Raw genomic sequence first — 115,343 nt, forward strand, 5'->3', positions numbered from 1 at the left:
TAATCTATGTAAAAGTAATTTCTGAGTTCGGATGTACTGCTGTTGCGCAGATTACTTTAAAATTCTATCCGGCAATCATTGTCAATGATGCTGTAATAAGATCATGTTTTATTGAAACGAATCCTTCTACGGCATTATTTAACCTTACCGGAGCGAGCGTAACTGCACAGCCGGGAGCAGGGAAAAAATACTACCCGTCCCTTACGGATGCCATCAATCAAACCAATGAAATTTCTAATGCTTCCAATTATATTGCTCCAAGCGGATATGTGTATGTAAGGGTTTACAATACACAAGGCTGTTATAATATTGCTAAGATTACTCTGACAGTTATCCCGCCGGTATATTCGGATATCCTTAAAGATAAAATCATTTGTGCAGAAGATACCACTACTTTAGATGCAGGCCCTGGATTTAAAAGTTATGAATGGAGTACAGGAGCTACTACTCAAAGTATAAGCAATGTAGGAATTGGAACCTATTGGGTGAAGCTTAAGACCGGAGACTGTACTGCCATACAGAACGTAAAAGTATTGCCGTCTGATCAGCCTGTGGTTTCAGGAATTGATATTGCGAATAATACAGTTACTGTATCTGTAATGGGAGGAAATCCCCCATATAAATATTCTATGGATAATATAAACTGGCAGGATTCCAATGTTTTCAAAAATATTTCAAGAGGTGATCATACAGTATTTGTAAAAGATGCTTACAATTGTGACCCTATTGAAATTGACATTGTAGTTCCGAATTTAGTAAATGTAATTACTCCCAATCAGGATGGCGTGAATGATGGTATTGATTACTCTGCATTAGCCGGTAAACAGAACTTTGTCATGGATATTTTCGACAGATATGGAAATAGAATTTTCCGAGCAGACAAAACCAACGGTTACAAATGGGATGGTACAGAAGGAGGGAAAAAAGTTTCGACAGGAACATATTGGTATTCTATAACCTGGAATGAAAGTGATAAGAAAAATACACCTATCAAATTTTCCGGATGGGTACTGGTAAAAAACAGAGAATAAGTGACATAAATCAGTAAATACTATAGATAGACAAAACCACTTCGTTTGAGGTGGTTCTTTTCTTGAAAAATCTTATTTTAGAAATTAAAATTAAAAGTATGAAGCAGCTCTTTATTAAGCGTTTTGAATATTACAAATCTCTTGGTGATAAAACATTCGGACAATTGTCTGATGAACAGGTTTTCTGGCAGTATAATGAAGAAAGTAATTCTATTGCGGTTATTGTAAAACATATTGCAGGAAATATGCTTTCGAGATGGACCAATTTTTTGACTGAAGACGGCGAAAAATCATGGCGTCATCGTGATGAGGAATTTAACAACACTTTTAAAACAAAACAAGAAGTTACCGGATATTGGGAAAAAGGATGGAAGTGTCTTTTTGATGCCTTGAACCAGATCAGTGATGATAATATATATTCTACAATTTACATTAGGGGAGAAGCCCATTCCGTTATTGATGCTGTCTTCAGGCAGCTGGCTCATTATCCCTATCACATAGGACAAATTGTATACCTGGCAAAAATGATGAAAAATGATGAGTGGAAGACACTTTCTATTGCAAGGAATAAGTCACAGGAGTTTAACACAGAGATGAAAAATAAAATTTCCGAAGAAGAATCTGGACTTAATTCATCTCCCGTATGTTTTCAAAACAGCCCTGAAGTAAGGGACGAATACAAGCAATAGATTGAATCAATCTTGGGTTCTTAGTAAAAATTACTATCTTTGCACCCATAAAATTCAGGAGTAACAAATGTCTACTTTTCACAGAACTGCCGCGTTTCACACACTTGGCTGCAAATTAAACTTTGCAGAAACATCTACTATTGCCCGTCAATTAACAGATGCAGGTTATAATAAGGTAAGCTTTGATGATAAGGCTAATGTGTATGTCATCAATACATGTTCAGTAACAGAAAATGCAGACCGTGAATGTAAACTTCACGTAAAAAGAGCAATGAAGGCTAACCCGGAAGGGCTGGTTGTTATTGTAGGTTGCTATGCACAGCTGAAACCTGAAGAGATTTCACAGATTGACGGTGTAGATCTGGTATTGGGAGCGAAAGAAAAATTCAATATCTTAAGTTACCTTGACGATCTGGAGAAAACGGAAAACGAAGGAATCGTTCACTCATGTGAAATTGAAGAAACCGACTTTTTTATTGGAAGTTATTCAATTGGTGACAGAACCAGAGCTTTCCTTAAAGTTCAGGACGGATGCGACTATAAATGTACTTACTGTACCATTCCGCTGGCAAGAGGGATTTCCCGTTCTGATACCATTGGAAATGTCCTTAAAAATGCTACAGAAATTGCAGCCAAAGATATTAAAGAAATTGTTCTTACAGGAGTAAATATTGGAGATTACGGAAAAGGAGAGTTTGGAAACAAAAAACATGAACATACTTTCTTAGATCTTATTTCTGAACTTGACAAAGTGGAAGGAATAGAAAGAATCCGTATTTCATCTATTGAGCCTAATCTTTTAAAAGATGAAAGTATAGAACTGGTTTCCAAAAGTAAAAGCTTTGTTCCGCATTTCCATATTCCACTGCAGTCCGGAAGTGATGATTTATTGAAAAAAATGAAACGCCGTTATCTTACCAAGCTCTATAATGACAGGGTAAATAAGATTCGCGAAGTAATGCCTGATGCTGCTATTGGAGTAGATGTTATCGTCGGATTCCCTGGCGAAACTGAGGAACGGTTTATGGAAACGTATAATTTCCTGAATGAACTTCCTATTACTTATCTTCATGTATTTACTTATTCTGAAAGAGAAAATACAGAAGCTGCTGATATGGACGGAGTAGTTCCTATAGCTGAAAGAAAAAAACGTAATAAAATGCTTAGAATTCTTTCTGAAAAGAAGAAAATGGCATTTTATCAGACTCAACTGGGTAAAACGCTTCCCGTACTTTGGGAGCATGAAAATAAAGACGGAAAAATGTTTGGCTTCACAGAAAACTACGTGAGAGTCCAGAAAGACTTTGATCCTGCCTTTGTCAATCAAATAGAATTTCTAAATTTAGAAAAAATCCTGTCAGATGGCACGGTTTCTGTGCAATCTTCCTACCAAAATTTTTTAGCAAAAGCATAGGCTCTTTGCAAAAATTCTACTAAATTTATTTTTAACTTTAAATACTACATTCATGAGAGATAAGTTTTTATCTTGGGGAATTGTATTAGTAACTGCTACGTGGATTGTAGCATTACTGATCAGAGCGCACTATTGGATACCCATCCTGCTGTCCGCCATCTATGCATTAGGTGTTTACAATGCGTACCAGTCTAAACATGCTATTCTGAGGAACTTTCCTGTATTAGGGTACTTCAGGTACTTTTTTGAAAGTATTTCGCCGGAAATGCAGCAGTACTTCATCGAAAGAGAGACAGATGGGAAGCCGTTTCCAAGGAATCAGCGTTCTGCAGTATACAGGCGTGCCAAAAATTTAAGTGACACTGTTGCTTTTGGTACCCAGCTGGAAGTTAATCATAGAAAATATGAAGGAATTAAACATTCTATTTATGCAAAGTCACCATCTGAAGAACTTCCAAGAGTTTGGGTAGGTGGCGAACAATGTACACAGCCCTACCATGCTTCTTTATTTAATATTTCAGCAATGAGTTTTGGTGCATTAAGTGACAGGGCTCAGATTTCTTTAAATAGAGGTGCTAAAAAAGGTAATTTTTACCACAATACAGGAGAAGGAGGAATATCGCCCCATCATATGGAAGGAGGAGATTTATGCTGGCAGATTGGGACCGGTTATTTTGGATGCCGTGATGAAGAAGGAAAATTTAACCCTGAATTATTCACAAAGTACTCGAACCTGCCGAATGTAAAAATGATTGAGATCAAATTGTCTCAAGGTGCCAAACCAGGACATGGAGGAGTGCTTCCGGGAGTGAAAAATACTCCGGAAATTGCAGCAATCCGTCACGTTACCCCGGGGATGACTGTTATTTCACCTCCATCACACTCTTCTTTTCATGATGCAGCAGGATTGCTGAGGTTTGTACAGCACCTGAGAGAGCTTTCCGGAGGTAAGCCCGTCGGGTTTAAGCTTTGTATAGGAGATACTAAAGAGTTTGAAGATATCTGCGTACAAATGAATGTGCTGAAAATTTATCCTGACTTTATCACGATAGATGGAGCAGAAGGGGGAACAGGAGCTGCTCCGCCGGAATTTTCAGATGGAGTGGGAATGCCTTTGGAGCCTGCACTGATCTTTGTAAACAGAACACTGAACAGCTATAACGTAAGAAATAAATTAAGAGTAATTGCCAGCGGTAAAGTGCTTACCAGCCTGGACATTTTAAGGGCTGTTGCTATGGGAGCAGATATGTGTAACAACGCCAGAGGTTTTATGTTCTCTTTAGGATGTATTCAGGCTTTACGTTGTAATTCCAATAACTGTCCTACCGGGGTTGCTACTCAGGATAAAATGCTGATTAAAGGACTGGATGTTACTGATAAAAGCGAAAGGGTATATCACTTCCACAAAAATACGCTTCATACCTGTAATGAACTGATTGCTGCTGCCGGAAGAAGTTCTTATGAAGAAGTAGATGCTACCATGTTTATGAGAGGAGATGAGTTTGATCATCTTGCTGACTTATACTTCCCGGATATTCTGGGTAATGTAAAGCAAAAAGCAAGGTCTTAAATGTAAAACAGAGTATAAAATAAAATCCCCACAATGGTTTTCATTGTGGGGATTTATTATTTTTTATTGAGCTTAATCAGCGGCTCTTGGTGTATTTTTATAGACCTGGAAGTTGAAGACAAAAGTTCTGTTTCTGAAAGAATATCCACTGTAATTGTAATGAGGATCTCTTGCAAAAGCCGCTCTGGACGGTACTATAATAACCCCTTGAAGATTATAGCTTTCTCCATCTGCTTTATCAAAAGCTTTATATTTCTGTAAAGCCTCATTAAAGCCTTCAATCATATAATAACTTTTTTGCTTCGCTATGTCTGTAGTAGCATTTTTGATTAATTTATTGTAATTTTTAATATAGTAGAATTTTGGATCTACTACTGGAATTCCGGTTTCACTGATGGTGTTGTAATTAGTCAAAGGTGTTTTTGCTCCATATACAACACTTCCGTTGTTATCGGTGGCTACAAAAGTCAGCGCGTTCATCATGATACGTAAACTGTCTCCTTTAGTAATTGCTACTCCATTAGTGGGCTGAGCATCAGGTCTTGTAATGAAAACAGTACCTGATGGTAAAGTTTCGTTAGGAAGAGCTGATAATTTCTTTTCATTATCATCACTGGCGTCTGTTGTACTGAAAGTTCTTACATTTCCCTGTGCATCGAGGTAATTTTCATCCATAAACTTTTTAATCGCCTGATCGTCATAGCTGTTTTGGACGTTAATGTCTTCAGGTTCATTAATGGTATCTACTGCATCATTTTTTTTACACGCCGTAAAACATAAAGATCCTGCAAGGATATATAAAAATATTTTTTTCATTTCAAAAAAGTTTAATTACTTTACAAATAATATAACGGCAAAAGTATAAAAAATTATGAGAATAGATAAATTTTTATGGTGCATTCGTTTTTATAAGACGAGAAGTATTGCAACAGAGGAAATTAAAAAGAACAGGGTTTCGATGGGAACGTCCGCCGTAAAGTCGTCAAAAGAGGTAAAAGAGGGAGATGTTATTAAAATTCGGAAAAATCAGATTGATTATAAAATAAAGGTAGTTCAGATTCCTAAAAGCAGGATAGGAGCAAAGCTTGTCTCACTTCACATACAGGATGTGACAGATAAGGAACAGTATGAATTGCTGAAACTTCGTAAAATGTCCCAGGATTATTACAGAAATAAAGGAGAAGGAAGGCCTACTAAAAAAGACAGAAGGGAAATGGATGAATATGTAGGAAATGATATTGATGGAGACTTTACAGATTGGGACGATTTCTTTGGAGAAACAAACAATGAAACCGAAAAAGAAGATTAAAATAAAAAGCTCTAGAGATAGAGCTTTTCTATTATTTCCTTAACGATATCCTCAGGTTCTCTGGAATCCGTGCTTAAACTGTACTGTGCCTTGCTGTAAAATTGATTTCTTTCAAATAGGTGCTTGGCAATGAATTCGGGGAGATCTTCATCTGTAATAGTAGCAATTATTGGTCTTTTTTCTTTCTGTTTTGAAAGTCTTTCTACCAATGTTCCTACCGATGTTCTTAAAAATATGCTCTTTGAGTTATGATTAATGATCTCCATATTATTATAATACACAGGAGTCCCTCCACCAAGACTTAAAACCACGTTTTCTTCAGAAGCCAGAATCTCTTCCAATGCCTCTCTTTCCAGCTTTCTAAAATAGATTTCCCCCCTTTTTTCGAATATTTCAGGAATGGTTAATTTATTTCTCCTGACGATCTCTTTATCGAGGTCAATTAATTTAAAATCTATTTTTTCGCTTAATATTTTGGAAATGTGAGATTTGCCACTTCCCATGTATCCAATCAGTGAAATTATCATGAATTTTTTTTGAACAAATTTGCGAAAAAGTTTTGAGATAAAGAAAAAAGTCATATCTTTGCACCACTTAAAACAAGGGACATTACTTAAATGAAACTTGATGTGTAAGTGACCGACTCGGTAGCTCAGCTGGTAGAGCAATACACTTTTAATGTATGGGTCCTGGGTTCGAATCCCAGCCGGGTCACTAGCAATAAAAATTACTTATTTTTTTGTAATTTTATTGCCTGCGTGGTGAAATTGGTAGACACGCCATCTTGAGGGGGTGGTTTCCTAAGGATGTGCTGGTTCGAGTCCAGTCGCAGGCACTGCAAAGAAAATTTATAATTAATAATGAAGTAATTCATTTTAATTGTGGCCGACTCGGTAGCTCAGCTGGTAGAGCAATACACTTTTAATGTATGGGTCCTGGGTTCGAATCCCAGCCGGGTCACAAGTTTACTGAAAAGTAAATTTTTTTCATATTAATATTTTGTGATTTGGTGTTTCAAAGGTCTCCTCAAGAGACCTTTGATTTTTTGTGTTAATAATCATAAGAAGTAATAAATCAAAAAAACGGATCAGGTGCAAAAGTTGAGGGCTAGATTTAACCAATTTGCTTAGTCCACAACTTTTGAGACTGATCAAAAAACTCTGACGTTACCATCAGAGTTTGTGTTTTATAAAAATTATATAGGTGTTATATAGTTTTTTAATCTAAATGTATATTGTCAATTAATCTTACCCCATCTACCACCACTACAATAAAGGCTCTGAAATTTCTGTCTTTATAGAAGAAATCAGTTTCTTTTAATGTATTTTCATCAGCAATCAGGAAATATTCCAGGTGCATTCCTTGCTGGTTGTCAAAAATATCCTTTACCCTTTCCTTAATTTCTGTAATCGTTACCGTTCGGAACCAGTCGTTTACTTTATTCAGGGTTTCGTAAATGATTTTTGAAGCTTCTTTTCGGTCTTCATGAAGTCTTTGGTTTCTTGAGCTTAGTGCCAGTCCGTTTTCTGCTCTATAGATGGGAACTCCTGTTATTTTAACCGGAAGATGTGTTTTTTCAACCATTTTCTTAATAATGGCTAATTGCTGGAAATCTTTTTCTCCAAAATAAGCGCTGTCAGGCTTTACCTGTCTGAAAAGTTCTTCTACTACGGTTCCTACCCCGTCAAAGTGTCCCGGTCGTGATTTTCCTTCCATTTCATTCTCAAGTCCATCAAAATCATAATGCTTGCTTTCTGCTTTTTCAGGATAGATATCTATTACTTCGGGAATATACACAGCATCTACAAGCCCAGAGTTTTCAAGGATTAAAATATCTCTGTTAATGTCCCTAGGATACTTTTCAAGGTCTTCAGGATTGTTAAATTGAGTCGGATTTACAAAAATTGATGAAATAACAAGATCATTCTCCTTTTTTGCTTCTTCATATAGAGAAAGATGCCCCTTATGAAGGGCTCCCATAGTAGGGGCAAAGCCTATTCTTTTTCCCATTTCTTTCTGTCTTTCAATGAAATCCTGAAGGACTTTCCTATTTCTTATAACTTCCATAGTTTATTTTAATACTATTTCAAAAATACTAAAAATATCACATAATAAAGTGTGTTTTTAATAATTTGGAAAAGGGAATTTTCGTAAAAAAATGTTAATTAAAATAATGTTGGATGTTTTTTTGTAATTTTGCACATTAAAGCATTTTTACAAAAAATTAGATAGAAAGTTTATGCCGAATCAAAAAATACTGTACATTACTACAGAGATGTATCCATATCAGGAAGATACCAATATGGCTGCAGTGGTAAACAAAATGGCACTTAAGATGCACAATGAAGGCAATGATGTAAGAGTTTTTATGCCAAGATTTGGACAAATAAGTGAGAGGAAATTCCAGCTTCATGAGGTAATCCGTCTTTCAGGAATGAATATTATTATCAATGACCTGGACCAGCCCTTAATTATTAAAGTAGCGTCTCTTCCGGGGGAAAGACTTCAGGTTTACTTTATTGATAATGAAGAATACTTCAAAAGAAAGCAATACTATTTTGACGACGAAGAAAATCCTTTCGAGGATAACGACGAAAGAGCTATTTTCTTTGCAAGAGGAGTTATTGAAACCATCAAAAAGCTGAACTGGGTACCGGATGTTATTCACCTGAACGGATGGATGTCTTCTTTTGTCCCTATTTACCTTAAAACGTATTACGAATCCGATACTTATTTCAAAGACGCTAAAATTGTTCTTTCCCTGTATAACGAGAAAGACGCTGCCTTGGATAAAAAGATTGATGAAAAATTGAAGTTTGATAATATTTCAGGATTAAAAGCGTTAGATAATCCAACAATTAAAAGCTTTGTTATCGAAAGTATGAACTACGTGGATGCAGTTGTAAAGGGAGATGAGTTTCTGGATGAAGACCTTGATCAGGCTTTCAATGAAACAGCTACCCAAAAGTCAGAATATCTTGACGTAGATTCTATAAACCAACTTTATTAAAAACACATTTTTAATGACTCATAATCTTAAAAAGACTTTCGCCATGCTTTTACTGGCGATTTTCGGAAGTGCAATTCTTTATAACTGTGAACCGGATGCAGATGCCCTTGGAGAACAACTGTTTATAAAAGATGCAGCAGATGGAAATGAAACATTATATGATCTTATTGCATATAATATTAATAATCATGATTCCATCAGAAGTGATGCTTCCAAACTTATCAGTGAGCAGAATGCTGCAGGAGGATTCACAACCGTTGGTGTTCTGGGTGCCTTTACCGAAGGTCAGTTCGGAGGCCAGAAAGCATCTTATATTACACAATTGAGAATGCCTACCGATAACTTCGATTTTACCGGACCTAACGCAAAAGTAGACTCTGTTGTCCTGGTTATAAAAACACCAAACTATATCACAGATTCAGTAAAAGCACCAGGTGCTTATGACAGAAGTGATTTCCCGGTAGGGAACGAAACAGTACCTGTTTCTATAGATAAAAAGACATACCCGGTTTTTAAATATGGTAAAATAGGAGGTCAGTATAACTCTATGACCATAAATGTACATGAAGTGACAACTTTCCTGGATGCTAACGCTAAACCTTTCACCCGTTCAAATGTAGATGTGAGTACGGGCGGATTATTAGGTTCAGCAGTATTTGACGGAAGAGTAAGCACGGTAGCAGTGACTAAAAAATCTGATAATACCGCGTTATTCAATTCTACTAATGACTTTAGAATGAAGTTGGACAAAGACTTCTTCCAAACCAGAATTGTAGATAAAAAAGGAATGCCTGAATTGCAAAATACAGCTAACTTTATCAGATACTTAAGAGGAATTAAAATTTCAGTAAGTGAAACGGATAGATACCTTTTCCAGTTTTCACCTAATGATATGGAGCTTATTATGTACTATAAATATGATAAAACAGATAATGGTACAACGACAAGACCACAAACTACGCTTAAATTTAATTTAGGAGGAGGTAATGTTCACATAGGGCAGTATACTTATAACAGAACAGGATCTCAGGTTGAATCTGCATTAGCAGCAAGCAATGAAACCACTGGTGATCCGAAGCTTTATGCTCAGGGAATGGGAGGTCCTTCTATAGGAGTGAAAATTCCGGAAGAGGAGATTAATAAGCTTAAAAGTTTATATGCAAAAGATAAAGCAGGAATTATAAGTGCAAAGATCAGAGTTTATGTAGATCCATTGACATGGTCTAATAAGCATTCAAAATTTGGAGACAGCAGATTTACACTTCTTCCTGTAAATAAAGACAAAGGAAAAGACGGAGAATTCGTTTCGCCAGGCTTTACTGCAGATTTAACAGCAGGATTCCCTCTTTATCTGATCAATGAAAAACCATTATATTATGACTTTGTGGTAACAAAGACTATTAAAGGTATTGTTGAAGGACCTTCAGATGGTATTAAAATTACTACGGATAATGAGTATCAGTTTAAAAATAATCTATTAATTATCAATCAGGGTGCATTTGCAAGAGTTGTAAGTTCAGGAGCCTATTTTGGACCAACATTTACAACAAGAGCATTTGATATGAACAGAACGATATTGACCGGAAGTGACAAAAGTGCGAATAGAATTCAGCTGAGAGTTACATACGGTACAAAAAAATAAACAACAAACATAACACTAGACAAAATAAAATATGTGCGGAATAGTAGGATATACAGGTTTTCAAGATGCTTACGAAATAGTAATCAATGGTCTTAGAAGATTAGAATACAGAGGATATGACAGTGCAGGAATTGTTTTAGAAAATACAGAAAAGAAATTTTCAGTAGAAAAAACAAAAGGTAAGGTTGATGATTTGGTGAATATTTCAGCAGAATTGAAAGGAACAGCCAAAATTGGGATGGGACACACACGTTGGGCAACTCACGGGGTTCCAAGTGACAGAAACTCACACCCGCATTTGTCAAATAATGGAAAAATAGCTATTGTGCATAATGGGATCATTGAGAATTATGATACTATTAAAAAAATGCTTACTGAGAAAGGATATACTTTCCAATCAGAAACTGATACTGAAGTATTGGTCAATCTTATTCAGTATTTCATGGAACTGAATCCTGAGATTGATTTCCCGACAGCGGTGAGATATGCATTGAATGAAGTATATGGAGCTTATGCAATTACTGTACTTCATGAAGATTATCCTGGAGTATTGGTAGTGGGAAGATTAGGTTCACCTTTAGCAATAGGAATCGGAGAAAATGAATACTTTATTGCTTCAGATGCTTCTCCTTTTGTAGAATTTACAAAAGAAGCAATTTATCTGGAAGAAGGACATATGGCTATTATTTCTCTTGAGAACGGAGTGGATATTAGAACAATCAATGAAAACTCTAAAATCGAGCCGGAAATCCAACAGCTTAAACTGAGCCTGGAGCAGATTGAAAAAGGAGGTTACGAGCATTTTATGCTTAAAGAAATCTTTGAACAGCCAAAGTCTATCCATGATACCATGAGAGGGAGACTTCTTGTAGATGAGGGAGTTATTAAAATGGCTGGGATCTGGGATCATGTAGAAAGATTTAAAAATGCCAACAGGATTATTATAATTGCTTGTGGTACTTCTTGGCATGCAGGTCTTATCGGAGAATACCTTATTGAAGAATATGCAAGAATTCCTGTTGAAGTAGAATATGCTTCAGAATTCAGATATAGAAACCCTATTATTACTGATAAAGACGTGGTTATTGCAATTTCTCAATCCGGAGAAACAGCAGATACAATGGCTGCTCTAAAACTGGCAAAAGAAAAAGGTGCATTTATATACGGTATATGTAATGTGGTAGATTCGTCTATTGCAAGAATTACAGATGCAGGTTCATACACCCATGCAGGTCCTGAGATTGGAGTGGCTTCTACAAAAGCATTTACAGCTCAGCTTACCATTCTTACCCTTATTGCATTTAAATTAGGTAAACATAACGGAAACTTGGGGAATGCTGAATTTATGAGCTTAATTGCTGAATTGGACGCTATTCCTAAGAGAATTGAAGAAGTTTTAAGTGCTACCCATGAGCAGGTTCAGGAAATTGCAAAAGATTTTGTAGAAACTACCAATTTCCTTTACTTAGGAAGAGGATACAACTATCCTGCGGCCTTAGAAGGAGCCTTAAAACTAAAAGAAATTTCTTATATCCATGCAGAAGGATATCCGGCAGCAGAAATGAAGCATGGCCCTATTGCTTTGATTGATGAAAACATGCCAATTGTTATTATAGCACCTAAAAAAGGTCATTATGATAAAATTGTAAGTAATGTTCAGGAAATTAAAGCTAGAAAAGGGAAAATTATCGCTGTAGTCAACAAAGGAGACCGTCAGGTAAGTGAAATGTCAGATTATGTGATTGAAATTCCTGAAACTTCAGAATGTTTCTCACCAATCGTTGCATCAGTGCCCCTACAGTTACTTGCTTATTATATTGCAGTTTATAGAGGCGCAAACGTTGATCAGCCAAGAAACTTAGCAAAATCTGTTACTGTTGAATAAAAAGTTGTTGTAAATAAAATAAATTTAGATTTCTTCCGTTATTTCAAAAAAAATCTTAAAAGTTTCTTAAAAAAATTATATATTTACGGCTTAATTATAAAAATTAACATGAAAAGGATATTTCTTTTATTATTGTCTGCATCGGTAGCATCGGTATCTTGTTCAGGTGGTGGCAGCTCTTCTGTAGGGAAGCCTGGAACAAAAGGAGAATTGATACCAAGAGAAAAAACGAAATCATTTGTTGCGGAAAGACCATACGGAATGGTCGCAATTCCTGCAGGTTCATTTGTTGCTGGTCTCGCAGATCAGGATCCAACACATACACCTGAAAAAACAGCATTGAAAACCGTTACTGTTTCTTCTTTCTTCATGGATGAAGCAGAAACTACCAACTCAGAATACAGGGTATTTATCAATTATGTAAGAGATTCTATTGCGAGAACTTTACTTGCTGAAGCTGCCGGAGAAGGTGGTGATGAAGGCGGAGGTAAAGGAGCAAGCATAGGAGATTATGCATACCTTGCTAAAAAAGAAGAGAATTTAACGCCTTATCAGGAATATATGGAAGGCCAGGGAGGCCGTGAAGATGGAACCTATGATGCCAGCAAAAGATTAGATTGGAAAATTCCATTACATTGGAGTACTTCAAAATATCCGGATGTAGAGTATGCAGAGGTTTTAGAAGCATTATACTTGCCTGCATCTTCCAGAATTGGAAACGAAAGAATTTTAGATGTTAGTAAGCTTAAATATACTTACCGTTGGGGAGATATGGATGCTGCACTTGCTGATAACGAAAGAGGAGTTAATTACCTTAAAAGCGAAAGTATCGCGATTTATCCGGATACTACAGTTTGGGTAAAAGATTTCCACTTTGCTTACAATGAGCCATTATTTGAACAATATTTCTGGCACAAAGCTTACAAAAACTACCCTGTAGTAGGAGTAACCTGGGATCAGGCAAGAGCTTATTGTAACTTCAGATCTAAATTGAAAACAGATTACAACGAAAGTTTAAAAAGAAAAAAACAAAGACCATTGCAGTTCCGTCTTCCAACAGAAATTGAATGGGAATATGCTGCAAGAGGCGGTATGCAAAACGCCACTTACCCTTGGGGAGGTCCATATTTGATGGATGACAGAGGTTGCTACTTAGCAAACTTTAAACCTAAGAGAGGTAACTACATGGAAGACGAGAAAAAAGGTACTTATACATATACAGCTCCAGTTAAGAAATTTAAGAAAAATGGATTTGGGTTATTTGATATGGCTGGAAACGTTTCTGAATGGACAGAATCTGCATATAACAATTCTTCATATGGATTCTCTTCTACATTAAATCCTTCTACAAAAGATAAAAAGGATACTAAGAAATCTGTAAGAGGTGGATCTTGGAAAGATATAGGATATGCATTGATGACAGGGGCAAGAGATTGGGAAAGAAAAGATTCTGCTAGAAGCTATATCGGATTCAGAACTGTTCAGGATATTCCTGAAGCAGCTGTGAAACCAAGAAGAGTTAACAGATAACGAGACAATTATTTTTCAAAACAATTTTATTTAACATAAAAAAACTAACTCAATATGTTTAAGACTAAAGATGCTTGGATGAATTTCTTTTATTCATTCGGTGCTGCAATTGTAATTCTTGGAGCTTGGCTTAAAATTACTCACATTACCTTGGGGCCCATTAATGGTAATATCGCTCTTACAGTAGGGCTTATTACAGAGGCAATTATCTTTATCATTTTTGCATTCGACCCTCCAAAATCTGAAGAGTCTTATGCATGGGAAAATGTTTATCCTGAACTATTAGATAAGCATGCTAACCCAAACCCTTTACATTCTAATGTTTCTTCTAGAAATAACAATGCTGCAGCTCAATTTGCCGAATTGGAAAATTCTCTTTCTAAGAAATTGGATAAGATGCTTGAGGATGCTAAATTGGATGTTCAGTTATTTGACAGATTAAGAACAGGAATTGATAAATTTTCAAATTCTGTAGATCAAATCAACCAAACTGTAGATGTATCAGCTTCTACTCATAAATATAATGATCAGTTGAATAAAGCTGCTCAGCATATGGAAAGTATGAATGCTTTATATGCTATGCAACTTGAGAATGGTAAAAAACAATCTGAGTACGCAAACAAATATGTTGCTGATATGCAGAAATCTGCAGAGCAATCTGAAAAATTCAACCAAGAGCTACAAGGTTTAACCTCTAATCTGAATAATTTAAACAGAGTTTATGGTGGTATGTTAACTGCTATGAAGTCTTAATTCCTAAACCATTTCTAAATAACTATTTAATCTAAAAAAAGAAACAGAGAATGGCACAAGGAAAACAGACCCCTCGTCAGAAGATGATCAACCTGATGTATCTGGTGTTCATCGCGATGATGGCCCTAAACATTGATGCAGAAATCATCAGATCATATTACGACTCTACCAGAGCATTAAATGAAACCAGAACTTTAACAGAAAGAAAGAACGAGAAAATCTTTGAAAAGACGCTTGAAGCTAAAGCACAGCAGGTTCCCGATACTTATGCACAGCCTTGGGCACAGTATAAGGTATTGAAAACCAAGATTGATGCGTTGGTGAAATCTTCTCAGGATATCAAAGATCTTCTGAAAAGACAATCTGAGTTTCATGACAAAGATAAGGATGGAAAAGATGTTGATGTAAGTGAGAACTTTGCGGCACTTAACAATAATGAAGCAACTACAGAATATTTCTTTAAAGAAGGAGATGAAAATGCGCCTTCTAAGAATGCATTAGACCTAAAAGCTAAAATTGATGATGTAAGAAATTACATTAACGTTACTTTTGGGAACAATGCTCAGCTTAAAGATTTAGTAGAAAGAGCTAACAAATCTCTTATTGCAGAATATCCTAAAGGAAAATCTCCAAATGATAAGACTTGGTTTCAGAATAAATTCTATCACCAGCCTTTAATTGCAGCTATTTCCAATTTAGAGATTATCCAAAATGATGCCAGAAATGTTCAGTCTGATGCACTGGCATTATTGCTTCAGGAGAAAGTAGATGCAAGCATTAAGTTTACAAGTTATGAAGCTATTGTTGCAGGTCCGGTGGATATCCAGGCTGGTAAGCAGGCTGAAGTAAAAGTAATGTTGGGTAACTATTCTAACAGTAACAAAATCAGTATCTCCGGTGTAAGTAAATTGGAGAATGGAAAAGGTATTATTCCTATCTCTGGTTCCGGTATCGGTGAACATAAATTAGGAGGAATGATTACATTAACAGATGCTACAGGCAAAGCGCAAAACTTCCCTTGGACGCATACTTATAATGTAATTGCAGGACCTAGAGAAGTAAAACTTGAAAAAGGACTATTACTTTCTGCTGACAAAATGAATGTAATGTATAGAGGACTTGAGAACCCTGTTTCAGGATCAATCTTAGGTGCAGACAATGCTAAGCTTTCATTATCAGCTCCGGGAGCAGCTGTGAAAAGTACAGGTCCTGGAAAGTGGAATGTAAAACCTGGTGCAGGTACTACAGTGAAGTTAACATTATCAGGACTTGATCCTTATGGTAAATCAGTATCTCAGGTATTTGAATATAGAATCAAGAATGTACCGCCACCACAAGGTCAGATGAGAGGACAGAATATATTATCTATGCCGGCAAGTTCTATCCCGAATCAAACGGTACAGGCAACTATTCCTGACTTTGACTTCCCAGTATCGTTCACTGTTACTCAGTTTATGGTAAGAGTACCTGGAAAAGCAGCATTGCTGATCCATGGAAATTCTTTAGGCGAAGCAGCTGGACTGGTGAGAAACTTAAGATCAGGAGATGTATTTTCAATATTTGATATTAAAGCAACAGCTCAAGGTTTGGAAGGGCAACAGATTAAAAACATTACTCCTATATTAATTAATGTTCAATAGGACTAAAATTGTAACTTATTATGAAGAAATATATTAGCACCCTTTTAGTATTAGTTTCGGGATTTGCTTTGTCCCAGACTATTCTGAATTCATCTTCTCCGGAAGAGTTCAGAAAGATGAGAGAGGAGAATAAACAGAAAGTTGGTGATACTATTATTGATAAAACAGTAAAGCCTCTTGAATATGGTTTTGTAGAAGATAAAGATATCCTTAAAAGTATGTTTGTTTGGGAAATCATTGATATGAATGATAAGATCAATCAGCCATTCTATTATGATAATCCGGATGGCCTTCTTTCTACTCCTACAAGATCTTTATATAAATTATTGCTTGATGCTGCTTTAAGCGGTAAAATTGAGCAGGTTTATAATGATGAGAATTTTGTAGATAAACTTACTCCGGAAGGAATTAAGAAAAGGTTGGTTAATGTTAAGATCAGTGATGCTGCAATTGATATCCTGAACTCTGGAAGACAATTAACTGAGCAGGAGAAAAAAGAATATACTGATATTATTGAGACTACAACTGATAAAGTGAAAGTTCTTAAAATAATGGGTATGTGGTTCATTGACAAGAGAGACGGACAGATGAAATACAGACCTCTCGGTATTGCTGCTATGGGTCCAGACCCTGCAGTACAGGGAGTTATAGGCCCTGACGGGAAACCAATTGCCAGCAATGACGAATTGATTGATTTATTCTGGATTTTCTATCCGAATGCAAGAGATGTCTTAGCCAACAATTATGTTTTCAACAGAAAAAACTCTTCAGCTGATTTATCTTTCGATGATATCATCAATGCAAGAAGATTTTCTTCTATAATCTACAAATCTTCAGCCGGTTTAGGAGATGGTACTATCAAAGACTATATTCCTAGAGATGCTGATGATCAGCTGGATGAAAGCGACAGAATCAAGACGCAGATCCTTGAAATGGAAAATGATATGTGGAATTACTAAATTTCACTTGATATTTATAGAAAACCTGAGTACTTTTACTCAGGTTTTTTTATTATGAGAAATGTAGATTATATTATAGTGGGTGATGGTTATGCAGGACTTTTCTTCGCTCACCAGCTAATTAAAAATAATAAGTCCTTTGTAATATTTTCAGAAGGAAGAAAAAGTGCTTCTCAAATCTCAGCCGGTATCATTAATCCTGTTGTCCTTAAGAAGTTTACAACTTTCTGGAAAGCTCAGGAGCAGATTGATTTCCTTAAAGATACTCTTGAAGAAATAGCATCATATACAGGCGAAAATTATCTGGTTGAAAAATCTATCCATAGAATTTTTCATGACGAAAATGAACAGAAGCTATGGCTGAAGAAATCAGAGAATGAGGATTTATCAGCTTTTCTCGATAAAAAATTTGAGTCTTTAAATGTGGTAAAAAACGATTATCTTAGCGGAAAGGTATCTCAGTCAGCCAGATTGAATGTTAATGGATTTTTTGCGGGTTTATTTAGTTATTTTGAAAAAAATGACCTTTTGGTAAAAGAAAAATTCGATTATGAGAAACTGAATCCTTCGGAAGCTACTTATACAGATTTTAGTTTTAAAAATATTGTTTTCTGCGAAGGAATGGGAGTTACCCAAAATCCATATTTTTCAGATGTTGCTGTTATTCCAAATAAAGGACATCATATTAAGGTAAAACTTTCCGAGGCTGTTCCTGATATCACAATCAAAAAGAAACATTTTTTATTTCCTGCCGGAAACGGGCTTCATTTCTATGGTGGAACCTATGATAGAGAACAATTGCACCATCATATAGATGAATCTGCAGTAAAACAATTGGTAAATGGTCTTTCAGAGTTTTATTTCTATGATTTTGAAGTGGAGGAAGTTCATTTTGGCTTCCGCCCGACAGTAAAGGATAGAAGACCTATTATTGGCAGGCACGAATCATTAAAAAACCTGTATGTCTTTAATGGGATGGGAGCAAGGGGAATTCTGAACGGATGTTATTTTTCAAAAAATCTTTATGATTTTATTGAGAAAGATATGCCTCTTCATGAAGAAGTTTCTGCGAACAGGTTCAAATCATAAAAGTTTTCTTTATATTAACGTTCTTTTATTTCTTAACAACAGAATCATGAATGAAAATATATTAGGAATTATTGCAGGGGTTTTAACTTCTGTTTCTATGATTCCTCAACTCGTAAAAGTCATCAGAGAAAAAAATGTGGAAGACATTTCCCTGCTTATGCTTCTTGTTCTCATTGTTGGGCTTTCTCTATGGGTTTGGTATGGTTTTATGAAAGATGAACTGCCTATTATTATTTCCAACTCATTTGCAGTTTTGGTTAATCTAGGTCTTTTAATCTGTTATATATTGTATAATAAAAAAGCATAAAAAAGACGCTTTGCAACTGCAGAGCGTCTTTGTATTTTTATTGTGATTCAATTTACTGTTGTACAAATTTAGCTAAAGGTGCCATTCTTGCTTTGTTTAAAGTCAAAGTATTTCCGTTTACAGAATAGTTATCTGCAGAAAGCAAAGCTTTTGTAAATTGGTTTTCAATATCCAGATCTTCACATGCCATCATAGTAGACATTCCCTGGTTGAATTTAATTCTCATGATGTCAGGCTTTATTTCAAAAGTACCTCCCAAACCGTTACATCCTGCATGTCCTTCATATCTCATACCATTGGTGTCAAGTTTAAAATGAGGATTATTCTTAGGGTTCTTTAACTGAATTGGCTGTCCGTTAAGTTCAACAAGTTTCCATGTTTTTCCTGTTATGTCTGCAGACTTCTGTACGGCAGGAGTTTTACAAGCAACAAGAAATACAGCAAGGAAAAGAGCTGATAGGTAGTAATACAAGTTTTTCATAAAGTTTAATTTAAATGTATGTTTAACTCTTCAGCTAATATGATGCCATTTTAGCCGGTCCTGATTCTTTTCTCTCCTTTTTATGATGGAAAAGAACCATGTCTACATTTTTCTTTAAAAAAGTAATATTGCCTTTGATTTCAGAATACTGATACTCTTCATTTGAAGCAGTATATTCTGGCAGTGCATCACTTTTTTTGAGATCATATGTTTTGCCATTCAAATGTACTGTGGCTGTATTTTTAGTACTGTTTATGGTAACTTCTATTTTTTCTCCATAGCTATCTACATAAACATTTTTGGAAATTTCATCTTTGTTCTCCGGCGCAGCAGTAAGAACTTCAGCTTCTTTACCAGGATGTTTACACGCTGTTGAGGAAAGAATTGCCAATCCTAAAAGGATTGATGGTAATAAATTTTTCATAGTGATAAGTGATTTTAAAGTGTTTCATGAATTATGGTGTTAATACTATATAAATTTACAAATATTTTTAATAAAAATATGTTAGTTTATGTAAAATTAACAATGTGTTTTTATCGGAGCGCATCTCTTCGCTTGTTAAAAACAGACCTTTGAAACAGACCAATAGGAATTAATTGATGTAGAATTTAAAACATACCTCTAAAAGCAGAGGAGTATATTTTGCTCATTTTAAATGAGATAAAGTGTAAATTTCTTATGTTGCATTTGTTGTTTAAATTTCCGGCAAAAATAATTCAAATAGAAGAGAATAACAATAGGCTTTTATAAATAATTGGAAATCATGATAAAAGTTAGTTTTTGTAATGATTTCATCCCTTACCAGAAAATGTGCCGCCAGCCTATCCATCAATAAAAAGAAGAACTAAAGGATTCAGTTCTTCTTATGGATCATATGAATCAGTTTAAGCCGATTAAGGAGCTTTAACCTGGTCTATGGTGAAAAATGCTTTAGTTGTGTTGCATATACCACCCGGACATGTTGTTGCATTTCCTGCACTGGCTGGGGTAGAAGAACCCATCATAAAATACATTTTGTAGAAAACCTTGTCATTACCATCAGTGGTCGTCCATGAATAGAGTCTTTGCTCCGGAACACCACTGGCATATACACCCGGATCTCCCCAATATGGATTGGTAAGAGCAGTTTGAATTCTGGCTCCGGTTGTTGCATCAATAAGTGCCTGTGAAGTGGTTGCATTGTCACCAGCCCATGCTGCAGATGGTAATCTGAGCTGATTTTGCTGATATCCTCCCGCTCCGGACCATAGATAATGCCCGTTTGAAATGATATCTACCGTGGGAATACCATTATTTCTGATCTGTAAATTAACATCAGCAAACAAACTTCCTGTAGGAATAAAACAGCGTACTGAAAATCTGCCGTCAGGCGTTGTTACAACAATTGCGTAGCCGGCTCTGCCATTATCTGTAGTGGCTGTCAGAGGTCCCATTACAGCTTTCGTCTCTACAGTGGCATTACCACCGCTGTTATCTGTTGTAGAGTCTAATTTTTGCCATTGTATGCCATCCCAAAAGTAATACCCTGCTTTTAATGGAGTTGACGACGTATTGTAAACTAATAGTCCGGTAGCATTAGGATTGGCGCTAAGCTGCATATTAGCAGAAGTTAGAACCACTCTTGGGGGTAAAATTCCTTTGTTAGGGGAATTGACTTCCAGCATGGCGGAAGGATCGGGGGTTGCCGTTCCTATTCCCGTACTTCCACTGGAAGTTACAATGAGGTCATTGGCTTGCTGAGTGAGTGAAGGAGCTCCTGTGGCGGGATTATCCTTTGCCCCATCCACATGGAATGTATTTTGAGGATTGGAGGTATGTATACCTACCTGCGCGTAAAAGATTGAAAAAAAGACCAATCCTAATAAAGATAAATTCTTTCTCATAAGTAAAGTATTTTAGGTGTTGTGTGTAGCGTTTGTTAAAATAGATGTCAAAAATTGGGAAACTTATTTTCTCAGTATTATAAAAACTGTAAGCATTTATGAGGAAGAAACCCATAGACAGATATAAATTTGGAGAAATAATAGTATTATATGAAGTGAAAAAAAAGACATTTGCTAAAGAGCAGAACTTCCTATAGCCCTTAGTAAAATCAGGATAGAAAATTTTCATGGTGTTTTTTAAAATATAAACTAAATTATTCATTTTTAGTTGTTTATTTTTATAAATATACTAATTATTGTGATTAATTAACTATACAATTGCTTTTAATGTGTAATATGTAATTTTAAGATATGTTGAGATAAATTCATTGGTAGTGAACACTATAGATGACGAAGAGAATACAGTGTAATTTCTGACTTCAGGTTATTTAAAGGATCGTTAAATTTTGTTAATCTACTATGATTGTATCATAATCTAAATGTACATTTGCCACTTCAAAATGAGAAACTTTATAGTATATTTTTTAACAAGCCTTTTTCTGCTCTTTATAGTGGAAAGCAAGCTTAACGTTAAAACACTGCGAAATGACTATTCTGGTCATGTTTCTCATCACATTCCTAAAAGGGCTAACCGTCTGAACCAGACTTTTGAAAAGCTCTCCGTTCAGCAGAAAGCCGACAGTGTAGACAATTCCACCCTGGAACTTATCGAAAATGATTTTCAGTTGTCTGATGTATTTCAGGCTATTGTTGTTTTTGCCGGCATTTTCAGCTTGGTTTATATTTTTGGATTAAAAAGTTATAAGCAGTTTAAGCCGCACATTCATGGTTTTGTTTTTGGCCTTTCTGCTAAAAAATTTCTTTTAATCCGTTCCATCAGAATTTAAAATTTCATTTTTCCGTTTATTTTCTACCTGAAGTAAGGTGGAGAGTTTCCTTGCGTTGTGACCTTCTGGTAATCATCACATCGTAGCATTCCCGATTACCATTCTTATTTCTATTCAAACATTAACGATTTATATAAACTCTAGAATTATGATAAAAAGAGTTGCCTCAGGCATTGCTTTAAGCATTCTGCTGCTGGCTGTTAGCTGTACCAAGAAAAAAGAGGAAAAAGAAGAAGCCTCAATTTATCCGGTAACGTCCCCGGTAGTTATGGATACTGTAATTAATAAAGAATATGTTGCTCAGATCCAGTCAGTGAAGAACATTGAAATCCGGGCACAGGAAAAAGGTTTCCTTGAAAAGATCTTTGTAGATGAGGGACAGTATGTACAGGCCGGACAGACTTTATTCCGGATTATGCCCAAACTGTATCAGGCAGAGCTTTTAAAAGCAAAAGCAGAAGTGGAACAGGCGTCTATCGAATTGAAAAATGCCAGTACACTGGCCAATAACAATATTGTGTCTAAAAATGAAAAAGCAATGGCAAAAGCTAAATTGGATGCTGCCAATGCAGAAATGAAGCTGGCACAAATCCATCTGTCATTTACAGATATTAAAGCTCCGTTTTCTGGGATCATCAACAGAATCCCTTTAAAACTTGGAAGTTTAATAGATGAAGGAGATCTTCTTACTTCACTGTCGGATAATACCAACATTTATACCTACTTCAATGTTTCAGAACCTGAATATTTAAGCTACCAGACGCATGTTGCTGACCGTGGAAGCAATGAGGTGGCTTTGATTACGGCCAATGGCGAAACGTATATCCATAAAGGAGAAATTCAGACTATTGAAGGAGAGTTTGATAATGAAACCGGAAATATTGCTTTCCGCGCAAAGTTTCCGAATCCTGATAAACTGCTGAGAAATGGGGAAACCGGAAAAGTTCAAATGGTAATGCCGGTTCATAATGCACTGATTATTCCTCAAAAAGCAACCTACGAGATTCAGGACCAGAAATATGTATTTGTTATTGATAAAAACGGAACTGCAAAATCCCGGAATATTAAAATTGCTTATGAACTTCAGGACCTCTATGTAGTAGGTTCAGGGCTTTCAAAAGGGGATCAGATTCTTCTGGAAGGTGTTCAGAAAGTAAAAGACGACCAAAAGATAAAAACAAAATTCCAGGATCCTAAAAAGGTTCTTCAATCATTGAAATTAAAAGCAGAGTAGTCTACTCTAAAATGAAGAAGTATGTTTAAGAAATTCATTCGCAGACCTGTTCTGTCTATTGTAATCTCATTGATTATAGTATTTTTAGGGATCTTGTCCCTAGTGAAGCTTCCTGTGACGCAGTTTCCATCCATTTCACCGCCTAAAGTAAATATCACGGCAGAGTACCCGGGAGCCAACAACGAACTATTGATCAAATCCGTAGTGATTCCGTTGGAAAGAGGATTGAATGGTGTTCCAGGTATGAAATATATGACCTCGGATGCAGGAAATGATGGGGAAGCCTCTATTCAGATTGTATTTGACCTCGGTACAGATCCCAATGTTGCAGCAGTCAACGTTCAAAACCGTGTATCTTCAGTAGTGAATAAACTGCCTCCACTGGTAGTACGTGAAGGAGTGAAAATTACCCGTGAAGAACCCAATATGCTGATGTACATTAACCTGTACAGTGATGATCCCAAAGCTGACCAGAAATTCCTTTTCAACTACGCAGATATCAATGTAATGTCTGAATTGAGAAGGGTAAGTGGAGTAGGTTTTGCCGATATCCTGGGTACCCGTGAATATGCAATGCGTATCTGGCTTAAACCGGATAGGCTTACCGCTTATAATATTTCAGCGGATGAAGTGATGGAATCACTGAATGAGCAGAGCTTAGAAGCTTCTCCAGGAAAAACAGGAGAAAGCTCAGGAAAACGTTCTCAGTCTTTTGAATATGTGTTAAAATATCCGGGACGTTTTAATAATGAAAAAGATTACGGAAATATTATTCTTAAGGCGAAGTCTGATGGAGAATCAGTAAGGTTAAAAGATGTCGCAGATATTGAGTTTGGAAGTTCCATGTATGATATTTATTCTACATTGAATGGAAAACCTTCTGCAGCAATTACTGTAAAGCAGTCCTATGGATCTAATGCAAGTGACGTTATCAAAAATGTAAAAACATTGATGAAAGATCTTGAAAAGAATAACTTTCCAAAAGGGATGCACTATGATATCAGTTATGATGTTTCCAGGTTCCTGGATGCTTCTATGGAAAAAGTGATACATACCCTGTTTGAAGCATTTATACTGGTAGCCATTGTTGTATTTCTATTTCTTGGAGACTGGCGCTCAACGCTTATTCCTGCATTGGCGGTTCCGGTTTCATTAGTAGGAACATTTGCCGTAATGTCTGCCTTTGGAATTACACTGAATATGATCTCACTCTTTGCCCTGGTAATGGCAATTGGGGTTGTAGTAGATGATGCCATTGTAGTGATTGAGGCTGTCCATGCCAAGATGGAAGAAAAACACCTTTCTCCTTTGAAAGCAACTGAAGAAGCGATGCATGAGATCAGTGGTGCTATTATCGCCATAACGTTGGTAATGGCATCCGTATTCATCCCGATTGCATTTATGTCCGGACCGGTTGGAGTATTTTATCGCCAGTTCTCTATTACCATGGCATCGTCCATTATTTTATCCGGGATTGTAGCGCTTACCCTTACTCCTGCATTATGTGCATTAATTCTGAGAAATAACCACGGAAAAGCTAAAAAGAAAACTCCTATTTCCATTTTCCTGGATAAATTCAACAATATTTTCACAAAAGGGGCCGGAAAATATGAGAAGATGCTTAATAAAACGGTTACGAAAAAAACAATTACGTTACCATTATTGCTGGCTTTTTGTGCCTGTACTTATTTTCTCAGCAACTCCCTTCCTTCAGGATTTATTCCCGCGGAAGATCAGGGGATGATTTATGCAATTATCCAGACTCCTCCGGGATCTACATTGGAAAGAACCAATCAGATTGCAAAAGAGCTTTTAAGAGAATCAGAAGATATTGATGGGGTACAGTCTGTTTCGTCGCTGGCAGGATATGAAATTCTGACCGAAGGAACGGGATCTAACTCGGGAACTTGTCTGATCAACCTTAAAAGCTGGGAAGAACGTAAAGAATCGGCCTCTGAAATTATTGAGAAACTTGAAGAAAAGGCTAAAAATATTCCGGGAGCCAATATTGAATTCTTCCAACCACCTTCAGTGCCTGGTTATGGTGCGGCAGGAGGTTTTGAACTCCGTTTGCTGGATAAGGCAGGAAGTGGGGATTATCATAAAATGGAACAGGTAAGTAATGATTTTGTAAAAGAGCTTAAAAAACGTCCTGAACTTGGATCGGCATTTACGTTTTATTCTGCGAGTTTCCCACAATATATGCTTAGAATAGATAATGACCTTGCGGAACAGAAAGGAGTGACCATTGAAAAAGCGATGGATAATTTATCAACCCTTATCGGTTCCAACTATGAGACAAGTTTTATCCGTTTCGACAGGCCTTATAAAGTGATTGTACAGGCAGGGCCTCAGTATCGTGCACTACCAACAGATCTGTTGAAATTATATGTTAAAAATGATAAAGACCAGATGGTACCGTATTCGGATTTTATGAGACTTGAAAAGGTGTATGGTTTATCTGAAATTACAAGACATAATATGTATAACTCGGCAGAGGTAAGTGGAACTCCGGCTGCTGGATATAGCAGTGGGCAGGCTATTAAAGCCATTCAGGAAGTTGCAGATAAAACCCTTCCCAGAGGTTTTGGTATAGACTGGGCTGGGATTTCCAAAGATGAAGTAAGCCGTGGAAATGAAGCTGTATTTATCTTCCTTGTGTGTTTAGGATTTGTTTATTTGATTCTTTCGGCGCAATATGAAAGCTTCATTCTTCCTTTACCGGTGATTCTATCTCTTCCGGTAGGTATTTTCGGGGCATTCCTATGCTTAAAGCTTTTAGGATTGGAAAACAATATCTATGCACAGGTTGCCATGGTAATGCTTATCGGGCTTCTGGGTAAAAATGCGGTACTGATTGTAGAATTTGCAGTACAGAAGAAAGCTGAAGAAGGTATTCCTGTGGCAAAAGCGGCTATTGAAGGTGCAGCGATCCGTTTCCGCCCTATCTTAATGACCTCATTTGCATTCGTTGCCGGGTTAATTCCATTAGTAGTTGCAACCGGACCGGGTGCAGTGGGTAACCGAACGATTGGAACGGCAGCAGCAGGAGGAATGCTGATAGGAACCATTTTCGGATTGATGATTATTCCGGGGCTATATTATATTTTCGGAACGATTGCTGATAAATCGAGACTGGCAAAATATGAAGAAGAAAATCCTTTAACAGAACAAACTGAACCTTATGAACATGATGGAAAATTTGAAGACTAAAAATATAATCACAGCCATTGCTTTATCTCTTGTTCTGGCAAGCTGTAAAGCTCCGATGGCGACAGTCATAAAAGATGAGGTTAAAGAGAATATACCTCAGAATTTTAACCAGGAAGAACAGCAGGACGCCAATAATAACAGCGGAACAACACCCTGGAGGCAATTCTTCACTGATCCTAACCTTGTAAGCCTGATTGAAATTTCTCTAAAGAACAATCAGGAACTTCTGATTACGCTTCAGGAGATTGAAATTGCTAAGAGTGGAGTGTTGGCTAAAAAAGGAAAACTGAGCCCCACTGTTTCTGCCGGTATAGGTGCAGGGCTGAAAAAAGCAGGGCGCTATACCAGTGAAGGGGCAGGGGATGCTACTACGGAAATAGAACCGGGAAGAGAAATGCCGGATCCATTGGGGAATTTTGAAGGAGGATTAATGGCGAACTGGGAGATTGATATCTGGAAAAAGCTCAGAACGGAGAAAGAATCAGCTGTCGCTCATTACCTTTCCACAGTGGAAGGGAAAAATTTTGTATTATCCAATCTTATAGAAGAAGTCGCAGATAGTTACTATGAATTGCTGGCTCTTGATAATCAGCTGGATATCATACAGCAGTATATCAAACTTCAGCAAAAAGCTTTGGAAATCTCTAAGATCCAGAAGGAAGCTGCTGCGGCAACAGAACTGGCGGTGAAGAAATTTGAAGCTGAACTGGCCAAGTCAAAAGCTGCAGAATACACAATCCGTCAGCAAATTACTGAGAAGGAAAACGGTATCAATGCTTTGTTGGGAAGGTACCCACAGCCGATTGTAAGAACAAAAGAAAGTTTTATGTCTACCATTCCGCAGACAGTTTATACCGGCATTCCGTCACAATTGCTTGCTAATCGTCCGGATATCAAACGTGCAGAATTGGAATTGAAATCTTCAAAATTAGATGTGGAAGCGGCAAGAAAAGAGTTTTATCCTTCACTGGAAATATCCGCAACCTTAGGATTGGAAGCCTTTAAACCTTCCTATTTGGTTAAAATGCCGGAATCCATTGCCTATAACCTTGTTGGAGAGATGGCTGGCCCCCTGATCAATAAGAGTGCTATCAAGGCCAACTTCCAAACCGCTGATGCAAGACAGGTTCAGGCATTGTATGAGTATGATAAGACGATTTTAAATGCTTATCTGGATGTTGCCAATATGATGTCCAGAATCAAGAATATAGATCAGTATTATCAATTAAAATCCCAGGAGACAAAAGCTCTGGATCAGTCCATAGATATCGCCAACCAATTATTCCGCAACTCCAGAGCAGATTATCTTGAAGTTCTTTTGAACCAAAGAGACGCATTGGATGCTAAAATGGAGCTGATTGAAGCTAAGCAGAAACAGCTGAGTACAGTAGTAGATATCTATAAAAGCCTAGGTGGAGGCTGGAAATAAAAAATATCATAATTCAGTAAACAGTTAATGTTTGGGGTCAATTCTTTTTTGAATTGGCCCTTTTTGTGTTTTAAGGTGATGATTTTACAGGTATTTTGACAATGTATAATCTTGGATAAATTGAAAATTCATGCCCTAAATGAGAGATTCAGGTGCTTTTATCTCTACTTTCTATTATTAAAATAAATATGATTCAAAACTTACTTTATAAAATCTTATTATGTTGTAAATCAGTAGGGAAGATGATGTATTTTTTTAAGTTTTTTAAGTTTTTGGGTCTTCTTTTTTAAGTTTTCAACCCTCTGTAGCCTTCCTGTTTTGGTATTATTTCAGGATAATAACTAATTTAGCTTCAGCGTTAGAGCAGATGGTAAAACCCATAAGGGAAATAGAACCATTTTAAAATAAGGACACAGTTTACATTAACAACATATTAATCATTTTTTAATTCATTATCCGTAGCGATTATATCGCTTTCCAATTCTTTATTGGAATTAAGCTTTTTCAAGAAAAATGAAGGGGAAACCCCGAATTTTTCTTGAAATTTTTTTGAAAAGCTTTGCGAATTGCTGAATCCTGCTTTACTTGCAATATCCTGTATAGAGTATCTTCTGCTCTTTTTACTTCCCCGCCAAAGATTCATAACATAATTAAGTCTTAAATCATTGAGATAGGTTTTGAAATTTTGCTTTTTATAATGGTTGATAATTTTGGATAGATAGGCGGTATTGGTTCCACATTGTAAAGAAAGACTTTCCAGATTTACTTTTTTCTTTAAAAAGTCTTTATTCTTTTCAAACAGATCAAGCTCTTTAAGAACATTATCCACAAGTTTCGGATTAATGTCAATATCATCAATATCATCCAGGATATCCGGTTCATTATCAGCATCGGAATCCATATCATAAGCATCTATGACTTCTGCAGCCACGGGATCTTCATCAGGCAGTTCTTCATCTAAATCTTCACTGCTTTTGATACTGATAAACTCTTTGTAGAGTTTCTGGTATTTATTTCTTTTCTGAATTCCTTTATAGATAATAGATATCAGGAAAATAATCAGTCCAATACCAATAGCAATACTGATCTTATAGATAATCTTACCTTTTTTTATCCTGTTTTCTAATATTGTTTTGGTTTCGATTAGTTTTTTATTATCAAACTCTTTGTGCATAGTGGAAAACAATAGTTTGTAGTCCTTCTCATATTTGGCATCAATTGATAATAATTTCTTTACGTATTCCAGCTCTTTGTCTTTATCGCCGGTTTTCTCATAGTACTTGATCAGCATCTCAAACGCAGATCTGAATTTTGGGTCTATTTTCCCTGTTTTATCATAAGCATCATCTATCTGTTGCAAAAAAGTATAGGCCTGCTTGGTATTCCCCTGTTCCCAATAGCTAAGGGCAAGATAGAGCTTATCTGTTAAGTGCTGAAATTGGTCTGTGTATAGCTTTTCTGCAGCAGTTATTTTTTTGATCGCTTCACTATAATTTTTATTGTAATATTGATCAACACCTTCCGCTGCAAGGAAATAAGGATAATACCCCGATTGGTTGGTATTTTTGATAAAATCCATTCCTTCTTTTACCAAAGCGCTGTTATCATCTCTTTTCAGATACCAATTGGTTTCAATAAGAGCAAGCTGTCCATAAGTAAAATATAAGTGGGATTCTTCTGTGTTTATTGATTTTAGGTTTTTTAAGGCAGGTTTTAGAAGGTTGTAGGCTCCATCATAATCACCCATATACAATTTAACCCTTGCCAGAAAGGTAATTGATTTGTTGATAGCCAGCTGATTATTGGTTTTTGAAAGCATACCATATGCATTGATATAGTTATCTAGCGCTTCAGGGTAGTTTTCTATACTTTCACCATTCATGCCCAGCCACATATAAGCTTCACCAATAAGCTTGTCGTCTTTCAGCTGTTTTGCGGTAATCAAAAGACTATCTAAATAGTTTTTCTGATTTTTTGCTCCCATTAAAGCCGCATTTTCATAAGCATCATAAAGTTTCTTAAATTCTTTATTTTTTTTGGAATTCTTTATTTGTAGTGAAATTTTTTTCCATTTTTCTTCATCACTGAGCGAATCTTTCGCTTTTTCCATTTTTTGTCCTTCCATTAATGAAGAGCAAAAAATACTCAGTAGTAAGCATAATTGAAAAAGTGGTAGAAAATATATTTTTTTCATTCTAGAAAATTACAAAAATCACAAAAAAAACTCTAACAAAAATAGTGATTAATCTTTTAAAAACATAAAAAAGTAAAACATTGATATTTAAATACTTAACATAATTGTTTGATTGATTTTTTTATGATTTAATAAATTTTTTTTAAGAAATGACTCTTGTTGATTATTTAATTTGTAGTTTCGGCCACTTAGATTACATAAATTGTATAAAAAAACTGTTATGACAAAAAGGATATTTCTATTAAGCGTATTATACGCATCTGCTATTGCATTGTTAGCTGTTTCATGTAGGCAGGATGATGATCAGGACCTCTCTGCACCAACTGCAAAAATGAAGCCAACAAGCAATTCTGAAAAATTACAGAGAGGAGGTCCTGTAAGTGAGACAGACACTTTAATTATGAAAAATACTTGGGAAACCTCAACGGAGGCTGCTTATGATGGAGGACCAAAATCTCCGCCAATTCCCCCAGTAAAAGTTCAGTAAGCTCAAAAAAAACTAATAACTATACGATGAATTACCTATTTCTACCCTTTCTTTTGTTTGGGGTTATTTTTTCTTGTTTTTATATACAAAAAATGACAGAATTAATTACTCATACAAACCGTTTACAACAGTCTTTAAAATTCTTTTAAACGTCAATAAGGTTACTTATCCGGACCTTGTTATCTAATGTGAAATTGCCAATCAAAATGACCCTTACAATGAGGGGGAATTGTTGAACAAATTAATCAACAGATATACAACGTTACGCTGGTTATACAATCAGCAGCATCATAACCAAAACAAACACTATAATAATTGCTCATTTTATAAATGAGGGGCGATTGCCATGTCCTTACTGATGGTATTTTATTAATCTTAAATTTTTTTTATGAAAAAAAGAGTTAAACTAGTTTCAAACTTAGAGCACAAAAGCATTTTAAAGGAGACTATTAAATCTTCAGGTACAGAGAAGATGGATCTGTACAAAGCTGTTTTCGGAGGAATTGGTATCATCAATCCCGGAACCGGAATTGGAACGGGAACTGATAACTGCAATGTAGCCATTGAAGGTGGCGGCGGATCTGCTGCTTACAGTAAATATGATCCATTTTTAAGAGTATAAGGACTCTTTACTATTCTCCATTAGCTACAAACCGGCTAATGGAGAGTTTCTTTTAAATAAAATGTATGGAAAATATTGTCTCATTTGTTTTAAAGGTTGCAAGTAGATGTAACCTCAACTGTTCTTACTGTTACATGTATAATCTGGGTGATAAAACCTATCTCTCTCAGCCTAAATTCATGTCTATGGAAACAATTACAGTTTTTGCCCAAAAACTACATGCATATTGCACGGAAAAACAGGCAAAATATGTCCAGATTGTATTTCATGGCGGGGAACCTCTGTTGTGGGGTAAAGAAAATTATAAACAGGCCATCGAAATTTTTACAACTGTTGTTAAAGATGTGAATTTTGGCTTTGCAATGCAGACAAACGGTGTAAGCCTTACCCATGAATGGTATAAACTGTTTAAAAAACTTAATATACGGATAGGAATCAGCATGGACGGCCCCAAAGAGCATCATGACAGATACCGTGTATTTCATAATGGAAAAGGATCATATGAAAAAGTAGTAAAGGCTATTGAGCTTGGAAAACAATATGGGATGAGTAATATCCTGTCCGTTGTTAATCTGAATATCTCTCCCTCAGAATTTTATCAGGAAGTGAAAAATTTAGGAGTACCAAGTTTTAATCTGTTATTACCGGATGGCCATTATGATAATTTACCCGATAGTTTCGAAAAATTAAAAGTAAATACATTGCATCATACTCCCTATGCTGACTGGCTGATTGAAATTTTCGAGATATGGAAAATGGATAGCGACAGACCTATGATCCGGTTTTTCCGGACATTGATTGAACTGATCATGGGAGAGCAGACAGGAGATCAGATGGTGGGAAGACTGAACAACGGTGTTGCTGTTTTGGAAACAAACGGAGCACTGGAAGTGTCGGATTCTATCCGGGCCTGCTATGAAGGGATAACAAGAAACGATCTCAATATTCATACCCATTCTATTGATGACCTGAATAATGATCCGTTATTTGAGGTTTTCTTTCACAGTCATAATATGGTTAACGATATATGCCTGAGCTGCCCGATATATGATATATGTGGCGGTGGATTCCTGGGGAACCGCTATTCTAATGAAGAGGGCTTTGATAACCCTACCATTTATTGCCATGATATGATAAAACTGGTTTCTCATATTCAAAATGATATCGTAAACAGCCTTCCGGAAGAAGTCTATGCTTCTTTGGATGCAAGCGAGGCTCATTATGAAGAAATCGTAGAAGAGCTAAAAGAAGAATCACTTATAAAAGCTCATGATGAAATAAAAAACAAATTAAAATCATTTAGTTTAGTATGTTAAGAAAAGGACTTCAATTATACAATAGCGGGATTGATAATATCGGACAGCAGATCTTAATCAATACCGGTACTGAATCGGCAGAGCATATTACAACTGTTGAATACTCCGGTAATGCTTTTATTCCCAAAAAAAGCTGGAGACCACTTACCCCAAAAGAGCACAGTATTATCATGACCAATGATCATTTTAATCCGCTGTCCAAATCAGTTTCTATTGGAATAATTCCTCAAAAAGTAATTAATCTTATTAAAAAGTTACAATTATCCGAATGTAAAAGTCTGTTTGATATTGAACCCAAATTTCAGGAGAACGAAGAACTGGTTATTAAGATCAATAAAGAACTGGATGAGTTTTTGAAAAATAAATCTTCGGTTCAGCATTATAAATTCCATCGTATTGCCAAAGCCCAGCCTAACAGAGAAACGACCACTTTTCATTTTATAAATAAAGAATATATCCGATATACAGGTCTGCATATTGATGAAAGCAGGAAGTTTACTCCTCACACTGCTTATAAATCGGATAACAGGATATCGATTAATATCAGTAGTGAATCCCGTTACCTATACTATATCAACCTGAGTTTAAGACAAATTTATAAACTATATCACAGAAGAAAAATTACCACAGAAAATATTGTAGAAAATTTCTTAAATGATTTTCCCGATTATCCTGTAATCAGATTAGAAATAAAGCCTTATCAGTATTACATTGCCCCCACGGATAATTTTATTCATGACGGAAGTACATTAGGAAATAAAGAATTTGATATCACCATTGTTTACACAGGAAAATTTGATAACTATTAATATTATGGAAGTAAAAAGCGGCATAAAGATTTTTTGTAAGGATAAGGAATTTGAAGAAACCGTAACAATTAATACCGGCAGCCATTCCGGTAAATACAGACAACCCACAAAAGTTTTATTTGGAGAGGCAGACTTCGAACCACAATATGAAGACGAAGCTTATCTTCCCAAAAGGGATTGGAAAAAAGTAGAGGGGGCGATTGTATCCAGGATTCGGACGACCCGCTTTCTAAAGGATTATAATACTGCTGCGATCGGAAAAATTCCTGCAAAGCTGCAAAATTTATGTAAGCAGCTTAACCTTCATGTTGCTACCAGTGAAAAGGAAGTTCTTGAATGTTTTTACAATAACAAAGAAATCGTAGCACAGCTGAATGAAGGATTAAATGATTTTTTACAAAACCTTTCCGCGGATTACTCCTTTCACTGCATTGCAGCCGGTTATCCTAACTGTGAGACTACTTCGGTAGACAGAAGAAATCTGCCGGAAGGATATCAACCCCATCAGATGAGGTTCATCGGTCTTCACAAAGATTCTTCCGACAGGAAAATGACGATCGGATCATCTCACAAACATGGTAATCGTCTCACCATCAATCTTGGCCAGGAATCAAGATATTTCTTATTTATCAATCTGACCATGATCCAGATTTACAATATGCTGAAGAAAAAAATTGACGTAAAAAAAGAGAATATCAGTAATAAAAATATCATTGAGTATTTTTTCAAATATTTTCCTGATTATCCGGTACTTAAAATAGAACAAAAGCCCTATGATTTTTATATAGCTCCAACGGATAATTGTATTCATGACGGTTCTACATTAGACGCAAAGACTTTAGATATTACCATGGTATTTCTGGGACATTTTACCATGTCATAAAATAAGGGATTAGAGTTTTTAGAAATGGCATAAACAATTGGTTTTTCATTTTCTTTGATTTCTGATATCTCACTGGAAGTATTGCTGCAGCAAAAAGACTTTCCTATATTTATAGAACCAAACCATCATACAAAATCAGTTGATCATGAAAAAAGTTCTTCTAATTATTTTGGGTATTCTTGTTATCCTTATTGCTGTATTACTTATTAAAACTTATACCTATCCGTTTAAGAAAAACACAGCTGAAACCGGAGAAGGATGGAAGCCTGTAAAAAGTGATTCTGCCCTAATAAGATTTTCCAACGGAATAAAAATTCCAACGGTATCAACCGGGAGTTTGGGAGAATTCAACTATACACCCTTTGATGAGTTTAAAGAATACCTGAAAATATCATATCCACTGGTGTATCAGAATACGGAGAACTTTGAAGTGAATAAATATGGATTGGTATTCAGGTTGAAAGGAAGTAATCCTGCTCTGGAGCCTATCCTGTTTCTTTCCCATATGGACGTTGTCCCTCCGGGAGACGCTGACGTGAAAAACAAAGAAGAAAATATATTCCGTCCCGATGATAAAGTATTGCCTCCTGTTTCAAAAGTTGCTGAAGATTGGGATTATTCCCCTTTTGCAGGAGTCGTTGCCAATGGCAGGATTTATGGAAGAGGAGCAATAGATATGAAAGGTATGCTCTTCTCTCTGATGGAGTCTGTGAACAATTTGATTAAAAGTAAACAAACTCCACAACGGGATATTTACCTTGCTTTCGGTTTTGATGAAGAAGTAGGAGGCCAAAAAGGAGCCATTCAGATTGCTGATTATTTTAAGAAAAAAGGATTGAAGTTTGATGCCGTATATGATGAAGGAGGGTTGATTATGCAAAAAGGAAGCGTAGCTGGAATAGATTCAGATGTCGCCGTGGTAGGATGTGCTGAAAAAGGATTTCTTTCTGCAAAAATAAAGGTAAAAGGGCTCGGTGGGCATTCATCCATGCCTCCCATGGAAAGTGCTATTGGAAAAGCTGCTGTTATTATGCAGCGCCTGGAAGATGATCAGATGAAGCCTGTCATTACCCCGCTAATTAAAGAGTTTTTTGATAATATCGGAGGTGCTATGCCGTTTACCAGCAGGCTTGCTATTGCCAATCAATGGCTTTTAAAACCTGTACTGTTATCTCAGCTTACTAAAAACAATATCACCAATGCATTGGTACGAACTACTACAGCTTTAACGATGATGAAAGGAAGCGACGGAACGAATGTTCTTTCTCCGGAAGTTGAATTTGTAGTTAATTTCAGGCTCCTTCCGGGAAATACGGTAAAAGATGTCAGAGAACATATTGCAAAAGTTACACAGGGTTTTGATGTTGAGGTGGAAGAAATTGATAATACAAGAGAAGCTTCAAAAATATCACCTACCAATACCAAAGCATACCAACTGATACAGGCTGGGATCAAAGAAATTCATCCTGGAGCTATTGTTACTCCATATCTTACAATGGCAGGTACAGATGCTGCCAAATATGAGATTGTGAGTAAAAATGTATACCGGTTCATGCCCATCAAAATCAATAGCTCAGAGCAGCAAAGCCTTCATAGTACCAACGAATACCTCAGTATAGAAAACTACCTGAAGATGATCCACTACTTTGAATTTATGATGAAGAACTATGACAAATAATTCTTGTTGCAAATGGCTGCCATATTGCTATTTTATCTTTTTTATTTTACCGGGATTAACATATAAACTGCCCTCCTGACTTCCATGGGTGTAAAGATTCATGGTCTCAAAATCAAGTACAGCAGATATACCCAATCCGCTTTTTTCAATCCACGAAATGAAAATCTTATTCTTATCTAATTGAGAATACACATATGTATCGGTTTCTTCAGTGGCACCGGGATAATCCCCTTTAATTAATTTCCAATGGACTGTAGAATCTGAGGTTAATGTGATATGATAAGTATATTCCTTGTACTTCCATTCGTAAGTGCTGCCAATTAAATCCTGGATATTTACAGTATTGCCGGTTTTATTCGGTAATTCTTGCCTCTCATCAGTTTTTTGTTTCTCTGTACATGAGTTTGATAGCAGAGGAATGATCATCATTAAAAATAGGGTTAATAAATTCTTATTCATCAGATTTGTTTTCATTGTTTTTCTTTTGTATCTCTTTCTCAAATATCTGAAAGTTTAACCAAGCAAACAAATAAAAGCTAATTTACTCTACTGTATCATTGTTTTTAATGTTTTTATTATCCATTAGTTGCTGAAATATTCAAAATATTTTTAAATTAAAATATGGCAAATATTCTGATTCATTTCTATAGAAGATAAAAAGGTTTATTATTTTAATGAAGCATTTTTTCGAAGACTGGATGTTGGTCAGAGAATAAAATAAAAACACGTCAAGTTCTGTCGTATTCATCATATATATTTGTAAGACAAATTACAATATTATGATTTATACAGAAGATTTTTTCACCCAAAACAGTCCTTACCCAAATGATGATTTGGTGCAGTTAGTTGATAACTTAACCAAAGAAAATGTCAATTACAAAAAAGTTGCCGTTTGGATGAATGGCACTCCCATCAACTCGTCTAACGAAGCAAATTTAATTGATGGAAAAATTTATAGAAAAAAGGGAACTGATTATTATGTGAATACGCTCATTTTATCAGGTTCAGAATTGAATGCCGGTCTTTTTGGAGTAAAAGCTGATGGGGTTACAGATGATTCCGATGCATTACAAAAAGCTTTTGACTTTTGTGGTAAGAATGGATGGAAGCTGAAGCTGCCCATCGGGGAAATTGTTATAACAAAAAATATAGTGTGTGCTATAACAGCTAATATTAATATTAATCGATTTCAATTAATTGGTTCAGGTGTTAATTTAACATTTATTCGTTCAATTGGATCAACAGGAGGATTACATTTTGTTTCAGATGGTCCTAACGGCTCTGTTTATTTAACGATTACCGGATTTACGATTACAAGACCGGATGTAACAAATGCTTCCGGTGCTATTGGTGTGTATGTAAAGAATATTATGGAACTTACCATAAAAGATGTTGAGGTATTTAGATTCAACATCGGAATGCAGATAATGGATACCTGTTCATCTCTTTTTGAAAATGTAAAAACCCATTGGGGTGACAAAGGTTTCTATAGTGAGATGGTGACTGTTACCCCTCCCAATTTGTTAACATTTATTAATTGTCATTTTAATTCAAATGCTGTTAAAGGAGTAGAATTATATAGAATACATAATGTGAAGTTCGATGGATGTGGATTTGAAAGTAATAATGGAAATGCCTTAGAGGCTTCATTTGCAGCAGCTAACGGAAGAGTAGGGCTAAACTTAATCAACAGCTATTTTGAAGGAACTTCTAATGGTGTTGATGTTTATTATACTTTAAATAGCGGTGGAACGGCGGATTTCATTGGCAATACATTTAATAGATTGACCAGCAGCATTTATACTTCAGTTTTTGTTCTGTCAAATACGGCTGAAAAAAGTTACCTTAACTTTGTTGGAAATGGGTTTTTGAATGGAGGTAAATTTATTCCAAACGGAGATAAACCTGCTGTTTTAATAACCGGAAATACAGCCAATATTCATTATACAGATACTAATTATTATGAAACAGCTTCAGATGAGCTAATCTGCCTTCCATAATATATAATGTAAAGAATATTCAAAATATTTCTCAACTGTAAACCAGATCATTGATCTGGTTTTTTCTGTAAAAAAGATAAAAAGGATCATTATTTTGACACCGGTTTTGGAAAGAACTGGATGTTGGTCAGAGAATAAAATAAAAACACGTCAAGTTTTGTCGCATTACCGCAATAGCTTTGTCTTATCAAAATTACAGAGCTATGGAATTGCCATTTTACTTAAACTTTAAAGACTTTGAAAGTTATTATTACGACAACCTTGAAAAATGGTTCGAAGAATATCATAATACGAGTGAAACAGATTATCTGAAAGCCCTTGCAGCCTTGTATAGTCCTTATATCTATTACAATTTTGCAGAAGATAGGGTACAGGCAGATGCTTCCATTGAGATTAAAGAATGCTTTTTTCCTTATCATGAAAAAATTGGAATCTCTTTTTGTACAAGCTGTGATAATGGGAAGTTCCCTAAAAAAGGAATGAGCCATGTATTTGAATGGAAAACCATTTCGATGATGGAATATGCTCAGCATATTTTGGATAAAATAAACAGATATTGCTCAAAAAACAACAAAGCCCTGAATGGCGGTAAAAATATCCTTGATTATATCAATGACTATGAAATTATCACTTCGAGGGAAGGAACAGGATATTGTGTCAATTACAACAAACACCAGACGGCTGTCCCTTTCCTGAAAGCTTATCTTCCTTATTATGGGCAAACGGTTAATATGGCTGTCTACCGGGATTTTATTTTCTCTCTTGTAGAAATAGCAGAATTTATCGATCAGAAACTGAAAACAGTACTGGCCTTTGAACATACCATCTACGCACAGTCAAGATCAGAGGCTAAATTTAAAGTACAGATGAGCCGGCAGTTTCTTACCATATGCAATTAAATTAAACCAAACATTCATACTAATTATATTGTTGAAAGACCTTGAGGTTTTTCAAACAAAGATCCCCGGTCAGTAATGGCCGGGATTTTTTATGATATCAAATAGATTAGTTCTTATGATAAGGTATATTCCAGATAAGATCCGCAGCAAGATAATGAACACCACCATGGTGAATGCTTCTGCTGTCTCTGATGAGATCATTCATATAGCCTACGTCTACTGTAAAAGGAGTATTTGGAATATTAAATATATAATAGGCTGCAATACGCATTTCTCGGTATCCAAAAGAAGTCCACTGTGGGTCCGGTTCATTAAAATGACTTATAGAAAATAAGGCTTCCGCACTTAATGCTAATTTCTGGTTGTTCTTTGGTGATAAATTATATGTCAGCTGGCTTTTAATACGGGTTCTCAATTGGAAATCTTCTTCCACTTTGCTAAAATCAGCAGCGAAAAATTTTCTGAATTCCTGTCGGACCGTATTTTTTAATTTCCACTTTTTTCCAAGATCAAAAGTATAGGCATATCTTCCGTAGATCCTGAATTCCTGCTCAGTACTTTCTTTTTCGTAAGGAGCGCTGTTTTCATATTGTGGCTGGCGGCGGTAGCTAAGGGCATAGCTGTATTGCTGATGAGGAGCAAAAGAATGGTAGACCTCATGGTTCAATACAAGAATTGCCTGTTTAGAAAGGAGGTTGTTATTGTCCGGACTGCTTTTACGTCCTACTGCAATATAACTTAAAGCCTGTTTTTTTCCTAATGAATCCAGTTGGCGCCTTACTCCAAAAGCTGTCCACAACGCTGTATTGGCATCACCCAGCCCCGGTGGACTGATCTGTGCCTTTAATACATTTCCTGTAAAACCTATTAAAAATAAGGCTGCTAAAATTTTCTTTATACTAAACATCATGAATAACTTCTTCACTATTGATTGTGATTTTTGTGAGAACCTAAGAATAAATGATTTTCGGAAAGAGTATTTCATAGTACAAAATTATGATGTTCTATGTGCCCACTGCTTACTTAAATTCCCTTAATACTATTTAAAAACATGACAAAATTAACAGGTGATTTAGGAATAATTTGGGAATCCGGGATCTGTGAAAATTTTTATTCAATAGAAAGTTTTTTTCTGGGACAGTCTATATACAGACAGTTTTTTAAAAAGATTTTATTACCCAGCATTCCTGTCATGCCGGAAAACTTCATCAGCATATATTGAGTTGACCGCAAAGTGTTTTTGTGGAAAACTTGTGGAAAACATATTAGCTGTTTGTGCATAACCTTCTGTTTCCTATTATTATTTATAATGAAAAATAAAGTAAAGTACTGTATGTCAGATTGTTTTAGAGTGATGGCTAAATACGAATTGCCACAGTTTTTTTGCAGGTGCAACATGTAGGATTGAAATCCACATCTTGATAGTGCAAAAAAACTGCGGCAATTGGGGAATATGAAATAGTTATTAATTTCCTGTTTTGCACATGGCATCCCAGGTTGTCCAGAAATGTGCATTAATAGCACCAATAAATGGATGGGTGCTGTCGGCAACAATGCCCACCATGGAAGCACAGTTAGAATTGCATCCTATTTCATTGTGGCTTCCGGCCTGAGGAGGAATCTGCCGCCAGGTGCCTGTTGAGCCACTTAATAGTTCTACTTTAATGTCAAAGATCCCCGAAAGGTTAGGAGTCTGAATTTGTTTGGTAGGATTTTCACTTGAGATAGAATCGCTCCAATTTCCCTGTGAGAACGTTACACGCCATGTAGTGATCATTGCAGAGGTGTCGTTTTGAGGTGAGATATAAACCCAGAACTGAGCCCCGCCACCAAGTTGAACCTGGCCGGATGAATTTACGTTTACGCTGGTTGTTGTCATGGTAATTTAAGTTTAGATGGTTATTTCTATTTCAAAGTAACAAAGAAGAAAGCGAATGGTGTAGAGTACAAATAACCAATTGTGACTTTGAGTAGAAATACTTATACCTTAAGTGCGTAACCAGCAAGGCTCTGACTTTCCCAAAGATGTCAGTACAGACTGCTTACTCAATGTTCTTTTCAATAAGCTGTAGTATGGCACTATTAAATGAAGGCAGTTGGGTCCCTAATATGTCAAAAAAGTCCAGATCTGCATTTTCTACTTCAATGATTGCTTTCTGCAATATTTTTTCACCGGTAGCTGTTAACCGGACAATTTTTGCTCTTGTGTCAGTTTCATGTTCTTGCCGGGTTAAAAACCCCTTTTCTTCCAAGGTTCGTAAAACTTTTGACACCATCATTCTATCAGCATTACTCTGTGTGGCAATATCAATCTGGGTAACAGCATCACTTTTTTTTGAAAGCCAGCCTAAAGCTGCTAACAGCACAAATTGGGTATGGGTCAGGTCCAAAGGGTCCAAAACCTTTTTTTGTTTCCGTTGCCAAAGCATTGTTAGCTGCCCAAGCAAATACCCCGGACTGTCGTTTGGACTTTTAAAATGGAATTCTATTTCTTTAGGCATAATGATATTGAAGCATATGTGATGAAATCAGGTTAAAATCATGTTGGTTGATTTCAAAGAAACCGAACCGGAACGGATAGCCCCAGCTTTTTTTGTTCTGAATAAAATCCAGGTTGTCAATTAAAGGAAGAATAGAGGTGTCTTCAGACTTTGAAAATTCAATAGTACGTCTTGAAGGACAGAAGCCTTCAGAGACCTGGAACTGATATATTTCGTCATCCATCACCTTTCCCAATGCGGTAAACTCCTGGCACTTGTCCGGTTTACCCATTGTCTGCTTTCCTGAATAATAGATTATAAAATCTCCTTTTTTCATTCTTTTTAACGGTGCTGATTTTCCGTGGCATGTCTGTGCGATCCCTGCTGCAATTCCATTTTTGACATGATCCTTCGATGCCACGATAATCCAATATTTTGTGTCCCGGTTATTCATTGTTATCAGCCTTAATTTGTTCTAAAAACGTAATAACATAGCCATCCGGGTCTTTTATCATCAGTGTTTTCCCAAAAGGAGTATTGTTGATTGTCCCCAAAAGAGCCACGCTTTTTTCAATCAGTTGATTTTGAAGCTCTTCAATTTTTCCGTCAATCGCAAACCAAAGTGAAACCCCAACACCCAGTTCTTTACCTTCTATATTCCCAATAGGAGTCCTTATAGCAAAACTTGCTTCCCCTTTATTGTACTTAAAAATACAGGCATGTGGGTTTGTTGCATCAGATAGTTCAAATCCTAGCCTTTCTGTGTAAAAGGTTTTTGAAACCTCTACATCTCTTACCTGCAAAGATGCAAAATCTAATTTTCTCATTTTATATATTTTTGTTGTTGCAAATATAATATATACGACAACAATAATCTGATTTTTTATTTTTTTTTTTTTTTGAATTAATAGAAAACGTCCATCTATAAATGTTACGGATGAAAATTTTCTGAAAAAAACTGTTTCAATGGAGGGCAATATAAACTCGATTATGAAAATTCAAGTTCAAAACTCTATAAAATCCGAAGTAATCTTGGAAATGACGGAAGCAATACGGTTCAGGAACTGGATCTGCAGAATGCATACAGAAATGCGGAAAACTAAAACTGATCTTACAAACTATTCAGGTTTATTGCGTGGAAAACAACGCAGATGGCGTTATGAGATTAATACATCCTTGCTATTGATGAGCATGAATTTTAATAAACATTTTTCCATGTCTATTTGATCAGATAGCATTATCCAACCATGGAAGAAGCCTTAAAAACCCATATTAGGTGCTCCGCTTCCAGCAAGGAAAAACGAAATTATAAAAATTATTATCATCAAAAACATGATCACAATAGAAATGTAAAATTCATTTTTTTCAAGAAATTCTTTAATTTTAAATCTCATATAAGGTAATAAGCAAGCTTTTTGTACCCAATAAAGCTAATAAAATAAAACAGGAAAATAAAAGTATAACTGGAATAAAAAAGAAAAAGCGCTGATTATCAGCGCTTTTCTGGCAGAAAGGAAGGGATTCGAACCCTCGATACAGTTACCCGTATACTACCTTTCCAGGGTAGCTCCTTCAACCACTCGGACACCTTTCTTTTTGAGATTGCAAAAATAGGGTATTTTCTGGAATATCCAAATTATTATTGCAATTTAATCGGTAATTTCTCCACAAAGGCTTTTTGTAAAGTTATCGGCAAAGCTTCCGGAATAGTTGGGATTGTCAATTAAGTGCATGGCTTTGGTTATAGCGGTTTCAGCAGTCATATCCCTGCCGCTGATAGCTCCTATTCTTGAGAAAATGTTACTGTTCTCATACTTTCCAAAGGAGATACCTCCTGAAATGCACTGACTTACCACTACGATTTCCGTTCCGTTATTTCTGATTTCCTGAAGCGTTTCCTGGGTTTTTTCACTGCTGAATATAGTGCCGGAACCAAAAACCTGCAGAATAAGCACTTTCATTTTGGGTATTTCTCTGAAATGACTCAGCTGCATTCCCGGAAAAATTCTCCAGAATAAAATATCTTCTGAAATATGTTCATCAACATGAAATTCTACCGTGGGATCACAGCGGAAAAGATTATCCTTAATAATATTCAGATGGACTCCCGATTGTCCTAAAATAGGATAGTTCGGGCTTGCATAAGCATCAAAATACTCTGCTGAATATTTCAATGTTCTATTTCCTCTCAATAATTTATATTCAAAATAAACCGCCACTTCCTGAATAACAGCTTCATCATTTTCATATAAGCTTGCGTAGTAAAGACTTGTCAAAAGATTCTCCTTGGCATCCGTTCTCAGATCACCAATAGGCAGCTGAGATCCTGTCATGATGACCGGTTTTTTTAATCCTTTTAACATAAAGCTTAATGCCGATGCGGTATAAGACATGGTATCCGTTCCGTGCAGGATCAGAAAACCGTCAAAATCATTATAGTTTTTAAGGATGTAATTGGCAATAACTTTCCATTCCTCGGGTCCCATATCTGAAGAGTCCAGCGGTTTGGCGAAAGGATGAACAAAAACCTCACATTCCATGAGCTTCATTTCGGGCATCTTTTCAAATATATTTCCAAAGTCAAAGGCGCGGAGGCTACCAGTTTCATAATCTTTTTCCATACCGATGGTTCCCCCGGTATAGATGAGCAGGACTTTTCGCTTCATGTACTATTTTAATTAAGAATTTGAGACAGGTTAAGGTTCATAGCCCAAAATTACGTTAATTTGCAAAGATTTGAAAATGGATGAAAGATTTAGCAGAAACTTTTGAGTATTTAAAACAATTTTTAACAGACGAAAGACTGACAAAAATTGAACATTTCTCCCACGAAAGTTCAGATTTTGTGCTCCCTGTAATGGATGATGTATATCAGTTCAGAAATGCAGCCGCCATTATAAGGTCTGTAGAAGCATGTGCTTTTCATAAAGTGGTTGCTATGGAGGAGGAGAACGTTTTTAATCCTAACCTTACCGTAACCAAAGGCGCTGAAACGTGGGTAGAAGTTGAAAAAGTACCTAAAAATATTGCTTCCTTACAAAATATTAAAGACAGAGGATATAAAATACTGGCTGTATCTCTGGAAAAAAATGCAGTAATGCTTCCTGATTATCAAATTACGGAACCTATTGCACTGGTTTTTGGAACAGAATTGAAAGGAGTTTCTAAGGAAGTCATAGATTTTGCAGATGAAACACTGGCTATTCCGATGTATGGGCTTACCAAAAGCTTTAATGTTTCTGTAGCAGCAGGAATCTGTATGTATGAACTGAAACAGAAACTGATGAGATCAGGAATCGATTATAAACTGAATGATCAAAAACGTCTGGAAATGAAGCTTCGATGGGCTGTGAACTCTATAAAGAGCGGGAAAGAAATTCTGGCAAAGTACCGTAAAGACCATAATTTGGAATAAATACAATGAAAAAATATACCAAATACCTATTCTTTTTTTCGCTTTTTATGTCTCTTACGAGTCTTGCTATTAAAGAAAAGGGTTATAATGAAATATATCCTTTTGCAAGCTGGAAACTATTTACAGTGCCCAGTGGGGGAGAAGCTTCAGGAGAAAGATATAAACTGTATGGAATCAATCATGGTGATACGATAAGGATTTTAAATACCCCTGTTAAAAGCTATGAAGCTAACGATGAGGAGTTTATTGTCAATGCCTATGGAGGAAAGATTGACCATAATGAAGATAAAGAATTGAACAGGAAGAAGCTTCTAATCTTTGCCAGGGATACAAGACCCGAATTTCAGGAGTATCTTTTGTATAAAGAGATGTACAGTCCCCGTGAGATAGGTGAAAAAAAGATGAAAATTGATAAAAAAATTATTACTAAACTTTAATGAACTACCCTCAGCTTACCGTATTTAATTATAAAACGGTTTATTACGTATTAAGAGTATTCAGCCTATACTGGCTGGCTGTTCAATTTCTAAAGTTTATTGAATTGGGAAATAGACCAAAAGAAATTTATGATCCTGTTTTTGGATTTGAAAAAATCATATTTCCTGAATTTCCCGGGATATTTATGGTTACCGGGCTTATTGTTGCCTGTGGAATATGTGTAATAGCGTCTGTTTTTAAGCCATCTTACTGGTTTAATGTCATAATCTTTTTATTAATGGCAGTTATAAACCTTCCATTATCCGCTAATTTCGGGGTTCACCATGATAACCATGTGATCATTCTGGTTTATTTTCTCAGTATTTTTTTACTGCCCAAAAATCTTGAAAATAAAGATTATAAGCTTGTACAGTATTTTTATCTGGGTGTTTTAATGACTTATACGCTTGCTGGGATGGGTAAATTATTAGGAACAGCTAAAAATATCATTAAACATACACCAAAACTTACATGGCTGGATAAAAATGCCGCAAAACTCAATACCTATGATAATTACTGGGCAGCCGATATGGCAATCCCTGATTGGATGAAAGAAATGTATGCCTATGAAAACTTTTGGGTAATATTAACGGTTTTGGGAATTGGTCTTCAGTTTCTTTGCTTTTTAGGAGCTTTTAACAGGAAATTGCTTACATTTTTTATGTTGTTTCTCTATATATTCCATACGTACACGGCAAAGTTTGTACTGGCCGATTTTGAGAATACCAATTATTTACTGCTTGTTATTTTCTTTCCATATCATATGCTACTTCCTCTTTTCAAACGGAGTGAAGCTAAAGTACTGAATACTTAAATCATTTTATTATAATTCCAGGCTGCAACAAATACTCCTGCAGTTTCTGTTCTCAGTCTTTGATTCCCCAGGGATACAGCTTTTATGCTGTTTTCAGATAAGTATCCGATTTCTCTTTCAGAAAAATCACCTTCCGGGCCTATCAGAAAGGTATAATGGTCTGATGACGGGATATTGGTGAGATCAATTCTTTTCAGGTTTTCATGGCAGTGTGCCACAAAAGTATGCTGAGGATCCATGTTTTTTAGAAAATCAGATAGCCTGATAGAATCATTAATAACGGGAAAATGAAATCTTAGACTTTGTTTTGACGCGGCAATACTCTGTTTTCTGATTTTATCAATGTTGATGTTTTTACGTTCTGTTTTTTCTGTAATGATGATACTGATCTCTGAAATTCCCATTTCTACAGCTTTTTCTACAAAAAACTCTATCCTGTCAATATTTTTTGTCGGTGCAATAGCAATATGAAGCTTTGGATTGAAATCAGCCAGGTGTTCTTTGATTTCCACTACCTCAATACCTGCTCTTTTACCTTCTATGATAAGTTTCCCAGAAGCTAAACGCCCTTTTCCATCAGTTACATGAATATCTTCACCCGATCTCATGCGGAGAACTTTTACAATATGCTGTTGTTCCTCGTCGTTGATGATGACTTTTGTACCTTCTATTTCTCCGTAAAATAGTTTCATATATCCTGCGTTAAGAATGCAACTCCTGTTTTTATTGTGGTGTAAATGTCCGTATCACAGTCACGGTAAGTACAGATGAAAATTTCTTCCTTCCAACTGTTGTTGATGAAAATTAAATTCAGGTATTCCTGTTTTCTTAAATTGTTTTTAATAGATAGATAATCCCCTTCTTTTGGAGTATACGGAAAGCTGAAAAGATGCTCTGAATTTATTTTTTCTATAATTTCCTCTTTTACATCCTGAATGTATCCTTTTTCAGAACTTGAGGGAAGATAGTCTAAAGAATTTCCCGGATCATCATTTTTTCCCGTAATGGTTTCCAGTACCCAATAATATTTTGAGTTCTTTTTAGAATGGGTTCCCAGTACTTTTTCTTCTAAGAGTATTTTCATAAATCATATTTTGCTGTTGCAGAAGTTCTGAGATCTGTAAACTCACCTTTGTCGAACTTCAATTTTGCTACCATAGCAATCATGGCTGCATTGTCTGTTGTATATTCAAATTTTGGAATGTAAATATTCCATCCCAATCTATCTTTATTGTCTTCCATTGCTTTGCGTAATGCAGAATTGGCAGAAACACCGCCTGCAATAGCAACTTCTTTGATGTTGAGGTCTTTTGCTGCTTTTTCAAGCTTATTCATTAAAATCTCAATGATGGATCTTTGTACTGAGGCACAAAGGTCATTAAGGTTTTCTTTAATGAAATCCGGATTTTTACGGACCTCTTTCTGGATGAAATATAATACCGATGTTTTAATACCGCTGAAAGAATAATTATATTCCTCTAGCTTTGGTTTATTAAATGTAAAAGCATGAGGATTTCCCTCTTTGGCAAGTCGGTCAATAATAGGACCGGCAGGATAATCAAGGTCGAAAATCTTTCCTATTTTATCAAATGCTTCTCCTGCAGCATCATCAATTGTTTTCCCGATAATTTCCATTTCAAAATAATCTTTTACCAGTACAATCATGGTATGACCACCACTTACGGTAAGACACAGAAAAGGAAAGGCTGGCGGCATAGGATTTGCATCCTCAATAAAATGGGCTAAAATGTGGGCTTGGAGGTGGTTTACTTCTATTAACGGGACATTGAGGCTCATTGCCAAAGATTTAGCAAATGATGTTCCTACAAGAAGTGATCCTAAAAGTCCGGGACCACGTGTAAATCCTATAGCTGAAATTGCATTTTGTTGTATATTTGCTTTAGTAAAAGATTTTTCAACAACGGGGATAATATTTTGCTGATGGGCTCGTGAAGCTAATTCAGGAACTACACCACCATATTCTTTATGGATGGCCTGGCTTGCGGCAATGTTTGAAAGAATAGAATTCCCCTTGATGATAGCTGCTGAGGTGTCGTCGCAAGACGATTCAATACCTAAAATTATAGAGTCGCTCATAATAATGGCAAAGTTAGAGAATAATAACGAGAATGAGAATAAAAAATCTGTAGCTGAAAACCTAGGGGATCAGGTACAGAAAACTGTTGAGAATGTTGAAGACAAGGTTCGGGAAACAGTAAAAGAAGCCTCTGAACTTGCTTCAGATGCTATTCATCATCCTGTGGAAACCGCTGAAGAATTCGGTAAGCAGGCAATGAAAGATGTGACCAGCTATTCATGGTGGGCAAAGCTTCTTTTGATTCTTTTCTGGCTGGGAATTGTTGTTGTGGGTGGAATACTGGTAGCAATTAATCTTCCGGTCACCAAACAATGGGCAGCAGATCAGGCATTAAAGCTTGTTAATAATGATTTTAAATCCGGCTTTTCCACAGAAAGTGTGGATGTCAATTACTTTGGGGATGTAACCATCAAAGGATTAAAAGTAAGAGACTATAAAGGCTTAAATTTTATTACGGCACGTGAATTTCGCGCCGATTCAGACTGGATATCTCTTGCTGCCAATGCTATTTCAGGAAAAAGCAATTCTTTAAGTTTCAATTCTCTGACACTTGTAAATGCAGATATAAAAGTAATTACCTATAAAGGAGACAGTATTTCCAATTTTATAAGATTTACAGAGCTTTTTGATGATGGAAAGAAAAGGGATCCTAAGAAAAAGCCTTTTGAGCTGAATTCAAGAATACAGATCATTGATTCTAAGGTTTCCATTGTTAATCGGAATTCTCCGGGAGAACAGGGAAAGTGGCTTACTGCTACAAAATTCAATTTAAAAGCACCGAATCTTAAAGTTAATGGTCCTAATGTGTCTGCACTGATCAACAATATGTCATTTGTTACCTCAAGATGGGGAAAATCACATATTGTAGATACTTTTTCAACAGAACTTTCTTTAACCCACCAGTTTTTATCATTAAAAGATTTAACATTAAATACAGATCATACCTTACTTCAGGGAGATATTAAGTTCAACCTTCATGATGGTTCGTGGTCTGATTTTGCTGATAGAGTTCGCTGGGATATGAATATCCAGCAGGGAAGCCAGGTAAGTGGATATGACATCAGCTATTTTGTGACCAACTGGGATAACAGTAAGCCATTCAATATTGCCGGAAAAATGACAGGGCCTTTAAATAAGTTTCATCTTGAAAACTTTCTGATCAGGAATCCAGATGTCAATATTGCCACCCAAACTATGAAAGTTGATAATTTGCTGAAAGGAAATTTCGCTATTGAAACAAAAAACCTTGCTGCAGATTTTACCTATAAGGATTTAAAAGCGATGATGCCTTCATTTATATCTAAAAAAATGAAGAATTTTGCTGATGATTTCGGAAAACTGAAGTATAATGGAACGGCAAAAGTAACTCCGGAGCAGGTATACGTGGAAAATGGTAATTTACTGACAGGAATTGGGCAGGCTAAAATATCCAAATTATCACTTACAGCGTATAGCAGTGCGATGCCTAAATATTCAGGATATCTTGAGGTGAAAGACCTCAATACTTCTGTTATTACTAAGAATAAAACGGTGGGGCTGATTTCGGGTAAATTTGATATTAACGGACAAAGTTTCGATGTTAATACCATGCGTCTTACTACTAAATCTCAGATTGCCAGTATTGAGATAATGGATAAGGTAATCAGTAATCTCTACCTAGACGGGCTATTGGATCATAAAAAATATAACGGGCTTATTACCGTAAATGACGATCAGGCTAAGGCAACAATTAAGGGACTTATCGACTTCAGCACTTCTAAAGTGGCCATGGATGTCAATGCAGATGTTGGTTATCTGAATATGAATTATTTTACCAACAAGCCGGGAAGCCAGGTTGTAAGCGGGAAAGTAGATGGTAAAATGTCTATGTCGTCTATTAATGATCTCACCCTGGATGTTAATGCCAATGATCTTCAATTTGCTACTGCAACCCAAAAATATACCATTCCCAATGCCAAAGTAAAAACATTTATTGATGGAGGAGGCCGAGTAATTGATGTAGATGCCCCGGGCGCTGCCACAGGAAAAATATCAGGAAGATACAGTCTTGCTGACCTTGCCGGCATGGTAGAAAATGGAGTAGGCAAAATATTAGTAGGTCCGCCACCAAGAAAGCTGTATCGTGGGCAGAATTTTGCACTGAACTTCGATATACAGCAAGGATTGGTTAATTATTTTCTGCCGGATCTGAAGCTTCCTCAGGGAGCGAAAGTAGAAGGAGAATATGATGGCAATTCTAATAATTTAATTTTAAACCTGGATGCTTCTTCTTTGAAATACATCATGACAAAAGAAGATGAAATTACCGATGCAGATAAGGCTTTAGCCGCATCAAACCCTGATTATAAGATTAATGACCGCAAAAATATCAGCAGAGACAGTGCTGTGGTGGATAGTGTTAAAGTAAGAATTAATACTGCCGATCTTAATCAGCAGTTGTATGCAAAAATAAACAGAGTTGTATATAATAAGAATGTCATTAAAGACTTTGAGCTTAAAGGCAATAATGAAAACAGTAATACCCTGCATTTATCAACGGTATTTAAACATGGCAGTCCTGAAGATGAAATTGAAGATAAACTTAAGGAATATGCAATTAACGTTGACCAGTCTACCGATGCTGCCGGAGACTATGTTTTCAGATTTGAGCCTACTGAAGTTAAATTCAATGAAGTTACCTGGGCAATAGATACCAGCCCGGAACTTAATCATTCTATAACCTATAGAAAGAAAACCGGGGATTTTGATATCCGAAATCTGAGAGTATACTCTGATAAAAGTGCTTTATTTATTAAAGAAGCGCAGTTTAAATCAGCTAAAGATTTTTACGTAGATGCTGACATCAATGATTTTGCCATAGAAAAACTTCTGGATATGCAGTCCGGAGGAAATGGTATGGATATAAAAGGCCTTGCTAATGGAAGTGTAAAGATCAAAATGGATAAAAGTACACTACAGCCTTTGGTGGATCTTAATATTGATGATATTAAAATGAATGGCAATGATATGGGAGATATTTCCATTTCTGCCACCAACGGTTTCTCGCTGAATGTTTATGATATTGATGTAAAAGTAAATTCAGCAGGAGTGCTTGGAAACAACAGTCTGAATCTTACAGGTACCGTTAATAACAATACTGCTTCACCGGTAATTGACCTGACAGCAGAAATGCGGGATTTTGATCTTTCATTTACACAACAGTTTGTACATACTGTTTTTGGAAATTTAAGAGGAAAGGCGACGGGAGATCTTAAAATTAACGGTAAGCTTAATAATCTTGATTACAGTGGAGATATTGCTTTAAAAGACTTTGGGCTGAAATTATTGTTCACAGGAGTAGATTATTCATTTGATGATACTGTGATTCAGCTAACCAAAGGGCTTGCGATACTTAACAATATTGAGGTGCATGATGGCAGATCGAATTCTAAAGGAAATATTTCCGGAGCGATTCAGTTTGAAACTATTTCTTCAATGGGGGTCAACCTGGTAATGAGGGCAGATAATCTACTGGTTCTGAACAGTACGCAGAAGGATTCTGACCTGTTCTGGGGAAGAGTTTACGGTCAGGGGGATCTTTATGTGGACGGACCTGTTTCCGGATTGAGCATTACAACCCCTAATATGAAGGCCCTTAACGGAAGTACCTTTACCTTTAACTCCAGCTCTACATCCAATGTAGAAGAGTTTAAAATGCTGAGGTTCCTGAAAGAAGGAAAAGACGGACTGATTACGTTGGAAGAAAAGAAAAAGACCGGTGCCAATATGTATATCGATTTTAACCTGGCTATAGATAAAGGAACCACCGTAAATGTACTTATTGGTGATGATGTAGGAAATATTACCGTAAAAGGAATTGCTGATCCGTTGAAGTTCCAGATGAACAGACAAGGAAATATAGCGATGAACGGAACCTATAAAGTAGATAACGGAACTTTTGTTTCGAAAGCTATTCTTAATAAAACTTTCCAGATTGAAAAGAACAGCAGTATCAGATGGGATGGCGATGCTATGAAACCTTCCCTTGATATTACCGCCAATTATATGAGGATGGTTTCTAATGCGGGGGAATATCTTAGTCTTGGAAAGCTTCAGCCTATCAGTATTTTGCTGCAGGCCAATATCAGCAGGTCTCTGATAGATCCTAAAGTAGATCTTGATGTGACTGCTATGGATGTTTCCAGCCAGGTAAGGGAAACGCTAGCTGCAAAAATGAGCCAGGAAGGAGAGAAGGTGCTTCAGTTTGGTTCAGTATTGCTGTTGAGTACCTTTAATGTATCCAATACAGGAGGTGTGGACGTTAATGTTGGAGATGTAGCGGAATCATCCGGATATAATATGCTTCTTAAGCAGCTGGGATCTGTTCTGAACACAATGAGTAACGAATTCCAGATTGACCTGAACTACGTAAAAGGAGATCAGAATGCCAACATTGGAGATAGAGCCAACGCCGGAGTAAGTGTAGCCCTTTCACCAAGGATAAATGTAAAAACAGGATTGGGTATTCCGTTAACAAAAACTGAGGGAACACAGACGAATTATCTCTCAGGAGAGGGATCTGTAGAGTATGATCTTTCTAAAAAAAATGACGGTACTCTGGTCCTGAGAGGATATTCAAAACCTACCAATATTGGTATGGTAAGTACCAACGGTTCTGCTAATCAAGCCTATGGAATGGGAGTTGTATGGAGCAAAAGCTTTAATTCTTTGTTCAAAAAGAAGAAAAAAGATAAAAAATCTACTGAGGCTAAAAGTGAAATAAAAACAGATTCTATAAAATCAGCAGGGAAATAATCTGAATATTTTAATGATTTTTATCATCCGTGTTAATTATTGTTAATGTTTGATATAATTTTTTTAGTTAAATTATTTTTTATAAATTTGCAAAAAATACATAGATTTTTTAAAGAAATTGTAATTTAACTAATATGAACTATCAACTGGACGAAATAGACAAGAAGATTCTTGATTTCTTAGTAGAAAACACAAGAATGCCTTTTACAGAAATTGCAAAGCAGATGGACGTTTCTGCTGGAACAATTCACGTAAGAGTGAAAAAGATGGAAGATGCAGGTATTATTTTGGGATCATCTCTTAATATTGATTATGGTAAACTAGATTATCATTTCACCGCTTTCATCGGAATACTTTTGACAAAATCAAACCGTACTCAGGAAGTATTGAAAGAACTGTCAATTATTCCTAACGTAATTGAAGCTAGCGTTATTTCAGGAAAATATAATATTTTCTGTAAAGTAAGAGCTAAGAACACTGAAGATGCAAAAAGAATTATCTATCAGATAGATGATATTCAGGATGTAATGAGAACAGAAAGTATGATCTCTATGGAAGAGTACTTAAGTGACAAAAACAGACTGATCAACGCGATCTCAATCTAATTCAAATTTTAAACGAATTATTATAAAAGAACTTATGAAATCTCTCATAAGTTCTTTATTTTTGTACCATGGAAGAATACAGCTATTTTGATGAAGATCCGAAGAAAGGATGGGGATTTGTACTGGCATTTGCTGCCCTGATGTTATTTACGGTTATGGGACTTGGAATTGATGTGGATGAATATTTACAGCATGAATATCTTGAAATTCCAAGATGGTACTTTTACGTTATCTTTTCCATTGATGCGCTGATGATGATTGGCCTCGTGTTGATGTTCTTCTATAGAAAAGTGGGAATCTTTATGTTCCCGGCATTGCTGGTATTGCATTTCTTTATGCATAATTATTACCTGTCTACCTTCTTGTATACCGATGTTACCAATCTTTTCCTTTTTACAGGATTTGGAATGCTGGCTATCATTCCGAAATGGAAGTTTTTCAGATAGCAGATGTTTTGTATTGGCTGAGAGTGGAAGGAATTTTATAGTAGAGAAATCGGATTTCAGCTATTCTTTTTTTCCAGCTCTCTATACTGTTGAATTGCCTTTGATTTTAACGGATTTTGGGTCCATTCTTCCCATTCTGTGGAATAAGGGTTATAGCCACACTTCAAAGGCTTTGATATGTCCAGTCCATCTCTGTTTATATGGGTCTGTTCTGTATACGCCCTGCAGTCTGTGCAGATATTCCTGAATTCACAATCCTTACAGGTTTCTATACCTTCTTTGGTAAGGTCCCAGTATTTTTTAAATTCAGACTTTTTTAACACCTCTTCAAGGCTCTGGTGGTTGATATTGCCATAGATTTCCGGCATTAAAGGACAGTTTTTAATATTGCCGTTGATATCAATACCCATCTTTTTATGAAGGCAGGAATTGTGATTCATGGCTTCCAGCACTTTAGAAATATTCGTGTTAAAATACTTCATATCAACTATACCACACGAAGTTATCTTTAAATCCTGTTTTATAAAATCGACAGTAAACCTAAGTGTATTGTTTACTTTAAAAGAGGAGCAGGCAGCATTATATAATACAAGGCTATGAATTCTGGATACCTTGTCACTTAGCTCTTCGAGAGAATGATGATCAAGCTGGTGATGATGCGGAGAGAAAATCTCAATATTTTCTAAAGGGGTGTTTGTAAACAGCTGATCAATTTTCAGGAATTCATCAAAAGAAAATTTGCTTGTAGAGAATATAACCAGATGTCTGATTCCCAAATTTTCTATTGAATTTTTTAGTTTATGCAGAATATCTACATTTCCAAGTTCTATAAAAATATTGGAAATTGTACTGTAATCTCTGTATTCATAAGATAATGGAGAGAAATTATGATCCCAGCCGTTTTCAGTAATAAAACCATATTCTTTTTCCAATAGAAGATCTACATACTCCTCTACAATCTCTTGAGACTCATGATCGTAATTGCTGAGGATATTTTCAATGGGATGAGTCTTCAATTCTTCAATAAGCTCATACAGCTCCATAGGATACAGTTCCGACGTGTTTCTCTGTAAATCTGACACAAGGATTCTATTGGCTCCTTTTGTGATGAAAATAGTGCTGAATAGGTTGAAATATTTCATATCAGTCTTACCAGGGATTTATGGGGTTTTAGTTTTACATAGAAATCAGTTTGGTATCTTTCACATTCTATGGTAATATTGAAATGTGGCTTTTCTCTCTTTTTATTTTTTACGACCTCCACATTTTTATAGATAAGAGGTAGTGGGTGTTTTTCTTTTGGAATAAAATTCTTTTTCATATTGGGATAATTATTTTTTTAAATAGGAGGATCATAAATAATCTGCAATTTCTTTCTCTAATGAATAATTGCATATGACGGACAGTCCCAGGAATTGTCCTACGGTATTGACCTCTAAAAAATAATATTTGTTTCCGCTTTTAATAAAATCCAGGGAGCCACAATTGAGATCTAAAGACTGCATCAGAAGATGAATTTTATCTTCAACATCTTTTGGAAGTTGATAAGGGACGTTTCTATTAGGTTTTTGATTATTGTACTTTCTGAAATCAATTTTAGTTTGCTCATCATTCTGGGAAAAGATGGCTGTGGACCATAGGGTGCCGTTCAGATAAAAACTTCTGATCTCGAAATCTTTTTCAATTTTTTCCTGAAAAAAAGTGACAAAGAAGCTGGCATCTTCATATTCTTTAACTACAGAGGTGTACATCATACCTGTGGAATCTTTGGTGATGTTTTCCACCCGCGGATTGCCTCCAATGGTTTTGATAATAGTTTTTTCAAGTTGCACCCCGTCTGTAGTATCTGCAAGAAAATAAGCAGGGACGTCTAAGCCAAATTTCTGTGCCTGCTCCAGCACCAGTAATTTATTGACATCACTGTTACTCTCTTTATTGATGTGTTTTTTAGACTCTAACGTCTTCCTTACATAATCTTCCAGCCAGTGCTGGTATTCATTCATATTGAGATTGATGGATTCATTTTTGTATTGTAAATGCTCAAAAACCAATCCTCCTCTTCTGTACCAGATGCTGGTAATATCATCAATAAAAAAACTGTTTCTTTGACTTTCCAGATAGATCCGTTTTTCTTTTGTTTTAATTTTAAAAACTTCGTCCTCATGGACACGAATAAAAGGCTTACCCATTTTCAGCAGCCATTTTATAACTTCAGTTGTAGTGATCTCTTGATTTTGAGAAATAATCAGAATCATTTTTCCGTTTTATTCTTTTTAGAAAAGTCTTTGGTAATAACTTGTGCATGCTTAAGACCAGGAAGTCCTATACTTTTTCGGTTACGATTGATAACTGCTGAATCTTTTAAGTTACCATTTCCTATATAAACCCAGTAAGGTGGATCTTTTTTAAGAACATGCAGATAATACCGGTCTATCATGGCAGCATAATCCCGCGGAGGGCATTCACCGGATTTTACATATTCTAATATTTTGGTCTTGAAATAAGAGTGATATTCGCCATAATTAGCCATATGAAGTAATAATGGACCTGATGGTATAAAAAAGTCTCCATTCCATAAACCTATTTTCTGCAGGCTGGGAAATCCTTCATTCTCAAACATCCATTTCAGCATTTCAGCATTTTTTTTGTCGTTTTTAATGATATCCAAACTGTTTTTACGACTGTCTTGATCACGCTTAAATGCAACGGTGAATGAATCTATTAGTTTTCTATTAAGTCTTTTTTTCCATTGTGCTACTTCCAGATCTATTTCCTGTCGGTTTATACCATATTTTTTATATAACTGTATAAAGCGGGTATCCTCCTTTCTATATTGCCAATAAGGGGCAATTAAAGGAATCAGTTTATAAAGGCTTTTTTTTCCACCGAAATTTTTATGGTGCTGATCAGCGAATCTGATGTAAGTTTCATATTCCTGGATACGATCCTGATTTAAAGGTGGATATTTCCTGAAAAGCTTCTTATATTGTTTTATCGCAGAAAGTGTATCTTTTTTGAATCGGTAGATGCTGTCAATTTCATTGACTTTGTTATAATAGGCGATATAATTTAGATTTCTGTTTTTACAGGAAGAAAAAATAAACAGGCTAATAACTAAGGTATATATAAAATAGTATGCAGTATTTTTCCTCATAGATTTGTAGATTAGGTAAAGAGTAAAATAGCGATAAAGTTCAGTAGTATTAAAAACTATAGAGGAATGAACCTCTATAGTTTACATTGTTTACGACTAACAGCCTACATACAGTGTAGACTGCAACGTACCATCTTTCCAAGTCTGCTTATCATAGCAGTTAGCTCCACCGTCTGTTGCTACATAGCTGTAATCTGCTTTCAGATAACCTCCGTGGATTGACTTTAAATCTTTTCTTTGTAATTTTCTGTTTTCTGTAGAAGAGAAATTACCCTTCATTCCTGTAAGCTTTTTCATGTTTTGAATTTTTTAAATTAATATATTGTCTGCCATATCATCCCTGGCATAGGGATAGGTTATTCTACATATCGACTTTGTACTGTGCACATACAGTTTTAATAGATAGAAAATATTTTATCAGCGTTGATGGTTCAAATGTAAATATAAATACATCACTTCATTGTGATGAAATTTGTTTTTTATATTGTAGATTTCAATATAATTTGTACATATTAAAATAACAGAATAAATATTTTTAATGAAATAATGCAGACTTTTTTAAAAATAAAGTAATAGTGAAAATAAAATTGTAATATATTGTGTGATAAATTGATATGCTTGTATTATTTTCTATTGTACACAATGATATACTGACTGAAGCCTGTTTAAAATAATTAAAAATTGAGTCACAAAGCTGAACGAAAGGCTATAAATAATTTAAGGTGACTATATATAATTCTACATAAATTAAATTTGTTGTTGTGTAATTAAGTTCTTACATTTGCTTTTATAAATAGCAGATGTTATGATTAACACGAATTTTAAATCAATTTTAGATCTTATAAAAGCCTTTCCGGACGAACAATCATGTATTGAACATTTGGAAAAGTTAAGATGGAATGGTAATGTAATTTCTCCATTTGATCCAACTTCAAAAGTCTACAATTGCAAAGGTAATAAATACCGATGTAAAAATACCGGCAAATACTTCAACGTTAAAACCAATACCATTTTTGATAACACTAAATTAGGGTTACAGAAATGGTTTTTGGCTATTTATATAGTTACCTCTCACAAGAAAGGAATTTCATCTTTACAATTAGGCAGAGACTTAGATATTACTCAAAAGTCTGCATGGTTCATGTTACAACGAATTAAAAAATGTTTTGGCATTGAGAATAATAATGATTTAGATAGTGAAGTTGAAGCAGACGAAACTTATATTGGTGGAAAGAATAAAAATCGCCACGCAAATAAAAAGATTGATGGATCACAAGGACGAAGCGCAAAGGATAAAACTCCAGTAGTTGGAATGGTTGAACCTGACGGTAAATTGAACGCTTATAAAGTTGAAGACATAAAGTCAAATACATTAACTAGAGAAATAATTAAAGACGTAAAAGAAAGTGCTAAAATATACACAGATGAGTGGTTGGGTTATAAAGGTGTTTCTGAAATTTACGATCACAGTATTGTAAAGCATAATCAATCAGAATACGTAAACGGGCGTATACATACAAATACTATTGAAGGCTTCTGGTCTTTATTAAAACGTGGCATGTATGGAATATATCATGCTACATCTAAAAAGCACCTACAAATGTATGTTGATGAGTTTGTATTTAGATACAATACAAGAAAACATACAGAAGAAAACAGATTTAATTTACTACTTTTAAAATTAACCTACAAAACACTTATTAATGGATAATCAAGAAAATTACTCAAAATTTATATTTTATCAATCTGAAGAAGGTAAAACCAACATTCAAGTTATTGTTGATGATAATAATGAAACAATTTGGGTTACTCAGAAGTCTATGTCAGAAATATTTGATATTGATATTAGTGGTATAACGAAGCATTTACAAAATATATTTGAAGATGGAGAATTAATTGAAAGTAGTAATGTGCAAAAAATGCACATTGCAACATCCACGAAACCAGTGAATTTCTATAATTTAGATGTAATTATATCGGTTGGCTACAGGGTTAATTCATACAAAGCTACACAATTTAGGAAGTGGGCCACCTCTGTGCTAAAAGAATATATGATTAAGGGTTTTGCTTTAGACGATGAAAGATTAAAGCAGGGTAATAAAATGTTTGGAAAAGATTATTTTGCAGAATTACTTGAAAGGATTAGAGAAATCCGATCAAGTGAAAGGCTTTTTTATCAAAAAATAACAGATATATATGCTACTTCAATAGATTATGATCCTCATTCACCAATAACACAAGAATTCTATGCTACAGTTCAGAATAAATTACATTGGGCTATTCATAATCATACAGCAGCAGAATTGATAAAACTGAGAGCAGATTATAAAAGTCAAAATATGGGATTAACCTCTTGGAAGAATGAAAAAAAAGGTGGCAAGATTCTAAAAACTGATGTTACAGTTGCTAAAAATTATTTGAATCAAGATGAAATAAGAAATTTGAATAGAGTTGTTACTATGTATTTAGATTTTGCAGAAAATATGGCAGACAGAAATAGAGAAATGAAAATGTTAGATTGGATTGTAAAATTAGATGCTTTCTTATCATTCAATGAATATGACATATTAAAAGATTCTGGAAAAGTTTCAAAATCTATTGCAAAAAAAATAGCAGAAAATGAATATGAAAAATTTAGAGTAATTCAAGATGTAGAATATAAGTCTGATTTTGATAAAGTGGTAGCTGAAATTAAAGTATCTGGTAAAATTCCCCCACGATCAGAATTTAGTATAAGCGGATTTTTAAAACAAGCTGAACAAGAAAGTAATTTATCTGACTTTGACCAAAAACTAAAAAAGGGATTAGGATTTGATCCTAAATCGGAAAAATAAATCTTTTGCAAGTCTTAAACTTTAATTAGATTTGCAATTCAACTTTTAACAAAACAAAGCGTTTGCTTTTTATTCTACTCACAGGAATCTGGTAAATTCAAAATTAGGTGTAGTATAAATTAAGTTATGGGTTAATAGTTTCAACTTTAATTGGTTCAACGTGGACTGGACTTACTGAGCATCGTCCTTAGTTTGACCCACTACCTCTTACGCATTTATACCAGTCTTTTTGGAATGTATAATAAACATCTTTTTGAAAAGGTTTAACGGAAACAACCATTGAGTCCATTTCTTTACGACCGTCCGAAATCAAAGTAAACCCACGTGATTTTAATTCTTCAAACAATTCCTCATTGGTTCTTTTTAATATCTGCCATAGCTTTATTTTTGAGTGAAGTTACGGCAGATATTATTTTTAAATGATTTGCTGATTTCTATTTAGTAAGTTTGTGTAAACTCGTATATAGTTACCTAATTTAGTTTATTTTAAGTTTAAACGGATTGAAAATAAAAAGTACATTTTAGCAAAAAATCTTTTATTTTTTAAAACTTATGTGAGCTTTAATGAGTTTATTTTCACAGATTTTATTAAAAAAAACAAAAGTTTAAAAAACATATTGTCTATAATAGGGAAAATAGACAGGACTTACTGTATTTTAGTATGCTCCTTTAGTAGGATAAGGGTAATTTTACGGGCTCTTTAAAAAAAAGGATGGATTTTGAAATTTTAAAACAACAGATAGAAAAAGCAACAAAGAAAGCATTTTTGGAAATGTATGCCCAACATGGTGAGGAGAAGATCTATAGTTTTGCATTATACAGTGATGAAGGTGCTATGACTGTATGTCCTGCTACAAATACTCTTGCAATGCTTGAAAATGCAGATAATGAGGATGCTCTTTACTATAAATATGAGCCGGCTGAATGGAAATATGAAATGAATGGGGCAGAAGAGGAATTCAGTGACATCTGTACTCAGCTGAGAGCTGAGCTGGATAAGCATGATGAAGATGATGAATGGTTTGAAGGATTTCAAAGTAAACTGTACTCAAGCTGTATTGAAGTATTGAAAAAGCTTAAAGAGGATAATTTCTTTAGTCAGATTACCGGTGAAGATATATTCCTGATTTTTACAGTTTCAGAATATGAATTTGAAACGGAAGATTTGGAAAATATCATTACAGGTCTCAACAACAATAAATATAAAGATGAATACCTCGCATGGATGAATACGTGGAGCAGCTGATATTCCATAAGTGGATTTAGAAAACACCTTACATTATAAAAATATGAAACTGAATAGAATAATTGTTTCGGATACTTCTTTTAACAGCAATGAACCTTATGACGTGATTAGTTCTAACATCTCCGTTATCAATCTGCTGAATGAAGAAGGTTTGGAACAGGATCAGATGCATGAAGATTCAATAACCAGTTACTTTATCGATTACTATTTGTCACAATATAAAAACGGAAATTTTTCCCAATTTGTCTGGAATTCCGGATGGTCAACTGAACTTAACGGCATTATAAAAGATGGACTTAACAAAATAAAGGCTCAAAAAAATCTGGATTTATTTCTTGAGCAATGTGCCAAAGTAGAAAGTTTGGAAGAAGGAGAGCTGCAGAAGTTTTTAGAAAGCGAGTATTTTGGGCCTAATAAAACAAGAGACAAGCTGAAAAATGATTCATTCTACAACCTGGAGGAAGATATAGTAGATTTGAATGCTCAATGGCTTAAAAAGCACCCAGACCTGGAGGTACTAAGTATTGAAAATATGTTCGGAAAGCTGGAAAAACTAATGGGACGAGAGATAGACAGAGAAAATTAACCTTAATCAAATAAGAACAGAAATATTAATTATGAATACACTTAACTACTACAAAAAAGAAGGAAACCAATACATTTTTAAAAACCAGCCTGTGTTTGTTTTTATAGTGGCCATCTTTTTTCTTGCCGTTACTATATTGTTTTACAGGATAGATTTAAAATGGTTATCCTACGTGACAATAGCCGTTGCTGTCCTTATTGTGATCAATTTCTTTACAAAGAAGTTTATTATTGATATGGACCGGCAGACTATTACAGGAAAGCATACCGTTTTTAGTCCTGCAAAAACCTATCACCTGAAGGATTTTACGAATTTTGAAGTAGTGGCGACGAAATATATGGGATTTATTACGATCAACGTGATTCTTTCTATCCATTTTCAGGTAGACGGAAAAGACAAAAAATTAGCTTTAGGACAAGCCGTCTCTCACAAAGGAATACAGAAGATGATCAATGAGACGGAAGATATCATGAACAGCAATAATTTGAATGATGGACGTAATAGACCGGTATAGGTTCAGGGAAGACGGAAACGAAATCCGTATAATGCCTCAATACAGCTTTATGCGCATTTTGGTATGGTGGCTTGCCATTGGAGTTATAGCACTTCCTGTTATTTACTTTTACAGAGCCCAGATGTCTTCGGGTACCTTTCAGATTGCCCTGGGATTATGGGCTGTTTATATGATCTACTTCCTCTTTGATCTTATTTTCAGAATTCCGGTGACCTATATTTTTGATAAATCTCAGAAATGCATTTATAGAAAGCTGTATTTCTCCAGAAAGATCATGAGCTTTGATGAAATGACCTATTTTGTGAATGAAGAATCGGGATCTTACTGTTTCTCCATTGGGAAAAAAAGAAATCAGTTTGTAAAAAACTACAGGATCAGTAATTATTTTTCGGGGTCTAAAGCTTCCGATAGGAGGGAAGATGAGTATATAGAAGAAATATTATATCCGATACTGCAGGCAGTGGGAATTCCGATGAATACTGCTGAAGGGCGGTAATAGTATATATCTAAGCCTTATATAAACCCCGGCTGCTTCAAAGAAACAGCCGGGGTTTTGTTTATAATATGACTTTAACTGAAAGTTTACATTGTTAATTTTTTATAAAACAAAAACATTAAATTTAATTTATTCAAGTAAAATAAATTATGATTGATATTTATTAATTAATATTTTTTTATATTTGATATACTAAAATTAAGTAAGTTGTCTTACTTAGGATGTGATGCTAAAAAACTATAACTATGAGAATAAATATTTTTTCTACATTTTTTCTCATTTGTATAAGAAAGCCAAGATTGAATGAGGTTGTACCTGGCTCGTTTAATAATCTTATTTAGACTTAATCTTTTAAATAAATACCAACTAAATTATTTTATACTGCCCTTGACATCAGTTACTTTTTATCAATGTATGAATAGGTAGGTATTAGAACTGTAACTATCAAGAAGTTTTAAATGTAGATAACTCCAAATATTTTCATCCAGATGACAGAGGCTTGTTACGAACGTACTGTATCATTAACGGTCAGAAATTTTATATTGTTTGTGCCTTTTTTAATTTATTAAAATTTCCACTCAGAATTTGATTTAAAATTTAACTCAAAAAACTAAACCCAAAACCTTAATAATATGAAAATTTATTTATTAGCAGGTTGCACTTTTAGAAAGGCAATACTGTTTCCCTTATTGGTGTTCTTTACGAACACGCTAGTATATGCACAACAAGTGTATGTAAGCAGTCAGAGTAATCAACGTTATGGACCTTGCGTTCTTTGCTCCGTCGAAAATCCAGAAAATGCAGTTGGGCCTGATGAAAGCAGTTATGCTGCCATAAATATTCCAATAGGATTGTTTGCGAGTATGGAGCAAACTCTAATTTTTCCTTCGGTAAAAACGTATTCGAAAGTTGTGATAGGTATTGGCGGGAATCAAGCCGGTTTGTCTGTGCAATTGCTGGGAGGTGTTTCTGTACAAACCTATAACGGAAACATAGCAAATAATGATTTCAAGCCTATTAGCAATGAGATTCTTAAAGTCGGAGCAGCTGATCCCAGTAGAGGGACTATAGAATTTACACCGGCCAAACCTTATGACCGGGTTTTATTGAGGGTGGGTACTGGAATAAACATTAATGGTGGACTTCGGGTGTATTACGCCTATCAGCTTGATAGAGTCTATGCAAGTAGTGAAAATCATCTTGCTCTGTGTCCAGGTTGTACAGTCCAAAATCCGCAAAATGCAGTTGGGCCTAATGAAATTGATTTCTCTAAATTGATCCAGCCCCTTTCTGAGATTGATGGGGTCCCTGTTAGCCAAAGTCTTCAATTCCCAACTATTAAAACCGCTACTAAACTTGTAATTGGGGTGAGCAGTGACGGTAAACCTATTGATCAGGTAATTGATAAAGAGGTTAATATTGGCACGACAAACCCTAATAATAGTAATGGTGAAACGATCTCTGGTGGGCTAAAAATAGACCCTCAAAACCCTTATAAAGGGACGATAGAATTTATGACGTCACTCCCATATAACGGTGTTATATTCATTATGGAAAGATCCCGTTATTATACAAATGAATTAAAAATCCATTATGCCTATCAGGAAAATGTTTATCAGCCTGTAACGGTACCTTCTGCCAAGGTAATGAAAACTGTTTCTGCAGAAAAAGTCTTAACCCTGTTTCCTAATCCTACCACAGGACAAATTACTTTAGAAGGAAATATTGATTTTACAGATGCCAATATTTTCATCAACAATACTTTTGGGAAAGAAGTTTTTCGTTCGAAATTCAGATCTAAAACCATTGATTTGCCGGCAGCATTACCCGGAGGAGTCTATATGCTGACTGTGCAAACAAAAGACAAGGAAACCTATACACATAAGATTATTCTGACAAGGTAAATTTTTATGGGTTCCTCTAAGCTATAGTGCTCTGATTTTTTGAAAAAAGAATAGGAGTAAGGATCTCTAAAAACTTTGGATTGAAATAATTACTTTTAACTGAATAAAAACAAAGCCGTCTCACAGAGACGGCTTTTATATTATCATTTGAAAAAGGCTTTCTTAGTTAGCTAAGATTCTTTTTACTGCTTCTTTTACCGCTGCAGCATCAATTTTATACTTCTTCATCAGTTCTGCAGGTGTTGCAGACTCTCCGAATGTATCATTTACCGCTACGAATTCCTGTCTTGTAGGTCTTTGTCTTGCAAGCATTCCTGCTACAGATTCTCCTAAGCCACCAAGGTAGTTGTGCTCTTCAGCAGTAACAATCTTTCCTGTTTTTTCAACAGATTTTAAGATGATCTCTTCATCTAAAGGTTTAATCGTGTGGATGTTGATTACTTCACAAGAAATACCTTCTTTTTCAAGCTCTTCAGCTGCAACAAGAGATTCCCATACAAGGTGCCCTGTGGCCACAATGGTTACATCAGTACCTTCCTGCAACATGATCCCTTTTCCAATTTCGAAAGGCATATCTTCAGGAATGAATACCGGAACAGTAGGTCTTCCGAATCTTAAATATACAGGACCTTCAAAATCAGCAATAGCAATAGTGGCTGCCTTTGTCTGGTTGTAGTCACAAGGATTGATTACCGTCATACCAGGAAGCATTTTCATCATTCCGATATCTTCCAAAACCTGGTGGGTAGCACCATCTTCCCCTAAGGTAAGACCTGCGTGAGAGGCACAGATTTTTACATTTTTCCCAGAATAAGCGATAGACTGACGGATCTGGTCATATACTCTTGAAGTAGAAAAGTTAGCAAAAGTTCCTGTAAAAGGAATTTTTCCTGTAATGCTAAGCCCTGCAGCAATACCCATCATATTAGCTTCAGCAATCCCTATCTGAAAGAATCTCTCCGGTGCTTTCTCAATGAATTTCTCCATTTTTAAAGAACCGATAAGGTCTGCACAAAGTGCTACTACATTAGGGTTTTTGTCAGCCAGCTCTGCTAATCCTGCTCCGAATCCTGAACGTGTATCTTTTTTTTCTGTATATGTATATTTCATTTTTATTTTTTTAATCGAGATGTTAAGATATTAGTAATCTGCCGGAGCTTCTAAATACAATTGTTTGAATGCTGTATCCAATTGCTCATCATTAGGAGCTTTTCCATGCCATGCGTGGCTTCCCATCATATAATCTACCCCATAACCCATTTCAGTATGAAGGATGATCACTACAGGCTTTCCTTTTCCTGTTTCAGTTTTTGCCTTCTCAAGAATAGCAATTACTGCTTCAAGATCATTTCCGTTTTTCTCCTCAAGTACCGTCCATCCGAAAGCCTCCAGTTTCGCATGAAGATTTCCTAAGTTCAATACATCATCTGTATCCCCGTCAATCTGACGTCCGTTGTAGTCTATAGTAGAGATAATGTTGTCTACTTTTTTAGCCGCAGCATACATTAAAGCTTCCCAGATTTGACCCTCCTGAAGCTCGCCATCTCCGTGAAGTGTATAAACAAGAGACTGATCTCCGTCTAATTTTTTACCCTGTGCTACACCAAGTGCCACAGAAAGCCCCTGTCCAAGAGAACCTGAAGCGATTCTGATCCCAGGAAGTCCCTCATGAGTAGTTGGGTGCCCCTGTAATCTTGAATCCAGTTTTCTGAACGTCTTCAGTTCTTCCACCGGAAAGAAATCAAATCTTGCCAAAGTAGAGTAGAAAACAGGTGAAATATGCCCGTTTGATAGATAAAAATGATCTTCATTTTTCCCTTCCATAGTAAAAGGAAGATGATAGTTCATCACCTTTCCGTAAAGTGCTGTGAAGTATTCTGTACAACCTAAACTTCCGCCCGGGTGGCCTGAATTAACAGCATGAACCATTCTTAAAATGTCTCTTCTGATCTGTGTAGTAAGAGATTTTAACTCTTCAATACTTTTACTCATTATATCTGATTTATTTGCACGCGAATTTACAATTTTTTACCGGCTTATGGAAATGTAAAAATCCGGATATGAAAACCCGGATTTTGACTTATTTACATATTTTCCCTGTTTTTAGCAGCCCTCATTAAGGTAAACTGAAATTTCAGTAACAATATTATTAATAAATTTAAAACTTAATTGTGTGCCTGCATCACTGTCTTCCAGGGTAAAATAACCGGTATCTTTTATAGGTTTGCCATTTTGATCCCAATCAGGATGTACACAGAAATTAGGATAATTTCTGTAAGCATTGATAAGATCATCTCTGGTACTTCCAACTCCAATTCCACTTTTAGTTTTAAACTTTTTACTGGAAGTCGTCATATAAGAAATAGAAGGAACGCTTGGATTAGCCTCATTAATGTAATTATCGAAAATGTCAATTTGGATTGATTCACCACTGTATTTTACGATATTTTTCTTATCCCCGTCTGAAGTCTTCAGTTGTGTACCGGAAATTTTTTCAGCCTCAGCTTTTGGCATGAAAACCTTATATGGGCCAATTCTTAAAGTAGAAACTTCAAAATTCTCCTGAGCATTTATAGAGCTTAGTGTCAATAGGAACACGAAAATTGAAATCAATTTTTTCATAGTTTTTAGTTTTTTAATGCACGGGTGTTTGCATTCTTATTATCCACTGCAAAGATATTCAAAAAAGATATTCAAAAAAGACAATTCTGTGGAAGTTACTATCATTAATTCCGAAGGAAATAGGCATTCATTCTTCTCTTCAAATATCATTTTGCAACCTTTTGGGGTAAAGAATTGTAGCATGTTTTGTTTTATAGTGATATCATATTTATTGTGTTGTTTTTGTGAAAAACTATTAATTTTTTATTATTATTAATATAATACTCGTTTTAATTTTATTATTTTTATAATTATTTATAGTCCGGAGTATTGTATGTAGTTCTCCTGAAATCAAAAATCAAAAATCATAAATATGAAAATTAAACAACTATTTTATCTGGGGATATTCATTTTATCCATTTCCCTGGGGAAAGCACAGGATTTTTTTACCGGGATCAATGAAAGGTCTATTAAAGCAGAGCCTAAAAACAGAACCGTAGAGCCTGAGAAGTTTCTTACCTATAAACTGGATGTGGCTGGAATGAAAAGCTATTTCAATTCAGTCCCGGAACTGAGAGATAATGATGTTAAAGATAAAGCACCCATTATTGTCTTACCTATGCCAGACGGGACGAAAGCAAAATTTAAAATCTGGAAATCTTCAGTAATGGCTCCCCAATTGGCGGATAAGTTTCCTCAAATTATTACTTTCACAGGACAGGGAGTGGATGACCAATATGCTACTGTAAAACTGGATTTTACAGAACTGGGTTTCCATGCGCAGATAAAATCTGTGGTAGGAGGCGATACGTATATTGATCCTTATGCAAAAAATGATGTTAATAATTATATCATTTACAAAAAAAGTGATTTAATCGATAAGCAGCCAGGCATCTGCGGTACAAAGGATGAGAATGTTCCATTAGAAAAAAAAAACGAACAAAAAACCGTTACCGCAAGCGTAGGGACTCAAATTAGAGTTTTCCGGTTTGCTGTAGCTTGTACCAATCAGTATGCAATGGCTGCAACGGGGGTAGCCACACCTACAGTTGCTCAAACCTTATCTGCTATTGTAACGACGGTCAACAGAGTGAATGGAGTATATGAGCAGGAGGTAGCTGTGAGATTGGTTTTAATTCCTAATGAAACCAGTATTATTTTTACGGACCCTAATACAGATCCTTTTACCGGAAATAATAACAGTGACATATTAATTGATCAAAGCCAAACAGTAATTGATGCCATCATTGGAACTGCTAATTATGATGTAGGACATACATTTAGTACAGGAGGAGGTGGATTAGCCTATTATGGCATATGCGATCCTGATTATAAAGCACGCGGAATTACAGGTAAATCTAACCCTGTTGGTGATCCTTATGATATTGATTATGTTGCTCACGAAGTAGGACACCAGTTTTGGGGACCTCATACTTTTAACGCAACCACATCAAGCTGTAATGGCAATCGTAGTGGCAGTAATGCTGTAGAACCCGGAAGCGGAATCACCATTATGGCGTATGCAGGTATTTGTGGCAGTACAAATAATTTAGCCCCTAATAGTATTCCTATTTTTCATACCCGTTCATTCCAGTCTATCACAACAGCAGTTCAGTCATCAACATGCCAGGTGACAATTCCTGCTGCCAATACAGCTCCTATTGTAAATGCCGGGAATAATTATACCATACCTAAGAGTACTCCGTTTAAATTAACGGGCTCCGCAACAGATGCTGAAAATAATGGACTTACCTATTGCTGGGAACAAAATGATACGGGGCCGGCAGGTAACTGGAATGCGCCAGCCGGAAATGCTCCTTTATTCAGATCATTTATGCCTACTACTGTTCCTTACAGATATTTTCCACAAATTACAGATGTGATTAATAATGTTACCACTAAAGGAGAAATTTTACCATCCTATGGAAGAACTATGGAATTCAGACTGACCGTGAGAGATAATAATGCCGGTTGTGGCGGAGTTGCCAATGATGATGCCTCTGTTACTGTTGACGGAAATTCAGGTCCGTTCCTGGTTACGGCGCCTGTTTCAGCTGTAAACTGGAATGGTGACACTTCTCAAACAATAACATGGGATGTTGCCAATACCACTGCCGCTCCTGTAAGCTGTGCCAATGTAAGTATTTTACTTTCAACAGACGGTGGTCTTACATATCCTATTACAATTGTAGCTTCTACACCAAATGATGGCTCAGAAACGGTTATCATTCCTAATGTGAGCACGGCACAAGCTAGGATTATGGTTGCTGGAGAAGGAAATGTCTTTTATAATATTAACCCTATCAATTTCACGATTAGTAAGGTATTAGGGGTTAACGAAACTAAAGGAAATAACGATGTATTTGTAGTATATCCTAATCCGAGCAAAGGTCTTCTGAATATCAAGTTTACCAATTCAAATGAACTCTATGATATTGCGATCTATGATGTAAGTGGAAAATTGGTATTGAGCAAGCCCAATAATAAAGCGGATCATGATCAAGTGGGTACCTTTAATTTAACCCACTTAGTTAAAGGAGATTATTTAATTAATGTTAAAACTAAAAATATGGATAAAACCATCAAGTGGATTAAAGAATAAATACCATATTAAGTGTATAATAAAGGCTGTTTTACTCGTAAAACAGCCTTTATTATTTATTAGCCTCATATGCTAAATGATTATAATTAAACGACTCTCAGATACTGTTTATCCTTTACCAGCCACAACCCGATAAACGTCAGCAATCCATTCAGAACAATCAGCTCTACGCCAATCCGGTAATCGGTATAAGATGTTACCGCAAAATTGATCAGATAGGTAAGGACAGGAGCTAAAATAGTTACGATAAGAATGGAGTATTTTTTTGATATTTTAAATTTGGTGAAAATTCCGAAAGCAAAAAGACCTAAAAGTGGTCCGTAGGTATATCCGGCAACTTCCATAATAAGATAAACAATCGATTTATCATTCATCGTCTTGAAAACCATGATCAGGATAAAGAAAACCACGGTGAAAATCAAATGCACTTTCATACGGAGGTGTTTTTTTTCTTTTTCAGATTTGGTTTTGTCTTCATTAAGATTTAAAAGGTCCACACAGTATGAGCTTGTCACGGCTGTTAACGCTCCATCTGCTGAAGGGAATAATGCTGAAATTAAGCCAATAATAAAAATGATGGAAATGGCCATCGGGAAATATCCCTGAAGTGATAAGGCCGGGAAAAGGTCGTCACCCATAATGTTTTTTATATTTCCTGATGCATCTTTAAATCCGAAAATATTGGTCACCGTTTCAGAATTTATCACTCCATATTCTGCTCCGTTTTGTAATGCAAAAAGATAAAGTAAACCTCCCAGAAATAAGAACGCAAGATTTACAAATAGAAGCGTTCCTGCAAAGGTCAGCATGTTTTTCTTTGAGTTCTTAAGGTTATCCACAGAGATGTTTTTCTGCATCATTTCCTGATCCAGACCGGTCATAGCAATGGTAATGAAAATTCCCCCTACAATTGTTTTTAGAAAAAACGTCTTGGAATTGGGATCAGAATTGATAAAATGGGTATAGTTTTTCTGTTCCAAAATAGTATAGGCTTCGCCAAATGATAAATTCAGATTGGATAAAATATAGACAATACAAGCCACTAAACTGATGATCATAAAAGAGGTCTGCAATGTATCCGTAATCACAATAGTTTTTACCCCGCCTTCAAAAGTATATAAAAGAACCATCAGCAAAAGCACAAGAGCAGTAACCCAAAAAGGAACACCCAGTCCCTCAAGTAAAAATATCTGTAAAACATTCACTACAAGATATAACCTTGCAGTAGCCCCTATAGCTCTGGATATGATGAAAAATATAGATCCTATTTTATGGGCTTCCACATTAAACCTTTTTCCGAGATACGTATAAATGGAAGTAAGGTTCATCTTATAATACAATGGAAGCAGAATGGCTGCCACAATAAAATATCCGATGAAAAAACCAATCACCATCATATAATATTCGAAACCTCCGAAAATATATTCAGAACCGGTCATTTTTCCGACGGTACCCGGAACGGAAATAAAAGTAACCCCACTTAAGCTGGTTCCTATCATTCCAAATGCAACGAGCCACCATTTACTTTTTTTATTGCCGATGAAAAAGGACTGATTATCAGAATTTCGGCTTGTGAAATAAGAAATCACTAAAAGACCAATGAAATAGATAAAAACAAATAGCAAAAGGATAGTTCCGGAATTCATGCTTATATTTTAAATTTCAGCAAATATATAAAAAAGATCAGTCGTGAATGAGGAATTTACTTCAGAGTCGATTTTTATAGACTGATAACATGAAATATTTGCAGGTTTTGCATTTAAAACAGGAAAATAAAAAACCTTCCAGATACGTACTGAAAGGTTAATATGGTAAGGGTGGAGAATAGTGATTAATTCACTAAAACATCTTGTAATTCCTCACTCTTCTGGAAGCTTGCTTTAGCGAAAGGGCAGAGGGGGATAATCTTCTTTCCGTTCTTTCTTGCAAAATCTACAGCTGCCAAAAGCATTTCTTTACCTACTCCTTTTCCGTTGTAGGCTTCTTCCACTTCAGTGTGGTCAATAATAAATCTTTCTTCTCCTGCCCAAGTGTAAGTCATCATTCCTGCGCGTCTTCCATCTATGAAAGCTTCAAAACTTCCGTGTTTCTCGTCGTTGTTTTGTTTTACTTCGATCATGTTATGAGAATTTAGTTAGTATTTCTATATCGTTGGTTAGTATTTTATGAACAGGGCAGGCATCAGCAATGGTGTGCAGTCTTTTCATCTGCTCATCATCCAGAACTCCATCAAAGGTAATGTCTCTTTTGAAAATCGCTCTTTTGGTCAGCGGATAATTTTCAAGTTCCACCTCTACATTGATGTTTTCCACCTCCCATTCTTTTCTTTCGATATACATTCTTAAAGTGGCTGCTGTACAGCTTGCCAGAGAGGTTGCCAGAATTTCCAGAGGATTGAAACCCTTGTTCTGCCCGCCTTTATCAATAGGTTCGTCGGTAATAATTGTATTGTCACCGGCCGTTACCTCTGTATAATATTTTGTTTTTCCTAAACTTGCTTTTACCGTTACCGCCATTATTTTTGTATGTTGAATTTATAACTTAATGCTCCTGAAGGGCATTGATCTATTTGTTCTTTAAGTTCTCCAGGTGTTGCATTTTCTGCTTTTATCCACGGTCTGTCTTTAGGATTGTAGACTTTTGGAAGCATTTTTACGCATACAGCAGAGTGGATACACTTTTGAGGCTGCCAGATGACAGTAATGTCGCCGTTGGGATATTCGTGTGTTTCCATATTAATTTTCTTTTAATGTTTTTTCGATTCTTCTGTCCGGAATCAGCCATATGAGAGCCACGATATAATAAAAACCTATGGCAATATAAGGATAAAAAAATGAAGTAGCGATGCCCAGAACATAAAATATAATAGAGATATATTCTTTATATTTCGAATGTATTGCTTCTTTCAACGTTGAATTTTCACCCTCACACCGGATAATGACGTGCTCCAGAATGGTGTAGGCAATGGCAGCCATGATAAGTCCCAGACCATATGCCGCTACCGGATTCTTGGCAAAACCGGTATTTCCGATCCACTCCGTTGCAATAGGCATCATAGAGAGCCAGAACAGAAGATGAAGATTAGCCCAGAGAATACTGCCGTTTACTTTTTTTACCGTCTGAAACAGGTGATGGTGGTTATTCCAATAGATTCCCACATAGATAAAAACTGAAAACATAGGCTAAAAATTTTGGAAGAAGGGGTTTGAGGCTGGACCAGCTGCTGCCCTCCGGTACTTTCAGTTCAAGTACCATAATGGTAATAATGATGGCCAAAACACCGTCACTGAACGCCTCCAGTCTTCCTTTATTCATTAGTTTTTAAGCTGGGATTTAAAATTGGCTATCTTGGTTTTCAAATCATTCAGCATGTCAGGATTAATAACACCGGTTTCAAGATCGAAATTTTCATAAAATTTAGGCAGCGAGAAAGTATCTTTGATATCTGCTGCAAACTGAGGGAAAAATGTCTTTGCTGTATTCATTACATTTCCGCCACCATAACCGCCGGGAGAAGTACTCATCAAAAGCATAGGCTTATTCTGAAATACCTTTACATTAATCCGTGAAGCCCAATCGAAAACATTTTTAAATGCTGCGGTGTAAGATCTGTTGTGTTCGGCAAGAGAACAGATAATGACATCGCATTCTTCAATCACTTGTAGAAACTGGTGCGCTTCATCCGGAAAACCTTTCTTTTCAAGATCTACGGAAAAAACAGGCATGGTAAAATTATTGAGGTCAATAAAATTGATCTCTTCATTCTGAAAATCCTTTAAGACAAACTTTACCAGTTCTCTGTTGATAGAAGTGGAAGAAGTACTTCCTGCAAATGCTAATATTTTCATGGTTTATAATGCTGGATGAATGAATTTATTTTCTGTTTAAAATAGCTTTGGGAAGTGGAACGTATTCCTGTTCGTCACCGGGAACCAAAGGAAATGCCTCATGATTCTGATCATTCCAGTTTACTTTAGCCTGATCCAGCATCTCTTTATCAGAGTTTACAAAATTCCAGAATATAAAACGCTCTTCATCAAAAGGTTCTCCTCCAAAGAGATAAACCGTACCGTTTTCACTCATCTCGAATTCACAAAGCTTTGTATCTTTTGCAATCATAAGCTGTTTTGAACCATAAGAATTTCCATCCGTAGTTACTGTTCCATCCAGAACATACATGGCGGCTTCCCCATAAAGGTCTTTTCCTATGCTTATTTTTTTAGCTTCTTTTGTTTTAATCTCAAGGAAAAAAAGCTTGCTGTGTACAGGGACAGGAGATGTTTTACCAAATGCCTCACCGGCAATTAGTTTATACTGAATACCATCCTCTTCCCAAACCGGAATATCATTTTCTTCGATATGGTGAAAAGTAGGCTCAGACTGCTCGAGATGCTTTGGAAGACCTACCCAGATCTGAAATCCATGGAGTTTTTTATCGCTGTGCCTTAAATATTCGGGGGTTCTTTCAGAATGTACCACACCTTTTCCGGCGGTCATCCAATTAACAGCACCGGGTTTTATTTCAACAGCACTTCCTATGCTGTCTCTATGAAAAATAGATCCTTCAAGCAGATAGGTTAATGTTGATAATCCAATATGCGGATGGGGCGGAACATCAAGATTTTGATAATCTTTTAGCTCCGAAGGTCCCATGTGGTCGATAAAAACGAAAGGACCGACTGCTCTTTTCTCGCGGAAAGGAAGAAGTCTTCCTACCAGGAAATTTCCAATATCTGCTGCTTTTTCTTCGATGATAAGTCCAATATTTGACATAGTATACTAATACTTTTTTATGGTTTAATTCAATTGAAATACTTGTATGGCGGAATTAAAGTTGATGATATCCTTCAAATTTTTCATCAACAATACGTTTCCATTCCGGATGTTTTTTGATATAAGCGAAAACATAAGGACAAAATGGTAAAAGTTTTTTTCCGCTTTCCTCAATAAAGCTCAGCGTTTTTTCTACCACGGCTACGGCTGCCCCGGTTCCTGCAAGCTCCGGTTCGGCTTCCGTATGAATCAGAGCAATTTGGTGAGTTGTTTCGCGATAATCAATGAATGCATAATGTCCGTTAAATTCTATTTCAAATCTTGTATCTGTTTTTACAAGAGGTATATTTTCAAATTCTGGTTTCATAAACTGTGGTATTAAAAAATAATAGGCTGCTAAATTTTGTCTGGTGGATAAGAATGATTTATTGACAACCTTACAGATTTCTGTACTATATAAAGTTGTCAATAAATCATCAATGATCTACTATAGTAATTTTTAAATAGTGCTTATTAAATAGTAAGTCTATTCAATGAACATCTATGTTTAACCTAACATCATATAAAGTTAGTAAAAAAGGAATAAGTAAAGATTAAGAAAATTTTAATTCTGCTAATCTTCCAGGTAACCGAATTTTCCGGTATTAAAATCTTCAAAAGCCTGCATGATTTCTTCTCTCGAATTCATTACAAATGGGCCATGAGGATAAATGGGTTCACTGATCGGCTCCCCGCTGAGAATTAAAACAACAGCATCTTCAGTAGCCTCAATAGTGAAAGTGTCGCCTTCATTTTTAAACAAAGCCAGATGATCCGTTTTTATTTTTTCTTCCCCATTGATGATGATACTTCCTTCAATCACCAAAGCGGCGGTATTGAAGTGTGCCGGGAAATTAAACTCTGCTTTTCCTCCCGCTTTAAGCTTTGCATTCATCATGTGAACGGGAGTGAAAGTAGTGGCAGGACCTTTGTGCCCTTTATATTCTCCTGCAATAATTTCCACCAGTCCGTTATTCCCTAAATCTACTCTTTCCATGCTGGAATTTTCAATAGCCTGGTATTTTGGAGTGCTCATCTTGTCTTTTGCAGGAAGGTTTACCCAAAGCTGAACCATTTGAAAGATTCCTCCTTTTTTAGACCATTCCGTTTCGTGATATTCTTTATGCAGAACTCCTTTTGCAGCTGTCATCCATTGTACGTCACCCTCACCTATAATTCCGCCTCCACCGGCACTGTCATGATGTTCTACTTTTCCGTTATAGGCAATGGTAACTGTTTCAAAACCTCTGTGCGGATGTACTCCTACACCTCTTGGTGTTTCTGACCCATTAAAATGAAACTTTGAGTTGTAATCAAGCATAATGAATGGATCCATTCTTTTCATGTCTAATCCGTGTACTCCCGGGATAAAATTATGAACTCTAAAACCGTCGCCTACAAAATGTGCAGGTCTCGGAGATACTACAATTTCTACTTTTTTAGTTGCCATCATATTGTTGATTTATAAACACAAAAATACCATAGCTAAGACTAAAATACATTGATCTGTGTTAAGTTCGTAATAAAATACGGAGGTAATCACAAAGTTACCGGAACATGAAAACTGTTGGGTAAAGGAATGGTTATATGCTTTATAAGTACATATTTTTGGAAAATGAATTAATCCTCCTTGGATTTCATATTCTTGCCATCCGAAATATGGAGCCTTCTGAAGACAAAGCCGGATAAAATAGTTAATATTCCTACAGTAAGAAAAGTCCAGCGGAAAGCATTGTGGATTTCACCATGAATCAGATCTGTGTTTTCAAATATTTTTAAAACAATCAGTCCGAAAGCAATTCCGAAACCGATAGCGAGCTGCTGATTCACGGAAATTAAAGAATTACCGCTGCTGGTCTGAAAATTCCGGAGGTCTGCTATGGAAATTGTATTCATGGAAGTAAACTGGATAGAGTTGAAGAATCCTAAAATCGCAATAATAGGAACAAACCAATATAAAGAAGTATGAATATCTGGAATAGCCAAAAGACAGATCAGAGTTCCAATGATGAAGGTATTTACCATTAAAGTCTGCCGATAACCATATTTGTCAAGAATTTTGATAACAGAAGATTTTCCGAAAATAGCCGTTAAAGCCATAGGAGCAATGATCCATCCGGAAGTGACTGCCGACTGTTTGTAGGCAATCTGAATCATCAACGGAAGCAGTAATGGTACGGAGCTGATTCCAAGTCTTGTAGCCAGGTTTCCTACAATTCCTACACGGAACGTTCTTACCTGAAATAAATTCAGAGGGAAGATAGGATTTCCTCCTCTTTTTGCATGTTTATAGTAATAATAAAGAAACAGGAAGCCCATAATAAAGACCAGAAGTACCGGGGTAATATTCTGTATATCTCCGAAAAGTTCCAGTGAAACAGAAAGAAGAAGAGAAGAGGCGGCAAAGATTAAAAAGCCTTTTAAATCAAAATCTACATTTTCGGATTTATAATTAGGCATAAATTTTAATCCCAGAACAATTCCTAAAATCCCGATGGGTATGTTAATCAGGAATATCCAGTGCCATGAAAGATAATCCACCATATAACCACCCACCAGCGGACCCAGTACCGGGCCGATAAGTGCCGGAATAATGGCAAAATTCATCGCTTTAAGCAATTCATTTTTATCAAAGGTTTTAATGAGGGCCAGTTTACCCACAGGAGTCATTAAACTTCCTCCAACACCCTGAACAACCCTTGAAATTACCAATTGGGTGAGATTCTGAGATAACGAACAGAATAAAGAACCCAGGCTGAAGAGTACCAAAGAGAAAATAAATATTTTTTTTGTTCCAAACCTGTCTGCCAAAAATCCACTGGCAGGCATGAAAACCGCCAGAGTCAGAACATAGCTGATGATAGCGTTCTGCATATTAAGTGGAGATTCGTGAAGGTCTTTTGCTATGGAGGGTAGGGATGTGTTCAGAATCGTTGAATCCAGCATTTGCATAAAAATAGCTGTAGCCAGGATCAGCGGAAGAATTTTCTTTATTGAGGTCTGTTGTGGAGTTGTCGCTTCTGTCATTTTATATAGGCTGGAATATCTAAAACCTTCCAGGCTTATTTATTTGAAGAAAAATGCTTGCTTTAAGCAGTTTAAATCTTTAGATAAAGAAATCCATATAAAATTAAAAAAGTCCTGCGAGATATCACAGGACTTTTTGATTTATTTTCTAGGTTTTTCTACTCCTTTCCATTCATCACCGGCTTTTCTGTACTGGCTTAGAATATAGGTTTTGAAATCTTTTGTTTTATATTCAATATTATCGGTATTCTGCTCAAACGGCATGATATAATAATAATCCAGATCCGTTTTGTCAGACTTGTTTCCTTTTTTAACGGAAGGAACGTATTTAGAGAATTTATAGTTTGGAAGATATTGTCTTAACCTTGTGTAGAATGCTTTATCTTCTTTTTCGTTGGGGATGATATCTACAATGTTGAAATCATCTTTTTTCTTATCAATCCACAGATAGTATGTTTTCTCTTCACCTATATTTCTGTTGTTAGAATTGAAAGCAAACAATTCTTTTGGAACCAGCTCCTTGATTTTTTCCGGATCAACCTTTGTGTAATATTGTCCTTTAGAAGGATCTACATAGGTTTCAAGGTTATACATTAAAACAGAATTGTTTTCAAATTTTTTATTTTTAAAATATTGATTCAATGATAATTCTGCTGTAGCTCTCAATTCTTTACTTCTGTCATCCAGCTTTTTTGTAGGATTCTGAGGGTTTACTTTCTTTACAAACTCATATAATACTACCGGTTTTACATCTTTAAGGTGAGGATACGTTTTAAGCTGTTCTGCTTTTACCAGCCAGTAGAATTGTTGATAATAGTCATCTTTATCAACATCTTTCACACTTTTGTAGGCTAAAGCCAGCTTTTTTGAATTCAGGTATTTGCCAAATTTTCCCTGTCCAAAAGCAAAACTTATAGATAATAAGGCAAACAAAACAGTAAGGTTTCTTCTCATTTTTTTATAATTGATATTTTCGTTTTCCAAATATAATTATTTATTAGATATTATTTTTGATTGTCACCTAAATTCTGTTGATATTGTTGTCGTTAATTCAAAAGAAAATCCTGTATTGCTACAGGATTGATAAATTATTATATGAGAAGCTGGATTGTAAAGGCAGAAATTTAAAAGAAAAAACTCCGATCTGCCTTACATTTCCTATCCCGCTAATGTCAAACTTCGTTCCTAATAAGATGTTTCATGTACTTTTACAGATCTTCCGCTTGGGTCGTTCATTTTTTTGAATGCTTCGTCCCATTCCAGAGCAATAGGAGTGGAGCAGGCTACAGAAGGTACAGAAGGCACTGTTGCAGCTGCAGTTTCACTTGGGAAATGTTCTTCAAAAATAGTTCTGTACCGGTATTCCTCTTTGTTTTGAGGCGTGTTCAGCGGGAACCTGAATTTTGCACTAGCCATCATTTCATCAGTTACTTCTTTTTCTGCTACTTCTTTTAACGTGTCAATCCACGAATATCCTACACCGTCTGAGAATTGTTCTTTCTGTCTCCAGGCGATAGAGGGCGGAAGAAGATCTTCAAATGCTTTTCTCAATACCCATTTTTCAATTTTTCCTTCAGCGGTATTGATCATTTTATCTTTTGGGTTAAGGGTCATCGCAATATCCATGAATTCTTTATCCAGAAAAGGAACTCTGCCTTCTATTCCCCAGCTCATTAATGCTTTATTGGCTCTTAAACAATCGTACAGGTGAAGCTTGCTCAGTTTTCTTACTGTTTCATCATGGAACTCCTTAGCGTCAGGCGCTTTATGGAAATACAAATATCCACCAAAAAGCTCATCAGAACCTTCCCCGGAAAGCACCATTTTGATTCCCATAGATTTGATGACTCTTGCCAAAAGATACATTGGGGTAGAAGCCCTGATGGTTGTTACATCATAGGTTTCCAGGTGATAAATTACATCACGTACAGCATCAAGTCCCTCCTGAACAGTAAAGTTTACTTCATGATGAACAGATCCGATATGTTCTGCTGCTTTTTGTGCAGCCACCAGATCAGGTGATCCTACAAGCCCTACAGCAAAACTGTGAAGTCTTGGATACCATGCTTCCTGGGTGTCTCCACTTTCCACTCTTTGTCTCGCAAATTTCGAAGTAATAGCAGAAATTACGGAAGAATCTAAGCCTCCGGAGAGAAGCACACCATAAGGAACATCACTCATCAATTGTCTGTGGACTGCATCTTCAAGACCCTTTCTGATCTTGGCAATATCAGTTGTATTATCTTTTACATGGTCGAAGCTTTCCCATGCTCTTGTGTACCATTGCTGAAGTTCGCTGCCATCTTTGCTATACACTAAATGTCCCGGTAAAAATGTTTCTATTGTTTTACATACACCTTCCAGTGCCTTTAGCTCGGAAGCTACATAATAATTGCCGTTTTTGTCCCACCCCTGATAAAGAGGACAGATTCCCATATGGTCGCGGGCAATCAGGTGTACTTCGTTTTCAGTATCATATAATGCGAATGCGAAAATCCCATTCAGTTTTTCAACGAAATTTTTTCCGTATTTTCTGTAAAGGGCTAAGATTACTTCACAGTCAGACTGAGTCTGAAATTCATAGTCAGGAAATTCTTCTTTTAATTCTCTATGGTTGTAAATTTCACCGTTTACAGCTAATACTACTTTTCCGTCTTTTGTAAATAAGGGTTGCTTTCCTGAAGTAGGATCCACAATGGCAAGCCTTTCGTGAGAGAAAACTACTTTCTCATCCTGAAATACACCACTCCAATCCGGTCCCCTGTGACGGATTTTTTTTGACATTTCTAAAACCTGAGGCCTTAATATTTCGGTTTTTTGTTTGGCGTCAAATAGACATACAATTCCACACATGTTCTTATTATTTATGAAACAAAAGTAAATGTGTTGTTTATAAATAACAATAAAAAATATTTAAAAGTTAATTTTTTTAATCAAATTGTTATTAAAAAAGAAAAATATTAACTATTTGTGGTAATTTGTGTGTTTTTGATTGATTTTTTTCGTTGGCCAAAGGTATGTAATATCCATATACAAAATAAAAATGACATATTTATTAATATATGGTAATTTATTTAATGAATTTTAACCCTTACTTTGTGGCTCGAAATAATTTTTTTTCATCATTTGTGTTTTTACCTTCTTGCAATTCTCATGCAAGAAGGTTTTGTTTTTATTGTACCCCCAGTAAAACTCCCGAAACATTCCATGAACTGAAACTTGTTCCTTCCGTAGGGCCTTGTGGAATTTTGATCTGTATACTGTGCTTTCCTGGCTTCAGATCGCCAAGAGGAATAAATTCAGGGTTAGTAACCGTTCCGGGGCACCAGTTTGACCTGCTGAGGTCAGAAGAAGAAAGTCCATCCTGGAAATTTCCCGATGCCGGATTGTATAAACGGTAAGAACCACAATCTGTTCTCCATGGAACAAAGGAAAAGACTGTTTTCCCATCCATAGAAACGGTGTTGACCTTAGGCACAAACTCATCACCATTTTCCCAGCCTCCATGGCCGGTAGTGGTATATCTCAGCTGAGCATTCTTTATTTCCTTTTCCAAGGTGAAATCAACCCAAAGACCCTGATCTTTATTAAACATCGTAGAATAATCCTGACCGGCCATTTCCATACTATTTAAGGTATTGAATAAAGGAATAGCCACATTGTTTTTATGAACAGCCTGGTCACTTTTATGGATCGTGATTTCGAGACTTACTTTGTGTCCGCCTTTATCATAATTACCAATAAATACCCCTACCCAAACTTCCTTTCCCGATAAAGAGGGTTTCAACTCTGTAATATCTTGTCTGTACGGATTTATAGTTTGCCAGGTTTTTCCTTTTAATTGGATATGATTAAACTGCCGGATTCCAAAAGGAGTAAAGAATCTCATCATTTCTACGGGCGGATTATAATCTTTTGTGGCCGATACGCCATAGTATTGTTTTCCGTTTCCATTGTCAAAGGCAGGAAGAGTTTTTATCCCCTTCTCTAAACCGTCAAAGAAAGACAAAGCTTTATCTTGTGGAATAAAAAAAACAGTTCCGGTTCTGTCATAGGCATCACCGTTCGATTGCTGCTTCAGCTCTGTGAAAATATTTTCCCCTTCCGCAATAGCAGGAATTTTAATCTTTTTAAGGATGATGGTTCCGTTGGCATATCTTTTTACCTTTTCATCAGATTTGGATTCTTCTGAGAAATTGATCGTTTCCTGATCAAAAACGTTCAATGTTGTAAATCTGCTTTTCCACAGCAGATCTTTATATCCTAATAAATCTGTGGATCGTATAGGGGTATTGATTATTTTTTCAATCCCTGTATTTTTTATTTTCCTGATGGAATTAGCTGTAATTAATGAATTCTTATTCCTCTCAACCTCTAATACCAAACCCAGATCCTGGCCTAAAGCAGATGGCCCGCCTTTAAGGTTTAAATCATTGGTATACCAAACTTCAATAGTATTTGAATTGACTTTGGTAATGGCTTTTTTACAGGTGTAACCCAGGATTTTTTTAGTTTCGCCGGTGAGTTCAAAATTCTGTTTTCCTACAGACTCTGCATCTGAACTGGAAATAATTTCTCCGGGCTTTAAAAAACCATAGGAAACTATTGTATTGGAAGGCCTCTCAATCTTAGTCACCTCAAAAGGATAACTGCTTTTCTGTTCTTTAATGGTGCTGTTTAGAATAAAGCTTTCTTTCCCGCTGGCCCAGACTATTGTGGCTGGCTGATCGGATTGCAGTTTGCCGTTATAGGAACTTACATACTGGATTTCATAAGTCTGCGCAGAAATCAGGCTCATTAAGAAAATGGTGACAATTGAAAAAATAATTCTTATAAACATAAATACACGAATTTGCTGCAAAGTTATTCTAACTTTCCGTAGCATCAAAACGGTTATAATCTATAGAATAAGTGGACAATGGAGTGGAAATGTTACACGCATGCTTCAAAAACAAAAAACTACTCCAAAATGAAGTAGTTTTTTATTTTATATGCAGGGAAAGCTACTAAGATAGTCTTTCAATCAAAGCCATATAGAATCCGTCATACCCTTCACTTGGCATTACTTTTTCGTCCTTGATCATTTTATACCCCGGATTATTTTTTAAGAACTCTTCTACCTGTCCATTGTTTTCAGATGGAAGGATAGAACACGTTGCATAGACCATTTTTCCTCCTATTTTAAGCATTTTGGAGTAATCCTGAAGAATCTGCTGCTGTTCTTTTTTTATTCTGTCTATAAATGCCTGGTCAATTTTCCATTTACTGTCAGGGTTTCTTTTTAAAACGCCAAGACCTGAACAAGGGGCATCAATTAAAAGTCTGTCTGCTTTCTCGTGAAGGCGCTTGATAACTTTATTATCAGCAATCATACGGGTTTCAATATTATGAGCTCCGGCTCTTTTTGCACGACGCTTCAATTCAGCCAGCTTCCATTCAAAGATGTCCAATGCCACAATCTGGCCTTTGTTTTTCATTAATGCTGCCAGGTGAAGTGTTTTTCCACCGGCTCCTGCACAAGCATCAATCACTCTCTGACCTTCTTTTACATCAAGGAAATAACCGATTTTTTGTGAAGACGCATCCTGAACTTCAAATAAACCTTCTTTAAATGCTGTTGTAAGGAACACATTTTTTTTCTCTTCCAGCTGAACAGCATCAGGATAATTCTTGATAGAGAAAGCAGTAACGCCCTCATCAGAAAGATCAGAAATAAGTTCCTTAGTGGTTGTTTTTAAAGAGTTTGTTCTCAGAACAGTAGGCGCCTGCTCATTCAAGGCAAGCATTTCTCTTTCCCATTTAGCCCCTAATTCTTTTTCAAGAGTTTCTGCTAACCATTCAGGAATAGAATGCTCTATTGCTTTTGTAGGAACTGTATTCTTTTTAAGTTTAGTAAGAATGTCAGCAATTTTAATACCGTCAAATTCTTCAAACTTTTTATAGTTGGTCTTGCTCCAAAGCAGGTATGCAATGATAAGTTTATAAATATTGTTGGGCTTTATGCCTTCTCCCATATAGTATTCAAGGCGTTTTTTCCAACGGATGATATTGTAGAAAATCTCGGAAACAACGGCTCTGTCCTGGCTTCCCCATTTTCTGTTAGCTTTTAATAGCCTCTCGATTACTTTATCAGCGTATTTATTTTTCTCGAAAAATGTTTCTTGTAAAGCATCGTGAATTCCGATCGCTAAGTTTCTGTGAATAAGTTCCATAAGTTTGCTTCGCTGTTTTGAATCTGCAAAAATACGAATTAAAGTTGACACTTGAGGTGTTCGGATTTCGGGTTACGAGACTAAGGACGCTAAATCAGGGTTTTATAATCCATGGTTTCAACGGTGAACGATGAATAGTAAATAGATATTTTTGAATAGTGAATTTGCTTTTCTGTCAATTATTTTTTTGAATGTTAGAAAAAATATCTCTTTGGGTAGCTCTAACTTCTATTAGCTGAGGTCTGAAGTCTGAAATCTAACATCTAATATCTGGCATCCAAAATCCTCATCTTGCACCTTGGTCTTGCCTCTATCATGCAAAAAGCTCTACCTTTGCAAAAAATTAAAATATGAGTGATACAGTACTTTGCCCGAAATGCAGCTCGGAGTTTACCTATCCAAGTGATAATATGATGGTATGTTCCCAGTGTTTCTATGAATGGAATCCCGAAGAAGTAGCTTCTGAAACAGCTTCGGAAGGAAAAATATTGGATTCAAACGGTAATGAACTTCAGGATGGAGATTCCGTAGTCGTGGTTAAAGATCTTCCTGTAAAAGGAGCGCCAAAACCGGTAAAAGCGGGTACTAAAGTGAAAAATATCCGTTTAAGACCGGGAAGTGATCATAATATCGACTGTAAAATAGATGGTTTTGGAGCAATGGCTTTAAAATCGGAATTTGTAAAGAAAGCGTAAGCTATTGATTTAAGATTGATACTTGTTGTCCGGATATAAAAAAAGGAAAAGATTGGACAGTGTAATCTTTCAATAGACCTAATTGCAAGACTGCTAATGTCTGGTCTAGGAAGGCAGAAAGAGAATTAACCAAAAATTTCCTTATGCTGTGGAAATACAAATGTAAGAAAAAGTTTCATAAACAGTTTCTTATATTTGTATTTTTTTTATCCACAAATTGTGGATAAGTATAAGATTATCTTTGAGTTATATATTGAATAAGACTGCTGGTAAAGCAAATAGAGCAGGTGAATAAAAGACAGTAAAACAGACTTATTTTATTGAATTTATTTACTGAAACGATATCGTAATGGTACCTGCTAATTTTTCATCAGTATAGATGGTCAGTTCCTTATCCTTTGCCCTAATTTTGTTCCAATAATAATTTCCTGCAAAGCGGCTTTCAAGCACTTCAGCATTAAGCCCATTTTGGGAGATTCTTATTTCTTTGGGATAATAAGAAAACTTGGATAATCCAAACGTCCGGGCTTCATCTTCACTGAAGATATTCACTTCACCAAATAGCTTGGCAACATAAGAGTTATAAGGTTTTCTGTAAGTCTCTTCCGGACTGTCATTCTGAATTAACCTTCCGTCCTGAAGAATAACAATCTGATCAAGCCATGGCATAATATCCTGAAGTTCGTGGGTAGAAATAACCAAAGAAATACCTTGCTGTTTTACATATCGGAAAAGCCGCTCACGAAGCTCTATTTTTCTTGGAAAATCAAGATTGCTGAACGGTTCATCCAGGATAAGCAGTTTCGGCAGTACAGAAAGTGCTCTGGCAATGGCAACTCTCTGCTGTTGTCCTCCGCTTAAATTTTTTGGAAGTACATGGGCAAATTCCTGAAGTCCTACCACTTCCAGGAGTTCTATTACCGTTTCTTTTTTTTGAGTTAAATTGATATTAGAAATAAATTTCCCTACATTTTCGGCTACTGTGGCATAAGGCATAAGGTCAAAATTCTGTGCTACAAATTTCATCTCGGCTTCTCCTGGAACAAGATTTCCTTTAGGACCTAAAAGCCGTTTTCCATTAAAAATGATCTCGCCACTTTCCCAATCAAAAAGCCCGTAAACAAGACTGAGAAGGGTAGATTTTCCGCATCCGCTTTCTCCTGCAAGGGCAATAATTCTGTTCTCTTCAAACCTCAGGTTAAGGTTTTGAAACAGGGGATTATCTTTGGTGTAGGAGAAAAATAAATTGTTAATTTCTAATAGCATATTACAAATGTAAGGTTTTTATGAAAACACATTTTTTTTTATTATATTAGCGGGACTAATAAAAATATATCAAAGATGAGAAAAAAACTGTTTTCATTAGCTATTCCTGCTTTATTTGTGGCGGCTGTTGTCATTTCTTGTAAAAAAGACAAACCGCTTACCAGTGAAAGTAATGAAGTGACCACTACCAAAGATGGTAGCCAGTATACTTTGGATACGCTAAACAGTAAAGTTGAGTGGAAAGGGTACAAGGTATTTAAATCTGAAAATACCAGTCATTTTGGAACAATCAAGTTTGAAAGTGGTGATGTTACCGTAAAAGATGGAAAACTGGAAAGCGGTAAATTCGTTGCTGATATGAATTCTTTAACTTCCGTGGATTTAAAAGACAGTCCTGAAGATTTAGGGAAATTAAATGGTCATCTTAAAAGTGGTGATTTCTTTGAAGTAGAAAAATTCCCAACAGCCTCCTATGAAATTACAAAAGTAACACCGGCTACAGAAGGTGATTATAATACGCTTTTAGATGGAAACCTAACCATTAAGGGAATTACAAAACCAGTTCAGTTTAAAGCCAATGTTTCTGTAAAAGAAGGCGAGGTAAGCGTAGCAACTGAACCGAAGGATATTAAAAGAGAAGAGTTTGGGGTGAAATTCCAGGCTCCGGCTGAAAACGGTGTTCTTAAAGATGAGGTAACTCTTCAGATCAGCGTTAAAGCTTTAGAAAAGAAATAATTTTTTTATTTAAGTGAAATAAGTGATTGAAGTCTGCCTCCCGAAAAAGAGGCAGATTTTTTTATGAGTCAATTAATAATTAAACTTAAAATCGTATTTTTGCAAAACATTTTGAAAGGGTAAAATAATGATAGAAAAGATAGAAGAACTACTGATCGAGGTAAACGGCTTCAATACTACATCTAAAGAAGAGATAGAAAACTTCCGTATTAAGTACAGCGGTAAGAAAGGAGTTCTTAATGATTTTTACGAAACATTAAAAGAAGTTCCTAACGAGCAGAAGAAAGATTTCGGACAGAAGATCAATACTTTGAAACAGGCAGTAGCTGTAAAATTGGAAGATTTGAAAAATGCTTCCGCATCTTCTGTTGTTGTAGAAAAAGAAGATCTTACAAGACCTGCTTTTCCATTGGATTTGGGTTCAAGACATCCGATCAATCTGGTAAAAAACAGAATTATTGAAATCTTTAAATCTATTGGGTTCGCAGTAGCGGATGGCCCTGAGATTGAAGACGACTGGCATAACTTTACGGCGCTTAATCTTCCAGAATATCACCCGGCAAGAGATATGCAGGATACTTTCTTTATTGAGCAGAATCCGGATATCCTTTTGAGAACACATACTTCTTCTGTACAAACCCGTTATATGGAAGAAAATCAGCCGCCTATCAGAATTTTATCCCCGGGAAGAGTATTCAGAAATGAAGCCATTTCTTCACGTTCTCACTGTATCTTCCACCAGATAGAAGGGTTGTATATTGATGAGAATGTAAGTTTTGCTGATTTAAAACAAACTATTCAGTTCTTTACAACAGAACTTTTCGGAAAGTCTAAAATCAGAATGAGACCTTCTTATTTCCCGTTCACAGAGCCTAGTGCTGAAATTGATGTATATTGGGGATTAAATTCCGAAACCGATTACAGAATAACGAAAGGAACAGGCTGGCTGGAAATTATGGGATGTGGAATGGTAGACCCTGCCGTTCTTAAAAATGTAAATATCGACTCTGAGAAATATTCAGGATATGCATTCGGAATGGGTATTGAAAGAATTACCATGCTTCTTTACCAAATGAGTGATATCAGAATGTTCTTTGAAAATGATATCAGAACATTGGAACAATTTAAATCTCTATAAAAACAAACCTCCGGAATTTCCGGAGGTTTTTGTTTTTAATTACTGACCTAAGAAACAAAACGTAATTAAAAACAGATTTTATTGAAAAATTTACACGTGTCCTGTTTTCTGTAAAAGGGAGAATAGTATTTCTCATTCCTTTATCAGTACAGCATCATTATTCTCCTGCTGTTATCATAAAGACAATCGAAATCCGGCATATATTACATATAAAAATAAAAATGTCTGTAAAAAGAATTACAGACACTTATTGTTTAAAAAACTAATTATATAAAGTTTACTTGGTAAACTTTAATGGATATTTTACATTTTTAAAATCATCAATACTTGCTTTCAGAGATCCTACAGCCAGTTCTGCTTTCAACAGCATGGGGATGTGATTAGCATCATTGGAAACCCACATCGTTACTCCTTCTTTTTCTTTAAATACCCTTCCGCTTTTTACAGACGGAATAATCTTAAGACAGTTGATGGTCCCGAATTTTGTTTTCAGATTTTCTGTTCCGGTAACTTTGAGCTGGAACGGAAACATTTCGTCATCAATCCATACATTCATATTAATTACCGTTCCCACTTTTAATTCGTCCGGTGACTTGCTTCGTAAATAATAAAAAGAGGAAAGCATATCCTGAACTCCTTTTACTGATTTTATAACCTTTGAACCATTGGCAGGCTCTTTTTTATCAGTTAGTATCAATGTATTATTAGCATGATTAAAGGCCGTTTCAAAGTGCTGGCGGTAGCTGCCTTCACGTACATTTCTTACATAAAAGCTTGGCAGCCCTGTTTCTGTATTGATGAAACTTTCGTATAAATCTTCCACCTTAAAAAACGCTTTTACAGCTCCGGTCGTTTTTCCGGTCCCCTTTACATAGAGATGAGGAATGTTTTTGTAGCTGGTTTTCTGGGTGGTAAGGTTAGCACTACCGGCATTCAGAAAGCCATAATGGATTCTGAAAGTAATAGATTCACCATCTGCTATATTGTTAAGCTGGGCCGAGCCCAAAACAAATATAAATACAGCAAAAAGATTTAAGATTTTCTTCATAGTTATGTCATTTACAAAAATATTGCCAAATTTAATATCTTAAAAGATAGATATTTGACAAATCTCAGGTTTTTATTTAGAATCAATTAAATATGCTTCGCATTAAAATTAGTAAATTTGCAGTTACAAGTATAATTAAATTATCTAAACATTATGATAACCACTGATATATTGATCATAGGTGCAGGACCTACAGGACTTTTTGCAGTTTTTGAAGCTGGTTTATTAAAAATGAAGTGCCATATTATTGATGCGCTTCCTCAACCGGGAGGGCAATTGGCAGAACTTTATCCTAAGAAGCCTATTTTCGATATTCCGGGGTATCCTTCAGTGAATGCTGGTGAATTGGTGGATAATCTTATGGAGCAGATCAAACAGTTTCAGCCTGGCTTTACGTTGGGAGAAACGGCTGTTTCTTATACAAAGGTTGATGATGAATGGTTTGAGGTAGTTACAAACAAAGGGACTGTTCACAGATGTAAGGCTATTGCTATTGCAGGTGGATTGGGAACTTTTGAGCCTAGAAAACCTACTTTTGAAAATATCGCTGATTATGAGGAAAAAGGACTTGAATATTTCGTTAAAGAACCTGAACACTTCAGAAATAAGAAAGTTGTCATTGCCGGTGGTGGAGATTCTGCTCTTGACTGGAGTATTTTCCTTTCTAATGTAGCCAGTGAAGTTACTTTGGTCCACCGAAGAAACGAATTCAGAGGAGCTTTGGATTCTGTAGAAAAAGTACAGGATTTAAAGAACCAGGGGAAAATCAAATTAATTACTCCTGCTGAAGTTATCGGTATTAAAGGTGACGGAAAAGTAGAAGGGATCACAGTACAAAAAGATGGTGAGGAAGCTTATGATCTTGAAACAGATTATTTTATTCCATTATTCGGGTTAACTCCAAAATTGGGTGAGATCGGAAACTGGGGATTACATATTGAGAAAAATGCAATCGTTGTTAATAACGCTCTTGATTACCAAACGAATATTGAAGGTATTTATGCTATCGGAGATATCAATACCTATCCTGGAAAACTGAAGTTAATTCTTTGTGGGTTCCATGAAGCTACATTGATGTGTCAAAGTGTTTACAACAGATTAAATCCAGGTAAAAAATTCGTGTTGAAATATACAACGGTAAGTGGAGTAGACGGATTTGACGGAAGCCGTAAAGAAGCAGAGAAGGCTGTTGTGAAAAAAATTGACTAATTTTGCAGAATTATGTCAGATGTTAATATTAAAATCACCGATAGAGAAGGTGTAAGCCACGATGTTATTGCTCCTACGGATATGTCCATGAATCTAATGGAAATTATCCGTTCGTATGAATTGGCTGAAGAAGGGACTATTGGTGTATGTGGTGGAATGGCGATGTGTGCTTCCTGCCAGGTGTATGTAATAAATGATCCGGGTTTAGAGCCAATGGGAGATGAAGAAGATGCTATGCTGGCTGAAGCTTTCCATGTGAAAGACAATAGTAGATTAGGATGTCAGTTACATATTGCAGATGCAATGGAAGGACTTGAAGTGGAAATTGCCCCTTATCCTTAGAAAATATTTTTTAATCTTAATAAAACCCCGCCCGAAGTCATTCGGGCGGGGTTTGTTTTTATCAGTTATTTACTTTTTATTTCTTAGCCGGCTGAAATTTCGGATGTCCTACCTGCCATAATGCAAAAGCAAAAATGTCAGCATATTCTTTGAAGACTACATCCAAATCACTTGTGAAATGGCCATTCTCATAATTGATATACAATAAAACGGGCTTCTCAGATGCTGTACTGTTTTGTAGCACTGCCGCCAATTTTGCAGGCTCCCAAGGGGTAATTCTGGAATCATTCATTCCGGTACGGATAATTACTGCGGGATATTTTACTCCTTTTTTAACCTTGCTTTGCACATCCATTTCGAGAAGGGGCTTGATATCTTCAGCCTTTTTTAAACTTCCGACTTCCGGAATCTGGTTGGCACCATTGGCTGAGTTTTGAGAGCGAAGAACATTCGTCATTCCTACTTCAGCGATAGCAACAGCAAATAAATCTGGTCTTTCCGTAATGGCTCTTCCGATTAGAACACCTCCCATACTGGCTCCGTTACCAATTAATTTTGAAGGAGAAGTATATTTTTGGTCAACAAGATATTCTGAACAGGCAATGAAATCTTTCCACGTATTAGGTTTTTTAGCTTTCATTCCGTCTGTATGCCAGTTTTCACCTTTTTCTCCACCTCCTCTCACATGGGCAATAGCAATGACTACACCTTGTTCCAGCAGTACAGACAGTTTGTTAGAGAAACGTGGAGTATAAGAGATCCCATAGCCACCATATCCGGTGATATAAGCAGGTGTGCTGCCATCCATTTTCATGTTTTTGGGATAGATAATGGAAAGAGGAACCATAGTGCCATCGTGGCTTTTTACTTCCACTTCTTTTATTTCATATGATGCATTGTAATCCGGGTAATTGCTATCGCCATTAAAGTATTTACTTTTTATAACTTTCCCGTTCTGAGGGCTATATTCGTAGAAAGTATTGGGACTAAGCCAGCTGCTGTTATTGCACTGTAAATTGTCATTTTCACGGGAATTAAGAGAGCTGGAGCTATTAATTCCAACAGGTAATGGTACCTTTTTTATGGCCAGTGTTTTAAGATCAATCTGATATTTATCCTGAGTAATGCCATTGTTTAAAGCATAGAATAAATAATTTTTAGAATTGTGTATGGACTGGATTGTGGTATTGGCTTCAGGAACAATAATTTTGGCATTATCAAAGTCAGGGTTTGACAGGCTTGTAAGTCCTATTTTGTAATTCGGTGCGTTTTTATGGCTAAGGAAAAATAATTGATCCCCTTTAATAAAGGTTTGAACAATATCGTCTGAAGCTTTTACAATCTGTTTCCATGTGATTTTTTTATCCTTTAAGGCAGAGTAAGGGGTATAGAACTGGGGACTTTCCAATTTGGTAGAGCCTATATTAAGTAAGATGTATTGGTAATCTTCAGAAAACTCAACCATTGGGAACTGTTCTGTCAGCATGTTGGTTTCAGGATTGGCCTCCCTTGATGCCAGTACTATATCCTGATCAGAAGGAGTTCCAATCTTGTGCAGCATTGCTTTCATTTCTTTCAGGAGCATATTGCTGTTGGGATCTCCGGTACTCATCTTGGTATAAATAATAGACTGGGCATCCGGGGTAAACTCAAAGTTAAATTCACTCCAGATAGGGCTGAGCGTGTCGTCGAGTATCTTTTTTGTCTGTAAGTTGAGAATCTTTAGCTCACAAATTTCACCGCCGGATTGGGAGAATAGCAATGCTATTTTATTGCCTTTGGAATCTATTGTAAAATTAGTGATCTGGGCATTCTTTTTATACGTTTCGGGATCAAAGATCAATGTTTCTTTTCCTGTAGAAATATCCCGGGTATACAGCTTGGAGAGTTTCTCATTCTTTTTTGTTTTAATATAGAAATAAGAATTTCCCCTTTGCTTCGCATAGCCGTAAGAGTCACCGCCCATTTCCTGAACCTGCTTCATACGGTTATACAGGGCATCACGATTAGGGATTTTATCAATAATAATATGGCTGTAGTCTGACTCGGCCTTAAACCAAGTTTTTACTTCAGGACTTTTCAGGTCTTCCAGCCATTGGTAATTGTCAGTAATCTTTGTTCCAAAATAATCATCCGTTACAGGTTTTTCCGGAGTTTTTGGGTAATTATATTGGGCAAAACCGATCTGGCTTACCAATAGACAGCCTGTTAGAAATATATTTTTCATGGTTTTATTTCTTTTGATAGTGATAAAATTTTAATTACAAAAATACTAAACTATGTCTAAGAAATGGTGATAGATATATAAAAAGAAGGAATACTCTAAAAATATTCCTTCTTTTTATAATTAAACTTCCTCTTTAGAAATCCATTTTCCAACCGTAGGAGGCTGGTAATTTTCCATTTTTTCCAGCAGGTCATCAATCGTATTACTGATCAGAAGCATATCTTTGTTAACCTGTTTTAAAAAGCCTTTATTGACCATATTTTGAACCAATTTGATCAGATCATCATAAAAATCATCAATATTCAAAATACCAATGGGCTTTTTGTGAAGCCCGAGCTGTGCCCAGGTAATCATCTCGAAAAATTCTTCCAACGTTCCATAGCCGCCGGGAAGGACAATAACCCCATCGCAAAGCTCATTCATTTTAGTTTTTCTTTCGTGCATCGTTTCTACCAGAATAAGCTCAGTTAAGTTCTTATGAGCAATTTCCTTGGATTGCAAAAATTGAGGAAGAACCCCTGTTACTTTTCCGTTTTCACTTAAAGTACCATTGGCTATTGATCCCATTAAACCTGTTTCCGAACCGCCATAAATCAATTGGATATTTTTCTTGGCTAAGGTTTGCCCAAGTAAAAAAGCCTGTTCTTCATAAATTTTATCTGACCCGAAACTTGAGCCACAGAAAACTGTTATACTTTTCATACTTAAATGCTTTTTTATAAAATTAAAAATATCCAAAATCAAGCGACTTTGGATATTCAATATAGTTATTTTACTATTTTATTTTTGTGGAATATTAGCTAGAATATCCTTCAAGAAGCTCCAGAATTTCTGAGCAGAAGGAATATTAGCCTTTTCATCTGGAGAGTGTGCTCCTCTGATGGTTGGCCCGAAGCTTACCATTTCCATATCAGGATAGTTGGCTCCGATAATACCACATTCCAACCCTGCATGACAAGCTACTACATGAGGTTTCTCACTGAATTTTTCTGTGTAGATTTTCTCCATGAGCTTTACGATCTCTGATCCCGGTTTTGGTTTCCATCCCGGATAAGAACCGCTGAATACAACATCCATTCCAGCTAGCTCTGCTACAGATTTTAATTGCTCTGCTACAGAATATTTAGAAGAATCTACAGAAGATCTTGTCAGGTTTAAGATTTTAAGTTCACCCCCTTTTAATTCAACTCTTGCTACATTATTAGACGCTTCTACAAGATCTGCAACATCCGGGCTCATTCTGTAGACCCCGTTATGCAGCGACTTCAGTGTAAGAATTACTTTTTTGGAATCAGCTTCAGAAATAGCTTTGTCAGATGAGGTAGAAATTTCAATATTAATCTGAATTCCAGGTTCCACTGTTGCGAATTCTTCTAAGATATCTTTTTTTAGTAACGTTGTTTCTTCTATAAATTCCTGAGCATTTCTTACCGCAATAATGGCAACACCTTCTCTTGGAATAGCATTTCTCAATCCACCGCTGTCGATAGAGATCAATTCAATATTTTGTTTCTCTAAACCGCTGTAAAGAAGTCTTCCCAGAATAATATTTGAATTTCCGAATCCTTTGTGGATATCCATTCCGGAGTGTCCTCCCTGTAATCCTTTTACTTCAATTCTTACTGTTTGCCCTTTTGGAGCTTCTGTGGCATAGTTTTGAGTAATGGTAACATCTACACCTCCTGCACAACCGATGTCAATCTCATCATCTTCTTCCGTATCAAGGTTCAGTAAAATTTCCCCTTTTAACTGGCCCGGCTTTAATCCTATAGCTCCGGTCATTCCTGTTTCTTCATCAATAGTGAATAAAGCTTCCAAAGCAGGGTGTGGGATATCTGAACTTTCAAGAATAGACATAATTGTAGCTACCCCCAAACCGTTATCAGCTCCTAAAGTTGTTCCTTTTGCTTTTACCCAGTCACCATCAATTTCCATTTTGATACCTTCTGTTTCAAAATCAAAATTGACATCATTATTCTTTTGACAAACCATATCCAGATGTGATTGCAACACAATAGATTTACGGTTTTCCATTCCTGCAGTAGCCGGTTTCTTGATAATTACGTTTCCTACTTCATCTACAGTAGTTTCCAGTCCAAGGTCTTCACCAAATCCTTTGATGAAAGCAATTACTTTTTCTTCTTTTTTTGATGGTCTTGGAACTGCATTTAATTTGGAAAAGTTTTTCCAGATTATCTGCGGTTCTATATTAGATAATGCCATTGAAATTTATTTTTCTCAAATTTACGAAATTAAAAATGCTTCCGTAGGATACAGAAGCATTTTTTATGAATTGTAAATGAGCCAAAACCTAATTTGTGAACCGGCCTTTTACCCTTTTTGTTGTATTAGCATCCACATTCTCCGTAGATAGGTGTTGTGAAAACCGTTCCATCCGGTTTTTCAATCGTCAGCGTACCTTCAAATAGTAAAGCTTCTTCGCCTTTTATTTTTTTACCTTTTACAGAGATCTTATAATCATCATTTTCTATTTCTTTGGTCAGTTCTTCATCCACTTCCATATCGCTTGAAGAGATCAGATTCATAGCCAGCCTTTTACCGTCAAGCTTCATATAAGCGGTTTTTCCGGCATCATCAGCATAGATATATTTTTCAGCTTCAAAATCAGCTTTGTTAATGGCAAAATAACATGAACATTCTTTAATTTCTTTTGGAAAAGATATATTTCCAACCAGGATTTTTCCTGAAGATGTATCTGTTGCAGCAGAATCTTTCACAATGCTTAAAGAATCGGCTGGAGGGATCCCTGAAACAGTTTCTTTATCCTTTTTACAGGCTACTAGCAGAAACGCAGAGAAAAAAATGATTAGGTATTTCATTGGTTTGTGGTTTTATATTCTTAACCTCTTGCTCTTTCCAAAAGGGTCATCATCAATAATGAAAGGATTACTAAACTTTCTTCCTCATCATCAATGTCAATTAATCTGTCCAGCTGAAACCTTCTTCCAAAAAATGAAGGCATTTTCTTCAATTTAAAATAGGCTTTCCCATCCATACCTGTTACGGTGTAAGACGGATTAAGGAAATAACCGGTAAACATTCCGATAATAGGAAGTTCGCCAACAAAGCTATCCCAGAATCTTACCCATGCACTGTCTTCCTGCACTTTAAATTTGGGCTGATCATTAGCATCCAGAACATCATAACTTGCTTTCCATATAGAACGCATTCCTTTTCTTGCCAGTCTGCCGAAGTTTTTATTGTCAATAAGGTCATTTAAAGAATAAGAAGCATTGAAATCAATCCATTTATTAGCTCTGATTCTGAACAGTTCCTTAGACTTAGTCTCGTCATTGAAAACAACAACATCTTCTTTCAGTTTAAACATTTTCTGACGTACGTACGCTACATAATTTCCATTTTTGTCAGTAATGTTGAAGTCACTTGCTAATGTAGTGATTTTGAATTTGAAATCCAGTGGATAATTTAAGTTATTAAGTACCATGTTAGTGTATTTTTTTCATATTAGGCCGCAAATATAGAGGTTTTTTTAGAGTTATAAGGTATGGGGAGAGTTATGTTTTGATGTATAATGTAAAAAGAGTATATGTTAGAGTGCGGAAATTGAGAGTTGAGAATCAAGAGCCAAGAATCAAGAGCCAAGAGTCAAGAATAAAGACCTCAGATGTAAATAAAAAGAATTTTTGAATATCAAATATTAATTATACATTATACATTATACATTATACATTATACATTTTAAAAAATAATCTACAGCAAAGGATATTGGCTATTCTCTGATCTTTCTATTCCATTTTCTACCCCGCGGAACCTGAATTTAGTCATCTATAATTCATAATTATTACGGATAAATTATCACCTTTCCTCAACTATAATCCTTATTTTTGTAACTATGGATTACCCAAGTAAAGTGCTGGCAAAGGCGGTTGATGAGATTTCCGGTTTACCCGGGATCGGCAGAAAGACAGCCTTAAGATTGGCATTACATTTATTGAAGCAGCCGAACTCAAGAGCCGTGAGCCTTGGGAATTCGCTGATTAATCTTGTTAATGAAATTAAGTACTGCAAGGAGTGTCACAATTTTTCTGACTTTGATATCTGTGAGATTTGCAGCAATGAAAAGAGAAACAGCGAATTGATCTGCATTGTTGAAGATGTAAGAGACGTGATAGCCATTGAAAATACGGGAAAATATACAGGAAAGTATCTGATTCTGGGAGGAAAAATTTCTCCAATGGAAGGAGTAGGTCCCAACCAGCTGAATATTCCAAGTATTGAAAGAAAATTAAATGAAGCTAAGGTTAAGGAATTTATTTTTGCCCTGAGTGCCACCATGGAAGGAGATACCACTGCTTATTATATTTACAAAAAATTCAAAAGTTTTAATGTGAGTTTTTCAAGTATTGCAAGAGGAATTTCAGTAGGAGATGAATTGGAATATGCCGATGAAATTTCATTGGGGAGATCTATTATCAACAGGTTGCCGTACAACGAAAAGGATTAATATGAAGCTGTCTGTTATTATTGTTAATTACAATGTTACCCAATTACTCAGAAGCTGTCTTTTGTCTATTCAAAAGTATATAAAAGACGTAGATTTTGAGGTTATTGTTATGGATAATGCTTCTAAAGACACCTCCTGGAAAGACCTTATTCCGGATTTTCCAATGGTCAGTTTTATTTCCTCAGAGATTAACGGAGGATTCTCCAAAGCAAATAATCAGGCGATCAATGTAGCGAAAGGAGAATATGTCTTGCTTCTGAATCCTGATACAGAACTGGAAGGCTTTTATATGAGAGAGCTGCTGGATTTTGCAGATTCTAAATCTGATTTCGGATGCCTTGGGGTGCGCATGCATGATGCTCAGGGCGATTTTCTGCCTGAAAGTAAACGTTCGGTACCGGATATGTTCAATTCTTTCGAAAAACTGTTTGTTAATTTTAAGAAAAATAATTCAAAATCCTATTACAGAAGCGATATTGAGGAGTATGCCGTTGCGGAAGTGGAAGTCATAACGGGTGCCTTTTTATTGATTAAGAGGGAAGTGTACCAAAAGATTGGCGGACTGGATGAGGCTTACTTTATGTATGGGGAGGATATAGACCTTTGCTATACATTGTTGAGAAATAAGTATGTAAACTATTATTACGGAAAGGCTTCAATCCTTCATCATAAAGGTGAAAGTACCATTAAAGATGATGTATATCTGAAAAGGTTTTATGGTGCCATGCAGATTTTCATAGATAAATATTATAAAGAAGAAAAACCTGTACAGTATTCATTCTTAAAAGCAGGATTGAAACTCCGGCACCAGATTGAAAAGATCAAGCTAAAATAAAAAAGCAACTCAAATTGAGTTGCTTTTGTTTTATCTAAAGTAATTACTTTCTTATTTAGCCGGGGTTACAGGAGCCTGAACCGGAGCTGTCGTTGTTGTAGAAGAAGCTGGAGCTGATTGCTTAGCCGGAGCTTCCTTTTTTACAGGTTGTTGTGCGGGAGCCACTTGTGACGGTTTGCCGGTAATCACAACACTTAAAAGAATAAGAACAATGATTGTTCCGCCTAGAGTCCATGTAGCTTTTTCCATGAAATCATTGGTTCTTTGTACTCCGAACTGTGCAGATGATGCACCTCCGAATGTACTGGAAAGGCCTCCTCCTTTAGGATTTTGAGCCATAACAACAATCACCAATAAAACACTGGCAATCATAATAAGAACCATCAATAGTGTAAATATAGTATCCATTAATTCTGATATCTTTTTGAATGGGCAAATTTAACCTTTTTTTACTGAACAACAAAAAAAGATGGCAGTAAATATGAGTCAAGTGCAAAAGTTTAGAGATCAGACCATGTTTTTAAGCTTAAAATTTAGGATTGAAAGAAGGAACAGGGAAGTTATCATACATTTTATGCTGTTTTAGAAGCGCTTGATTATTATTCTCTTTTGAATATAGATTCAGGTAAAAATAAAAACGGCAGCAAAGCCGCCGCCGTTTTATTGATACATTTATATTGATACGTTAAAAATTCTATTTAAAATCAGAATCCTTTGCCTGATTAAGTACATAGGACTGTACAGTCATATTGATTTCCATTCCTCCCATATTCTGGATAATTGTAAATGGGAATTTTACTCCTGAAACATCTTTATAGTCTGCAAAACTGGTTGGGATAGCACCCCCTTCTCCCATTTTTATTTCTCCTGTTTTTAAGCCTGTTTTTACACTGTAATAATAGGTTTGTTTGGCTCCTTTTATAACGTAGGAATCTTCATTGTTATATTTTTCAATTCCTGCTAATTTAAAATCAGAGGATTTTGCAAAAGTCAGTTCCGGAAAAAGCTCCGGTTCTGTCATGGTAGCTTTCTGTTTGTCATTTAAAGGAGTTTTTTGTCCCTGTGTTTCTGCATATCCGTCTTTACCGTCAAAAACAATTTTCTGAATGGTATTGCCCATCATTTTCATGTCCATAGCCATTTTTCCGCCCTTGGCCTGGATAAGCTTCATGCTCATGTCCATTCCCTGAAGCTTGGTAGTGGCATCAGCTGTAATGGAAGTTACTTTCTGAACTGCTGCCAAACCTCCGATTGCATTGATGTATTTATCTGCTACAGAAGCAATAGTCACACTGGTATCTACTTTTTGTGCCGCAGGTTTTGCTACAGGGTTCGCTTCTTTATCGAAGTATTTTACAGGATAGCCTAATTTTTCAAGCCCTTCAGAAATATCCGATGCTTTACCGGCAATGAAAATTCTGCTTTGGTTGGGAAGAATTGTTGTTTTTACAGCATTGGAAACATCTGCAACGGTTACTTTATCAATAGATTTTAAATAATTGGTATAAAAATCTGAAGGAAGGTTCTGAACTTTTTGGTTTACGGCAAATCTTGCAATTGTTTCAGGCTTTTCCAGAGACAAGATGAATGAGCCTTTCAGCTTTGCTTTGGCATTTTCCAGTTCTTCAGGCTTTACGGTAGAAATGGCATTAAGCTCATTCATTAATTCTTTTACAGCTTTATCTGTCACCTCATTTCTTACGCTGGTTTCAGCTGAAAATTCCGGAGAATATTTGCTGGCAGTCATGCTGGAGTAAGCTCCATAGGTAAACCCGTTTTTCTCTCTAAGGTTCATGAAAAGCCTGGCCTCACCACCACCACCTAAAATATAGTTGGCTATGGTAGCAGGGAAGTAATTAGGATCTTTCATTTTAAGACTGTTCAGGTTGCTTACCGATAGTACAGACTGTACTGCGGAAGGAACATCCACCACATTTACTTCTGTTTTGGAAAGGTTGGAAGCCGGCTCTAAGGCTGCAAATTGAGTATTCGATTTTTTCCAGTTTCCAAAAGCCTTTTCAATCAAAGGTTTCACCTGATCAAATTTTACATCTCCTACAATCACTAAATACGCATTATCCGGAGTGTAATATTTGTTGTAAATATTTTGTACATCTGCAAGCTGGATCTTGTTGATAGATTCTACCGTTTCAAACTCTCCTCTTGAAGTATTTTTTCCATACGTCAGTGCGTTGGATACTTTTGCTGCAATAGAAGATGCGTTTTTTTCATCAGCTTTTAAGCCTTCAATAATTCTCTCCTTTGCATTTTGAATTTCCTGGGCAGAGAATTTTGGATTAACAATTGCATCAGCCATAAGTCCCAATACTTCCGGAAAATATTTTGAAAGCGAGTTGGAAGCTGCTCCCGTAGAGCTAAAGTTGATATTAGCACCCAGAAAGTCCACTTTTTTGTTAAACTCATCCTTACTTAGATTCGTGGTTCCATTGTCAAGCTGCTCTGCCATAAGTTGGCTTACACCAGCTATATTTCCTTCATAATAAGGAGGCCTGTCCATAGAGAGAGTTGTATTAACTCTTGGGAGTTTGTTGTTTTCAACCACCATTACGGTAAGCCCGTTGCTTAGCTGGAAGGTTTTTGGTTGGGCAATGTTGATGGCAGGGGTAGGCCCTGGTTTTGGCATTGCATTAATATCAATTTTTTGTGCAGAAAGCATTCCTGCAAATAAAAATGCCGCTGCTATATAGGTAAATTGCTTTTTCATGGGTAAATTATTTTTTCTCAGGAACGTAGTTGATAATGATTCTTTGATTGGAATTCAGATATTTTTTAGCTGCATTTTGAAGATCTTGTTTGCTGATAGATCTGTAAATGTCTATTTCCTTATTGATAAGATTGGTATTTCCCATCAATACATGATTGGTAGCTAAAGATGCAGCTATTCCCTGAATGCTTGAGTTCTGGTTGACAAACTGATTTTCAAACTGGTTCTGAAGCTTTTGATAATCTTCATCAGAAATTAAAGTCGTCTGAAGCTTTTTAATCTCTGCATCAATATCAGCCTGTAAAGTCTGTTTGGTAGTCTGCCCCATCGGAATAGCAAAGAATGCGAAAATACTGTAATCTTCAAGTCCCTGGTTAAAAGCAGCTACCTGAAGAGCTTTTTTATCCTGATCTACTAATTTTTTGTATAAAACAGATGATTTTCCACTGCTTAAATAAGAAGAAAGCATATCTAATACATAAGCATCTTTTTCTTTGTTGGCCGGTGTTCTGTATGCAAAAACATAGGCCGGAAGCTGGATGTTGGGATCAGTTGCTGTCACTTCTTTTTCCTGAGTGATAGGAGCATCTTTAGGGAAATCTTTTGGATAAAGAGTTCCTTTGGGAATACCTCCGTAATATTCCTGAATCCATTTTTTTGTTTGTTCAGGTTTGATATCTCCCGCCACCACTAATGTAGCATTGTTGGGAACATAGTATTTTTTATAAAATGCCTGGAATTCTTCAAGCTTTGCCGCATTAAGATCATCCATAGAACCAATGGTAGGCCAGTTGTATGGGTGATTGGTAAAAAGATTCTTCTGAATAGTCGGGAAAAGATTTCCATAGGGCTGGTTATCCATTCTCATTCTTTTTTCCTCTTTTACCACCTCTCTCTGGGTATCTACTCCAATTTGATTGATCACTGAAGCACGCATTCTTTCTGATTCCATCCAAAGACCTAGCTGTTCGTTGTTGGAAGGGAAGGTTTCGTAGTAATACGTTCTGTCGTTGGTTGTATTGGCATTGTTCTGTCCTCCGTTTGAAGAAACGATCTTAAACCATTCACCTCTTTTGATGTTGGGAGTTCCTTCAAATAAAAGGTGTTCAAAGAAGTGTGCAAAACCGGTTCTGCCCTTCACTTCATCCTTTGCTCCCACGTGATACATAACCCCTGTAGTAACTACCGGCGCAGAATTATCCTGGTGAAGAATTACATGAAGACCGTTCGGAAGATCATACTCTTCGAATTTGATTTGCTGAGCATTCAGTATCATTCCGAAGAAAGCTACGGCAGCAGCAGAGAGAAATCGCTTTTTCATAAAGTTAGAAATTGTTTTATCAATTAGTAGGAAAAGTGAATTAAATGTTACAGAAGGAGGGGTAAAAGTGAAAAAGTATAAGTAAATTATGCATAGTTAATTCGTTTACCTTGATTACTGATGTGCAGTGCTGTCTCAGATCTCAGATCTCAGATCTCTGCGTCTCAAGTCTCTTAGTCTCTTAATCTCAAAATCTCTTGTCTCAAGGCCTCTTATCTCTACTCCGGATCTTATAATTTCTAACTTCTCTAATCAAAGTTTGAATTCTCCTCCGAATACATTAATTTTGTACTCCCAAATTTTTTTTGCAGTATGGATTACCTGAAAGGACTCAATGAATCACAATATGAAGCCGTTACCTCTTTACAAGGCCCTCTGATGGTGCTTGCGGGAGCCGGTTCCGGGAAAACACGTGTACTTACTATGCGTATTGCCCATTTAATTAATAATGGAGTGGACCCTTTCAATATCCTGGCTCTTACCTTTACCAACAAAGCGGCACGCGAGATGAAAGACCGTATTGCAAAGGTGGTGGGAGACAGTAATGCAAGAAGCCTTTGGATGGGAACTTTTCACTCGGTTTTTGCAAGAATTTTAAGAATAGAGGCGCATTACCTTGGTTACCCTTCCAACTTCACTATTTATGATCAGCAGGATGCTTTGAACGTCATCAAAAAGGTTTTGAAGGATATGAATATCGATGCTGATCTTTATAAACCTAAGAAAGTTCAGGCAAGAATCTCTACCTATAAAAATAACCTGATTACGGTAAAAGCCTATTTCAATAATCCAGAACTGATGGAAGCGGATGAAAAGGCCAATATGAAATTTATCGGACAGATCTATCAGAGATATGTGGATGCATGCTATAGAAACGGAGCTATGGATTTTGATGATCTGCTTTTAAAAACCAATGAATTATTAACCCGTTTTCCGGAGATTCTTGCGAAATATCAGGATAGATTCAGATATATTTTGGTAGATGAGTACCAGGATACCAACCATTCTCAGTATCTTATTGTAAAAGCACTGGCTTCAAAATTTGAGAATATCTGTGTGGTGGGAGATGATGCTCAGTCTATTTATTCTTTCCGTGGTGCCAATATTTACAATATCCTAAACTTTAAAAAAGATTATCCGGATGCAGTAACGGTTTCTCTGGAACAGAATTACCGTTCAACCCAAACGATTGTAAATGCTGCCAATGTAGTGATTGCAAAAAACCTTCAGCAGTTTAAGAAAAATGTTTTCAGTGATAATGAAGAAGGGGATAAGATCAAAATTTATCGCTCACTTTCTGACGCTGATGAAGCCAATTTTGTGGCCGGAAATATTTGGGAACTTCGGAACCGTGACCAGAGAAAATACAGCGATTTTGCTATTTTATACAGAACAAACTCCCAGACAAGAGCATTTGAAGATGCTTTGAGACGTAAAAATATTCCTTATAAAGTATATGGTGGTCTTTCTTTCTACCAAAGGAAAGAAGTGAAAGACCTTATCGGATACCTGCGTCTTTTGGTCAATGAAAATGACTCTGAAGCGCTGATGAGAATTATCAATTATCCGGCAAGAGGTATAGGGGAAACAACACAGAATAAACTGATTGTCTTTGCAGATGCTCAAAATGTTTCTGTTTCAAAAGTATTGGATAACCTTCCGATGTATGCTCCTCAACTGGGGTTAAATAACGGTGTTTTAAACAAGCTGAATGACTTTTGGTCTATGATCAAAGCATTTCAGGTGTTATTGAAAACTGAAACTGCTTATAGTGTAGCTATGGAAGTAGCGAAGCGAAGCGGCTTAATTAAATTCTTAAAAGATGATCAGACTCCGGAAGGAATTTCCAGGGTAGAAAACGTTCAGGAATTAATGAACTCAATGCAGGGATTCATTGAAGAGCAGATGCAGCTTGAGGATGGAGACCCAAGTCTTCCTAATTTCCTTGAAAATATTGCTCTTTCTGCAGATACACAGGATAAAAACCTGGGTGATGATATGGTTTCTTTAATGACCATTCATCTTTCAAAAGGACTTGAGTTCCCGGTAGTTCATCTGGTGGGGCTTGAAGAAAACCTTTTCCCAAGCTTTATGAGTTCTGCCACCCGCGAGGATCTGGAAGAAGAGAGACGACTATTTTATGTAGCGCTGACAAGAGCTGAAAAACAGGTGTTTTTCTCTTATGCGGTTTCCCGTTTTCAATGGGGTAAAATTACAGATGCAGAGCCTTCGAGGTTTTTGAGTGAGATAGATGAAGAATTTATCGAGTTCATTAATCCGGCGATGGAAAAAAGATTTATTAATAATTCCGGGGTGAGATCCAATATTTTTGATGAACACCCTTCAGAGCAAAAGACTTTCAAAAAAGTTGAGAAAAAGACAATTGCCAAAGGAGATCAGTCACAGCCGGAGCCGGAAGTAAGAAAGCTGAAACCTGTAAGTACCGCTAAAATTATCAATCCGAGTGGGGCTTCTTCTCAGGATATTGAAGTAGGAGATAAAGTGAGACATGACCGTTTCGGAATCGGACAGGTGACTTTCTTAGATGGAACAGATCCTCAGAATATCAAGGCCAAAGTTGTTTTCATCCATGAAGGAGAGAAAAACCTGATTCTGAAATATGCTAAACTGACTAAGATTTAGAAGTCATAGTAATATCGATACAGAAAAACAGATTCAATTTTGAGTCTGTTTTTTTGTTGTTAATACAAGACTTTATTCAGTAGAAATGGGCTTTAGCCATTTACAAAAAAAGATTTTCCAATAGGGCTTTAGCCTAAACTTAAGAATGGCAACGTACACAAGATAATTATACCGGCTTATGTTTGGACTAAAAGCCTATCCCTATCGAATGTCACTTTTTTTATTAAAATCACTTGAAATTTATCTAACTTTAATAAGGGATAGAAAGAAACGATAATTATTTTTTATAAAAACAAAGTCTATAAATTTTGTGGACTAATGAATATATTTTACATTTGCACCCTGTAAAAACATAAATGCTCAATCAAATTCTAAACTATATGAAAAATAAAAAAACTATTTTTTCTGCTTCTGTTTTATTTTTTCTGGGAACCTATGCTTATGGCCAGGAAAAAGACAGTATAAAAGTACATAAAGACACCATACAAACGAATAATGTAGAAGAGGTTGTAATTTTAGGTTCACGTGCCGGAGCAAGATCAAAGGTAGACAGCCCGGTTCCCGTGGATGTATTCAATATCAAAGAATCTTCTGCAATTCTTCCACAATCCGGAATAGGGCAGATTTTGAACGCACTGGCTCCTTCTTTTACTTCTACTATTCAAACCAATTCGGATGGGACAGATCACCTGGATCCAGCCCAGTTGAGAGGATTAGGACCGGATCAGGTATTGGTATTGGTTAATGGAAAAAGAAGACATACTTCAGCCTTAGTTAATGTAAACGGAACACCCGGAAGAGGAACAGTGGGAACAGATTTGAACGCTATTCCGGCCTTTGCCCTCAACAGAATTGAAGTTTTGAGAGATGGTGCTGCTGCCCAGTATGGCTCAGATGCTATTGCCGGAGTTATCAATCTGGAGCTTAAAAAAGATACCGGAAAGTTAACAGGTCAGTTGAGCTACGGAGGAAATTTGACTCCTACAGCCAATGACCATACCGGAAATTTTGACGGTCAGAATGTTCAGGTGGATTTGAATTACGGTAATAAAATAGGAACAAAAGGTGGTTTTTTTAATATTACCTGGTCTTCTCAGTTCAGAGAACCTACTTCAAGGGCCGGTGCAGAAAGCGGAGCTATTTATAATGCCTATAATGCCATTGAGCAGCGTGCCTTAAATAATGGGGTTAACCTTTCTTCTCTTTTTAATAATATCAATAGCACCCCGAATTCACAACAGATCATCAACTCTATTCATCAGTATGCTCAGGGGGTAAACTACTTTACTGCCGATCAGCAGGCTGCAATTCAGGGAGCATCTACCATCCAGGATATAAAAGACGGAAACGGAAATGTTATTCAGAAAGGACTTCAGTCTTTATTGAATTTTGATGTTACCGACCAGGAACTGGCTTACAGAGGACTTACAAGAAAGGATTTCAATATGCAGGTAGGACAGTCTAAGCTGAACAATCATCAGCTTTTTGTCAATATGGAAGTTCCCATCAATGATAACTGGAAAGTATATTCTTTCGGGGGATATAGCTTAAGACATGGTACTTCCGGAGGGTTTTACAGAAAACCTAACCAAAGCAGAACCTTTACAGGGCTATCTGCTAACGGTTATCTGCCTCAGATTGGAACAGATATCCAGGATATTTCACTGGCTGCAGGGATCAAAGGGAAGTGGGATGGCTGGAATATTGATTTCAGTAATACTTTCGGACAGAATTCATTTACTTATACCATTCAGAATACCGGAAATACGTCTTTACGCTTTGCATCACCCAATGAATTTAAGGCCGGAGGATTGAAGTTTTCACAAAATACCCTTAATCTGGATTTTTCAAAAAAATATGATGTCTGGGAAGGAATTAATGTTGCATTTGGAGCAGAACACCGGTATGAAAATTTTAAAATAACAGCAGGGGAGGAAGCTTCCTATGCTACATATGATACTTCAGGAAATGTATGGACGGGAAATTCTCAAAGGCCTACGGACTTCTTTGGAGCTGCGCTTCCCGGAGGCTCACAGGTATTTAGCGGATTTAAACCGGCCAATGCAGTAGATAAAAACAGACAGTCTGTAGCCGCTTATGCAGATGTGGAATTTAATTTTACCAATTGGTTATTGGTGGATGCAGCTGCGCGATATGAAAACTATTCGGATTTCGGATCTACTTTTAATTATAAACTGGCTTCAAGAATAAAGGTGGCCCCTAATTTCAATGTAAGGCTTGCCGGGTCTACAGGATTCAGAGCACCTTCTATTCACCAGATTTATTATAATGTAACCTCTACTTTATTTACAAACAATCAACTGCTGGAAGTAGGAACTTTCAGTAATGATTCGGCGGTAGCAGGATTATTGGAAATCCCGAAACTGAAACAGGAAACCTCAAAATCTGCAAGTGTCGGATTTACCTATAAAATTCCATCTGTTAGTTTAACATTTACAGCAGACGGATACTTTACGAGAATAGACAACAGAATTATTCTTACAGACCAGTTTTTAAGAGCAGATGTACCTGCCGCAGCACAAAAAGTCTATGATGAGTTAGGTATTAACGGAGCTCAGCTTTTTACCAATGCTATTGATACGGAAACCAAAGGGGTGGATGTGGTTATTTCGCATAATGTCAGATTTTCAGGATTAAAACTGGATAACAGCTTTGCAGTCAATCTTAGCCAAACTAAACAGGTAGGAGACATCCATTCATCAGGACTTCTACAGTCTCCAAAGCTTGAAAAAGTGTATTTCTCAGAAAAATCCAGAGTATATCTGGAAGAAGCCGTACCGAGAGTAAAAGCCAGTCTTTCTCATACCCTTTCATGGAAGAATGCGAGCTTCTATCTTAGAAATACGTATTTCGGAAAAGTAACGGGAGCAGATATTATTGATGCCAACGGAGACGGAATTATTGATTTTAATGAGCATCAGCAGATTGGAGACAAAATTATTACGGACCTTTCTCTGGCATATCAGTTTACCAAAAACATTGGACTGACCCTCGGCGTAAACAATTTGTTTGATATTTATCCTACTAAAAACCTTCCTGCGTCTACTAATAATGACCAGTTTATTTATTCACGTTCTACTTCTCAGTTTGGGCAGAACGGGAGATATGTTTTTACAAGACTTAATTTTAATTTTTAATGGTTATAAAATTTTGAAGGAAGACTGTTCTGAAAATGAGCAGTCTTTTTTATTATAGATTGTGGAGATTTTAACCATTGATTCAACTCAAAATCCTTTCTTGAAATCTACTAACCTGTTGAAATTAATTGAAATGCGTCAAGTTCTGTCGTAACCAGCTATTACCTTAGTTCTGTAAACCTTAAACAAATAATATTTATGATTTTTACAGAAGATTTTTTTGCTCCAGTTAGTAGTTTCCCAAATGATGATCTTATTCAGTTGGTAGACAGCAGCACCTATGAAAATGTGAATTTTAAAAAAATTACACATTGGTATGATAACACCCTGATGGATGACTCTAAAGCAGATAATGTAATCTACAGGAAAAAGGGAAATGATTATTATGTAAGAATTTATTCTCATGGAAATGAATATCTGGAAAAAGATACCATGGATGAGATGTGTAATCTGACAGATACTGAAATCCTTTTATTAAAAATGAAATTTTATAAAGGAATTAGGCTTAGTGGATACTATATTAAAGGAGATACACCTGCTCCTATTAATTATTATTTATCTGCGAGCACTGCTCCTGATAACAAAGGAAGTTTAGTGACGTCAGGAACTATTAGATTATTTCATCAATTTACTACAGAAGTTGATGTGTCCTATTTTGGAGCAAAGCAGGATAATGTGACAGATAATGCTCCAAAATTTCAGGAGGCTGCCAATCTAAAGTTGCCATTATATATACGTAATCTTAATCCAAACCCAGCTCCAAATTCAGAAACTTATTATCTGGTTAAAAGTAAGGTAAGGTTATTTAACTCTGCTACAGGTCATGGCTTTCCCAAGTTAAAAGTAACTGATGAGATCAATGCTTTTGCTCCAAATCCTGATGAATATTTCAGATACAGTATATTTTATGTTGCCAATAAAATATGTAGCGATTATATGGAGATCAGCGGTTTTCATCTTGATGGCGCATGGAATGGTGTACATGAGGGGAGCCAGCAACAGGCTCCTATTGTGGTTGTATCATCCAATAATGTAAAGATATTCAATAATACAATTGAAAATGCTCTTGGAGATTGCATTCAGATATATTGGCATACAATAGACGGTGTACAGCCACTGCAACTTTATTGTAAAAATATCCAGGTTTACGATAATGTATTGCTTAATCCCCTCAGAGCTAATGTAGCAGTAATTTCCGGTGTAGATATTAATATTGAACGCAATCATATGGAAAAAGCAAAGAATTTTGTTGCTGCTATTGACCTGGAAATGGATAAATGGGAAGATCCTGGACAGCTAATGCGAAATATCTTTGTAGATAAAAACTATGTATATGCCCCGGCTTGTGACAATGCTATATCCTGTTTAGGAGTTCTGGATGGCTTAAAAGGTATAAGCATTACAAATAATGTATTGATATGTTCTGAAGCTAATGGTCGTGCTATTAACCTGGAGGCTGGATATGGGCTGATTGAGGATGTTTATTGCTTTAATAACAAGGTGAAATGCTTACTGGCTTTAAGACTTACCGGAGAAAAAAGAGTAAAGAATGTAACTCTTCAAAAAACGTCTCCTGTGGAAAAAGACGGACAATATGTTTTAGCAAATATAGGCTGGTCAGATGATGTGAAAATAATAAACAATTATTCCAAGATTGATAAAATATACCACGAAAATATTATGTGTGGAGGTAAGGATACCAGAAATGTTCTTATCGAAGGTAATACGCTGGAAAGTGTTCAGTACAGAAATATATGTCTGGTTTCACAAAATGAGAATGTGATCATTCAGAATAATGTGTTGAAATTTAAGTATCATTCTATTGATACTGATCCGTTTGTGGATGATCCGTCTACGGCTACTCCATATTGTAATAATGTAAGGATATCAACCAATATATTTAACTCAACAGATTCGCTTCAGGTCGCTTTCCGTGCAGCAATACCCAATATTAAAGGATTTGATTTTGGCAATGATAATATTTTAAATAATGTAGTCGGTAATGTTTCCAACCAGGAACTGGTTACAATCAACGGCAGCCATACGACTGCTACAAGAAAATATCATGGATTTTTGGGAGATGTAAAATATAATACAGATACTCAGCAATTTGAAGTGTTTCGGGGTCTTAATAATTGGGGACTTATCTAAAGAGCTAAGTGCTTGATCAAAAGATGCACTCTCTTCTTTTCAGGAGCCTGTTTACATAGCTAAACAGGCTCTTTGTTATGTTTTGAAATTCCGGTTTGTTTACGGAATTATTTCCATGTTTTTAATTCATAAGCTGCTTCCCAGAAATGATATTCCATTCTGGAGGCGGTTATAAAAGCTTCTGTCATTTTTTTTCGTGTTTCCTCAGTGGTTTTTTCTGCTATTATATCACAAATGGAAATAGCCTGGTCTACGGCAGCAGAAAATTCTTCTCCGGAATAGGTGGCAATCCATTGTTCATAAGGATTATTGACGGTAGTATGGTTTTGATAAATATAATTTCCAACCTCTCTATAAATCCAGAAACAAGGAAGTACAGCGGCAATGGCAATTTCTACAGATTCTAAAGCTGCAGTGCTTCTCAGAAAATGGATGTAATGATGGCAGGCAGGCTGTAAGACACCTTTATCTGTAAGTCCGAAATCTTTAAAATAAGATTCGTGCAGTGCATTTTCCACTACAATAGCATTTTCAGCAAACCGCATATAAGCAAGAACATCCTGGAGATCCGGGATTTTTGCAGCAATCAGGGAAAGGGTCCTGCCGAAATGTTCAAGGTATAATGAATCCTGAGCCATATAAAAACGGAACTTTTCCTGAGGTAAGGAACCTTCTGACAATTCTTTGATAAAGGGCATGCTAAGAATAGACTGGTAATATTCTGCTATTGTCTGCCAGGTTTGTTCAGACCATTTCATTTTTGATGAGTTTTTGAGGATTAAAAAAGTGATTAAGAGGACCGTTTCCATGTCCTGTCTGTACATCTATGCCATTTTTTATAGCCTCATAAACATACTTCTGGCCTAAAGAAACAGAATCATATAAGCTTTTTCCCTGAGCCAGATAAGCAGCTATGGCAGAAGAAAGCGTACAGCCGGAACCATGGGTATTATTGGTATTGAGCTTCAGCGTTTCAAAACTGTGGTATTGCCAATGTTCATCATAAAGTAAGGAAGTAATGGATGAGGTTTCCTGATGGCCACCTTTGAGAAGTATGCTCTTACAGCCTAATTGTTTTATTTTTTCACCTGCAGCGTATAAATCTTCCAGCGTTTCGACTTTCATGCCGGCTAAAATTGCTGCTTCATCCATATTGGGGGTAACGAGGTCAGCAATAGGAAATAGTTCTTCTGTGATCGCTGTGATGGTTTTCTCCTCAATAAGCCTGTGGCCGCTGGTAGCAACCATCACCGGGTCAAATACAATGGGGATTCTTTTATACTGTGATAATGTAGAAACAATAGTCTCAACCAATTGTGGAGTATGAACCATCCCTATTTTAATGGCATCGGGAAAAATATCATCCAGAATCGCTTTGATCTGATCGGCTACTGCTTCCACAGGAACAGGATATATGGTCCTTACTCCCTGCGTGTTTTGTACAGGCAGGGCCGTTAATACTGAGGTGGAAAAGCATCCTAAAGCAGAAGCTGTTTTGATATCTGCCTGAATACCTGCGCCACCACTTCCGTCAAAACCTGCAATGGTCAATACGGATGGGTATTTGTATTTTTTCATTTTAAAATTTCATTTTTTAATTCATATGCTGCCTTTTGAGGATCTGCAGCACCACATATTGCGGAAACTACTGCAAGGCAGTCTGCTCCCGCGTTGAGAACTTCCTTTGCATTTCCAAGATGTATACTGCCTATGGCGACCAGAGGTTTTTCTGTAAGCTGCCGGATTTTTGCAACACCTTCAAGACCCCATTCTGTAACGGTATCTGTTTTGGTATTTGTTTTAAATACAGGGCTTATACCAAGATAATCAGAAACCAACGTCTGTTTATTTTCAAGCTGAGCCAGGTGTTCAATAGAATATCCAATGATTTTATTTTGGATAGAAGGCTGTTGTCTTAAAAAGGTGGGGGCAGTATCATTGTTCCCAACATGAATACCTGCTGAATTTACTTTTTCAGCAACTTCTAAATGATCATTAATAATAAGGGGAATACCATACTTTTCTGTAATTTCGATAAGCTTTCCGGCTTTTTGAAGAAACAGGGCGGTACTGTCGTTTTTTTCTCTGAGCTGGATAATGTCCACTCCGCCCAGAATGGCTTGTTCGGCAACTTCCAGAAAGTTTTTTCCAATGCAATCGGCTTCAGAAATCACCAGATACAGCTGATAGGGAAAAGGATGCAGGCTCATTTTTGTTCTATCTTTAGGTTTTGGATGAATTCTTCTTCTGTCATATTGTACAGTTTATCAATCAGATTGACCTGGAGACTTCCGGGACCTTTACTTTGCTGAGCAGCCAGTTCTCCGGCAATGCCTATTACTGCCATTGCTGCAGCAACACCAAGTGTTTTATCTTCCACACTGCCTATAAACGCACCTGTTAATGCTGTAGCAGAACACCCAAGACCTGTTACTTTAGTCATAAGTGGATGCCCGTTTTTAATAAAAAAACTTTGTTGCGGACCTATAATAATATCCGTCTCACCGGAAACACAGACTATTGAATGGCAGCGCTGCATCAGTATTTGGGCAGCATGAACCGCTTCATTACTTTGTGCAGTACTGTCTGCCCCTTTAGTAACAGTGGTATTAGCTTGGGCCAGTGCAATAATCTCTGAAGCATTTCCTCTGATAACAGTAGGCTGAAATTGTAAGAGTTGTTGTAAAACCTGATCACGGAAAGAGTTTGCTCCCGCACCTACAGGGTCCAAAACCCAGGGTTTATCTGCTGAATGCGCTGTTTCAGCGGCCAGAAGCATAGACTCTGACCAGTATTCATCTAAAGTGCCTATATTGATCACCACCGAATGGGCAATACCAATCATTTCTTTGATTTCAGATCGGGCATGTGCCATAATGGGAGAGGCTCCAACAGCCAAAAGGGCATTGGCTGTATTGTTCATGACTACATAATTGGTGATGTTGTGAACCAGGGGAGATTTTTGTTTTACAAGCTGAACTTGCTGCCAAAGTATTTTTTCCATTGTTATCATTAAAATAAAAATAGCTTTAGGAAAAATCCAAAACAAAAACCACATGAGTAGATCAAGTAATTTTGCTTTTCCCTACGTCGGTGTAAGCCGTATCAGGTTCAAAGGGACTCTCTCAATTCTTTTTCAGAATACCCCTAAAGCAAAACAAATGTATAAAAATTATCACACCGGGCAAAAAACCTTCCCCGTAATTTTATCTTTCCACAAGTTCCTTTACCTGTTCTCCATAAAAATCCGTTTTCGTTGTATTGATTTTTAAGAGCTCATACCATTTTATAAAAGCTCCGATAAAAACAATAAGCATCAGTACCATAGCTGTTACCGCTAAAGCAGCCAATAAATACTGTTCTTTTGGAATATAAATGGTAGCAACCTGAATATAGCCGGCCCAGAAAGTAATTCCGGCCATAAAAACACCGGGAATAGCCGAGCATAAAGCATATTTTCCTCTGTTCATCCTGATCAGCATAGTGGTGCAGACAATCAATCCGCAGGCGGCAAGTAATTGATTGCTGATTCCGAATAGTGGCCAGATACTGCTTACATTTCCTGTGTATACCAGATATCCCCATGCAAAAGTGAAAAGAAGACTGCTGATGATAATTCCGGGAACCCAGTTTTTATCATTGAATTTTGGAATCACAGAACCCAGCATTTCCTGTAAAAAGAAACGCCCTACTCTTGTTCCGGCATCAATGGCTGTCAGGATAAATACGGCTTCAAACATAATGGCAAAATTATACCAGTATGCGGTTAATTGGTCCATATAAGGGATCTTATTGAATATGTGAGCCATTCCTACGGCAAGTGATACGGCCCCGCCGGTTCTGCCATGAAGATCAATACCAATCTTTTGAGAATAATAATCAATATCTATTCCATGTAAGGCAGGATGTGCTGCAAGAAAAGCATCATATGATTCTTTTGGGGTGTTGATGGCAAAATAATCTCCCGGCATTAATGTACATGCAGCAATGAGAGCCATTAAGGCCACAAAGCCTTCTACAAGCATGGCACCATAGCCTACAAAGAGAATTTCCCTTTCTTTATTAAGCATCTTGGGAGTTGTTCCCGTAGCAATTACGGCATGAAACCCCGAAATAGCACCACAGGCAATCACAATAAAAATAAATGGAAGTACGGGACCGCCAATGACAGGGCCTCCTCCATTTACAAAGGCGGTAAGTGCCGGCATCTGTACTGTAGGATGAATGACAATGACTCCTATAGCCAGCATAATGATTGTTCCTATTTTTAAATACGTAGAAAGATAATCGCGGGGAACCAATAATAACCAGACAGGCAATACAGAAGCTAAAAAACCATATAAAGGAATAGCTATGGAGATGGTTTTGATATCCCACGAAAATAAATTATTCATAGTGGGATTCTGCATCAGGCTGTGTCCACCAATAATTCCGGCAATTAAAAGAATACCGCCTAAAATACTGGCAAAAAGAACGCTGTTCTTTTTATAACGCATGATAAGCCCCATAATAACCGCAATAGGCATGGTGATGACCACTGTAAACAGAGACCAGGAAGCTTCATGCATGGCATTGATGCATGCCAGAGATAAACCTGCCAGGGTCAGGATCAATATAAATAAGATGGCAAATCCCGCTACGGTACCGGTTGCTTTACCGATTTCTTTGGATGCTATGGTAGCAAGACTTTGTCCTTTATGTCTTACAGAAGCGAATAATACCACCATATCATGTACACCACCTCCCAATACACAGCCAATTAAGATCCATAAGGCACCGGGCAAATAGCCAAACTGTGCAGCCAGAACAGGGCCTACCAGAGGGCCTGCAGCAGCAATAGCCGCAAAGTGATGCCCGAAAAGCACATTTTTATTCGTAGCGACATAATCTTTTCCGTCTGCAAACTCAACAGCCGGGGTCGTATGCTGGTCATTAAGACGAAGCACTTTGTTGGCGATAAAGATGCCATAAACACGGTAAGCTATAGCAAAAATTAGAACTGATGCAAATATGAGCGTAAGCGCATTGATATTGTTCAGGAAATTCATATCATTTTGTTTTTTTTAGTGAATAATTAAATCTGAATCCTATTTTATTATTAATAATTCAAATATCAGCCAAGTTAATTATTTTAAGTATAAAAAGTAATGATATGTATACTAATTTAGCAAATTTACTGTTTTGTAATTTTTTATTTAATTTATAGTTTTGATTATCAGTCCTTATGTATCTAAATTGCTTGCTTCGTAGATATATTATTTTTTCTGTGAAATAATGAAATCTACCATCTGATCTGTCATCTTATCAAGGGCGGATTTATTTGTAGTGGAAAAACTGTGAACGCCATTATCAATGATAATTAAGGATGTTTCTACTTTTGCCCTTTTGAGTTTTCTATATAAC

General features: G+C 36.2%; 105 protein-coding genes, 4 tRNA genes, 1 pseudogene and 1 riboswitch (2 of these 111 cut by a window edge). Of the genes and pseudogenes, 54 read left to right on the forward strand and 56 right to left on the reverse strand.

From position 1 onward, the window contains the following. The 4 genes from MP477_RS17875 to MP477_RS17890 all read left to right on the forward strand — a co-directional run. A protein-coding gene (locus MP477_RS17875; RefSeq protein WP_257191450.1) for a gliding motility-associated C-terminal domain-containing protein crosses the window boundary here: on the forward strand, positions 1 to 1,031 show its 3' end. Its footprint begins 1,075 nt before the window's first position; the window shows 1,031 of its 2,106 coding nt (coding positions 1,076-2,106); its start codon lies beyond the left edge, outside the window; its stop codon occupies positions 1,029 to 1,031. A 98-nt stretch (positions 1,032 to 1,129) separates the two neighbouring features. After that, complete coding sequence (locus MP477_RS17880; RefSeq protein ID WP_257191451.1) at positions 1,130 to 1,720, forward strand: DUF1572 domain-containing protein; 591 nt, start codon at positions 1,130 to 1,132, stop codon at positions 1,718 to 1,720. 67 nt (positions 1,721 to 1,787) lie between these two features. Continuing rightward, positions 1,788 to 3,134, forward strand: a complete 1,347-nt coding sequence (mtaB, locus tag MP477_RS17885; protein WP_257191452.1) for a tRNA (N(6)-L-threonylcarbamoyladenosine(37)-C(2))-methylthiotransferase MtaB — start codon at positions 1,788 to 1,790, stop codon at positions 3,132 to 3,134. Between the two features lie 52 nt (positions 3,135 to 3,186). Continuing rightward, positions 3,187 to 4,704: an FMN-binding glutamate synthase family protein gene (locus MP477_RS17890; RefSeq protein WP_257191453.1), complete on the forward strand. Its 1,518-nt coding sequence runs from the start codon at positions 3,187 to 3,189 to the stop codon at positions 4,702 to 4,704. A 72-nt stretch (positions 4,705 to 4,776) separates the two neighbouring features. Here MP477_RS17890 and MP477_RS17895 read toward each other — a convergent pair whose 3' ends face one another. Beyond that, the gene (locus MP477_RS17895; RefSeq protein ID WP_257191454.1) at positions 4,777 to 5,520 is read right to left on the reverse strand and encodes a hypothetical protein; all 744 of its coding nucleotides are present in this window, start codon (positions 5,518 to 5,520) and stop codon (positions 4,777 to 4,779) included. Between the two features lie 55 nt (positions 5,521 to 5,575). On the opposite strand from MP477_RS17895, the gene MP477_RS17900 reads away from it, so the two are divergent. After that, on the forward strand, positions 5,576 to 6,013 hold the full coding sequence (locus tag MP477_RS17900) for an RNA-binding S4 domain-containing protein (protein WP_257191455.1): 438 nt from the start codon (positions 5,576 to 5,578) through the stop codon (positions 6,011 to 6,013). 11 nt (positions 6,014 to 6,024) lie between these two features. Here MP477_RS17900 and MP477_RS17905 read toward each other — a convergent pair whose 3' ends face one another. Then, positions 6,025 to 6,540 carry a shikimate kinase gene (locus MP477_RS17905; protein ID WP_257191456.1) on the reverse strand — a complete coding sequence of 172 codons (516 nt, stop codon included), beginning with the start codon at positions 6,538 to 6,540 and terminating at the stop codon, positions 6,025 to 6,027. Positions 6,541 to 6,654: 114 nt separating this feature from the next. Here MP477_RS17905 and MP477_RS17910 point away from each other — a divergent pair. The 3 genes from MP477_RS17910 (at position 6,655) to MP477_RS17920 (ending at position 6,973) form a co-directional block, all read left to right on the forward strand. Beyond that, positions 6,655 to 6,727 (forward strand) — tRNA-Lys (locus MP477_RS17910). 38 nt (positions 6,728 to 6,765) lie between these two features. Further along, a tRNA-Leu gene (locus MP477_RS17915) sits at positions 6,766 to 6,848 on the forward strand. A gap of 52 nt (positions 6,849 to 6,900) precedes the next feature. Next, a tRNA-Lys gene (locus MP477_RS17920) sits at positions 6,901 to 6,973 on the forward strand. A 258-nt stretch (positions 6,974 to 7,231) separates the two neighbouring features. On the opposite strand, the gene panC is transcribed toward MP477_RS17920, so the two are convergent. Then, positions 7,232 to 8,080, reverse strand: a complete 849-nt coding sequence (gene panC, locus MP477_RS17925) for a pantoate--beta-alanine ligase (protein ID WP_257191457.1) — start codon at positions 8,078 to 8,080, stop codon at positions 7,232 to 7,234. A gap of 172 nt (positions 8,081 to 8,252) precedes the next feature. Here panC and MP477_RS17930 point away from each other — a divergent pair, with 172 nt between their 5' ends. From MP477_RS17930 to MP477_RS17970, 9 genes are all read left to right on the forward strand, one after another. Beyond that, a complete protein-coding gene (locus MP477_RS17930; protein ID WP_257191458.1) occupies positions 8,253 to 9,023 on the forward strand; it encodes a glycogen/starch synthase in 771 nt (256 codons plus the stop codon). A 13-nt stretch (positions 9,024 to 9,036) separates the two neighbouring features. Beyond that, entirely contained in the window at positions 9,037 to 10,665 is a 1,629-nt protein-coding gene (locus tag MP477_RS17935) for a DUF4270 family protein (RefSeq protein WP_230038696.1), read from the forward strand. A gap of 31 nt (positions 10,666 to 10,696) precedes the next feature. Continuing rightward, entirely contained in the window at positions 10,697 to 12,550 is a 1,854-nt protein-coding gene (gene glmS / locus MP477_RS17940) for a glutamine--fructose-6-phosphate transaminase (isomerizing) (protein WP_230038698.1), read from the forward strand. Between the two features lie 108 nt (positions 12,551 to 12,658). After that, positions 12,659 to 14,080: a gliding motility lipoprotein GldK gene (gene gldK / locus MP477_RS17945; RefSeq protein ID WP_230038700.1), complete on the forward strand. Its 1,422-nt coding sequence runs from the start codon at positions 12,659 to 12,661 to the stop codon at positions 14,078 to 14,080. A 54-nt stretch (positions 14,081 to 14,134) separates the two neighbouring features. Next, positions 14,135 to 14,833, forward strand: coding sequence for a gliding motility protein GldL (gene gldL / locus MP477_RS17950; RefSeq protein ID WP_257191459.1), 699 nt, complete (start codon positions 14,135 to 14,137; stop codon positions 14,831 to 14,833). A 50-nt stretch (positions 14,834 to 14,883) separates the two neighbouring features. Next, positions 14,884 to 16,473: a GldM family protein gene (locus MP477_RS17955; protein ID WP_230038704.1), complete on the forward strand. Its 1,590-nt coding sequence runs from the start codon at positions 14,884 to 14,886 to the stop codon at positions 16,471 to 16,473. Positions 16,474 to 16,493: 20 nt separating this feature from the next. Then, positions 16,494 to 17,432: a gliding motility protein GldN gene (gene gldN / locus MP477_RS17960; protein ID WP_230038706.1), complete on the forward strand. Its 939-nt coding sequence runs from the start codon at positions 16,494 to 16,496 to the stop codon at positions 17,430 to 17,432. A 54-nt stretch (positions 17,433 to 17,486) separates the two neighbouring features. After that, complete coding sequence (locus tag MP477_RS17965) at positions 17,487 to 18,521, forward strand: FAD-binding oxidoreductase (RefSeq protein WP_257191460.1); 1,035 nt, start codon at positions 17,487 to 17,489, stop codon at positions 18,519 to 18,521. Between the two features lie 46 nt (positions 18,522 to 18,567). Beyond that, positions 18,568 to 18,828: a SemiSWEET transporter gene (locus MP477_RS17970; protein ID WP_257191461.1), complete on the forward strand. Its 261-nt coding sequence runs from the start codon at positions 18,568 to 18,570 to the stop codon at positions 18,826 to 18,828. A gap of 52 nt (positions 18,829 to 18,880) precedes the next feature. On the opposite strand, the gene MP477_RS17975 is transcribed toward MP477_RS17970, so the two are convergent. From MP477_RS17975 to MP477_RS17985, 3 genes are all read right to left on the reverse strand, one after another. After that, positions 18,881 to 19,309: an META domain-containing protein gene (locus MP477_RS17975; protein ID WP_257191462.1), complete on the reverse strand. Its 429-nt coding sequence runs from the start codon at positions 19,307 to 19,309 to the stop codon at positions 18,881 to 18,883. A 34-nt stretch (positions 19,310 to 19,343) separates the two neighbouring features. Next, on the reverse strand, positions 19,344 to 19,733 hold the full coding sequence (locus tag MP477_RS17980) for a hypothetical protein (RefSeq protein ID WP_257191463.1): 390 nt from the start codon (positions 19,731 to 19,733) through the stop codon (positions 19,344 to 19,346). Positions 19,734 to 20,203: 470 nt separating this feature from the next. Beyond that, complete coding sequence (locus MP477_RS17985) at positions 20,204 to 21,193, reverse strand: hypothetical protein (RefSeq protein WP_257191464.1); 990 nt, start codon at positions 21,191 to 21,193, stop codon at positions 20,204 to 20,206. A gap of 500 nt (positions 21,194 to 21,693) precedes the next feature. Here MP477_RS17985 and MP477_RS17990 point away from each other — a divergent pair, with 500 nt between their 5' ends. From MP477_RS17990 to MP477_RS18005, 4 genes are all read left to right on the forward strand, one after another. Beyond that, positions 21,694 to 22,080 (forward strand): hypothetical protein, encoded by a 387-nt coding sequence (locus tag MP477_RS17990; RefSeq protein ID WP_257191465.1) that lies wholly within the window; start codon positions 21,694 to 21,696, stop codon positions 22,078 to 22,080. Between the two features lie 151 nt (positions 22,081 to 22,231). After that, positions 22,232 to 23,314 (forward strand): efflux RND transporter periplasmic adaptor subunit, encoded by a 1,083-nt coding sequence (locus tag MP477_RS17995; RefSeq protein WP_373567438.1) that lies wholly within the window; start codon positions 22,232 to 22,234, stop codon positions 23,312 to 23,314. A 21-nt stretch (positions 23,315 to 23,335) separates the two neighbouring features. After that, on the forward strand, positions 23,336 to 26,527 hold the full coding sequence (locus MP477_RS18000) for an efflux RND transporter permease subunit (protein WP_257191467.1): 3,192 nt from the start codon (positions 23,336 to 23,338) through the stop codon (positions 26,525 to 26,527). Next, a complete protein-coding gene (locus MP477_RS18005; RefSeq protein WP_257191468.1) occupies positions 26,499 to 27,956 on the forward strand; it encodes a TolC family protein in 1,458 nt (485 codons plus the stop codon). The genes MP477_RS18000 and MP477_RS18005 overlap by 29 nt, the downstream gene beginning before the upstream one ends. A gap of 433 nt (positions 27,957 to 28,389) precedes the next feature. On the opposite strand, the gene MP477_RS18010 is transcribed toward MP477_RS18005, so the two are convergent. Continuing rightward, complete coding sequence (locus tag MP477_RS18010) at positions 28,390 to 30,066, reverse strand: AraC family transcriptional regulator (RefSeq protein WP_257191469.1); 1,677 nt, start codon at positions 30,064 to 30,066, stop codon at positions 28,390 to 28,392. A gap of 304 nt (positions 30,067 to 30,370) precedes the next feature. Between MP477_RS18010 and MP477_RS18015 the strand changes: the two genes are divergently transcribed. The 6 genes from MP477_RS18015 (at position 30,371) to MP477_RS18040 (ending at position 35,945) form a co-directional block, all read left to right on the forward strand. Beyond that, positions 30,371 to 30,637 (forward strand): hypothetical protein, encoded by a 267-nt coding sequence (locus MP477_RS18015; RefSeq protein WP_230038728.1) that lies wholly within the window; start codon positions 30,371 to 30,373, stop codon positions 30,635 to 30,637. Positions 30,638 to 31,025: 388 nt separating this feature from the next. Then, positions 31,026 to 31,259: a hypothetical protein gene (locus tag MP477_RS18020; RefSeq protein WP_230038730.1), complete on the forward strand. Its 234-nt coding sequence runs from the start codon at positions 31,026 to 31,028 to the stop codon at positions 31,257 to 31,259. 65 nt (positions 31,260 to 31,324) lie between these two features. Next, on the forward strand, positions 31,325 to 32,575 hold the full coding sequence (locus MP477_RS18025; protein ID WP_257191470.1) for a radical SAM protein: 1,251 nt from the start codon (positions 31,325 to 31,327) through the stop codon (positions 32,573 to 32,575). Beyond that, positions 32,569 to 33,384 carry a hypothetical protein gene (locus tag MP477_RS18030; RefSeq protein WP_257191471.1) on the forward strand — a complete coding sequence of 272 codons (816 nt, stop codon included), beginning with the start codon at positions 32,569 to 32,571 and terminating at the stop codon, positions 33,382 to 33,384. The genes MP477_RS18025 and MP477_RS18030 overlap by 7 nt, the downstream gene beginning before the upstream one ends. Before the next feature lie 4 nt (positions 33,385 to 33,388). Next, entirely contained in the window at positions 33,389 to 34,267 is an 879-nt protein-coding gene (locus MP477_RS18035; RefSeq protein ID WP_257191472.1) for a hypothetical protein, read from the forward strand. Between the two features lie 145 nt (positions 34,268 to 34,412). Next, positions 34,413 to 35,945, forward strand: coding sequence for a M20/M25/M40 family metallo-hydrolase (locus tag MP477_RS18040; protein WP_257191473.1), 1,533 nt, complete (start codon positions 34,413 to 34,415; stop codon positions 35,943 to 35,945). Between the two features lie 27 nt (positions 35,946 to 35,972). On the opposite strand, the gene MP477_RS18045 is transcribed toward MP477_RS18040, so the two are convergent. Next, the gene (locus MP477_RS18045; protein ID WP_257191474.1) at positions 35,973 to 36,419 is read right to left on the reverse strand and encodes a hypothetical protein; all 447 of its coding nucleotides are present in this window, start codon (positions 36,417 to 36,419) and stop codon (positions 35,973 to 35,975) included. 305 nt (positions 36,420 to 36,724) lie between these two features. Here MP477_RS18045 and MP477_RS18050 point away from each other — a divergent pair, with 305 nt between their 5' ends. Together MP477_RS18050 and MP477_RS18055 are read left to right on the forward strand one after the other, a co-directional pair. After that, positions 36,725 to 37,945, forward strand: coding sequence for a right-handed parallel beta-helix repeat-containing protein (locus MP477_RS18050; RefSeq protein WP_257191475.1), 1,221 nt, complete (start codon positions 36,725 to 36,727; stop codon positions 37,943 to 37,945). 203 nt (positions 37,946 to 38,148) lie between these two features. Next, positions 38,149 to 38,844 carry a hypothetical protein gene (locus MP477_RS18055; RefSeq protein ID WP_257191476.1) on the forward strand — a complete coding sequence of 232 codons (696 nt, stop codon included), beginning with the start codon at positions 38,149 to 38,151 and terminating at the stop codon, positions 38,842 to 38,844. A 106-nt stretch (positions 38,845 to 38,950) separates the two neighbouring features. Here MP477_RS18055 and MP477_RS18060 read toward each other — a convergent pair whose 3' ends face one another. The 5 genes from MP477_RS18060 to MP477_RS18080 form a co-directional block, all read right to left on the reverse strand. Next, positions 38,951 to 39,769: a DUF2490 domain-containing protein gene (locus MP477_RS18060; protein WP_257191477.1), complete on the reverse strand. Its 819-nt coding sequence runs from the start codon at positions 39,767 to 39,769 to the stop codon at positions 38,951 to 38,953. Positions 39,770 to 40,309: 540 nt separating this feature from the next. Further along, the gene (locus MP477_RS18065) at positions 40,310 to 40,723 is read right to left on the reverse strand and encodes a hypothetical protein (protein WP_257191478.1); all 414 of its coding nucleotides are present in this window, start codon (positions 40,721 to 40,723) and stop codon (positions 40,310 to 40,312) included. Between the two features lie 163 nt (positions 40,724 to 40,886). Further along, the gene (locus MP477_RS18070) at positions 40,887 to 41,345 is read right to left on the reverse strand and encodes a MarR family winged helix-turn-helix transcriptional regulator (protein ID WP_257191479.1); all 459 of its coding nucleotides are present in this window, start codon (positions 41,343 to 41,345) and stop codon (positions 40,887 to 40,889) included. Next, positions 41,338 to 41,778 (reverse strand): EVE domain-containing protein, encoded by a 441-nt coding sequence (locus MP477_RS18075; protein ID WP_257191480.1) that lies wholly within the window; start codon positions 41,776 to 41,778, stop codon positions 41,338 to 41,340. The genes MP477_RS18070 and MP477_RS18075 overlap by 8 nt, the downstream gene beginning before the upstream one ends. Beyond that, the gene (locus MP477_RS18080) at positions 41,771 to 42,151 is read right to left on the reverse strand and encodes a VOC family protein (RefSeq protein ID WP_257191481.1); all 381 of its coding nucleotides are present in this window, start codon (positions 42,149 to 42,151) and stop codon (positions 41,771 to 41,773) included. Before MP477_RS18080 ends, MP477_RS18075 begins: the two co-directional genes overlap by 8 nt. Positions 42,152 to 42,314: 163 nt before the next feature. On the opposite strand from MP477_RS18080, the gene MP477_RS18085 reads away from it, so the two are divergent. After that, entirely contained in the window at positions 42,315 to 42,551 is a 237-nt protein-coding gene (locus MP477_RS18085) for a hypothetical protein (RefSeq protein ID WP_257191482.1), read from the forward strand. A 277-nt stretch (positions 42,552 to 42,828) separates the two neighbouring features. Here the strand turns inward: MP477_RS18085 and MP477_RS18090 are convergent. Both MP477_RS18090 and MP477_RS18095 read right to left on the reverse strand, forming a co-directional pair. Beyond that, positions 42,829 to 42,918: transfer RNA gene (locus tag MP477_RS18090), tRNA-Ser, on the reverse strand. A 55-nt stretch (positions 42,919 to 42,973) separates the two neighbouring features. Continuing rightward, positions 42,974 to 43,990: an asparaginase gene (locus MP477_RS18095; RefSeq protein ID WP_257191483.1), complete on the reverse strand. Its 1,017-nt coding sequence runs from the start codon at positions 43,988 to 43,990 to the stop codon at positions 42,974 to 42,976. A gap of 80 nt (positions 43,991 to 44,070) precedes the next feature. Between MP477_RS18095 and MP477_RS18100 the strand changes: the two genes are divergently transcribed. Genes MP477_RS18100 through MP477_RS18110 form a run of 3 tightly spaced genes read left to right on the forward strand, consistent with a single transcriptional unit; the run spans position 44,071 to position 46,030 of the window. Continuing rightward, positions 44,071 to 44,739, forward strand: a complete 669-nt coding sequence (locus MP477_RS18100) for an RNA methyltransferase (RefSeq protein ID WP_257191484.1) — start codon at positions 44,071 to 44,073, stop codon at positions 44,737 to 44,739. A gap of 5 nt (positions 44,740 to 44,744) precedes the next feature. Then, the gene (locus tag MP477_RS18105) at positions 44,745 to 45,176 is read left to right on the forward strand and encodes a hypothetical protein (RefSeq protein ID WP_257191485.1); all 432 of its coding nucleotides are present in this window, start codon (positions 44,745 to 44,747) and stop codon (positions 45,174 to 45,176) included. Next, positions 45,176 to 46,030: a hypothetical protein gene (locus tag MP477_RS18110; RefSeq protein WP_257191486.1), complete on the forward strand. Its 855-nt coding sequence runs from the start codon at positions 45,176 to 45,178 to the stop codon at positions 46,028 to 46,030. The genes MP477_RS18105 and MP477_RS18110 overlap by 1 nt, the downstream gene beginning before the upstream one ends. Here the strand turns inward: MP477_RS18110 and MP477_RS18115 are convergent. Genes MP477_RS18115 through tsaD form a run of 3 tightly spaced genes read right to left on the reverse strand, consistent with a single transcriptional unit; the run spans position 46,027 to position 48,127 of the window. Beyond that, positions 46,027 to 46,722 (reverse strand): 16S rRNA (uracil(1498)-N(3))-methyltransferase, encoded by a 696-nt coding sequence (locus MP477_RS18115; RefSeq protein ID WP_257191487.1) that lies wholly within the window; start codon positions 46,720 to 46,722, stop codon positions 46,027 to 46,029. The genes MP477_RS18110 and MP477_RS18115 overlap by 4 nt on opposite strands. Further along, entirely contained in the window at positions 46,719 to 47,114 is a 396-nt protein-coding gene (locus MP477_RS18120; RefSeq protein WP_230038807.1) for a hypothetical protein, read from the reverse strand. The genes MP477_RS18115 and MP477_RS18120 overlap by 4 nt, the downstream gene beginning before the upstream one ends. Further along, positions 47,111 to 48,127: a tRNA (adenosine(37)-N6)-threonylcarbamoyltransferase complex transferase subunit TsaD gene (tsaD, locus tag MP477_RS18125; RefSeq protein WP_047489148.1), complete on the reverse strand. Its 1,017-nt coding sequence runs from the start codon at positions 48,125 to 48,127 to the stop codon at positions 47,111 to 47,113. Before tsaD ends, MP477_RS18120 begins: the two co-directional genes overlap by 4 nt. 4 nt (positions 48,128 to 48,131) lie before the next feature. On the opposite strand from tsaD, the gene MP477_RS18130 reads away from it, so the two are divergent. The 3 genes from MP477_RS18130 (at position 48,132) to MP477_RS18140 (ending at position 53,973) form a co-directional block, all read left to right on the forward strand. Beyond that, positions 48,132 to 52,922 carry a translocation/assembly module TamB gene (locus tag MP477_RS18130; RefSeq protein WP_257191488.1) on the forward strand — a complete coding sequence of 1,597 codons (4,791 nt, stop codon included), beginning with the start codon at positions 48,132 to 48,134 and terminating at the stop codon, positions 52,920 to 52,922. Positions 52,923 to 53,056: 134 nt separating this feature from the next. Further along, positions 53,057 to 53,527 (forward strand): Lrp/AsnC family transcriptional regulator, encoded by a 471-nt coding sequence (locus tag MP477_RS18135; RefSeq protein WP_202271032.1) that lies wholly within the window; start codon positions 53,057 to 53,059, stop codon positions 53,525 to 53,527. A gap of 68 nt (positions 53,528 to 53,595) precedes the next feature. Then, a complete protein-coding gene (locus MP477_RS18140) occupies positions 53,596 to 53,973 on the forward strand; it encodes a hypothetical protein (protein ID WP_257191489.1) in 378 nt (125 codons plus the stop codon). 56 nt (positions 53,974 to 54,029) lie between these two features. Here the strand turns inward: MP477_RS18140 and gwsS are convergent, their stop codons facing one another. The 5 genes from gwsS to MP477_RS18165 form a co-directional block, all read right to left on the reverse strand. After that, a complete protein-coding gene (gene gwsS / locus MP477_RS18145; RefSeq protein ID WP_257191490.1) occupies positions 54,030 to 55,115 on the reverse strand; it encodes a grasp-with-spasm system SPASM domain peptide maturase in 1,086 nt (361 codons plus the stop codon). Continuing rightward, a complete protein-coding gene (locus tag MP477_RS18150) occupies positions 55,112 to 55,294 on the reverse strand; it encodes a hypothetical protein (RefSeq protein ID WP_230038814.1) in 183 nt (60 codons plus the stop codon). The genes gwsS and MP477_RS18150 overlap by 4 nt, the downstream gene beginning before the upstream one ends. 31 nt (positions 55,295 to 55,325) lie before the next feature. Next, on the reverse strand, positions 55,326 to 56,228 hold the full coding sequence (gene gwsG, locus MP477_RS18155) for a grasp-with-spasm system ATP-grasp peptide maturase (RefSeq protein ID WP_257191491.1): 903 nt from the start codon (positions 56,226 to 56,228) through the stop codon (positions 55,326 to 55,328). Further along, on the reverse strand, positions 56,225 to 57,127 hold the full coding sequence (locus tag MP477_RS18160) for a hypothetical protein (RefSeq protein ID WP_257191492.1): 903 nt from the start codon (positions 57,125 to 57,127) through the stop codon (positions 56,225 to 56,227). The genes gwsG and MP477_RS18160 overlap by 4 nt, the downstream gene beginning before the upstream one ends. Positions 57,128 to 57,223: 96 nt before the next feature. Further along, positions 57,224 to 57,424, reverse strand: coding sequence for a TIGR04139 family peptide modification target (locus MP477_RS18165; RefSeq protein WP_230038820.1), 201 nt, complete (start codon positions 57,422 to 57,424; stop codon positions 57,224 to 57,226). Between the two features lie 508 nt (positions 57,425 to 57,932). Here MP477_RS18165 and MP477_RS18170 point away from each other — a divergent pair. The 7 genes from MP477_RS18170 to MP477_RS18200 all read left to right on the forward strand — a co-directional run bounded on the left by MP477_RS18170 (position 57,933) and on the right by MP477_RS18200 (position 64,707). After that, positions 57,933 to 58,838 (forward strand): IS1595 family transposase, encoded by a 906-nt coding sequence (locus MP477_RS18170; RefSeq protein WP_257191493.1) that lies wholly within the window; start codon positions 57,933 to 57,935, stop codon positions 58,836 to 58,838. After that, the gene (locus tag MP477_RS18175) at positions 58,831 to 59,961 is read left to right on the forward strand and encodes a virulence RhuM family protein (RefSeq protein WP_257191494.1); all 1,131 of its coding nucleotides are present in this window, start codon (positions 58,831 to 58,833) and stop codon (positions 59,959 to 59,961) included. The genes MP477_RS18170 and MP477_RS18175 overlap by 8 nt, the downstream gene beginning before the upstream one ends. 712 nt (positions 59,962 to 60,673) lie before the next feature. Further along, positions 60,674 to 61,207: a DUF4303 domain-containing protein gene (locus MP477_RS18180; protein WP_257191495.1), complete on the forward strand. Its 534-nt coding sequence runs from the start codon at positions 60,674 to 60,676 to the stop codon at positions 61,205 to 61,207. A 43-nt stretch (positions 61,208 to 61,250) separates the two neighbouring features. After that, positions 61,251 to 61,793: a DUF4375 domain-containing protein gene (locus tag MP477_RS18185; RefSeq protein ID WP_257191496.1), complete on the forward strand. Its 543-nt coding sequence runs from the start codon at positions 61,251 to 61,253 to the stop codon at positions 61,791 to 61,793. A gap of 31 nt (positions 61,794 to 61,824) precedes the next feature. Further along, positions 61,825 to 62,307: a hypothetical protein gene (locus MP477_RS18190; protein WP_257191497.1), complete on the forward strand. Its 483-nt coding sequence runs from the start codon at positions 61,825 to 61,827 to the stop codon at positions 62,305 to 62,307. Beyond that, the gene (locus MP477_RS18195; protein ID WP_257191498.1) at positions 62,282 to 62,803 is read left to right on the forward strand and encodes a hypothetical protein; all 522 of its coding nucleotides are present in this window, start codon (positions 62,282 to 62,284) and stop codon (positions 62,801 to 62,803) included. Before MP477_RS18190 ends, MP477_RS18195 begins: the two co-directional genes overlap by 26 nt. Positions 62,804 to 63,666: 863 nt before the next feature. Continuing rightward, a complete protein-coding gene (locus MP477_RS18200; RefSeq protein ID WP_257191499.1) occupies positions 63,667 to 64,707 on the forward strand; it encodes a T9SS type A sorting domain-containing protein in 1,041 nt (346 codons plus the stop codon). 162 nt (positions 64,708 to 64,869) lie between these two features. Here the strand turns inward: MP477_RS18200 and MP477_RS18205 are convergent, their stop codons facing one another. The 3 genes from MP477_RS18205 to MP477_RS18215 all read right to left on the reverse strand — a co-directional run bounded on the left by MP477_RS18205 (position 64,870) and on the right by MP477_RS18215 (position 67,329). Then, positions 64,870 to 65,817 (reverse strand): transketolase family protein, encoded by a 948-nt coding sequence (locus MP477_RS18205; RefSeq protein WP_257191500.1) that lies wholly within the window; start codon positions 65,815 to 65,817, stop codon positions 64,870 to 64,872. A 30-nt stretch (positions 65,818 to 65,847) separates the two neighbouring features. Next, the gene (locus MP477_RS18210) at positions 65,848 to 66,702 is read right to left on the reverse strand and encodes a transketolase (RefSeq protein ID WP_257191552.1); all 855 of its coding nucleotides are present in this window, start codon (positions 66,700 to 66,702) and stop codon (positions 65,848 to 65,850) included. A gap of 108 nt (positions 66,703 to 66,810) precedes the next feature. Next, the gene (locus MP477_RS18215) at positions 66,811 to 67,329 is read right to left on the reverse strand and encodes a hypothetical protein (protein WP_257191501.1); all 519 of its coding nucleotides are present in this window, start codon (positions 67,327 to 67,329) and stop codon (positions 66,811 to 66,813) included. 352 nt (positions 67,330 to 67,681) lie between these two features. On the opposite strand from MP477_RS18215, the gene MP477_RS18220 reads away from it, so the two are divergent. Then, positions 67,682 to 69,910: a reprolysin-like metallopeptidase gene (locus MP477_RS18220; protein WP_257191502.1), complete on the forward strand. Its 2,229-nt coding sequence runs from the start codon at positions 67,682 to 67,684 to the stop codon at positions 69,908 to 69,910. Positions 69,911 to 69,996: 86 nt separating this feature from the next. On the opposite strand, the gene MP477_RS18225 is transcribed toward MP477_RS18220, so the two are convergent. The 14 genes and pseudogenes from MP477_RS18225 to MP477_RS18290 form a co-directional block, all read right to left on the reverse strand. After that, on the reverse strand, positions 69,997 to 71,556 hold the full coding sequence (locus tag MP477_RS18225; protein WP_230038842.1) for a sodium:solute symporter: 1,560 nt from the start codon (positions 71,554 to 71,556) through the stop codon (positions 69,997 to 69,999). A gap of 185 nt (positions 71,557 to 71,741) precedes the next feature. Beyond that, the gene (locus MP477_RS18230; RefSeq protein WP_002984420.1) at positions 71,742 to 72,029 is read right to left on the reverse strand and encodes a GNAT family N-acetyltransferase; all 288 of its coding nucleotides are present in this window, start codon (positions 72,027 to 72,029) and stop codon (positions 71,742 to 71,744) included. A 1-nt stretch (position 72,030) separates the two neighbouring features. Further along, positions 72,031 to 72,426 carry an OsmC family protein gene (locus MP477_RS18235; RefSeq protein WP_230038844.1) on the reverse strand — a complete coding sequence of 132 codons (396 nt, stop codon included), beginning with the start codon at positions 72,424 to 72,426 and terminating at the stop codon, positions 72,031 to 72,033. Further along, positions 72,426 to 72,644 carry a (4Fe-4S)-binding protein gene (locus MP477_RS18240; RefSeq protein WP_230038845.1) on the reverse strand — a complete coding sequence of 73 codons (219 nt, stop codon included), beginning with the start codon at positions 72,642 to 72,644 and terminating at the stop codon, positions 72,426 to 72,428. Before MP477_RS18240 ends, MP477_RS18235 begins: the two co-directional genes overlap by 1 nt. 1 nt (position 72,645) lies before the next feature. Continuing rightward, positions 72,646 to 73,225: pseudogene (locus tag MP477_RS18245) on the reverse strand (TMEM175 family protein). After that, entirely contained in the window at positions 73,225 to 73,758 is a 534-nt protein-coding gene (locus MP477_RS18250; RefSeq protein ID WP_230038849.1) for an NADPH-dependent FMN reductase, read from the reverse strand. Before MP477_RS18250 ends, MP477_RS18245 begins: the two are co-directional and overlap by 1 nt. 25 nt (positions 73,759 to 73,783) lie before the next feature. Continuing rightward, a complete protein-coding gene (locus MP477_RS18255) occupies positions 73,784 to 74,683 on the reverse strand; it encodes a pirin family protein (protein ID WP_257191503.1) in 900 nt (299 codons plus the stop codon). A gap of 55 nt (positions 74,684 to 74,738) precedes the next feature. Then, positions 74,739 to 75,050: a GNAT family N-acetyltransferase gene (locus MP477_RS18260; RefSeq protein WP_257191504.1), complete on the reverse strand. Its 312-nt coding sequence runs from the start codon at positions 75,048 to 75,050 to the stop codon at positions 74,739 to 74,741. A 246-nt stretch (positions 75,051 to 75,296) separates the two neighbouring features. Then, a complete protein-coding gene (locus MP477_RS18265) occupies positions 75,297 to 76,172 on the reverse strand; it encodes a pirin family protein (RefSeq protein WP_257191553.1) in 876 nt (291 codons plus the stop codon). Positions 76,173 to 76,342: 170 nt separating this feature from the next. Further along, positions 76,343 to 77,749 carry an MFS transporter gene (locus MP477_RS18270; protein WP_257191505.1) on the reverse strand — a complete coding sequence of 469 codons (1,407 nt, stop codon included), beginning with the start codon at positions 77,747 to 77,749 and terminating at the stop codon, positions 76,343 to 76,345. A 141-nt stretch (positions 77,750 to 77,890) separates the two neighbouring features. Continuing rightward, positions 77,891 to 78,733, reverse strand: a complete 843-nt coding sequence (locus MP477_RS18275; RefSeq protein WP_257191506.1) for a hypothetical protein — start codon at positions 78,731 to 78,733, stop codon at positions 77,891 to 77,893. 201 nt (positions 78,734 to 78,934) lie between these two features. Continuing rightward, positions 78,935 to 80,602 carry an asparagine synthase B gene (gene asnB / locus MP477_RS18280; RefSeq protein ID WP_257191507.1) on the reverse strand — a complete coding sequence of 556 codons (1,668 nt, stop codon included), beginning with the start codon at positions 80,600 to 80,602 and terminating at the stop codon, positions 78,935 to 78,937. A gap of 319 nt (positions 80,603 to 80,921) precedes the next feature. Then, positions 80,922 to 82,589 carry a GLPGLI family protein gene (locus MP477_RS18285; protein WP_257191508.1) on the reverse strand — a complete coding sequence of 556 codons (1,668 nt, stop codon included), beginning with the start codon at positions 82,587 to 82,589 and terminating at the stop codon, positions 80,922 to 80,924. Positions 82,590 to 82,755: 166 nt separating this feature from the next. Then, a complete protein-coding gene (locus MP477_RS18290) occupies positions 82,756 to 83,961 on the reverse strand; it encodes an RsmB/NOP family class I SAM-dependent RNA methyltransferase (protein ID WP_257191509.1) in 1,206 nt (401 codons plus the stop codon). A 350-nt stretch (positions 83,962 to 84,311) separates the two neighbouring features. On the opposite strand from MP477_RS18290, the gene MP477_RS18295 reads away from it, so the two are divergent. Next, on the forward strand, positions 84,312 to 84,656 hold the full coding sequence (locus tag MP477_RS18295; protein WP_047495223.1) for a zinc ribbon domain-containing protein YjdM: 345 nt from the start codon (positions 84,312 to 84,314) through the stop codon (positions 84,654 to 84,656). A 330-nt stretch (positions 84,657 to 84,986) separates the two neighbouring features. Here MP477_RS18295 and MP477_RS18300 read toward each other — a convergent pair whose 3' ends face one another. Beyond that, positions 84,987 to 85,922 (reverse strand): ABC transporter ATP-binding protein, encoded by a 936-nt coding sequence (locus tag MP477_RS18300; protein ID WP_257191510.1) that lies wholly within the window; start codon positions 85,920 to 85,922, stop codon positions 84,987 to 84,989. Positions 85,923 to 85,997: 75 nt separating this feature from the next. Between MP477_RS18300 and MP477_RS18305 the strand changes: the two genes are divergently transcribed. After that, complete coding sequence (locus MP477_RS18305; protein WP_230038869.1) at positions 85,998 to 86,657, forward strand: YceI family protein; 660 nt, start codon at positions 85,998 to 86,000, stop codon at positions 86,655 to 86,657. Positions 86,658 to 86,784: 127 nt separating this feature from the next. After that, a complete protein-coding gene (pheS, locus tag MP477_RS18310; RefSeq protein ID WP_230038871.1) occupies positions 86,785 to 87,795 on the forward strand; it encodes a phenylalanine--tRNA ligase subunit alpha in 1,011 nt (336 codons plus the stop codon). A 277-nt stretch (positions 87,796 to 88,072) separates the two neighbouring features. Here pheS and MP477_RS18315 read toward each other — a convergent pair whose 3' ends face one another. Then, a complete protein-coding gene (locus tag MP477_RS18315; RefSeq protein ID WP_230038873.1) occupies positions 88,073 to 88,843 on the reverse strand; it encodes a DUF3108 domain-containing protein in 771 nt (256 codons plus the stop codon). A gap of 153 nt (positions 88,844 to 88,996) precedes the next feature. Between MP477_RS18315 and MP477_RS18320 the strand changes: the two genes are divergently transcribed. Continuing rightward, the gene (locus MP477_RS18320; protein ID WP_257191511.1) at positions 88,997 to 90,052 is read left to right on the forward strand and encodes an NAD(P)/FAD-dependent oxidoreductase; all 1,056 of its coding nucleotides are present in this window, start codon (positions 88,997 to 88,999) and stop codon (positions 90,050 to 90,052) included. Between the two features lie 12 nt (positions 90,053 to 90,064). After that, positions 90,065 to 90,394 (forward strand): 2Fe-2S iron-sulfur cluster-binding protein, encoded by a 330-nt coding sequence (locus tag MP477_RS18325; protein WP_230038877.1) that lies wholly within the window; start codon positions 90,065 to 90,067, stop codon positions 90,392 to 90,394. A gap of 76 nt (positions 90,395 to 90,470) precedes the next feature. On the opposite strand, the gene MP477_RS18330 is transcribed toward MP477_RS18325, so the two are convergent. From MP477_RS18330 to MP477_RS18350, 5 genes are all read right to left on the reverse strand, one after another. Next, a complete protein-coding gene (locus tag MP477_RS18330; protein ID WP_257191512.1) occupies positions 90,471 to 92,621 on the reverse strand; it encodes a prolyl oligopeptidase family serine peptidase in 2,151 nt (716 codons plus the stop codon). A 120-nt stretch (positions 92,622 to 92,741) separates the two neighbouring features. Continuing rightward, the gene (locus MP477_RS18335) at positions 92,742 to 93,323 is read right to left on the reverse strand and encodes a TIGR00730 family Rossman fold protein (RefSeq protein ID WP_257191513.1); all 582 of its coding nucleotides are present in this window, start codon (positions 93,321 to 93,323) and stop codon (positions 92,742 to 92,744) included. A 78-nt stretch (positions 93,324 to 93,401) separates the two neighbouring features. Further along, positions 93,402 to 94,844, reverse strand: a complete 1,443-nt coding sequence (locus tag MP477_RS18340) for an aminoacyl-histidine dipeptidase (RefSeq protein ID WP_257191514.1) — start codon at positions 94,842 to 94,844, stop codon at positions 93,402 to 93,404. 125 nt (positions 94,845 to 94,969) lie between these two features. Then, positions 94,970 to 95,461, reverse strand: coding sequence for a hypothetical protein (locus MP477_RS18345; RefSeq protein ID WP_257191515.1), 492 nt, complete (start codon positions 95,459 to 95,461; stop codon positions 94,970 to 94,972). 20 nt (positions 95,462 to 95,481) lie between these two features. After that, positions 95,482 to 96,087 carry a hypothetical protein gene (locus MP477_RS18350; protein ID WP_230038887.1) on the reverse strand — a complete coding sequence of 202 codons (606 nt, stop codon included), beginning with the start codon at positions 96,085 to 96,087 and terminating at the stop codon, positions 95,482 to 95,484. Between the two features lie 408 nt (positions 96,088 to 96,495). Between MP477_RS18350 and recR the strand changes: the two genes are divergently transcribed. After that, the gene (gene recR, locus MP477_RS18355; protein ID WP_257191516.1) at positions 96,496 to 97,107 is read left to right on the forward strand and encodes a recombination mediator RecR; all 612 of its coding nucleotides are present in this window, start codon (positions 96,496 to 96,498) and stop codon (positions 97,105 to 97,107) included. Further along, the gene (locus MP477_RS18360; RefSeq protein ID WP_257191554.1) at positions 97,103 to 97,942 is read left to right on the forward strand and encodes a glycosyltransferase family 2 protein; all 840 of its coding nucleotides are present in this window, start codon (positions 97,103 to 97,105) and stop codon (positions 97,940 to 97,942) included. The genes recR and MP477_RS18360 overlap by 5 nt, the downstream gene beginning before the upstream one ends. Before the next feature lie 51 nt (positions 97,943 to 97,993). Here MP477_RS18360 and secG read toward each other — a convergent pair whose 3' ends face one another. From secG to MP477_RS18375, 3 genes are all read right to left on the reverse strand, one after another. Further along, on the reverse strand, positions 97,994 to 98,350 hold the full coding sequence (gene secG, locus MP477_RS18365; protein WP_230038889.1) for a preprotein translocase subunit SecG: 357 nt from the start codon (positions 98,348 to 98,350) through the stop codon (positions 97,994 to 97,996). A gap of 286 nt (positions 98,351 to 98,636) precedes the next feature. Next, positions 98,637 to 100,667 (reverse strand): pitrilysin family protein, encoded by a 2,031-nt coding sequence (locus MP477_RS18370; RefSeq protein WP_257191517.1) that lies wholly within the window; start codon positions 100,665 to 100,667, stop codon positions 98,637 to 98,639. A gap of 7 nt (positions 100,668 to 100,674) precedes the next feature. After that, positions 100,675 to 101,988: a pitrilysin family protein gene (locus MP477_RS18375; protein WP_257191518.1), complete on the reverse strand. Its 1,314-nt coding sequence runs from the start codon at positions 101,986 to 101,988 to the stop codon at positions 100,675 to 100,677. Positions 101,989 to 102,300: 312 nt separating this feature from the next. Here MP477_RS18375 and MP477_RS18380 point away from each other — a divergent pair, with 312 nt between their 5' ends. The 3 genes from MP477_RS18380 to MP477_RS18390 all read left to right on the forward strand — a co-directional run bounded on the left by MP477_RS18380 (position 102,301) and on the right by MP477_RS18390 (position 109,940). Continuing rightward, positions 102,301 to 104,631 carry an ATP-dependent helicase gene (locus MP477_RS18380; protein WP_230038897.1) on the forward strand — a complete coding sequence of 777 codons (2,331 nt, stop codon included), beginning with the start codon at positions 102,301 to 102,303 and terminating at the stop codon, positions 104,629 to 104,631. 356 nt (positions 104,632 to 104,987) lie between these two features. Further along, positions 104,988 to 107,789 carry a TonB-dependent receptor plug domain-containing protein gene (locus tag MP477_RS18385; RefSeq protein WP_373567437.1) on the forward strand — a complete coding sequence of 934 codons (2,802 nt, stop codon included), beginning with the start codon at positions 104,988 to 104,990 and terminating at the stop codon, positions 107,787 to 107,789. Positions 107,790 to 107,987: 198 nt separating this feature from the next. Then, the gene (locus MP477_RS18390) at positions 107,988 to 109,940 is read left to right on the forward strand and encodes a hypothetical protein (RefSeq protein ID WP_257191520.1); all 1,953 of its coding nucleotides are present in this window, start codon (positions 107,988 to 107,990) and stop codon (positions 109,938 to 109,940) included. A gap of 107 nt (positions 109,941 to 110,047) precedes the next feature. Here MP477_RS18390 and tenA read toward each other — a convergent pair whose 3' ends face one another. The 6 genes from tenA to MP477_RS18420 all read right to left on the reverse strand — a co-directional run. Beyond that, complete coding sequence (gene tenA / locus MP477_RS18395; protein WP_257191521.1) at positions 110,048 to 110,698, reverse strand: thiaminase II; 651 nt, start codon at positions 110,696 to 110,698, stop codon at positions 110,048 to 110,050. Continuing rightward, positions 110,685 to 111,518, reverse strand: coding sequence for a bifunctional hydroxymethylpyrimidine kinase/phosphomethylpyrimidine kinase (gene thiD / locus MP477_RS18400; RefSeq protein WP_257191522.1), 834 nt, complete (start codon positions 111,516 to 111,518; stop codon positions 110,685 to 110,687). The genes tenA and thiD overlap by 14 nt, the downstream gene beginning before the upstream one ends. Next, entirely contained in the window at positions 111,515 to 112,150 is a 636-nt protein-coding gene (gene thiE, locus MP477_RS18405; protein WP_257191523.1) for a thiamine phosphate synthase, read from the reverse strand. The genes thiD and thiE overlap by 4 nt, the downstream gene beginning before the upstream one ends. Continuing rightward, on the reverse strand, positions 112,147 to 112,944 hold the full coding sequence (gene thiM, locus MP477_RS18410) for a hydroxyethylthiazole kinase (protein ID WP_257191524.1): 798 nt from the start codon (positions 112,942 to 112,944) through the stop codon (positions 112,147 to 112,149). The genes thiE and thiM overlap by 4 nt, the downstream gene beginning before the upstream one ends. Before the next feature lie 61 nt (positions 112,945 to 113,005). After that, positions 113,006 to 113,099: riboswitch (TPP riboswitch) on the reverse strand. Between the two features lie 47 nt (positions 113,100 to 113,146). Continuing rightward, positions 113,147 to 114,988 (reverse strand): carbon starvation protein A, encoded by a 1,842-nt coding sequence (locus MP477_RS18415; protein WP_257191525.1) that lies wholly within the window; start codon positions 114,986 to 114,988, stop codon positions 113,147 to 113,149. Positions 114,989 to 115,195: 207 nt separating this feature from the next. Further along, positions 115,196 to 115,343 carry the 3' end of an alpha/beta hydrolase gene (locus MP477_RS18420; RefSeq protein ID WP_257191526.1) on the reverse strand. It continues 884 nt past the right edge of the window, so the window shows 148 of its 1,032 coding nt (coding positions 885-1,032); the start codon falls outside the window, past its right edge; its stop codon occupies positions 115,196 to 115,198.

This window comes from Chryseobacterium sp. WG23, from assembly GCF_024586575.1.
GTDB lineage: Bacteria > Bacteroidota > Bacteroidia > Flavobacteriales > Weeksellaceae > Chryseobacterium.

Bases quoted from the DNA above. Each gene is read 5' to 3' on its own strand.
- MP477_RS17880 (WP_257191451.1), top strand. From the start codon at position 1,130: ATGAAGCAGCTCTTTATTAAGCGTTTTGAATATTACAAATCTCTTGGT.
- mtaB (WP_257191452.1), top strand. From the start codon at position 1,788: ATGTCTACTTTTCACAGAACTGCCGCGTTTCACACACTTGGCTGCAAA.
- MP477_RS17890 (WP_257191453.1), top strand. From the start codon at position 3,187: ATGAGAGATAAGTTTTTATCTTGGGGAATTGTATTAGTAACTGCTACG.
- MP477_RS17895 (WP_257191454.1), bottom strand. From the start codon at position 5,520: ATGAAAAAAATATTTTTATATATCCTTGCAGGATCTTTATGTTTTACG.
- MP477_RS17900 (WP_257191455.1), top strand. From the start codon at position 5,576: ATGAGAATAGATAAATTTTTATGGTGCATTCGTTTTTATAAGACGAGA.
- MP477_RS17905 (WP_257191456.1), bottom strand. From the start codon at position 6,540: ATGATAATTTCACTGATTGGATACATGGGAAGTGGCAAATCTCACATT.
- panC (WP_257191457.1), bottom strand. From the start codon at position 8,080: ATGGAAGTTATAAGAAATAGGAAAGTCCTTCAGGATTTCATTGAAAGA.
- MP477_RS17930 (WP_257191458.1), top strand. From the start codon at position 8,253: ATGCCGAATCAAAAAATACTGTACATTACTACAGAGATGTATCCATAT.
- MP477_RS17935 (WP_230038696.1), top strand. From the start codon at position 9,037: ATGACTCATAATCTTAAAAAGACTTTCGCCATGCTTTTACTGGCGATT.
- glmS (WP_230038698.1), top strand. From the start codon at position 10,697: ATGTGCGGAATAGTAGGATATACAGGTTTTCAAGATGCTTACGAAATA.
- gldK (WP_230038700.1), top strand. From the start codon at position 12,659: ATGAAAAGGATATTTCTTTTATTATTGTCTGCATCGGTAGCATCGGTA.
- gldL (WP_257191459.1), top strand. From the start codon at position 14,135: ATGTTTAAGACTAAAGATGCTTGGATGAATTTCTTTTATTCATTCGGT.
- MP477_RS17955 (WP_230038704.1), top strand. From the start codon at position 14,884: ATGGCACAAGGAAAACAGACCCCTCGTCAGAAGATGATCAACCTGATG.
- gldN (WP_230038706.1), top strand. From the start codon at position 16,494: ATGAAGAAATATATTAGCACCCTTTTAGTATTAGTTTCGGGATTTGCT.
- MP477_RS17965 (WP_257191460.1), top strand. From the start codon at position 17,487: ATGAGAAATGTAGATTATATTATAGTGGGTGATGGTTATGCAGGACTT.
- MP477_RS17970 (WP_257191461.1), top strand. From the start codon at position 18,568: ATGAATGAAAATATATTAGGAATTATTGCAGGGGTTTTAACTTCTGTT.
- MP477_RS17975 (WP_257191462.1), bottom strand. From the start codon at position 19,309: ATGAAAAACTTGTATTACTACCTATCAGCTCTTTTCCTTGCTGTATTT.
- MP477_RS17980 (WP_257191463.1), bottom strand. From the start codon at position 19,733: ATGAAAAATTTATTACCATCAATCCTTTTAGGATTGGCAATTCTTTCC.
- MP477_RS17985 (WP_257191464.1), bottom strand. From the start codon at position 21,193: ATGAGAAAGAATTTATCTTTATTAGGATTGGTCTTTTTTTCAATCTTT.
- MP477_RS17990 (WP_257191465.1), top strand. From the start codon at position 21,694: ATGAGAAACTTTATAGTATATTTTTTAACAAGCCTTTTTCTGCTCTTT.
- MP477_RS18000 (WP_257191467.1), top strand. From the start codon at position 23,336: ATGTTTAAGAAATTCATTCGCAGACCTGTTCTGTCTATTGTAATCTCA.
- MP477_RS18005 (WP_257191468.1), top strand. From the start codon at position 26,499: ATGAACATGATGGAAAATTTGAAGACTAAAAATATAATCACAGCCATT.
- MP477_RS18010 (WP_257191469.1), bottom strand. From the start codon at position 30,066: ATGGAAAAAGCGAAAGATTCGCTCAGTGATGAAGAAAAATGGAAAAAA.
- MP477_RS18015 (WP_230038728.1), top strand. From the start codon at position 30,371: ATGACAAAAAGGATATTTCTATTAAGCGTATTATACGCATCTGCTATT.
- MP477_RS18020 (WP_230038730.1), top strand. From the start codon at position 31,026: ATGAAAAAAAGAGTTAAACTAGTTTCAAACTTAGAGCACAAAAGCATT.
- MP477_RS18025 (WP_257191470.1), top strand. From the start codon at position 31,325: ATGGAAAATATTGTCTCATTTGTTTTAAAGGTTGCAAGTAGATGTAAC.
- MP477_RS18030 (WP_257191471.1), top strand. From the start codon at position 32,569: ATGTTAAGAAAAGGACTTCAATTATACAATAGCGGGATTGATAATATC.
- MP477_RS18035 (WP_257191472.1), top strand. From the start codon at position 33,389: ATGGAAGTAAAAAGCGGCATAAAGATTTTTTGTAAGGATAAGGAATTT.
- MP477_RS18040 (WP_257191473.1), top strand. From the start codon at position 34,413: ATGAAAAAAGTTCTTCTAATTATTTTGGGTATTCTTGTTATCCTTATT.
- MP477_RS18045 (WP_257191474.1), bottom strand. From the start codon at position 36,419: ATGAAAACAAATCTGATGAATAAGAATTTATTAACCCTATTTTTAATG.
- MP477_RS18050 (WP_257191475.1), top strand. From the start codon at position 36,725: ATGATTTATACAGAAGATTTTTTCACCCAAAACAGTCCTTACCCAAAT.
- MP477_RS18055 (WP_257191476.1), top strand. From the start codon at position 38,149: ATGGAATTGCCATTTTACTTAAACTTTAAAGACTTTGAAAGTTATTAT.
- MP477_RS18065 (WP_257191478.1), bottom strand. From the start codon at position 40,723: ATGACAACAACCAGCGTAAACGTAAATTCATCCGGCCAGGTTCAACTT.
- MP477_RS18070 (WP_257191479.1), bottom strand. From the start codon at position 41,345: ATGCCTAAAGAAATAGAATTCCATTTTAAAAGTCCAAACGACAGTCCG.
- MP477_RS18075 (WP_257191480.1), bottom strand. From the start codon at position 41,778: ATGAATAACCGGGACACAAAATATTGGATTATCGTGGCATCGAAGGAT.
- MP477_RS18080 (WP_257191481.1), bottom strand. From the start codon at position 42,151: ATGAGAAAATTAGATTTTGCATCTTTGCAGGTAAGAGATGTAGAGGTT.
- MP477_RS18085 (WP_257191482.1), top strand. From the start codon at position 42,315: ATGAAAATTCAAGTTCAAAACTCTATAAAATCCGAAGTAATCTTGGAA.
- MP477_RS18095 (WP_257191483.1), bottom strand. From the start codon at position 43,990: ATGAAGCGAAAAGTCCTGCTCATCTATACCGGGGGAACCATCGGTATG.
- MP477_RS18100 (WP_257191484.1), top strand. From the start codon at position 44,071: ATGAAAGATTTAGCAGAAACTTTTGAGTATTTAAAACAATTTTTAACA.
- MP477_RS18105 (WP_257191485.1), top strand. From the start codon at position 44,745: ATGAAAAAATATACCAAATACCTATTCTTTTTTTCGCTTTTTATGTCT.
- MP477_RS18110 (WP_257191486.1), top strand. From the start codon at position 45,176: ATGAACTACCCTCAGCTTACCGTATTTAATTATAAAACGGTTTATTAC.
- MP477_RS18115 (WP_257191487.1), bottom strand. From the start codon at position 46,722: ATGAAACTATTTTACGGAGAAATAGAAGGTACAAAAGTCATCATCAAC.
- MP477_RS18120 (WP_230038807.1), bottom strand. From the start codon at position 47,114: ATGAAAATACTCTTAGAAGAAAAAGTACTGGGAACCCATTCTAAAAAG.
- tsaD (WP_047489148.1), bottom strand. From the start codon at position 48,127: ATGAGCGACTCTATAATTTTAGGTATTGAATCGTCTTGCGACGACACC.
- MP477_RS18130 (WP_257191488.1), top strand. From the start codon at position 48,132: ATGGCAAAGTTAGAGAATAATAACGAGAATGAGAATAAAAAATCTGTA.
- MP477_RS18135 (WP_202271032.1), top strand. From the start codon at position 53,057: ATGAACTATCAACTGGACGAAATAGACAAGAAGATTCTTGATTTCTTA.
- MP477_RS18140 (WP_257191489.1), top strand. From the start codon at position 53,596: ATGGAAGAATACAGCTATTTTGATGAAGATCCGAAGAAAGGATGGGGA.
- gwsS (WP_257191490.1), bottom strand. From the start codon at position 55,115: ATGAAATATTTCAACCTATTCAGCACTATTTTCATCACAAAAGGAGCC.
- MP477_RS18150 (WP_230038814.1), bottom strand. From the start codon at position 55,294: ATGAAAAAGAATTTTATTCCAAAAGAAAAACACCCACTACCTCTTATC.
- gwsG (WP_257191491.1), bottom strand. From the start codon at position 56,228: ATGATTCTGATTATTTCTCAAAATCAAGAGATCACTACAACTGAAGTT.
- MP477_RS18160 (WP_257191492.1), bottom strand. From the start codon at position 57,127: ATGAGGAAAAATACTGCATACTATTTTATATATACCTTAGTTATTAGC.
- MP477_RS18165 (WP_230038820.1), bottom strand. From the start codon at position 57,424: ATGAAAAAGCTTACAGGAATGAAGGGTAATTTCTCTTCTACAGAAAAC.
- MP477_RS18170 (WP_257191493.1), top strand. From the start codon at position 57,933: ATGATTAACACGAATTTTAAATCAATTTTAGATCTTATAAAAGCCTTT.
- MP477_RS18175 (WP_257191494.1), top strand. From the start codon at position 58,831: ATGGATAATCAAGAAAATTACTCAAAATTTATATTTTATCAATCTGAA.
- MP477_RS18180 (WP_257191495.1), top strand. From the start codon at position 60,674: ATGGATTTTGAAATTTTAAAACAACAGATAGAAAAAGCAACAAAGAAA.
- MP477_RS18185 (WP_257191496.1), top strand. From the start codon at position 61,251: ATGAAACTGAATAGAATAATTGTTTCGGATACTTCTTTTAACAGCAAT.
- MP477_RS18190 (WP_257191497.1), top strand. From the start codon at position 61,825: ATGAATACACTTAACTACTACAAAAAAGAAGGAAACCAATACATTTTT.
- MP477_RS18195 (WP_257191498.1), top strand. From the start codon at position 62,282: ATGATGGACGTAATAGACCGGTATAGGTTCAGGGAAGACGGAAACGAA.
- MP477_RS18200 (WP_257191499.1), top strand. From the start codon at position 63,667: ATGGAGCAAACTCTAATTTTTCCTTCGGTAAAAACGTATTCGAAAGTT.
- MP477_RS18205 (WP_257191500.1), bottom strand. From the start codon at position 65,817: ATGAAATATACATATACAGAAAAAAAAGATACACGTTCAGGATTCGGA.
- MP477_RS18215 (WP_257191501.1), bottom strand. From the start codon at position 67,329: ATGAAAAAATTGATTTCAATTTTCGTGTTCCTATTGACACTAAGCTCT.
- MP477_RS18220 (WP_257191502.1), top strand. From the start codon at position 67,682: ATGAAAATTAAACAACTATTTTATCTGGGGATATTCATTTTATCCATT.
- MP477_RS18225 (WP_230038842.1), bottom strand. From the start codon at position 71,556: ATGAATTCCGGAACTATCCTTTTGCTATTTGTTTTTATCTATTTCATT.
- MP477_RS18230 (WP_002984420.1), bottom strand. From the start codon at position 72,029: ATGATCGAAGTAAAACAAAACAACGACGAGAAACACGGAAGTTTTGAA.
- MP477_RS18235 (WP_230038844.1), bottom strand. From the start codon at position 72,426: ATGGCGGTAACGGTAAAAGCAAGTTTAGGAAAAACAAAATATTATACA.
- MP477_RS18240 (WP_230038845.1), bottom strand. From the start codon at position 72,644: ATGGAAACACACGAATATCCCAACGGCGACATTACTGTCATCTGGCAG.
- MP477_RS18250 (WP_230038849.1), bottom strand. From the start codon at position 73,758: ATGAAAATATTAGCATTTGCAGGAAGTACTTCTTCCACTTCTATCAAC.
- MP477_RS18255 (WP_257191503.1), bottom strand. From the start codon at position 74,683: ATGTCAAATATTGGACTTATCATCGAAGAAAAAGCAGCAGATATTGGA.
- MP477_RS18260 (WP_257191504.1), bottom strand. From the start codon at position 75,050: ATGAAACCAGAATTTGAAAATATACCTCTTGTAAAAACAGATACAAGA.
- MP477_RS18265 (WP_257191553.1), bottom strand. From the start codon at position 76,172: ATGGCAACTAAAAAAGTAGAAATTGTAGTATCTCCGAGACCTGCACAT.
- MP477_RS18270 (WP_257191505.1), bottom strand. From the start codon at position 77,749: ATGACAGAAGCGACAACTCCACAACAGACCTCAATAAAGAAAATTCTT.
- asnB (WP_257191507.1), bottom strand. From the start codon at position 80,602: ATGTGTGGAATTGTATGTCTATTTGACGCCAAACAAAAAACCGAAATA.
- MP477_RS18285 (WP_257191508.1), bottom strand. From the start codon at position 82,589: ATGTTTATAAGAATTATTTTTTCAATTGTCACCATTTTCTTAATGAGC.
- MP477_RS18290 (WP_257191509.1), bottom strand. From the start codon at position 83,961: ATGGAACTTATTCACAGAAACTTAGCGATCGGAATTCACGATGCTTTA.
- MP477_RS18295 (WP_047495223.1), top strand. From the start codon at position 84,312: ATGAGTGATACAGTACTTTGCCCGAAATGCAGCTCGGAGTTTACCTAT.
- MP477_RS18300 (WP_257191510.1), bottom strand. From the start codon at position 85,922: ATGCTATTAGAAATTAACAATTTATTTTTCTCCTACACCAAAGATAAT.
- MP477_RS18305 (WP_230038869.1), top strand. From the start codon at position 85,998: ATGAGAAAAAAACTGTTTTCATTAGCTATTCCTGCTTTATTTGTGGCG.
- pheS (WP_230038871.1), top strand. From the start codon at position 86,785: ATGATAGAAAAGATAGAAGAACTACTGATCGAGGTAAACGGCTTCAAT.
- MP477_RS18315 (WP_230038873.1), bottom strand. From the start codon at position 88,843: ATGAAGAAAATCTTAAATCTTTTTGCTGTATTTATATTTGTTTTGGGC.
- MP477_RS18320 (WP_257191511.1), top strand. From the start codon at position 88,997: ATGATAACCACTGATATATTGATCATAGGTGCAGGACCTACAGGACTT.
- MP477_RS18325 (WP_230038877.1), top strand. From the start codon at position 90,065: ATGTCAGATGTTAATATTAAAATCACCGATAGAGAAGGTGTAAGCCAC.
- MP477_RS18330 (WP_257191512.1), bottom strand. From the start codon at position 92,621: ATGAAAAATATATTTCTAACAGGCTGTCTATTGGTAAGCCAGATCGGT.
- MP477_RS18335 (WP_257191513.1), bottom strand. From the start codon at position 93,323: ATGAAAAGTATAACAGTTTTCTGTGGCTCAAGTTTCGGGTCAGATAAA.
- MP477_RS18340 (WP_257191514.1), bottom strand. From the start codon at position 94,844: ATGGCATTATCTAATATAGAACCGCAGATAATCTGGAAAAACTTTTCC.
- MP477_RS18345 (WP_257191515.1), bottom strand. From the start codon at position 95,461: ATGAAATACCTAATCATTTTTTTCTCTGCGTTTCTGCTAGTAGCCTGT.
- MP477_RS18350 (WP_230038887.1), bottom strand. From the start codon at position 96,087: ATGGTACTTAATAACTTAAATTATCCACTGGATTTCAAATTCAAAATC.
- recR (WP_257191516.1), top strand. From the start codon at position 96,496: ATGGATTACCCAAGTAAAGTGCTGGCAAAGGCGGTTGATGAGATTTCC.
- secG (WP_230038889.1), bottom strand. From the start codon at position 98,350: ATGGATACTATATTTACACTATTGATGGTTCTTATTATGATTGCCAGT.
- MP477_RS18370 (WP_257191517.1), bottom strand. From the start codon at position 100,667: ATGAAAAAGCAATTTACCTATATAGCAGCGGCATTTTTATTTGCAGGA.
- MP477_RS18375 (WP_257191518.1), bottom strand. From the start codon at position 101,988: ATGAAAAAGCGATTTCTCTCTGCTGCTGCCGTAGCTTTCTTCGGAATG.
- MP477_RS18380 (WP_230038897.1), top strand. From the start codon at position 102,301: ATGGATTACCTGAAAGGACTCAATGAATCACAATATGAAGCCGTTACC.
- MP477_RS18385 (WP_373567437.1), top strand. From the start codon at position 104,988: ATGCTCAATCAAATTCTAAACTATATGAAAAATAAAAAAACTATTTTT.
- MP477_RS18390 (WP_257191520.1), top strand. From the start codon at position 107,988: ATGATTTTTACAGAAGATTTTTTTGCTCCAGTTAGTAGTTTCCCAAAT.
- tenA (WP_257191521.1), bottom strand. From the start codon at position 110,698: ATGAAATGGTCTGAACAAACCTGGCAGACAATAGCAGAATATTACCAG.
- thiD (WP_257191522.1), bottom strand. From the start codon at position 111,518: ATGAAAAAATACAAATACCCATCCGTATTGACCATTGCAGGTTTTGAC.
- thiE (WP_257191523.1), bottom strand. From the start codon at position 112,150: ATGAGCCTGCATCCTTTTCCCTATCAGCTGTATCTGGTGATTTCTGAA.
- thiM (WP_257191524.1), bottom strand. From the start codon at position 112,944: ATGGAAAAAATACTTTGGCAGCAAGTTCAGCTTGTAAAACAAAAATCT.
- MP477_RS18415 (WP_257191525.1), bottom strand. From the start codon at position 114,988: ATGAATTTCCTGAACAATATCAATGCGCTTACGCTCATATTTGCATCA.